Source organism: Caballeronia sp. A2-2 (assembly GCF_057612605.2).
In genome coordinates this window covers 682,732-796,459 of record NZ_CM172588.1, presented here as the reverse complement: position 1 = coordinate 796,459, position 113,728 = coordinate 682,732, and the positions used below count along the sequence as shown (strand labels likewise).

At 60.6% G+C, this 113,728-nt stretch carries 104 protein-coding genes (2 of these 104 running past the window's edge); 41 read left to right on the top strand and 63 right to left on the bottom strand.

Translation table 11 applies throughout. From position 1 onward, the window contains the following. The 7 genes from ACZCWR_RS19980 to ACZCWR_RS19950 all read left to right on the top strand — a co-directional run. Positions 1-88, top strand: the 3' end of a protein-coding gene (locus tag ACZCWR_RS19980; RefSeq protein WP_487303358.1) for an ABC transporter substrate-binding protein. It extends 1,124 nt beyond the left edge of the window; only the last 88 of its 1,212 coding nucleotides appear in the window; the start codon falls outside the window, past its left edge; it ends in the stop codon at positions 86-88. A gap of 87 nt (positions 89-175) precedes the next feature. Beyond that, complete coding sequence (locus ACZCWR_RS19975; protein ID WP_487303357.1) at positions 176-1,048, top strand: branched-chain amino acid ABC transporter permease; 873 nt, start codon at positions 176-178, stop codon at positions 1,046-1,048. A gap of 10 nt (positions 1,049-1,058) precedes the next feature. Continuing rightward, positions 1,059-3,005 (top strand): branched-chain amino acid ABC transporter ATP-binding protein/permease, encoded by a 1,947-nt coding sequence (locus ACZCWR_RS19970; RefSeq protein ID WP_487304713.1) that lies wholly within the window; start codon positions 1,059-1,061, stop codon positions 3,003-3,005. 17 nt (positions 3,006-3,022) lie between these two features. Then, positions 3,023-3,757, top strand: coding sequence for an ABC transporter ATP-binding protein (locus ACZCWR_RS19965; protein WP_487304712.1), 735 nt, complete (start codon positions 3,023-3,025; stop codon positions 3,755-3,757). A 104-nt stretch (positions 3,758-3,861) separates the two neighbouring features. Next, positions 3,862-4,698: a shikimate dehydrogenase family protein gene (locus tag ACZCWR_RS19960; RefSeq protein ID WP_487304711.1), complete on the top strand. Its 837-nt coding sequence runs from the start codon at positions 3,862-3,864 to the stop codon at positions 4,696-4,698. A gap of 102 nt (positions 4,699-4,800) precedes the next feature. After that, positions 4,801-6,732 carry a potassium transporter Kup gene (locus ACZCWR_RS19955; RefSeq protein ID WP_487304710.1) on the top strand — a complete coding sequence of 644 codons (1,932 nt, stop codon included), beginning with the start codon at positions 4,801-4,803 and terminating at the stop codon, positions 6,730-6,732. A 31-nt stretch (positions 6,733-6,763) separates the two neighbouring features. Beyond that, a complete protein-coding gene (locus tag ACZCWR_RS19950) occupies positions 6,764-8,788 on the top strand; it encodes an acyl CoA:acetate/3-ketoacid CoA transferase (protein WP_487304709.1) in 2,025 nt (674 codons plus the stop codon). Between the two features lie 6 nt (positions 8,789-8,794). On the opposite strand, the gene ACZCWR_RS19945 is transcribed toward ACZCWR_RS19950, so the two are convergent. Next, complete coding sequence (locus ACZCWR_RS19945) at positions 8,795-10,288, bottom strand: amino acid permease (protein WP_487304754.1); 1,494 nt, start codon at positions 10,286-10,288, stop codon at positions 8,795-8,797. Between the two features lie 341 nt (positions 10,289-10,629). On the opposite strand from ACZCWR_RS19945, the gene ACZCWR_RS19940 reads away from it, so the two are divergent. Next, on the top strand, positions 10,630-11,286 hold the full coding sequence (locus tag ACZCWR_RS19940) for a peroxiredoxin (RefSeq protein ID WP_487304708.1): 657 nt from the start codon (positions 10,630-10,632) through the stop codon (positions 11,284-11,286). Between the two features lie 46 nt (positions 11,287-11,332). Here ACZCWR_RS19940 and ACZCWR_RS19935 read toward each other — a convergent pair whose 3' ends face one another. After that, positions 11,333-11,806 carry a ferritin-like domain-containing protein gene (locus ACZCWR_RS19935; RefSeq protein ID WP_487304707.1) on the bottom strand — a complete coding sequence of 158 codons (474 nt, stop codon included), beginning with the start codon at positions 11,804-11,806 and terminating at the stop codon, positions 11,333-11,335. 171 nt (positions 11,807-11,977) lie between these two features. After that, on the bottom strand, positions 11,978-12,688 hold the full coding sequence (locus ACZCWR_RS19930; protein ID WP_487304706.1) for a FadR/GntR family transcriptional regulator: 711 nt from the start codon (positions 12,686-12,688) through the stop codon (positions 11,978-11,980). 521 nt (positions 12,689-13,209) lie between these two features. On the opposite strand from ACZCWR_RS19930, the gene ACZCWR_RS19925 reads away from it, so the two are divergent. The 3 genes from ACZCWR_RS19925 to ACZCWR_RS19915 all read left to right on the top strand — a co-directional run bounded on the left by ACZCWR_RS19925 (position 13,210) and on the right by ACZCWR_RS19915 (position 14,992). Further along, the gene (locus tag ACZCWR_RS19925) at positions 13,210-14,109 is read left to right on the top strand and encodes a ketopantoate reductase family protein (protein WP_487304705.1); all 900 of its coding nucleotides are present in this window, start codon (positions 13,210-13,212) and stop codon (positions 14,107-14,109) included. Between the two features lie 105 nt (positions 14,110-14,214). Continuing rightward, positions 14,215-14,523 (top strand): DUF4148 domain-containing protein, encoded by a 309-nt coding sequence (locus ACZCWR_RS19920; RefSeq protein ID WP_487304704.1) that lies wholly within the window; start codon positions 14,215-14,217, stop codon positions 14,521-14,523. 91 nt (positions 14,524-14,614) lie between these two features. Continuing rightward, positions 14,615-14,992 (top strand): DUF427 domain-containing protein, encoded by a 378-nt coding sequence (locus tag ACZCWR_RS19915; protein ID WP_487304703.1) that lies wholly within the window; start codon positions 14,615-14,617, stop codon positions 14,990-14,992. Between the two features lie 10 nt (positions 14,993-15,002). Here the strand turns inward: ACZCWR_RS19915 and ACZCWR_RS19910 are convergent, their stop codons facing one another. Next, positions 15,003-15,896 (bottom strand): LysR family transcriptional regulator ArgP, encoded by an 894-nt coding sequence (locus ACZCWR_RS19910; RefSeq protein WP_487304702.1) that lies wholly within the window; start codon positions 15,894-15,896, stop codon positions 15,003-15,005. Between the two features lie 95 nt (positions 15,897-15,991). Between ACZCWR_RS19910 and ACZCWR_RS19905 the strand changes: the two genes are divergently transcribed. Beyond that, positions 15,992-17,104, top strand: coding sequence for an aminotransferase class I/II-fold pyridoxal phosphate-dependent enzyme (locus ACZCWR_RS19905; protein ID WP_487304701.1), 1,113 nt, complete (start codon positions 15,992-15,994; stop codon positions 17,102-17,104). Here the strand turns inward: ACZCWR_RS19905 and msrA are convergent. Genes msrA through msrB form a run of 3 tightly spaced genes read right to left on the bottom strand, consistent with a single transcriptional unit; the run spans position 17,097 to position 20,219 of the window. Continuing rightward, positions 17,097-17,810: a peptide-methionine (S)-S-oxide reductase MsrA gene (msrA, locus tag ACZCWR_RS19900; RefSeq protein ID WP_487304700.1), complete on the bottom strand. Its 714-nt coding sequence runs from the start codon at positions 17,808-17,810 to the stop codon at positions 17,097-17,099. The genes ACZCWR_RS19905 and msrA overlap by 8 nt on opposite strands. A 41-nt stretch (positions 17,811-17,851) precedes the next feature. Continuing rightward, positions 17,852-19,690, bottom strand: a complete 1,839-nt coding sequence (locus tag ACZCWR_RS19895; RefSeq protein WP_487304699.1) for a cytochrome c biogenesis protein DipZ — start codon at positions 19,688-19,690, stop codon at positions 17,852-17,854. Between the two features lie 37 nt (positions 19,691-19,727). Continuing rightward, on the bottom strand, positions 19,728-20,219 hold the full coding sequence (msrB, locus tag ACZCWR_RS19890; protein WP_487304698.1) for a peptide-methionine (R)-S-oxide reductase MsrB: 492 nt from the start codon (positions 20,217-20,219) through the stop codon (positions 19,728-19,730). Between the two features lie 201 nt (positions 20,220-20,420). Between msrB and ACZCWR_RS19885 the strand changes: the two genes are divergently transcribed. The 3 genes from ACZCWR_RS19885 (at position 20,421) to ACZCWR_RS19875 (ending at position 23,670) form a co-directional block, all read left to right on the top strand. Continuing rightward, positions 20,421-21,140, top strand: coding sequence for a winged helix-turn-helix domain-containing protein (locus ACZCWR_RS19885; RefSeq protein ID WP_487304697.1), 720 nt, complete (start codon positions 20,421-20,423; stop codon positions 21,138-21,140). Then, positions 21,137-22,603, top strand: a complete 1,467-nt coding sequence (locus ACZCWR_RS19880; RefSeq protein WP_487304696.1) for a sensor histidine kinase — start codon at positions 21,137-21,139, stop codon at positions 22,601-22,603. The genes ACZCWR_RS19885 and ACZCWR_RS19880 overlap by 4 nt, the downstream gene beginning before the upstream one ends. Before the next feature lie 665 nt (positions 22,604-23,268). Then, positions 23,269-23,670 carry a hypothetical protein gene (locus tag ACZCWR_RS19875; protein WP_487304695.1) on the top strand — a complete coding sequence of 134 codons (402 nt, stop codon included), beginning with the start codon at positions 23,269-23,271 and terminating at the stop codon, positions 23,668-23,670. An 18-nt stretch (positions 23,671-23,688) separates the two neighbouring features. On the opposite strand, the gene ACZCWR_RS19870 is transcribed toward ACZCWR_RS19875, so the two are convergent. Further along, positions 23,689-24,594 (bottom strand): LysR substrate-binding domain-containing protein, encoded by a 906-nt coding sequence (locus ACZCWR_RS19870; RefSeq protein WP_487304694.1) that lies wholly within the window; start codon positions 24,592-24,594, stop codon positions 23,689-23,691. A gap of 225 nt (positions 24,595-24,819) precedes the next feature. On the opposite strand from ACZCWR_RS19870, the gene ACZCWR_RS19865 reads away from it, so the two are divergent. Beyond that, entirely contained in the window at positions 24,820-26,136 is a 1,317-nt protein-coding gene (locus ACZCWR_RS19865) for an MFS transporter (RefSeq protein ID WP_487304693.1), read from the top strand. 62 nt (positions 26,137-26,198) lie between these two features. On the opposite strand, the gene ACZCWR_RS19860 is transcribed toward ACZCWR_RS19865, so the two are convergent. Beyond that, on the bottom strand, positions 26,199-26,885 hold the full coding sequence (locus ACZCWR_RS19860) for a GntR family transcriptional regulator (RefSeq protein WP_487304692.1): 687 nt from the start codon (positions 26,883-26,885) through the stop codon (positions 26,199-26,201). 230 nt (positions 26,886-27,115) lie between these two features. On the opposite strand from ACZCWR_RS19860, the gene ACZCWR_RS19855 reads away from it, so the two are divergent. From ACZCWR_RS19855 to ACZCWR_RS19820, 8 genes are all read left to right on the top strand, one after another. Continuing rightward, complete coding sequence (locus ACZCWR_RS19855) at positions 27,116-28,666, top strand: Rieske 2Fe-2S domain-containing protein (RefSeq protein ID WP_487304691.1); 1,551 nt, start codon at positions 27,116-27,118, stop codon at positions 28,664-28,666. Between the two features lie 25 nt (positions 28,667-28,691). Next, the gene (locus ACZCWR_RS19850) at positions 28,692-29,681 is read left to right on the top strand and encodes a PDR/VanB family oxidoreductase (RefSeq protein WP_487304690.1); all 990 of its coding nucleotides are present in this window, start codon (positions 28,692-28,694) and stop codon (positions 29,679-29,681) included. 233 nt (positions 29,682-29,914) lie between these two features. After that, entirely contained in the window at positions 29,915-30,748 is an 834-nt protein-coding gene (locus ACZCWR_RS19845; RefSeq protein WP_487304689.1) for an ABC transporter substrate-binding protein, read from the top strand. Between the two features lie 24 nt (positions 30,749-30,772). Further along, on the top strand, positions 30,773-31,492 hold the full coding sequence (locus ACZCWR_RS19840) for an amino acid ABC transporter permease (RefSeq protein ID WP_487304688.1): 720 nt from the start codon (positions 30,773-30,775) through the stop codon (positions 31,490-31,492). Between the two features lie 11 nt (positions 31,493-31,503). Beyond that, positions 31,504-32,154 carry an amino acid ABC transporter permease gene (locus ACZCWR_RS19835; RefSeq protein WP_487304687.1) on the top strand — a complete coding sequence of 217 codons (651 nt, stop codon included), beginning with the start codon at positions 31,504-31,506 and terminating at the stop codon, positions 32,152-32,154. Next, a complete protein-coding gene (locus ACZCWR_RS19830; RefSeq protein WP_487304686.1) occupies positions 32,151-32,915 on the top strand; it encodes an amino acid ABC transporter ATP-binding protein in 765 nt (254 codons plus the stop codon). The genes ACZCWR_RS19835 and ACZCWR_RS19830 overlap by 4 nt, the downstream gene beginning before the upstream one ends. Positions 32,916-32,942: 27 nt before the next feature. After that, entirely contained in the window at positions 32,943-33,704 is a 762-nt protein-coding gene (locus ACZCWR_RS19825) for an IclR family transcriptional regulator (protein WP_487304685.1), read from the top strand. Positions 33,705-34,047: 343 nt separating this feature from the next. Further along, positions 34,048-35,862, top strand: coding sequence for a serine aminopeptidase domain-containing protein (locus ACZCWR_RS19820; RefSeq protein ID WP_487304684.1), 1,815 nt, complete (start codon positions 34,048-34,050; stop codon positions 35,860-35,862). On the opposite strand, the gene ACZCWR_RS19815 is transcribed toward ACZCWR_RS19820, so the two are convergent. Then, the gene (locus ACZCWR_RS19815; protein WP_487304683.1) at positions 35,859-36,425 is read right to left on the bottom strand and encodes a nucleoside deaminase; all 567 of its coding nucleotides are present in this window, start codon (positions 36,423-36,425) and stop codon (positions 35,859-35,861) included. The two genes, ACZCWR_RS19820 and ACZCWR_RS19815, sit on opposite strands and share 4 nt — an antisense overlap. A gap of 127 nt (positions 36,426-36,552) precedes the next feature. On the opposite strand from ACZCWR_RS19815, the gene ACZCWR_RS19810 reads away from it, so the two are divergent. Then, on the top strand, positions 36,553-38,346 hold the full coding sequence (locus ACZCWR_RS19810) for a thiamine pyrophosphate-requiring protein (protein WP_487304682.1): 1,794 nt from the start codon (positions 36,553-36,555) through the stop codon (positions 38,344-38,346). A gap of 66 nt (positions 38,347-38,412) precedes the next feature. On the opposite strand, the gene ACZCWR_RS19805 is transcribed toward ACZCWR_RS19810, so the two are convergent. From ACZCWR_RS19805 to ACZCWR_RS19785, 5 genes are all read right to left on the bottom strand, one after another. Further along, positions 38,413-38,580, bottom strand: coding sequence for a hypothetical protein (locus ACZCWR_RS19805; RefSeq protein WP_487304681.1), 168 nt, complete (start codon positions 38,578-38,580; stop codon positions 38,413-38,415). A gap of 40 nt (positions 38,581-38,620) precedes the next feature. Continuing rightward, on the bottom strand, positions 38,621-38,905 hold the full coding sequence (locus ACZCWR_RS19800) for a hypothetical protein (RefSeq protein ID WP_487304680.1): 285 nt from the start codon (positions 38,903-38,905) through the stop codon (positions 38,621-38,623). 100 nt (positions 38,906-39,005) lie between these two features. Beyond that, the gene (locus ACZCWR_RS19795; RefSeq protein ID WP_487304679.1) at positions 39,006-39,305 is read right to left on the bottom strand and encodes a hypothetical protein; all 300 of its coding nucleotides are present in this window, start codon (positions 39,303-39,305) and stop codon (positions 39,006-39,008) included. Between the two features lie 86 nt (positions 39,306-39,391). Next, positions 39,392-41,230, bottom strand: coding sequence for a glycoside hydrolase family 15 protein (locus ACZCWR_RS19790; protein WP_487304678.1), 1,839 nt, complete (start codon positions 41,228-41,230; stop codon positions 39,392-39,394). 102 nt (positions 41,231-41,332) lie between these two features. Further along, positions 41,333-41,557, bottom strand: coding sequence for a hypothetical protein (locus tag ACZCWR_RS19785; protein WP_487304677.1), 225 nt, complete (start codon positions 41,555-41,557; stop codon positions 41,333-41,335). 121 nt (positions 41,558-41,678) lie between these two features. Here ACZCWR_RS19785 and ACZCWR_RS19780 point away from each other — a divergent pair, with 121 nt between their 5' ends. Further along, complete coding sequence (locus tag ACZCWR_RS19780) at positions 41,679-43,292, top strand: Na+/H+ antiporter (protein ID WP_487304676.1); 1,614 nt, start codon at positions 41,679-41,681, stop codon at positions 43,290-43,292. 1 nt (position 43,293) lies between these two features. Here the strand turns inward: ACZCWR_RS19780 and ACZCWR_RS19775 are convergent, their stop codons facing one another. After that, positions 43,294-44,058 carry a TerC family protein gene (locus ACZCWR_RS19775; protein ID WP_487304675.1) on the bottom strand — a complete coding sequence of 255 codons (765 nt, stop codon included), beginning with the start codon at positions 44,056-44,058 and terminating at the stop codon, positions 43,294-43,296. Positions 44,059-44,186: 128 nt separating this feature from the next. On the opposite strand from ACZCWR_RS19775, the gene ACZCWR_RS19770 reads away from it, so the two are divergent. Together ACZCWR_RS19770 and ACZCWR_RS19765 are read left to right on the top strand one after the other, a co-directional pair. Then, a complete protein-coding gene (locus tag ACZCWR_RS19770; protein WP_487304674.1) occupies positions 44,187-45,062 on the top strand; it encodes a LysR family transcriptional regulator in 876 nt (291 codons plus the stop codon). 93 nt (positions 45,063-45,155) lie between these two features. Beyond that, complete coding sequence (locus ACZCWR_RS19765; RefSeq protein ID WP_487304673.1) at positions 45,156-45,509, top strand: HPF/RaiA family ribosome-associated protein; 354 nt, start codon at positions 45,156-45,158, stop codon at positions 45,507-45,509. Positions 45,510-45,524: 15 nt separating this feature from the next. Here the strand turns inward: ACZCWR_RS19765 and ACZCWR_RS19760 are convergent, their stop codons facing one another. The 12 genes from ACZCWR_RS19760 to ACZCWR_RS19705 form a co-directional block, all read right to left on the bottom strand. After that, positions 45,525-46,253 carry a GntR family transcriptional regulator gene (locus tag ACZCWR_RS19760; RefSeq protein ID WP_487304672.1) on the bottom strand — a complete coding sequence of 243 codons (729 nt, stop codon included), beginning with the start codon at positions 46,251-46,253 and terminating at the stop codon, positions 45,525-45,527. A 54-nt stretch (positions 46,254-46,307) separates the two neighbouring features. Then, positions 46,308-46,709, bottom strand: a complete 402-nt coding sequence (gene hpxZ / locus ACZCWR_RS19755; RefSeq protein WP_487304671.1) for an oxalurate catabolism protein HpxZ — start codon at positions 46,707-46,709, stop codon at positions 46,308-46,310. 3 nt (positions 46,710-46,712) lie between these two features. Beyond that, on the bottom strand, positions 46,713-47,372 hold the full coding sequence (locus ACZCWR_RS19750; RefSeq protein WP_487304670.1) for a cysteine hydrolase family protein: 660 nt from the start codon (positions 47,370-47,372) through the stop codon (positions 46,713-46,715). A gap of 4 nt (positions 47,373-47,376) precedes the next feature. Beyond that, entirely contained in the window at positions 47,377-48,375 is a 999-nt protein-coding gene (locus ACZCWR_RS19745; RefSeq protein ID WP_487304669.1) for a formamidase, read from the bottom strand. 15 nt (positions 48,376-48,390) lie between these two features. Then, on the bottom strand, positions 48,391-49,989 hold the full coding sequence (locus tag ACZCWR_RS19740) for an ABC transporter ATP-binding protein (RefSeq protein WP_487304668.1): 1,599 nt from the start codon (positions 49,987-49,989) through the stop codon (positions 48,391-48,393). Positions 49,990-49,991: 2 nt separating this feature from the next. Beyond that, positions 49,992-50,684, bottom strand: coding sequence for a biuret amidohydrolase (biuH, locus tag ACZCWR_RS19735; protein WP_487304667.1), 693 nt, complete (start codon positions 50,682-50,684; stop codon positions 49,992-49,994). A gap of 24 nt (positions 50,685-50,708) precedes the next feature. Further along, positions 50,709-51,635: an ABC transporter permease gene (locus ACZCWR_RS19730; RefSeq protein ID WP_487304666.1), complete on the bottom strand. Its 927-nt coding sequence runs from the start codon at positions 51,633-51,635 to the stop codon at positions 50,709-50,711. Further along, positions 51,628-52,734, bottom strand: coding sequence for an ABC transporter permease (locus ACZCWR_RS19725; protein WP_487304665.1), 1,107 nt, complete (start codon positions 52,732-52,734; stop codon positions 51,628-51,630). Before ACZCWR_RS19725 ends, ACZCWR_RS19730 begins: the two co-directional genes overlap by 8 nt. A 21-nt stretch (positions 52,735-52,755) precedes the next feature. Further along, positions 52,756-53,853, bottom strand: a complete 1,098-nt coding sequence (locus ACZCWR_RS19720; RefSeq protein ID WP_487304664.1) for a BMP family ABC transporter substrate-binding protein — start codon at positions 53,851-53,853, stop codon at positions 52,756-52,758. After that, on the bottom strand, positions 53,850-55,700 hold the full coding sequence (atzF, locus tag ACZCWR_RS19715; protein WP_487304663.1) for an allophanate hydrolase: 1,851 nt from the start codon (positions 55,698-55,700) through the stop codon (positions 53,850-53,852). Before atzF ends, ACZCWR_RS19720 begins: the two co-directional genes overlap by 4 nt. Before the next feature lie 216 nt (positions 55,701-55,916). Continuing rightward, positions 55,917-57,257, bottom strand: coding sequence for a hypothetical protein (locus ACZCWR_RS19710; RefSeq protein ID WP_487304662.1), 1,341 nt, complete (start codon positions 57,255-57,257; stop codon positions 55,917-55,919). A 271-nt stretch (positions 57,258-57,528) separates the two neighbouring features. Next, positions 57,529-57,774, bottom strand: a complete 246-nt coding sequence (locus tag ACZCWR_RS19705; protein WP_487304661.1) for a hypothetical protein — start codon at positions 57,772-57,774, stop codon at positions 57,529-57,531. Between ACZCWR_RS19705 and ACZCWR_RS19700 the strand changes: the two genes are divergently transcribed. Next, the gene (locus tag ACZCWR_RS19700) at positions 57,764-58,156 is read left to right on the top strand and encodes a hypothetical protein (RefSeq protein ID WP_487304660.1); all 393 of its coding nucleotides are present in this window, start codon (positions 57,764-57,766) and stop codon (positions 58,154-58,156) included. The two genes, ACZCWR_RS19705 and ACZCWR_RS19700, sit on opposite strands and share 11 nt — an antisense overlap. A gap of 901 nt (positions 58,157-59,057) precedes the next feature. Next, a complete protein-coding gene (locus ACZCWR_RS19695) occupies positions 59,058-59,681 on the top strand; it encodes a PIG-L deacetylase family protein (RefSeq protein ID WP_487304659.1) in 624 nt (207 codons plus the stop codon). Here ACZCWR_RS19695 and ACZCWR_RS19690 read toward each other — a convergent pair. The 13 genes from ACZCWR_RS19690 to ACZCWR_RS19630 form a co-directional block, all read right to left on the bottom strand. Next, a complete protein-coding gene (locus ACZCWR_RS19690) occupies positions 59,663-62,035 on the bottom strand; it encodes a DNA polymerase II (RefSeq protein ID WP_487304658.1) in 2,373 nt (790 codons plus the stop codon). The genes ACZCWR_RS19695 and ACZCWR_RS19690 overlap by 19 nt on opposite strands. Before the next feature lie 194 nt (positions 62,036-62,229). Next, on the bottom strand, positions 62,230-62,907 hold the full coding sequence (gene flhC, locus ACZCWR_RS19685; RefSeq protein WP_487304657.1) for a flagellar transcriptional regulator FlhC: 678 nt from the start codon (positions 62,905-62,907) through the stop codon (positions 62,230-62,232). A gap of 26 nt (positions 62,908-62,933) precedes the next feature. Next, a complete protein-coding gene (gene flhD, locus ACZCWR_RS19680; RefSeq protein WP_487304656.1) occupies positions 62,934-63,251 on the bottom strand; it encodes a flagellar transcriptional regulator FlhD in 318 nt (105 codons plus the stop codon). A gap of 513 nt (positions 63,252-63,764) precedes the next feature. After that, complete coding sequence (locus ACZCWR_RS19675) at positions 63,765-64,838, bottom strand: purine-nucleoside phosphorylase (RefSeq protein ID WP_487304753.1); 1,074 nt, start codon at positions 64,836-64,838, stop codon at positions 63,765-63,767. Positions 64,839-65,132: 294 nt separating this feature from the next. Next, a complete protein-coding gene (locus tag ACZCWR_RS19670; protein WP_487304655.1) occupies positions 65,133-65,384 on the bottom strand; it encodes a PAAR domain-containing protein in 252 nt (83 codons plus the stop codon). 229 nt (positions 65,385-65,613) lie between these two features. Next, positions 65,614-66,195: a hypothetical protein gene (locus ACZCWR_RS19665; protein ID WP_487304654.1), complete on the bottom strand. Its 582-nt coding sequence runs from the start codon at positions 66,193-66,195 to the stop codon at positions 65,614-65,616. Then, the gene (locus tag ACZCWR_RS19660; protein WP_487304653.1) at positions 66,167-67,165 is read right to left on the bottom strand and encodes a hypothetical protein; all 999 of its coding nucleotides are present in this window, start codon (positions 67,163-67,165) and stop codon (positions 66,167-66,169) included. The genes ACZCWR_RS19665 and ACZCWR_RS19660 overlap by 29 nt, the downstream gene beginning before the upstream one ends. Then, entirely contained in the window at positions 67,149-69,986 is a 2,838-nt protein-coding gene (locus ACZCWR_RS19655) for a type VI secretion system Vgr family protein (RefSeq protein ID WP_487304652.1), read from the bottom strand. Before ACZCWR_RS19655 ends, ACZCWR_RS19660 begins: the two co-directional genes overlap by 17 nt. Continuing rightward, positions 69,922-71,844, bottom strand: coding sequence for a type VI secretion system baseplate subunit TssF (tssF, locus tag ACZCWR_RS19650; RefSeq protein WP_487304651.1), 1,923 nt, complete (start codon positions 71,842-71,844; stop codon positions 69,922-69,924). Before tssF ends, ACZCWR_RS19655 begins: the two co-directional genes overlap by 65 nt. A 310-nt stretch (positions 71,845-72,154) precedes the next feature. Continuing rightward, positions 72,155-74,812, bottom strand: coding sequence for a mechanosensitive ion channel domain-containing protein (locus ACZCWR_RS19645; RefSeq protein ID WP_487304650.1), 2,658 nt, complete (start codon positions 74,810-74,812; stop codon positions 72,155-72,157). Beyond that, entirely contained in the window at positions 74,809-75,738 is a 930-nt protein-coding gene (locus ACZCWR_RS19640; protein ID WP_487304649.1) for a cation diffusion facilitator family transporter, read from the bottom strand. Before ACZCWR_RS19640 ends, ACZCWR_RS19645 begins: the two co-directional genes overlap by 4 nt. Before the next feature lie 19 nt (positions 75,739-75,757). Next, on the bottom strand, positions 75,758-76,816 hold the full coding sequence (gene selD, locus ACZCWR_RS19635) for a selenide, water dikinase SelD (RefSeq protein ID WP_487304648.1): 1,059 nt from the start codon (positions 76,814-76,816) through the stop codon (positions 75,758-75,760). 49 nt (positions 76,817-76,865) lie between these two features. Then, the gene (locus ACZCWR_RS19630) at positions 76,866-77,435 is read right to left on the bottom strand and encodes a putative glycolipid-binding domain-containing protein (protein ID WP_487304647.1); all 570 of its coding nucleotides are present in this window, start codon (positions 77,433-77,435) and stop codon (positions 76,866-76,868) included. Positions 77,436-77,580: 145 nt separating this feature from the next. Here ACZCWR_RS19630 and ACZCWR_RS19625 point away from each other — a divergent pair, with 145 nt between their 5' ends. Together ACZCWR_RS19625 and ACZCWR_RS19620 are read left to right on the top strand one after the other, a co-directional pair. Then, positions 77,581-78,003 (top strand): BspC domain-containing protein, encoded by a 423-nt coding sequence (locus ACZCWR_RS19625; protein ID WP_487304646.1) that lies wholly within the window; start codon positions 77,581-77,583, stop codon positions 78,001-78,003. 305 nt (positions 78,004-78,308) lie between these two features. After that, the gene (locus ACZCWR_RS19620; protein ID WP_487304645.1) at positions 78,309-78,533 is read left to right on the top strand and encodes a hypothetical protein; all 225 of its coding nucleotides are present in this window, start codon (positions 78,309-78,311) and stop codon (positions 78,531-78,533) included. 881 nt (positions 78,534-79,414) lie between these two features. On the opposite strand, the gene ACZCWR_RS19615 is transcribed toward ACZCWR_RS19620, so the two are convergent. From ACZCWR_RS19615 to ACZCWR_RS19600, 4 genes are all read right to left on the bottom strand, one after another. Further along, positions 79,415-80,182: an anti-sigma factor family protein gene (locus ACZCWR_RS19615; protein WP_487304644.1), complete on the bottom strand. Its 768-nt coding sequence runs from the start codon at positions 80,180-80,182 to the stop codon at positions 79,415-79,417. Continuing rightward, the gene (locus ACZCWR_RS19610) at positions 80,179-80,700 is read right to left on the bottom strand and encodes a sigma-70 family RNA polymerase sigma factor (protein WP_487304643.1); all 522 of its coding nucleotides are present in this window, start codon (positions 80,698-80,700) and stop codon (positions 80,179-80,181) included. The genes ACZCWR_RS19615 and ACZCWR_RS19610 overlap by 4 nt, the downstream gene beginning before the upstream one ends. A gap of 99 nt (positions 80,701-80,799) precedes the next feature. Continuing rightward, complete coding sequence (locus ACZCWR_RS19605) at positions 80,800-81,168, bottom strand: COG4315 family predicted lipoprotein (RefSeq protein WP_487304642.1); 369 nt, start codon at positions 81,166-81,168, stop codon at positions 80,800-80,802. 184 nt (positions 81,169-81,352) lie between these two features. Then, on the bottom strand, positions 81,353-82,348 hold the full coding sequence (locus ACZCWR_RS19600) for an AraC family transcriptional regulator (protein WP_487304641.1): 996 nt from the start codon (positions 82,346-82,348) through the stop codon (positions 81,353-81,355). A gap of 209 nt (positions 82,349-82,557) precedes the next feature. On the opposite strand from ACZCWR_RS19600, the gene ACZCWR_RS19595 reads away from it, so the two are divergent. After that, positions 82,558-83,610 (top strand): aldo/keto reductase, encoded by a 1,053-nt coding sequence (locus ACZCWR_RS19595; protein ID WP_487304640.1) that lies wholly within the window; start codon positions 82,558-82,560, stop codon positions 83,608-83,610. A 161-nt stretch (positions 83,611-83,771) separates the two neighbouring features. Then, positions 83,772-84,953, top strand: coding sequence for a 4-hydroxybenzoate 3-monooxygenase (locus ACZCWR_RS19590; protein ID WP_487304639.1), 1,182 nt, complete (start codon positions 83,772-83,774; stop codon positions 84,951-84,953). A gap of 47 nt (positions 84,954-85,000) precedes the next feature. On the opposite strand, the gene ACZCWR_RS19585 is transcribed toward ACZCWR_RS19590, so the two are convergent. After that, positions 85,001-87,256, bottom strand: a complete 2,256-nt coding sequence (locus tag ACZCWR_RS19585) for an amylo-alpha-1,6-glucosidase (protein WP_487304638.1) — start codon at positions 87,254-87,256, stop codon at positions 85,001-85,003. Between the two features lie 157 nt (positions 87,257-87,413). Here ACZCWR_RS19585 and ACZCWR_RS19580 point away from each other — a divergent pair, with 157 nt between their 5' ends. Next, positions 87,414-88,199: a sulfite exporter TauE/SafE family protein gene (locus ACZCWR_RS19580; protein WP_487304637.1), complete on the top strand. Its 786-nt coding sequence runs from the start codon at positions 87,414-87,416 to the stop codon at positions 88,197-88,199. Between the two features lie 227 nt (positions 88,200-88,426). Further along, positions 88,427-90,124: an acid phosphatase gene (locus ACZCWR_RS19575; protein WP_487304636.1), complete on the top strand. Its 1,698-nt coding sequence runs from the start codon at positions 88,427-88,429 to the stop codon at positions 90,122-90,124. 13 nt (positions 90,125-90,137) lie between these two features. Here ACZCWR_RS19575 and ACZCWR_RS19570 read toward each other — a convergent pair whose 3' ends face one another. After that, positions 90,138-90,530, bottom strand: coding sequence for a RidA family protein (locus tag ACZCWR_RS19570; RefSeq protein ID WP_487304635.1), 393 nt, complete (start codon positions 90,528-90,530; stop codon positions 90,138-90,140). Between the two features lie 25 nt (positions 90,531-90,555). Further along, positions 90,556-91,443, bottom strand: coding sequence for a LysR substrate-binding domain-containing protein (locus ACZCWR_RS19565; protein ID WP_487304634.1), 888 nt, complete (start codon positions 91,441-91,443; stop codon positions 90,556-90,558). Positions 91,444-91,551: 108 nt separating this feature from the next. Here ACZCWR_RS19565 and ACZCWR_RS19560 point away from each other — a divergent pair, with 108 nt between their 5' ends. Next, a complete protein-coding gene (locus ACZCWR_RS19560; RefSeq protein ID WP_487304633.1) occupies positions 91,552-92,439 on the top strand; it encodes an NAD-dependent epimerase/dehydratase family protein in 888 nt (295 codons plus the stop codon). A 37-nt stretch (positions 92,440-92,476) separates the two neighbouring features. On the opposite strand, the gene ACZCWR_RS19555 is transcribed toward ACZCWR_RS19560, so the two are convergent. The 3 genes from ACZCWR_RS19555 to ACZCWR_RS19545 all read right to left on the bottom strand — a co-directional run bounded on the left by ACZCWR_RS19555 (position 92,477) and on the right by ACZCWR_RS19545 (position 97,807). Continuing rightward, positions 92,477-93,577 carry a malate/lactate/ureidoglycolate dehydrogenase gene (locus ACZCWR_RS19555; protein WP_487304632.1) on the bottom strand — a complete coding sequence of 367 codons (1,101 nt, stop codon included), beginning with the start codon at positions 93,575-93,577 and terminating at the stop codon, positions 92,477-92,479. Between the two features lie 174 nt (positions 93,578-93,751). Further along, positions 93,752-95,221, bottom strand: coding sequence for a M20/M25/M40 family metallo-hydrolase (locus ACZCWR_RS19550; RefSeq protein WP_487304631.1), 1,470 nt, complete (start codon positions 95,219-95,221; stop codon positions 93,752-93,754). A 141-nt stretch (positions 95,222-95,362) separates the two neighbouring features. Next, positions 95,363-97,807 (bottom strand): penicillin acylase family protein, encoded by a 2,445-nt coding sequence (locus ACZCWR_RS19545; protein ID WP_487304630.1) that lies wholly within the window; start codon positions 97,805-97,807, stop codon positions 95,363-95,365. Positions 97,808-98,002: 195 nt separating this feature from the next. On the opposite strand from ACZCWR_RS19545, the gene ACZCWR_RS19540 reads away from it, so the two are divergent. Further along, positions 98,003-98,512, top strand: coding sequence for a DUF1993 domain-containing protein (locus ACZCWR_RS19540; RefSeq protein ID WP_487304629.1), 510 nt, complete (start codon positions 98,003-98,005; stop codon positions 98,510-98,512). On the opposite strand, the gene ACZCWR_RS19535 is transcribed toward ACZCWR_RS19540, so the two are convergent. Continuing rightward, positions 98,505-98,888, bottom strand: coding sequence for a VOC family protein (locus ACZCWR_RS19535; RefSeq protein ID WP_487304628.1), 384 nt, complete (start codon positions 98,886-98,888; stop codon positions 98,505-98,507). The genes ACZCWR_RS19540 and ACZCWR_RS19535 overlap by 8 nt on opposite strands. A 152-nt stretch (positions 98,889-99,040) precedes the next feature. On the opposite strand from ACZCWR_RS19535, the gene ACZCWR_RS19530 reads away from it, so the two are divergent. Then, positions 99,041-99,355: a helix-turn-helix domain-containing protein gene (locus ACZCWR_RS19530; RefSeq protein WP_487304627.1), complete on the top strand. Its 315-nt coding sequence runs from the start codon at positions 99,041-99,043 to the stop codon at positions 99,353-99,355. Positions 99,356-99,362: 7 nt separating this feature from the next. On the opposite strand, the gene ACZCWR_RS19525 is transcribed toward ACZCWR_RS19530, so the two are convergent. Next, positions 99,363-100,688, bottom strand: coding sequence for a virulence factor family protein (locus ACZCWR_RS19525; RefSeq protein ID WP_487304626.1), 1,326 nt, complete (start codon positions 100,686-100,688; stop codon positions 99,363-99,365). Continuing rightward, positions 100,685-103,279 carry a bifunctional lysylphosphatidylglycerol flippase/synthetase MprF gene (mprF, locus tag ACZCWR_RS19520; RefSeq protein ID WP_487304625.1) on the bottom strand — a complete coding sequence of 865 codons (2,595 nt, stop codon included), beginning with the start codon at positions 103,277-103,279 and terminating at the stop codon, positions 100,685-100,687. The genes ACZCWR_RS19525 and mprF overlap by 4 nt, the downstream gene beginning before the upstream one ends. Positions 103,280-103,675: 396 nt before the next feature. Between mprF and ACZCWR_RS19515 the strand changes: the two genes are divergently transcribed. Next, the gene (locus ACZCWR_RS19515; protein WP_487304624.1) at positions 103,676-104,041 is read left to right on the top strand and encodes a hypothetical protein; all 366 of its coding nucleotides are present in this window, start codon (positions 103,676-103,678) and stop codon (positions 104,039-104,041) included. 11 nt (positions 104,042-104,052) lie between these two features. Here the strand turns inward: ACZCWR_RS19515 and ACZCWR_RS19510 are convergent, their stop codons facing one another. Next, entirely contained in the window at positions 104,053-104,571 is a 519-nt protein-coding gene (locus ACZCWR_RS19510; protein ID WP_487304623.1) for a hypothetical protein, read from the bottom strand. A 138-nt stretch (positions 104,572-104,709) separates the two neighbouring features. After that, a complete protein-coding gene (locus tag ACZCWR_RS19505) occupies positions 104,710-105,342 on the bottom strand; it encodes a response regulator (protein ID WP_487304622.1) in 633 nt (210 codons plus the stop codon). 260 nt (positions 105,343-105,602) lie between these two features. Here ACZCWR_RS19505 and ACZCWR_RS19500 point away from each other — a divergent pair, with 260 nt between their 5' ends. Continuing rightward, positions 105,603-106,067, top strand: coding sequence for an ANTAR domain-containing protein (locus tag ACZCWR_RS19500; protein WP_487304621.1), 465 nt, complete (start codon positions 105,603-105,605; stop codon positions 106,065-106,067). 97 nt (positions 106,068-106,164) lie between these two features. On the opposite strand, the gene ACZCWR_RS19495 is transcribed toward ACZCWR_RS19500, so the two are convergent. The 7 genes from ACZCWR_RS19495 to ACZCWR_RS19465 all read right to left on the bottom strand — a co-directional run. Next, complete coding sequence (locus ACZCWR_RS19495; protein WP_487304620.1) at positions 106,165-107,100, bottom strand: aldose epimerase family protein; 936 nt, start codon at positions 107,098-107,100, stop codon at positions 106,165-106,167. Positions 107,101-107,114: 14 nt separating this feature from the next. Then, positions 107,115-108,023 (bottom strand): ABC transporter permease, encoded by a 909-nt coding sequence (locus tag ACZCWR_RS19490; RefSeq protein WP_487304619.1) that lies wholly within the window; start codon positions 108,021-108,023, stop codon positions 107,115-107,117. Then, positions 108,023-108,889: an ABC transporter permease gene (locus ACZCWR_RS19485; RefSeq protein WP_487304618.1), complete on the bottom strand. Its 867-nt coding sequence runs from the start codon at positions 108,887-108,889 to the stop codon at positions 108,023-108,025. Before ACZCWR_RS19485 ends, ACZCWR_RS19490 begins: the two co-directional genes overlap by 1 nt. After that, on the bottom strand, positions 108,886-109,962 hold the full coding sequence (locus tag ACZCWR_RS19480) for an ABC transporter ATP-binding protein (protein WP_487304617.1): 1,077 nt from the start codon (positions 109,960-109,962) through the stop codon (positions 108,886-108,888). The genes ACZCWR_RS19485 and ACZCWR_RS19480 overlap by 4 nt, the downstream gene beginning before the upstream one ends. A gap of 85 nt (positions 109,963-110,047) precedes the next feature. Next, on the bottom strand, positions 110,048-111,208 hold the full coding sequence (locus tag ACZCWR_RS19475; protein ID WP_487304616.1) for an ABC transporter substrate-binding protein: 1,161 nt from the start codon (positions 111,206-111,208) through the stop codon (positions 110,048-110,050). 417 nt (positions 111,209-111,625) lie between these two features. Beyond that, a complete protein-coding gene (locus ACZCWR_RS19470) occupies positions 111,626-112,318 on the bottom strand; it encodes a FadR/GntR family transcriptional regulator (RefSeq protein WP_487304615.1) in 693 nt (230 codons plus the stop codon). A 152-nt stretch (positions 112,319-112,470) separates the two neighbouring features. Further along, a protein-coding gene (locus ACZCWR_RS19465) for a YadA family autotransporter adhesin (protein ID WP_487304752.1) crosses the window boundary here: on the bottom strand, positions 112,471-113,728 show its 3' portion. It continues 143 nt past the right edge of the window; 1,258 of the gene's 1,401 nt are visible here — the last part of the coding sequence; the start codon falls outside the window, past its right edge — the gene reads right to left on this strand; its stop codon occupies positions 112,471-112,473.

Below are 113,728 nucleotides of genomic sequence, written 5' to 3'. Positions count from 1 at the left end.
GGTCAAGGCAGGCCGCGTGATCTATGCGTATGACGCCGACAAAAAGGGCGGCGGCACATTGCGCACCAAGCAAACGGCATCGAATTAATTTATATGCGAGTCCCAGGGCCGCTCCCGCTGTCACGGCGGGAGCGGCTTTGTCGTACACGCGTGGCTCTCATAGAGGCGCCAAGGGATGATCCTTCTACAACTCATTTATAGCGGCATCGCGCTCGGCATGATTTACGCTGTGATCGCATTCGGCTATCAACTGACATTCGCCACTTCCGGCACGCTGAATTTCGGTCAGGGCGATGCGCTCATGCTCGGCGCGCTCGTTGGTCTGACTTTGGTGTCGGCGGGCGTCAATTATTGGCTCATGATTCCGCTCGTGTGCCTCTTCGGACTCGTGCAAGGTTCGTTCGTCGAACGAATTGGCGTAAGGCCAGCTATCAAGATCAAGTCGGAGTTTGGCTGGATCATGTCGACCATCGCGCTGGGCATTATCTTCAAGAACGTCGCGGAAAACGTGTGGGGCCGCGACGATCTGCGCTTTCCTTCGCCATTGCCCGAAGCGCCACTCAAAATATTCGGCGCGAATGTCTTGCCGATGGAATTGCTCGTGGTCGGCGGCGCACTCGTCATGATGCTCGCCGTCGAATTCTTCAATCGCAAAACGATCTTCGGAAAGGCAGTGGTCGCGACCGCCAACGATCGCGATGCAGCCGCGCTCATGGGTATCAACACGGGGCTGGTCATCACATTCTCTTATGCGTTGTCCTCGCTGACTGCGGCATTCGCGGGCGTGCTGATCGCGCCGCTCACGCTGACCGGCGCGACCATGGGCGCGGTGCTCGGACTCAAGGCGTTCGCCGTGGCGATCATCGGTGGATTGTCGAGTGGCATGGGCATCATTGTCGGCGGCATGATTCTGGGGATCGCGGAGACGACGACGGGCTTTTATATTTCCACCGGCTACAAGGATGTGCCGGGTCTCGTGCTGTTGCTGATCGTGCTGGCGGTGAAACCGGCTGGCCTGTTCGGCAAGTCGGCGATCAAGAAAGTCTGAGGCGGCCATTATGAAAGCAAAGAACTGGATCGCTTCGTTGATTGGCCTTGCGGCGCTACTGATTTTTCCGATTGCGTCGGGCAATCCGTATTACATCCATCTCGTCGAAACCATCATGATTTACGCGATCCTGCTTTTCGGGCTGGATATCGTGGTGGGCTATACCGGACAGGTATCACTGGGACATGCCGGGCTTTTCGGCGTGGGCGCCTATACGGCAGGCGTGCTGTTCATGAAGCTAGGCATGCCGTTCTATGTGACGGCGCCGCTTGCCATTGTCGTGACGGCTGCGTTCGGCGCAATTCTCGCGCTTCCCGCATTGCGCGTGTCCGGTCCTTATCTGGCGATGGTGACGCTTGCGTTCGGCACCATCATTCAGATTCTTATCAATGAGATGGATTTCATGACCAACGGGCCGATGGGACTCAAGATTCCCAAGCCGATGTTCGCCGGTCACAGGCTCGACGAAACGCAGTATTACTGGCTCGTCGCGGCGCTGCTGGTGGTGTCGCTGATCGTCGTGCATCGCGTGCTCAAATCACACCTCGGGCGTGCGTTCGAAGCGTTGCGTGACAGTCCTATTGCATCGGATTGCATGGGGGTGTCGGTGTATCGGTATAAAGTCTATGCGTTCGTCATAAGCGCGGGTTTTGCGGGACTCGCGGGATGTCTCTATTCCTATTCCGAGCAATACATCTCGCCCAATACCTATAACTTCGAACTGACTATTCTTTTCTTGCTCGCGATCATCATGGGCGGTCGCAAGACACGCACAGGTGCGATCATCGGCTCGACGGTAATCGTGCTTTTGCCCAAGCTACTCGACGACATATCGAATTTCAGAGTCGTGGCGACGGTGCTTGCCGTGCTTGTAGTCGTGGGTGCAGTGCTTGCGCTCGCACGAAAGACCACGACGGTGCAACGTGTAGCGGTGCCGATCATCGGAACGGTGGGATTGGCGGCATTTTCTTATTGGATCGAAGCGCTCACCGACTGGCGCCTCACCATTTTCGGCTTGATGATTCTGCTGGTCGTTTATTATTTGCAGGACGGTATTGTCGGCTTCGTTCGTAAAACCCTCAATCTCGGCCGCGTGCGCGTGACGAAGGTCGATACGCAGGAACTCGCGAGTCATACGCCTCAAGACGACGCCATTGCCGCGGTCGCCAACGAAGGCGCGGACATCATCTTGGATGCGCGCGCTGTGCTGATGCAATTCAGCGGGCTTAAAGCGCTCAACGAAGTGAATCTCACGGTCAGGCGCGGTTCTATTCATGGCCTGATCGGTCCGAACGGCTCGGGCAAGAGCACGATGATGAATGTATTGACGGGTATTTACGTGCCCACGGCAGGCACGATCGAATACCAAGGGCAATCGCTTGCGGGCCGTACATCGTCGAAGATCGCGCTTTCGGGCATAGCGCGAACCTTCCAGAACGTGCAGCTCTTCGGCGAAATGACGGCGCTTGAAAATGTGCTCGTCGGTTTGCATCACACGTTTCAATCCAATTTCGCGGATGTCGGTGTCATGAGCGCGCGCTATCGCAGGGAAGAACTCGCTGCAAGAGAACGCGCGTTCAACATGCTTCGCTTTGTCGGACTGGAACAGGTCGCAGGTGAAGAAGCGCGCAATCTTCCCTATGGCAAGCAGCGTTTGCTGGAAATAGCACGTGCGCTGGCGCTCGATCCGCAATTGCTTTTACTCGATGAACCCGCCGCCGGTCTGACCGCGCCTGATATTCGCGAACTCGTGGCGATCATTCGCAAGGTGCGGCATCACGGCATCACGGTCGTATTGATCGAGCATCACATGGACGTGGTAATGAGTGTGTGCGACACGGTATCCGTGCTCGATTTCGGGCAGAAGATCGCGGAAGGCAAGCCAGCCGAAATTCAGGCCAACGAGAAAGTCATTGAAGCCTATCTGGGCGGACAAGCGGCGCAAGCGACCGCCTAAGAAAAAAGGAATCGGCAATGCTAACGATCGACAATCTGCATGCGGGCTATGGAAAGGTCAAGGTGCTGCACGGCATTTCGCTTCATGTTCCCAAGGCGCGCGTGGTCACGTTGATCGGCTCGAACGGTGCGGGCAAGACCACGACCATGCGCGCCATCTCGGGCATGATAAAGCCAACGGGTGGCGAAATAAGAATGGGTGTAGGGAATGAGGCAAAGCGAATCGATTCAATGGATTCGCACAAGATCGCACGAATGGGTTTGGCGCATTCGCCAGAAGGAAGGCGCGTGTTCGCCACGATGTCGGTCACGGACAATCTATTGCTCGGGGCATTTCCGCGCCTGACATGGTCACGTCCCAAGGGCGATGTCGCAGCGGACCTTGAACGCGCCATAGAGCTGTTTCCGCGCTTGAAAGAGCGTCGCAATCAACTCGCAGGTACGTTATCCGGCGGCGAACAACAAATGCTGGCGATGGCGCGCGCCATCATGCTGAACCCCGATCTCGTGCTGCTCGACGAACCTTCCATGGGCCTCGCACCCATTCTTGTCGATGAAGTGTTCCGCATCATCGAGCGCCTCAAGCAGGATGGCGTCACCATGCTGCTGGTCGAACAATTCGCGGCGGCCGCGCTCAACGTGGCCGACTATGGCTATGTGCTCGAAAACGGGCGCGTCGCCACGCACGGGCCGGCGGAACAATTGCGCAACGATCCTTCGGTCAAGGCGGCCTATCTCGGCGCGAGTCACTAAGAGCCACTAAGCGCCACTAAGATCGCTTAAAGCCGCGCGCTTCGGCACGCATCGCACTATCATGGTGACTCCGGGCTTCGCGCCATGCTTACAAGGAGTTTGCCATGATCTCCGGCAAGACCACGCTGATTGCCCATCTCGGCTATCCGACCGAGGCGTTCAAAGCGCCGATGATCTATAACCCGTGGTTCGACAAGCAAGGCATCGACGCCGTGGTCATGCCAATGGGTATAAAACCCGACGACTACGTTTCCTTTCTGCCGCAACTCTTCAAGCTCACGAATATTCGCGGTGCGCTCGTCACGATGCCGCACAAGATCGTGACGGTCGGCCTGATGGACGAAATCAGTCCGACAGCGAAGATAGCGGGCGCGTGTAATGCCATTCTCAAACGCCCGGACGGCACGCTGCTGGGCGATCAGTTCGATGGCGCGGGCTTCGTGCGTGGCGTCGAACGCAAGGGCCGCTTGCTGAAGGGCACGCGCGTGCTGGTGCTCGGCAGCGGTGGCGTCGGCTCGCCGATTGCGGCCTCGCTGGCGGCAGCGGGCGTGGCGGAGATCGCCGTATTCGATATGAACACGGCTTCCGTCGAAGGGCTGGCGCAACGTTTGCGCGATCACTATCCGCTCCTGAACGTGAGGACCGATACCAAAGACCCGGAAGGCTTCGATGTGATCGTCAACGCGACACCGCTCGGCATGAAGGAAAGCGACCCGTTGCCATTCGATATCGACCGTATCGCGCCGAGTACGTTCGTCGGCGAAGTCGTGATGAAATCGGAATACACGCCGCTATTGCGCGCTGCAAAAGAAAAGGGTTGCGCGGTGCAAGTCGGCACCGACATGCTGTTCGAAATGATTCCGGCGTATCTGGAATTCTTTGGGTATGGCACCGCCACTGCAGATGAGTTGCGCGCCGTGGCGCAAATAAAATACGCTTGAGCTTAGAAGTGTTTGCGATGCTTACATCGGCATAACCTCGCAAGCGTTCAGGCAGCCGATCATCCTCTGACAAATAAGCCGCATCGACAGGCGGGAGGGATCATGGGAACGAGTGCATCCGACGCGCAGGCGTGCAATCAACCCGGCGGCGTGGAGCCCGAGCCGCATCGGCATGGAACGCTTGGACTCGCACTTGCCGCGTTGGGCGTGGTCTATGGCGATATCGGCACGAGTCCGCTCTATACGCTCAAGACCGTATTCGACCCGAGCGGCGGATTGAGTTTGCAGCCGGGCAATATCATCGGCATCGTCTCGCTTATCTTCTGGTCGCTGACCGTCATCGTTTCGCTCAAATACGTTACGTTGATTCTGCGCGCCAACAATCATGGCGAAGGCGGCATCATGGCGTTGCTTGCGTTGGCCGCATCGTCCGTCAAGGACAAGCGCAGATTGCGGCATGCGTTGCTTGTAGTCGGCGTGATGGGTGCAGCGCTCTTCTACGGCGATGGCGTGATCACACCGGCCATTTCCGTGCTGAGTGCAGTGGAAGGACTGGAAGTGGCCGCACCGGTATTGCAACCGTATGTCGTGCCGGTCACGCTCGTCGCGCTGATCGCGCTGTTTATCATGCAAAAGCACGGCACCGCTGGAATAGGTGCGGTCTTCGGGCCTGTGATGGTCCTATGGTTTGTCGTGCTTGCCGCGTCGGGCATCATGAATATCGCCGATTCACCGCGTATTCTCGCCGCGCTCAATCCGTTCGAAGGCCTGGCGTTCTGCTTTCGTCATCGTTGGCTTGCGTTCGTGGCGCTGGGCGCGGTCGTGTTGTCATTGACGGGTGCGGAGGCGCTTTACGCGGACATGGGCCATTTCGGCGCGCGGCCTATTCGCCTGACATGGTTCGCCGTGGTGTTTCCCGCGCTCGCACTCAATTATCTTGGTCAAGGTGCGTTGCTGCTATCCGATCCATCGGCCTTGCAGAACCCGTTTTATCGGCTATTTCCGGCGTGGATGCTCTATCCGATGGTCGTGCTCTCGACAATCGCCACGGTCATTGCATCGCAAGCGGTGATCTCCGGAACCTATTCGATGACCAAGCAAGCCATGCAACTCGGCTTCCTGCCGCGCATGAACGTGGTCTATACATCCACGCGCGAAATCGGGCAAATCTATGTACCAGGGATCAACTGGACACTCTTGCTCGCCGTCGTGGCGGCGGTGCTCGGTTTCGGTTCATCGACCGCTTTAGGTTCGGCCTATGGCATTGCGGTGACGGGCACCATGCTTATCACGACCATGCTGACTTTTTTCGTGATCCGCTATGCATGGCGCCTTAACTGGCTGCTGTGCGTATTCGCGACCGGCTTCTTTTTTCTGATCGATGCAACGTTCTTCTCCGCTAATCTACTCAAGATTCGCGAAGGCGGATGGTTCCCGCTTGCCATGGGTCTGGCAATGTTCATCATCATGGCGACGTGGGGACGCGGCTCCGAAATGATGATGCGCGAGGCTCACGTTCGCGCGGGCACCACGCCGCTCAAGCCATTTCTCGCTTCTTTGGTGGCGAAAAAACCAGTACGCGTCGAAGGCACGGCGATCTTCATGTCACCGGACCCTAACGGCGTGCCGCATTCTTTGTTGAACAACCTGATGCATAACCGCGTGCTGCATGAACACGTCGTATTCCTGACGGTCGCGAGCGAGCCGGTTCCATTCGTCGATGAATCTCATCGTATCAGGCTTGAAGTGTTGGGCGAAGGATGCTTTCAGCTTACCGTGAGCTATGGCTTCAAGGATCAGGTCGACTTGCCCGCGGCGCTTGAAAAATGTCGTGGCTCAGGGCTTAAATTCGAACGTTCGACAATCTCTTACTTTCTTTCACGCGCGACCGTGGTGCCCACGCCCGGCGCAGGCATGGCGCTCTGGCGCGAGAGACTTTTCGCGGTCATGTTGCACAACGTGGGCAATGTCGCGGCTTATTTGCGCTTGCCGGCGGATCGCGTCATTGAATTGGGAGCGCGCATAGAAATATGAGCCATGAAATTAATTGCGCACAGGAGACGCCATGACCGCGAAGCATTCTCTCAACCGCCATCCGTTTCCTTCGGCCACGCGACCCGTCGAGCGTGGCAAGATCGTGACCGCGCGCGAGGCCGTGCGTCTGATCCGTTCGGGCGATACGCTGGCGACGAGCGGTTTCGTCGGCATCGGCTTTGCGGAGGAAATTGCAATAGCACTTGAAGAACGCTTTCTGGAAGGCCAATCGAAGGAACAGAGCGAAGCCCAGCAGCCCATTGCGGATCTGACGCTGGTCTATGCAGCGGGTCAAGGGGATGGCCGCGTGAAAGGGCTTAACCATCTCGCGCACGAAGGCTTGATTAAACGTGTCATCGGCGGCCATTGGGGCTTGGTTCCACGGCTGCAACGCCTGGCCATCGACAACAAGATCGAAGCGTATAACCTGCCGCAAGGCGTTATTTCACAACTCTTTCGTGACATCGCGGCGCATCGTCCGGGACAATTGTCGACGGTCGGCTTAGGCACGTTCGTCGACCCTCGCAATGGCGGCGGCAAACTCAATGCGCGGACCACGGAAGACATCGTGCTGCTCATGCCGGTCGATGGCACGGATTATCTTTTCTACAAGGCCTTTCCGATCGATGTCGCCATCGTGCGCGGCACGACCGCCGATCTCAACGGCAACATCACGATGGAGAAAGAAGCGCTCACGCTCGAAGCGTTATCCATTGCGATGGCCGCGCGCAATTCAGGCGGCATCGTGATCGCGCAGGTCGAGCGGCTGGCGGAATCGAACACGCTCAATTCGCGTCAGGTCAAGATTCCGGGCGTGATGGTGGATTGCGTGGTCGTCGCGCGCAGTGAAAATCATTGGCAGACTTTCGGCGAAGCCTATAGCGCGGCATTCTCCAGCGAACTGCGCGTGGCCGCGAGTTCCGTCGCACCGATGGCGTTGACCGAGCGCAAGATCATTGCGCGCCGCGCTGCATTCGAATTAATGGCAAATAGCGTGGTGAATCTCGGCATCGGCATGCCGGAGGGTATAGCGAGCGTCGCCAACGAAGAGCAGGTTATCGACCTCTTCACGATGACCACGGAGCCGGGCGTGATCGGCGGCATTCCCGCAGGCGGACTCAATTTCGGTGCGGCCACCAATACGCAGGCGATCATCGATCAACCTTATCAATTCGACTTCTATGATGGCGGTGGTCTGGATATCGCGTTTCTCGGACTGGCGCAGGCAGACAAGCAGGGCGATCTGAATGTCAGTAAGTTCGGGCCGAAGCTCGCGGGCGCGGGTGGCTTTATCAATATCAGTCAGGCCGCCAAGAAAGTGGTATTCGTGGGAACGTTCAATGCCGGCAAGCCTGACATTGCCATTCACAACGGCAATTTAGTCATTCGTCGCGACGGCGATTGCCGCAAGTTCGTGGACGCGGTCGAGCATCGCACCTTTAGCGGGCGCTATGCGGTCGAACGCGGGCAGACGGTGCTCTATATCACCGAGCGCTGCGTCTTCGAATTGACCGAGGCGGGACTGAAACTGACAGAGGTCGCGCCGGGTATCGATATCGAGCGGGATATCGTCGAGCAAATGGGTTTTCGGCCCGTCATGGATACGCCGCCGCGCGTGATGGACGAACGCATTTTCCGCGATACGCCCATGGGTTTGCGCGATCTTCTGCTCAGACTCGATCTTTCGGAACGCTTCAGCTATGACGTTGAGAAGAATCTTTTCTTCATCAATTTCGAAGGCCATGAAGTCAATACGCTTGGCGATGTCGAATCGATCAGGCGCGAAGTGGAAAAGCAACTTGCCGAGGCCGAGACACGTCCTCATGCCATCGTGAATTACGATAACTTTTCCATTCGCCCCAGCATGCTCGATGCGTATTCGGAGATGGTGACGAAGCTCGTCAGCGACTTCTATGATGGCGTCACGCGCTATACGACGAGCAGTTTCCTGCGCATGAAACTGGGCGACGCGCTCAAGCGGCGAGGCGTCGCGCCTTATATCTATGAAAGCCCCGAGGAGGCGAGAGAGCACGAAATCAAGCGCGGTGCCGCTTAGTTTTATTCATGTGCGACCTCGCTCTGCTTTGAGCTTGCTGTGGCGCCTGCCGTAGCCGAAGTAAATGACCATGCCGATAGCCATCCACACGACGAGCCGTATCCATGTATCGGCGGGTAATCCGGCCATGAGGAATACGGAGGAAATCGCACCGAGCGGCGCGACGACCCATACGGCGGGCGTCTTGAAACTGCGCTTGAGTTCCGGCTGCGTGATGCGCAACACCAGCACGCCGATCGATACGACTGCGAACGCGAACAGCGTGCCGATGCTCACCAGTTCGCCGACGAGACCAATCGGCAACAGTCCCGCCAGAATCATCACGACGATGCCGGTAAAGATGGTCGTGATATAGGGCGTGTGAAAGCGATGATGAATCTTCGACGCGAACGGCGGCAGCAGACCGTCTCTCGCCATCGAATAGAAAATGCGCGGCTGGCTAAGCAATAAAACGAGGATCACGGACGTAAGCCCGAAGATCGCGCCCAGCTTCACAATGGGAGAAAGCCAGCGCATGCCGATGGCATCCACGCCGACGGCGATCGGGTCCGACACATTGAGTTTGTCGTAAGGCACGATGCCGGTGAGCACGTAGGACACGAGCACATAAAGAATCGTGCAGATGATGAGCGAGCCAAGCAATCCAATAGGCATGTCGCGCTTGGGATTGCGCGTTTCCTGCGCGACGCACGACACCGAATCGAAACCGATATACGCAAAGAACACGACTGCCGCGCCGCGCAAGATACCGCTCCAGCCGAATACGCCCGACTCTCCGGTATTCGGCGGAATATAAGCACCGGTCGGATTTTTGGCGGTCATCCAATGGCTCGTATCGACATAGGCAATGCCCGCGACGATAAACGCGAGCACGATGAACACCTTGATAAGCACAATGAAGCTATTCACGCGCGCCGACTCACGTATGCCCACCACGAGCAGCATGGTGATGAGGCCGACAATGAGCATGGCCGGAACATTCAGGATAGCGCCCGCGTGACTCCATCCCTTGCCGGGATCGTAGGCGAAGGGCGCTTGTGATAACGCGGCGGGAATGTCGATATGAATCGAATGCAGGAAGCTCACGACATACCCTGACCAGCCGATGGCGACCGTGGTCGCACCGACTGCATATTCGAGGATCAAATCCCAGCCGATGAGCCACGCGATCAATTCGCCCATGGTCGCGTAGGCATAGGTATAGGCGCTGCCTGACACGGGCACCGTCGAAGCCATTTCAGCGTAGCAGAGACCCGCGAGCGCACAGACAACTGCGCCGAGTACAAAGGAAATGGTGATAGCAGGTCCGGCATTGGTGGCGGCGGCATGCCCTGTCAAAACGAATATGCCCGCGCCGATGATGCAACCAATGCCCAGCATGACGACATCGAGCGCGTTCAGCGAACGGGTGAGGGTATGTCCGCCGTCGTTTTCCTGCATGTTGTCTTCATCGCTTTGCTCGGCTTCTTTTTGCAATGCAGCGATGGTCTTCCTTTGCATGACGCTCACAATCGTCTCCTTGTGTCAGGGCAACGGGGCCGCGCATGGCACGCGGCGAGGGTTACCCTTTGTTTTAAATATAACGATATGTCGTTTTGTAATAGCAGATTTTCGGTGAGAGTTCGAGAATGGTGGTTCGCGCTCGGGAATGAATTTCGCGGCAGCTCAATTAAACTGGCGTTGCGCCTCGTCAGCAGAAAGCGTGCCGCATGAAGTGCGTCATACAGTGAATGGTCAGGTGAGCCTTATAATCGAACGGTCAGTCCGCGTTCATCCGGCTCGGATGAGATCATGAACGAGCCATCGCACGCGCTGATATTTTCTTAACGTGGAGATTAGATATGTCGATTCGCATTGGTGACGAAGCCCCGGATTTCACGGCGGAGACGACCGAAGGCACGATCCGCTTTCATGAGTGGATCGGCGACAAGTGGGCCATTCTGTTTTCTCATCCGAAGGACTTCACGCCGGTCTGCACTACGGAGCTTGGCTACATGGCCCGGCTCAAGCCCGAGTTCGAGAAGCGCAATACGAAGGTCATCGGCTTGTCCATCGATCCGGTCACGAATCATTCGCAGTGGGCCAAGGATATCGAGGAAACGCAAGGCACGGCCGTCAATTACCCGATGATCGGCGATGCAGACCTCAACGTCGCGAAACTCTATGACATGATTCATCCGAATGCGAGTGGCGGCAATCCGCGCACGGCGAATGACAATGCCACGATTCGCGCGGTGTTCCTGATTGGCCCGGACAAGAAGGTGAAGGCCACGTTCACGTATCCGATGAGCGCGGGCCGCAACTTCGACGAAGTGCTGCGCCTGCTCGACGCAATTCAGCTCAACGCGAAGCACACGGTTGCCACGCCCGTGAACTGGCGACCGGGGGATGACGTCATCATCCCGACATCGGTATCGGATGAAGATGCGAAGAAGAAATATCCGGAAGGCTTCAAGACTTTGAAGCCCTATCTGCGCACGGTGGCGCAGCCCAAGTAACGCGGATATAAAAAGAATAGCGCCGGCCTTCAAAGGCCGGCGCTTTTTAATTGTGGCCCGTGCGTCGCTCAGGCGAGGTATCGACTTCACCGGGGCGGCGCAACATCTTATCCACTTCGCCCGCATGCATTTCTTCGGTGTGAATCATCTGCCGCGCATATTCTTCGAGTGCAATGGAGCGGCTTTCCACCACGCCAAGCAACTCACGATATAAACCCAATGCAACCGTTTCGGCCTGCAAAGACTCGCGCAAAATGGTTGCGATATCGAAGGTGTGATTGTCGAGCAGCGGCCCGATTTCAAGCGACGGATACGCGCCCAGCGTAGTAATCCATTCGCCCGCCTGATGCGCATGCAGCAAAGACTCATCCGCCTGCGCTCTAAGCCATGAAACGATAGGAATGCGGCCGAAGCCAAAGACCAGAAACGAATAATGCGTGTAACGCACGACGCCCGCCAACTCGGATTCGAGAATCCTGTTGAGCACGCTAACAACCTTTTCCTTATCGAGCTCTGCCATGATTGCCTCCGTATGTCCAATGCCAAACGTTCCGGAGAACGGATGGACTGAGACTCATCGCATGATGCCGCATGGCGCGATTCGACTATTCTAGTCGCGCAAACGATTCATGCGAGACGAATCTGCGCGCGTTGGCGCGCAAGATACGGACCCAGAAGCTATCTTCCGGGCTCAGGCGGCTTCTTCTACCCAGGTCGATGCAGCACGCGCGAGTACTTGCGTCATGGCCGCGCGCGCGCCTTCTCCGTCGGCCACATCGATGGCACGCACGACACGGCCATAGTCGCCGATCTCGGCATCGGCGGAGCGCGTGCTATTCGGCGTCTGCGCACGCAGCGCGTCTTTCATGGTGCGGATGCCCACGCGCACGACGCTGCCCATCTGACGCAGCAACTCGTCGCCGCTCGCATCGACGATGGCCGTTTGCAATGCTTCTTCTGCAAGCGTCTGCGCGGATTCGGACGGGCCTGCATGCACCATCCGTTGAAAGGCCGCATTAATGCCAATGCGTTGATGACGGTTCGCACGCGTGGCCGCAAGGGCGGCAGCGGGCGGATCGACCAACACGCGGAATTCGAGCAAACGCGCGATGTATTCCGTATCGGGCTGTGCGCGCAAACGCCACTCGGCCACTTCAGGGTCCATGATGAGCCATTCACGCGCGGGCTTGATGCGCGTGCCCGTCTTGGGTCGCACATCCAGCATGCGGCGCGAGATAAGAATGCTGAGCGCCTCGCGCATGATGGTGCGGCTCACGCCGTGCTTCTGCGACAGAAGCACTTGTGGCGGCAAGACGTTATCCTTATATTCCCCGCTTACGATGCTCGCGACAAGATGATTGACCACACGCTTGACGAGCGATGCTTCATATCCATGGTTCATTTTTGTTCTCGGTAACTCACCCACGCATCGGCTATGCGCCGTTCCCCGATGAAACGGTTCGCCGCTTTCTTTGATCACGATTCCGGCGTCCGGCGCTTTGAATTGCAATGCGCCGTGCATCTTGCTTCGCGCGCGCCGGGCACGCTGAGTTGGTCTCTCGTCATTCCTCGACAACGCGGTTTGACGGTACTGTGTTCGTGCTGCACCCCACAGCGGTCGGCCGCTTTGATCGCATCGTCGATCCGCTGAAGGCAAGCGTATTTGCAACGGCCTGATTTAACAATACGGTTCACCGGGAAATCATCCGACTATGGTGCGTCCGCCCACAAAGTCCAGACAACATGGCTGCGAGCGTGATGGCGCAAGCGTTTGCGAACGGTTTGCCCATGACGACACTTTTGTAAATGCGCCACAGGGTCGGTCCGTTATGCGAACCATCGCGTGTGTTATTTTTCCGGTCCTGAGGCGCGCAGCGTGATGGCTTCGCGCATGAACGAACATTGCATAGTGGAGAAACAAAGATGAAAGTCGCCGTCATGGGTGCGGGTGCCGTGGGCTGCTATTACGGCGGCATGCTCGCGCGCGCGGGTCACGATGTCGTGCTGATTGCGCGGCCTGCGCATGTCGAGGCAATCGAGCGTGAAGGTTTGAGGCTCGATACGCAGCGCTTCGATGAACGCGTGCGCGTCAGCGCAAGCACGGAGCCGGGCGCGGTGCAAGGCGCGGGGCTCGTGTTGTTCTGCGTGAAGTCCACGGATACCGAGAATGCCGCGCGGTCCATCGCGCCTTATCTCGAACAGAATGCACTCGTGCTGTCATTGCAGAATGGTGTCGAAAACACCGAGCGTCTGCGTGAATTGCTTCCGCAAGAGGCCGCTGCGGCGGTGGTGTATGTCGCGGCGGAAATGGCCGGTGCGGGGCATGTGAAACATCACGGTCGCGGTGAGTTGGTCATCGAGCCGTCGAGCACGAGCGAGGAAGTCGCGCACGTTCTGGCGCAGGCAGGCATTCCAACCGAAATCTCGGACAACGTTCGCGGTGCGCTGTGGGCCAAGCTCGTTTTGAATTGCGCGTATAACGCTTTATCGGCCATTTCGCGCATGCCTTATGGAAAGCTCGTGCAAGGCGAGGGCGTCACGCGTGTCATGCGCGATATCGTCGATGAATGTTTGGCGGTAGCCAAGGCCGATGGCGTGACTATTCCCGGAGATGTGGATATGGCAGTGCGAAAGATTGCCGAGAGCATGCCGAATCAGTTTTCTTCCACGGCGCAGGATGTTTTTCGCGGCAAGCGCAGTGAGATCGACCATTTGAATGGCCTGATCGTGCGGCGGGGCGAAGCGCGCGGTGTTCCGACGCCCGCTAATCGAATGCTGCATGTACTCGTCAAGCTAATCGAAAGCAAAGCGGCTGAGTCTTGATTGTTAATTGTTGATTGTTAATCTTCAGGCCACGGGCACGAGTGATGCTCATACTTAAGCAGACGCCGAAATTGACGCGTCCCTTAACGAAACCGGAGGTTCATCATGAGATCGTTTGTCAAAGCCGTGGCCGCTGCTGCCGTATTGGCGGCGCCGGCTCTAGTGTTCGCTCAATCGGATTCGGGCGTGACGCGCGCGCAGGTACAGCAGGATTTGCGGCAAGTCGAGGCAGCGGGTTACGCGCCCGATTCCGATCATACGAATTACCCGAATGGGATTCAGGGCGCGGAGAAGCGTGTGGCGCGTCAAAACGGCTCGTACGGTGGCGTTTCCAACGGTACATCTGCGGCAGGAACACGGATGATGTTCCCGCTGGACAACGACAGCGCCAAGCCCACCTATTTCGGACACTGAATGTTTGTCCTTGCTCGTCGATTCCTGCACGGGTGAACAAAGGCCGCTAAGATACTTTTGCTCCTTTGCTCACCTTTGTAGGAATCGAATCATGGAACGCACTGTCAAGATACCCGGTCCCGACCATCCTATTTCCATCGAAAAAGATTCGTCTCACGTCGTTGTCAAGGCGGCGGGACATGTCGTTGCCGATACCAGGCACGCGCTTTCCCTGAAAGAAGCGTCTTATCCGGCAGTGCTTTATGTACCGCGCGAAGATGTGGACATGGCGTTGCTCGAACGCACGTCGCATTCGACCTATTGTCCTTATAAGGGCGAGTGCAGCTATTACAGCATTCCTTCTGCCGGCGAGAAAGCGGCCAACGCGGTGTGGACATACGAAAGTCCTTACGATGCGGTCGCGCAAATTAAAGAGTATTTGGCTTTTTATCCTGACCGTGTCGATTCGATTGAAATAGCGCCTGCCTGATCGCTTCGAATCAATCCAGCAATCGTTTTGCCTGCGCGCGCAGCGTGGCGGTGAATTCATCGAGCCAATTAACGGCCAGCCGCCAGCTTTGCCAGAAAAGCTCCACGTCCATGCGCGCACCCGGCGATACATCGACCAGCGCGCCGCTTTCCAGAAGCGGCGCGATCAGCCTTTCAGGACACATTCCCCACGCAAGCCCGGACACGCACGCATGCACGAAGCCCGCACCGTGCGGCACGAGATGCGCGGGCGGGTCGATGTCGATTCGCGTCAGACGCCGCAGAAAGCGCTTTTGCAAGTCATCCTTGTCATTGAAATTGACGCAGGGGGCGTGTCTCGATGCATCGCGCGTCACGCCTTTGGAGAAGTGCTCGTCGCGATAGGCAGGCGCGCACACCGCGCGATAGCGCATGCGTCCGAGCCTGACCGCGCGCCAGCCCGCCAAAGGCAGCGCTTGCGTGGTGACGGCGCCTTGCACATCGCCGTCTCGAATCCTTTGCGCGGTGTGATCCTGATCGTCCACGACCAGATCCAGCAAAAGGCCGCGTTCGACGCAGAAGGGCGCTGCCGCCTCGAAGAACCAACTGCTCACGCTGTCGTCGTTCACCGCGATACGCAATCTCGGGCGCGCTTCGATGGGCGCGCCGGGCAGCGTGGGCATTCGGCCGCCTAATTCCGCTTCCATTAATTGCACGCGTTCGGTATGGCGGCACAACAGCGCACCGGAGGAAGTCGCCTCACACGGCTGTGCGCGTTTGACGAGCAGGCTGCCGACGCGTTCTTCCAATAACTTCACTCGTTGCGACACGGCAGAAGGCGTGACGTTCAGCACGCGCGCCGCGCGCTCGAACGATCCGGTACGCACGACCGCCAGCAGGGCGTCGAGCAGCGCGTAGTCGAGCATTAGCGTTCCTTAATTCAAATAAGGAAGTTTAGCTTTTTAGTGGCCGGGCAGCGCGGCAGAATCAGGCTTTCTCAGTCACGGTAAGCCTTCTTCTCATGCAACCCAGTCCTTTCAAACTCGAACGCTATTTCGCGCAACATGAGTTCACCGCGCGCCATCTTCTGTGCAGTTCCGATCCGGAGTCGATGTCGACCGGCGATCTGCTCGCGCTCGAGCCGGGTTCCGCGCAAGGCCTGCACGATACCTGGCTCGGCTATACCGAGTATCCGGGCGATCCCACCTTGCGCCATGCGTTGGCAGCGCTGTATGAAAACATCCAGCCGGAGCAGATCATCGTGCATACAGGCGCGCAGGAAGCCATTTTTTCCTTCATGAATTCCATGCTCAAGCCGGGCGATCATGCGATCGTTCATATGCCTGGCTATCAGTCGCATTATTCGGTGGCCGAAGCGATGGGCGTTACCGTTTCACCGTGGCGGGCGAGGGAATCCTGCGGATGGGCGCTGGATGTAAGCGAACTCGATAAGCTGCTCACGCCGCAAACACGCGCCATCGTCATCTGTGCGCCGCATAATCCGACCGGCTTTCTGCCGTCGCTTGAAGCGTTCGAAGCGATCATCGCGTTCGCGCGCAAGCATGGGTTATGGCTTTTTAGCGACGAGGTGTATCGCGGCCTCGAATACGATGCCGCGGATCGTCTTCCTGCCGCTTGCGATCAGTACGAGCGCGCGGTATCGCTCGGCGCGCTATCGAAAACGCACGGGCTGGCGGGATTACGGCTTGGCTGGATCGCGACGCGCAGCACGGAAGTGCTTCAACGCATGAGCACGTTCAAGGACTATCTGACCATCAGCAATAGCGCGCCGAGCGAATATCTGGCGACCATCGCGGCGCGGCATACCGAATGGCTGATTGCGCGTAATGTCGGCATCGTCCAGTCGAATCTGCAGGTGCTTGACGAATTCATGACGCGGCGTGCGGACCGTTTCGAATGGCATCGTCCGAAGGCGGGGACCATCGGCTTTGTCCGCCTGAAGGAAGAGTCAGCGACGGCATTTTGCGAAGACCTGCTTCAACAAACCGGCGTGCTGCTCTTGCCTTCGACACTGATCGATCACGGCGACTCACATTTCCGAATTGGCTTCGGCAGGCGCACCATGCCGGGTGCACTTGCCATTCTCGATACGTATCTCGACCGCGTTACTTAGACGCGACCGTGACCAACACCGCGTCATTGCGATACACATTCGGGAACATCTGTTTGAGTTCGCCGATCTTGGGCAGATCGTTGATGGCGATATACGGGCTTTCGGGATGCTCGGTCAGATAATTCTGGTGATAGCCCTCTGCTGGATAAAAGCCCTTATAGTCCTCGATCTTAGTGACGATCTTGTCCTTGAACACATGCGCCGAATCGAGTTGCGTGATATAGGCCCGGGCGACATCGCGCTGCGCGCCGTTCGTCGGAAATACCGCCGAACGGTATTGTGTGCCGTGGTCCGGGCCCTGGTAGTTCAACTCGGTCGGGTTGTGCGCGACGGAGAAAAATACCTGCAACAAATGGCCGTACGTGACCTGAGTGGGATCGTAAGTGATCCGTACAGATTCCGCATGCCCGGTATCGCCTTCGCTAACACGTTCGTATTGCGCCGTATTGGCGGCACCGCCCGCATAACCCGCCATCACTTCCTTCACGCCGCGCACATGCTGAAAAACGCCTTGCACGCCCCAGAAGCAGCCACCCGCGAACACGGCGGTTTCGGTGTGCGTCGCACCGACGGCCTCGTCGTGCGCGGGCGGAGGAACGGCGGTCGCGCCCTCGGTCGAATGTGCGGCGCGCACCAGCATCAACGCGCCTGCGGATAACGCGGCCACACTCACTGCCTTGAATACTTTGCTGACTTGCTTTGCCATGACGACTCCTCAAGCGATATCCAACGTTGCCGATGTTCTCATCAGCCAAAAGTAAATGCGTAAGCCTCGACGCCGGAGTCGAGAAACTCGATGCTGAACGTTCTGTCCTTCACGGGCCCGGCTTGCCGGACGAGTTGATAAAGACGCTGCCCTGTCACCGTGCCGGTTCCATCTGCCTGCACATCGGTGCCGTGCGAGGCACCCGGCGCTTCGCCATCGATACTCACTCGAAACCGCACCGGCTTGCCATCCTTCGAAGGCCCGAGCACGAGATGCAGATCGCGCGCGTGAAAGCGATAAACGATCCGTCCCGAAGGACGTGCCAGCGTGGCATGTTCCGCACTGACGTTCCACGTTCCGGCGAGCGCCCAGTCGTTCACCTCCAGCGCCTTGGGCGACTTGTATTCGTGCGCGCGGTTCTCCGCCTCGCCGCCCGGTGACATGAATTGTTCCGCGCGCTCATAACCGATATAAGTTTCCGGTGAACGGACATCCGCGTTGTCGGCCTGCATCATCGCGCCCTGCGCCGTTGCTTCTTCGCTTGCGGTCGAATTCTTCGCCATCGGTGCAACATTGCCGTGTCCCGCTTCAGCGAGCAATTGCTGAATCACTTGCTCGGAGTGTTCATAATCGCCTTCACCGAAATGATGGTAACGAATCTGCCCCTGAGCATCGACGAAATAATGCGCCGGCCAATATTGATTGTTGAGCGCGCGCCAGATCGCGAAGTTATTGTCGATAGCGACCGGGTAATCGACACCCAGATCGTGCGTCGCCTTCTTCACATTGTCGATGTTGCGTTCGAACGCAAATTCGGGGGCATGCACGCCAATCACGACCAAACCCTGATCCTTATACTTCTGCGCCCATGTTTTGACATACGGCAAGGTGCGCAGACAATTGATGCATGAATAAGTCCATACATCCACGAGCACGACTTTGCCCTTGAGCGCTTCCTTTGTGAGCGGCGGCGAATTGAGCCATTGCACCGCGCCGTCGAGCGGCGGCAATGTGCCTTCCACCGGCAAGGGCGCGGCATTCGCCGCAGAAGCCGTATTGACGCTTGCGCGCATCATGGCAGGGGCATTCACATTGGCATTGGCAGGCTTCATTGTGTTTTGCGCGGGCATCATTGCATTGTCACGATGACCGAGTTTATCGATGAGCCTTTGCTCGAAGCCCGAAGTCGCCACCGTCGAAACGCGCGCGAGCACGCCCGTATCGAGTCCCAGCGCAATAGCGGCGACACCGCCCAACATCGCCACGCCGATGCCGCGCCTGATCCATTCGCCGGCACCGAGCGAGCGCTTCATGGCGGCAAACACGCGCCCACCGATCAGCAAGGCCACGGCAAGCGAAGTCGCAGCACCCGCCGCGTAGGCCATCAGAAGAAATGTCGTGCTTGCGCTTGCGCCATTGAGCGCCGCGCCGGTCAAAACAAGCCCGAGAATGGGACCCGCGCAAGGCGCCCACAGCAAGCCCGTTGCAATGCCCAATACGAAGGAACCGCCCATGCTCGGAGATGCGCCATCCTTGCCGTTGTTGCGTTGCGCAAAGGCGGTTAGCCGATTCCCCGCGCTGACGAGCGGATGCATGATGCGGTCGGCAAGTCTTGGCAAAAGCAGCGTGAGTCCGAAGACGGCAAGCAATGCAATGGCGGCCCATCGGCCAAACTCATTGGCTTGCGTGGCCCAGCCTCCGCCAATGGCGGCAAGCGATGCAACCGCCGCGAAAGTCAGTCCCATGCCAGCCAGCAAGGGCAAGCCGCTTTTGACGAAAGGCTGATCCGCACGTGAGAAAACGAACGGAAGCACCGGGAGAATGCACGGACTCAAGATGGTCAGCGCGCCGCCCAGATAGGCAAGAACGATGATTAGCATGATCGGCTCGACATATAGGTTGATTGAGAGCGCGCGTTCACGCAGCGCCCGGCGCGAAGTTCATGGCAATGCCGTTCATGCAATAGCGCAGCCCCGTGGGTTTCGGGCCATCGTCGAAGACGTGACCGAGATGACCACCGCAGCGGCGGCAATGCACTTCCGTGCGCGTCATGCCGAATGAGCCATCCACGCGCGTGGCGATCGCATGATCCATGGGCGCCCAAAAGCTCGGCCAGCCCGTGTGACTATCGAACTTGGTACTCGAGGAAAACACCGCAAGCCGGCAGCCGGCACAGGTAAAAGTGCCCGCACGATGCTCATCATTCAAAAGGCTCGTGTAAGGACGCTCCGTGCCTTCCTGCCTTAAAACCTCGAATTGCATCGGACTTAGCAGCTTGCGCCATTCGTCGTCGCTATGGGCGACTTCGAAAGCCTCTTGCGGTGCGGCATTCGCACGAAAGCGCCCGGTCAGCGCAAGCACGGCGGCGGCCGCGGTGCCGGTGAGCAGAAAGCGGCGACGGGTTTGCATGGTGTTTTCCTCTTCAGCGAACAGGTTGAGCGAATCTTAGGCTCGCGCGTATCGCCAAGTCCTCACCGAAAGTTAAATTAAATGTGATACTTGGCCCGCGAAAAATTCTGCACAATGACGGGGCTTGAATCTTTAACGTATACGATGCGCGTTTTCTTTCAGACGCGTATTTCCTCAAGCGTCTTAGCGATTTAATCGTTCATGGATCAACCGAAACGCATTCTGATCGTCGAGGACGACATGCACATCGCCGATGTGCTGGGACTGCATCTGCGTGATGAGCGCTATGAAGTCGTGCATTCCGCCGATGGCGCGGAGGGTTTGCGTCTGCTCGAACAGGGCGGCTGGGATGCGCTGATTCTCGATCTGATGCTGCCGGGCGTGGACGGACTCGAAATCTGCCGGCGCGCGCGGGCCATGACGCGCTATACGCCCATCATCATCACGAGCGCACGGTCCAGTGAGGTGCATCGCATTCTCGGGCTTGAACTGGGCGCGGACGATTACCTCGCCAAGCCGTTTTCCGTGCTGGAACTCGTCGCGCGCGTCAAGGCGCTGTTGCGTCGCGTCGATGCGGTGGCAAAGGATTCGAGGCTGGAAACGGGGCGTATCGAAGTCAATGGCATTGCAATCGATCCTTTGTCACGCGAAGCCTTTGTCGATGGCGCGCGCATTGAATTGACACCGCGCGAATTCGACCTGCTCGTTCACTTCGCCCGCCATCCGGGCAAGGTATTTTCTCGCATGGATCTGCTCAATGCCGTGTGGGGTTACAGCCATGAAGGCTATGAGCATACGGTCAATACGCACATCAACCGGCTGCGCGCGAAAGTGGAAAAAGACGCGGCCGATCCCAAACGCATTCTGACCGTTTGGGGTCACGGTTATAAACTCGCGGCGCTGGAGGGTGCATCGTCGTGAAACTCACGCTTTCGCAAAGGCTCTTTGCTATTTTTTGCGTGCTGCTGCTTGCATGCTGCGGTGCATCGGCATGGCTGCAAATTCGTGCAAGCGACTTGCGGGAGAAAGAGGTTATTCAAAGCCTTTCGCGCAGCCTTGCAGCACATATCGCGCATGACAGCGCGCTGGCCGACGCTCATGACATCGACGCACCCGCCGTGCGTCGTCTCTTTAGTCAATTGATGGTCGTGAATCCGAGCGTGGAAGTCTATCTGCTGGACGATGCGGGACACATCCGCGCAGACGATGCGCCGCCTGGTCATCTCAGGCGCAATCAGGTCGATCTCGCGCCGGTGCATCGTCTCCTGAGCGGTGCGCCATTGCCGATTCTCGGCGACGATCCGCGCAGCGCCGACAAGCGCAAGGTATTCAGCGCCGCGCCGCTCGGTGCGCCGGGCAAGCCGCCATTCGGGTATGTGTATGTCGTGTTGCTTGGTGAGGAGCACGACGAACTGGCCGCAAAGGCATCGGCAAGTGCTGTATTACGCACCACGCTGGCTTCCATGGGCCTTGTGACGTTGCTTGGGCTGATTGCCGGTCTGGTGGCGTTCGGCCTCGTCACGCGTCGTTTAAGACGACTGACGGATATCATGCGCCGCTTCGATGCGAGCGGCGCACCGGTCGAGCCTCCTGTCGCGCAAGCGCCATCGCGAGAGAACGAGCGTGACGAGATCGTCGTGCTGGAGAGCACCTTCGCCAGCATGGCCGCGCGGATCGGTGAACAATGGCGCGCGCTGGGACAGCAGGACCGCGAACGGCGCGAACTGGTCGCCAATATCTCGCACGATCTGCGCACACCGCTTTCGTCGTTGCATGGCTATCTGGAAACGCTTTCGCTCAAGGCCGATACGTTGGCGGAGGGCGACCGCCGGCGCTATCTGTCGATCGCGCTCGCACAGAGCGCCAAGGTCGGGCGTCTCGCGCAATCGCTGTTCGAGCTGGCGCGGCTCGAACATGGCATGGTTCGCCCGGACACCGAACCGTTTTCTCTCGCGGACCTTCTCCAGGATGTGTTCGAGAAATTCGAATTGTCCGCGCAGGCGCGCCGTGTGAACCTCGTCGCCGACATTGCGCCTCGCCTGCCTGCCGTATGCGCCGATCTCGGCATGGTCGAACGCGTATTGACCAACTTGCTCGACAATGCGATCCGGCACACGCCCGAGGACGGCAGCGTGCAAGTATTGCTCGAGGCAAGCGCCGATCGCGTCGAAGTCACGGTAAGCGATACGGGAACCGGCATCCCACCGGATAAGCGCGATGCGCTGTTTCAGCGGCCATTCACGTCGGGCGGCATGCATCGCGGCGGACTGGGTTTATTGATCGTGCAACGCATGCTGCAATTGCACGGCAGTCAGATCAGGCTGGTCGATACAGGGCAGAACGGAACGACATTTCGTTTCGAACTGCCATCCAATCATGCGTGACGTATTGATGCGATTTTTTCGCGCCTTCATTTCTCGATTTGCTGATTAACGTCGCACGCCTCATTGTCGATAATGACACGAGTCATGCCGGGTGCAGATGACACGCCTGTGTCCAATTGGGGCATGGACAGAAGTCTGAAACTTTCCTTGGATTCCCGCATTATGTTTGCTAGCATGTAATCGGGTCGCAGGTTACTGAGCTTTCGAGGGCGAAGACGTGACGCTGTGGCGTGGTGAATAAAATGGCTTGCAGGCCGTCAATACATGGATCGCGAGTCGTGAACGCGTCAAGCGCACGACTGCCCGTTTGCATCAATTGCGCATCATGACGTCATGAGTTTTAACGTCAGCGCCCTGGTGTGTGTCGGCGAGTATTCGACTTAAAAAATCGCACCCATTTTCGCGTGCGAACCAAGACGTACAAATGAATCAGACATGAACTTATTAATGCGGCAATGAATAAGCATTAAATTTCGATTCATGAAGTACGGTTGCAGCGCGATCGAGTGCGGCGCTGGCGTGGTGCGCGCTGACTCGTCTTTTCATCGCTGTACTTATCTCCCGGTGTCGGCAAGCGTCGTTCAGGCTAATGCGTTCCGTCTTCGTTCGTCGAACGGCGGACGGTGAGTTGCGCTCTCTATTCGCGTACCTTTGCAGGAGGGAACGTGGAAACAGAATTGAGTCTTCGAATTGCTAAAGCGTTGCGTCGCTGTGCATCGCATGAACAGGTGCTGACTTATCAGCGCTTTCATGCATTGTGCGAAAAAGGCGTTCCGCTCGTGACACGTTACGCGGCGCTCGAATCCGCCATCGAAACACTCGCGGATGTGCGCACGATCGATTACGGCGCGTTGATGGCGCTCGATAGCGGCTTGCCCGGCGCGGAGTTCTTTCAGCGCTATTTGCGGCACCGTCACGGCGAATATGTCACGCGCATGGGCGATCCCAAATACCACCGGCAAACGGTTGCACGCAAGCGCGCGCTGGTGGCCTCGGAGCGCGAGCGCGTCTATGCGCATGCACGTCTAGGACAGGACGCGCATGCGCGACAGGATGTCTTTGCGTGAAGGTGTTCCGGTATGCGCTCAGGCCTCGGCGGTTTCGTTGAGGCCTGCCTTCGCCACGACCCATTCGCAGAAGCACTTGACCTTCTCGATATTGCGTTCATTGACGCGATAAGAAAGGAAGTGCGTTTCTCGCGAGAGCGGCGCGAACACGCCCGCCCCGAGTTCGATGAGATCGCCGCGCGACAACTCACGTTCGGCCAGGCGCGTGGTTTCGAGCGCGACGCCCATGCCATCCACGGCGGCGGAAATCGCAAGCGCGGCGCGGTCGAACGATGGGCGCGGCCCGCGCGGCATTTCCAGCCCGTTCAATGCGAACCAGCCGGGCCAGGTCACACGGCTCAACTGTGAATCGATGAGCGTCATTCCGGCGATCTGCTCGGCGGGCGACACGCCTTCGCGAAGCACGCAAGGCGAGCACAAAGGCACGATTCGTTCGATGCCCAGCGCACGCGTCACCACGCCCGGTCTTTCGTGCGCGAAGCCGTAGGAGATCGCGACATCGACTTCGCGCACGCGTGCGAGATCGGCGGGCTCGGCGTCTGACGAAAGGCGAATGGTTACCGTCGGATGCGTCTGCATGAATTCGGGCAAGCGTGGTCCGAGCCATTTGGCCGCGAAGCTGGGTGCGCAATGCACGGCCAACACCTGCGCCTGCGGTTCGAGTGCCACTTCGCCACAGGCCGCTTCGATCACATCGAATACACGCCCCAGACTTTCATGCAGCCGCCGTCCCTCCGAAGTCGTCTCCACGCGCCGGTTGCGACGATGAAACAGCGGTCGGCCAAAGTATTGCTCTAGTTCCTTTACCTGATGACTGATCGCCGACTGCGTCAGATGCAGTTCGCTCGCGGCGAGCGTGAAGCTCTCAAGCCTTGCCGCCGCCTCGAATGCGCGCAAGAGAACGAAGTTTGGGATGCGCCTCATGGCAATTCCTTATGCATGAATGCATGTCATGGTTCTATGAACAGGCATCGTTTGTCTTTCGTCCGGCGCACAACGAACATGAGAGCCGTCGATAGACATCTGTAAAGCCGAAGCATCGAGCGCACGAACTCGATCTGTCAGGAAAGCGGCCTTGAAAAAAGCGGCGAATGCGCGCGAGACGCATTGACCTGCCACGCCGTGCTTGATCCAATCAGGAGACAAAACATGAGTTCCCATAGTCCTGTTGCCTATCTCTCGGGCGACGAGTCGTCCACTTACGCAAAAGTAACCTGGCGTCTCTTGCCGTTCCTTTTCCTGTGCTATCTCTGCGCTTATCTGGACCGCATCAACGTAAGTTTCGCTAAATTGCAGATGCTGAGCGATCTCAAGTTCAGCGAGGCCGTTTATGGCGCGGGTGCGGGCGTGTTCTTCATCGGCTATCTTCTGTTCGAAGTGCCAAGCAATCTGATTTTGTTGCGCGTGGGCGCACGGCGCTGGATCGCGCGCATCATGGTGACATGGGGTCTTATTTCGGCCGCCATGATGTTCGTGAGCTCGCCGACGAGCTTCTACGTCATGCGCTTTTTGCTCGGCGTGGCCGAAGCGGGCTTCATTCCGGCTATCCTGCTTTATCTGACTTACTGGTTTCCGGCCTCGCGCCGCAGCAAGGTGACCGCGCTTTTCATGACCGGGATTCCCATGTCCGGCGTGATCGGCGGCCCGCTCTCGGGCTGGATCATGACGCACATGGGCGGGGCACACGGTATCGCGGGCTGGCAATGGCTGTTCTTGCTCGAAGGCGTGCCGACCGCGATTCTCGGCATCGTGGCGTTCTTCTACCTCGACGACAAGGTGGCGGATGCGAAGTGGCTCACCGACTCGCAAAAGGCCATGCTCGAAACGAATTTGCGCGAGGAAAAGCCCGCCCACGCGCTTCATTCCGTGAAAGACGGCCTGATGCATCCGAAGGTGCTGCTGCTCAGCATCACTTACTTTTTCTTCACAATGGGCCTGTACGGCGTGAGCTTCTGGCTGCCAACGCTCGTGAAGGCAAGCGGCGTGTCGGACCCGCTCAATATCGGCCTGCTTTCCGCGATTCCCTATGCAGCGGGCGCTATCGCCATGCTTCTCGTCGGACACAGTTCCGACAAGCGCGGCGAGCGCCGCTGGCATCTTGCAGGCGCGGGACTGGTCGGCGCGCTCGGTCTTTATCTGAGCGTGGTGTATGCGCATTCGACATTGTTCGGCATGATCGCGCTGACCATCGCGACGATGGGCGTCGTGACCACCATTTCGCAGTTCTGGGTATTGCCGCCAGCCATTCTTAGCGGTGCAGCCGCGGCCGCCGGTCTTGCGCTGGCCAATTCGGTGGGCAGTATTTCCGGCGTGGTGAGCCCGTGGCTGATCGGCATCATTCAGACGCAAACAGGGTCGACCGGCAATGGCGTGCTCGGCCTCGCGGTGAGTCTCGTGATCGGCGCGGCGCTCGTGTTCACCGTGCCGGCGGCTTTGGTCAATAGCCGTCGAAACGCCGATCGATGATGTCGTGCAAGAAAGAATGGCCCTGCAAAAGCGGGGCCGCTCGCGCTTATAGCCTTCGTGCTTCACGTCGCTTCCGCTTTGCGTTGCTCGCTCAGGACAAGGCCCAGTCGTTCGACGAGATTCCTGCGCGCGTTCGCGGTATGCAGGTCCGTCAATTCCGAGGCACGTTGTGCGTCGCCATCGGAAATGGCGGTGGCGATCGCCGCGTGCTCGTCCCATATCGACTTGCGCTGTCCCGATGCCTGCAACACGGCGCCCATCACGCGACGCAGATGCACCCAGTGCGTATGCGCCGTTTGCGCGATGAGCGGATTGCCGGATGCCTCATAAATCGCGCTATGAAAGGCCATGTCGGCATCGATCATGGCTTTGACGTCATCGCCTCGGGAAGCGCGCCGTCCATGCGATATCAGCGACTTGTCGAGCTTCGCGTGGCGCTCCGCCGCGAGCCGCGCGGCAAGCGAATCGAGCGCGCCGCGAATTTCATAGAGATGGCTGATCCAGTCGGGATCGAGCGGCGTGACGAGCAGACCGCGACCGGGTGCATCGACGACGAGGCCGTCTTTCTTGAGCAGCCGCAATGCCTGCAGGACCGGCGAACGCGACACGGCAAGCTGCTCGGCGATCTCTTCCTGCGTGATGCGCGTGCCGGGGGCGAGCGAACCGGAACTGATGGCGTCGAGCAGGACTTTATAGACTTCGTCCACATAGTCGGTACGGGCCTGGAGCTTCAAAAGTTTGGCGGGCATGTCGATTACCGTGATGTCTGGATACAGAATACGGCAAGGTTACCGCCGCCTCATGCGGTGCGTCAACGCGATTGCTTCGGCATGCCAGCTTTTCTTCGTGTTTACCCATAGAGACAGCACTGGGCTGCGCCGCTAATCTTTGTATACAGAGTACGGAGTTCGGAAACCCGAATTCCGGAAACGAAAGAACTGACTAAACCGACCCACGAACGATGCGGAGACACATCCCCATGACCATCAAATCAGACAAGCTGGAAGGACAGAAAAGCAGCGGCGGCGCCACCACGAACGCAACGGTCAAGAAACTGGTCCCGTATGGCGGCTATTACGTGAACAAGGTGCCGGGTCATGATCCGGAACTGACCGAAACGGGTCCGGGCACGCCGATGGGCGAATACATGCGCGCGTTCTGGCATCCGGTCTGCATGTCGATGGAACTGACCGACACGCCGCGCTTTCTGAAGATCCTGAACGAAGAACTGGTGGCGTTCCGCGATGGCAGCGGCCGCGTGGGCTTGTTGCATGCACATTGCGCGCATCGCGGTGCATCGCTCGAATACGGTGCGATTCAGGAACGCGGCATCATGTGCTGCTATCACGGCATGGTGTTCGATGTGGACGGCGCGTGCCTTCATGTGCCCTTTCCGAAAGGCGAGGAGAAGGAAGCGGAGAAGTACGCGTGCTCGATTCGTCAGGGCGCCTATAAGGCCGTCGAGCGTCATGGCCTCGTGTTCGCCTACATGGGGCCGCCGGAAAACGAGCCGCCGTTCCCCGAATGGGAAGGCGACTACACCGTGATGCCCGGCGACGAACTCGTACCGTACAGCAACTTCCAGCATTGCAACTGGCTTCAGGTTCAGGACAACGCGGCGGACAACTTCCATCCGACCGCCTTGCATGCTGCCAAGAATGTCGTGAAGGGAAAGTTTCAGGGCACCACGTTCGACGAAGTGGGCGCGGCATCGATGGAAGTCGCACCGGACATGCATTTTCAGCCGGTGCAGCAAGGCCGCAGTCTTGCCTGCGCGGGTGCGCGCCGTGTGAACAAGGATCGCCTGTTCGTGCGTGTGCAACATCAGGTCCTGCCGAATTTAAGTTTGCATGCCTACACATCCGAGGACGGGTCAAAGAAGAAGCACTTCAGCCGCTTCCACATCATTCGCTGGACGGTTCCGGTCGATGACGAGAACAGCAAGATGATCGGCTGGCGCGTGATGGGTCCGGGAATCGATACGCGCGGCGTCGGCAAGAAAGAACTCGTGGGTTATGAATCGATCGACTTTCTCGATGGTCAGGTTGCATTGCGCCGGCCCGAGCGCTTCGGCAAATACAGCATCGACGAGATCGTGCCGATTCCGCCGAATCATCGCGAACGTCCGAACTATAAGGACGCGCAATACGCACCCGGCGATTACGAAGCCATCATCAGCCAACGTCCGATCGCGGTTCATTCCCTGGAGAATCCGACCAAGTTCGACGCCGGTGTGTTCCTGTTCCGCAAGATGCTGCGCGATGCCTTGCGCGGTTCGAACCCGGCTGCGTCGGCGGTGAATTTCGCCGAGTGGTTTCGCGAACACGCGGGTGCGCCCAATAGTTTCTGCTCGGGCAATGTCTTCGAGATCGAGCAGGGCGCGACGGTGGAGGAGGAAGTCGCGCGGCGTCGCAAGGTGCTCAAGCAGATCGTCAGCATTCTTGCGCAAAGCGAGACCATGAAAGGCGACGAGCGCAAGACCTTCGTGCAAGAGCGCTTCGAAGAACTCGAACAATCGATGAAAGCGTGACTGCATCGATCGAGGAAACATCATCATGTCAACGCAACTCAGTGCGCAGGCGGGCACGCTCGATCTGCTCGTGCGGCAAGTGCGCTATGAAGGCCGCGGAATCAACTCTTACGAGCTGGTGGACCCGGAAGGCGCGGCATTGCCGCCCTTCACGGCGGGCGCGCATATCGACATTCATCTTGCAGGCGGCGTGATCCGGCAGTATTCGATCAGCAATGCGCCGCGTGAGCGGCATCGCTATGTCATCGCGGTGTTGCGCGACGAGCGTGGACGTGGCGGTTCTCGCGCATTGCACGAGCAGTTGCGGGTAGCGGATATCGTTCGCGTGAGCCGTCCGCGCAATAACTTCGGTTTGATCGATGGCGCGCGCCGGGTGCTGCTCATTGCCGGCGGTATCGGCGTGACGCCGCTCAAGGCAATGGCGCATGAGCTCGAAGATGCGGGCATCGACTATGAAATGCACTACTGCACGAAAGATGCGGCCTGCGCGGCATTTTCGGAGGAATTCGAAGCAATGCGCGCGAGCGGCCGTCTGCATTTTCATTTCGATGGCGGCGATCCCGCCACCGGACTGGATATTCGCGGACTCCTGAATGATCCGGGCGAAGGGCAACACGTGTATTACTGCGGTCCGGGCGGCTTCATGAAAGCATGCGCGGAAGCGGCGGGACACTGGCCATCGGGCACGGTGCATTTCGAACACTTCAAGGCGCCCGAACGCAATCCGGATGAGCAAGCCGCCAACGACACGCTGGATGGTTTCACGGTTCGCATCGCCAGCACGGGACAGGAAATCGAGGTGTCGAAAGAGGAAAGCATTGCGGATGCGCTCGCGCAAGCGGGCGTGAGCATGGAGACTTCGTGTTGCGCGGGCTTATGTGGAACCTGCAAGGTGCGTTATCTGGAAGGCGAAGTCGAACATAACGATTGCATTTTGAGCGACGACGAGAAAACAGAATTTCTAACGGCGTGTGTATCGCGTGCGACCAGCAAGGTGCTCGTGCTGGATCTATAGCGAAATCGCACGAAGATTCTAAAGGCTCGGTTAGGGCGGACAAGGCAACTTGTCCGCCCTTTTTGCTTTAGCGCGAAGTCAATTTGCCTAAAGAAAAGACTCCATGTAAACCCGCTTGCCACATTTATTTTTTAGTGAAAGACTTGGCTCCCATCTGCTGCTTCGGATCGTCGTCCGATATACCGGACGATTGAAAACGGCAAAACGCCCGGTTATTTCATCGAGACCTGAACATGAGACTTGTGAGAGATTGCGCGAAGTACGTCCGTTGGTTTGCTCTTGCCGGTTTCGTCGCGCTGGCTGCCTGTTCAAAGGTAGAAACACCGGCGCAGGACGGCGCGGCCAGTTCCATTCTCAAGCAGGTTTTGCAACGCGGCACGCTCCGTGTAGGCGATTGTCTGAGCTTCGCGCCATTCGGTTTCTACAACAAGGATGGCCAGGCTGACGGATACGACGTCGATCTCGCCAAGGAACTTGCGAAGCAAATGGGCGTGAAGCTCGAAGTCGTCAATACGACAAGCGCGAACCGCATTCCTAATCTGCAAACCAGCAAAGTCGATGTGGTGTTCTGCAATTTCACACGCAATCTCGAACGCGCAAGAGAGATTGCCTTCACGAATCCCTATGTAGTGGCAAGCGAAGCCTTGCTCGTGAAAAAGTCCAGCGGCATCAAGTCGATCAAGGATATGAGCGGCCGTACCATCGCGACAGTGAAGGGATCGACCAATGGCGACGAAGTGCGCTCGCTGAACATGCAAGTCAAGATTCAGGAGTTCGACAGTTCGCAGGCGGCCATTCTTGCGGTCAAGCAAGGACAAGCGGACGCCATGATCGAGGACAATAACTTTCTCGCATATCAAGCCTCGCTCGATCAGGACTTGATGGTCACCGACGAAGCACTCGTGCCGCTCGAATACAACGCATTCGGCGTCAAGGCGGGCGATCAGGTCTGGCTCAATTATCTGAACCTGTTCCTGTTCCAGATCAATGCATCGAAGCAGAACGCGCAGCTTTACAAGAAATGGTTTGGTCAGGAGCCGCGTTTCCCGCTTAATCCGCAATATTGAGTCGAACTTTCCGAGGGAGGAAGCATGAGTTACGAATGGCTGACCCTGGCGAGTTATACGAATGACTTCGTGCATGCGGCGTGGCTGACGTTGCAGGTGACGCTGCTCGCCTTTGCGCTGGCAATGGTGCTCGGACTTCTGACCGCATTGGCAAGCGCATCGAAAAGCGGCGTGTTGCGCGCGATTGCCAGCGTTTATATCGAAGCGATCCGCAACACGCCCGTGCTGCTGCAGATCTTTATCGTCTTCTTCGGGCTGCCTTCGCTCGGCCTCACGCTGGACGCCTATACCGCCGGCGTGATCGCGCTGGGCGTGAATGTCGGCGCATATCTGGCCGAAGTATTTCGTGCGGGCATTCAGTCGGTGTCGAAGGGCCAACTCGAAGCGGCATCCATTCTCGGTCTCGAGCGTTCGCAGATCTTTATCGAAGTCGTGCTTCCTCAAGCGGCGCGCGCGGTCTATCCGGCGATCGTCAATAACTTAATCCAATTGTTGCTTGGCACGTCGTTGCTTTCCGCGATTGCTTTACCCGAATTGAGCGGCACGGCCACGGTCATCAACGCGCGCACGTTGCTTTATGTGCAGACATTCACGATCGTGCTGATTGCTTACCTTGTATTGAGTAACGTGCTGTCGTGGGTGGCGGCGCAAATTGGTTTGCGCGTGTTTCATCCGCCGCTCGTCATCAAGAAGAAGCCGAAACGCAAGTCTTTGATGCTGCGCCGTCCCGCCGCACGCACCTGAAAGGAGAGGACATGTCGAGCGAATTGTTGACGACCAGCCTGTCGATCCTTTTCCAAGGGCTTCTGATGACGCTCGCGCTGTCCGCCGCGTCCATCGTGGGCGGCACGCTGATCGGTCTCCTGGCCGCTGTATTGCGTTCTTTCGGCCCGTGGGGCACGGACCGCATCGCGCGGCTCTATACAGAGTTATTTCGCGGCACCCCGGTGCTCATCACGCTCATGTTCATTTATTTCGGCGTGTCGTATTTCGGTTATGCAATCGATGTCTTTGCCGCGGGCGTAGTGGGTCTTAGCGTTTATCAGGGCGCTTATATCGCGGAGGTATTTCGCTCGGGTATCGAGTCGGTGCCCAAAGGCCAGTGGGAAGTTTCGCAAATTCTGGGGCTATCCAAAACGCAAGCATTCTTCTCGGTCGTGCTGCCTCAGACCGGCAAGATCGTATTGCCGCCGCTCGTCGGACAATATCTTTCGCTTATCAAGGATACGTCCATCGTGAGCATGATCGGTATGTCGGAACTGATGCACGGCGGTCAGGCGATCGTCGATCGCGTCGGCCAGCCGGTGCAGATTTACGGGCTCGTCGCCGTGCTTTATTTCATCGTGTGCTTTCCGCTGTCGCAGTGGGTGCGCCGTCACGATCGTAGAAGGAGTGTCTTGTCATGAGTGAAGCGATTCAGGCGGTTCAGGCAGTCAAGCCGATCATCAATCTCGCGCAGGTCAGCAAGTCGTTCGGCGCCACGCAGGTCTTGCGCGAAATCACGCTCGATGTAAAGCCGGGCGAAGTGCTCGTCTTGATTGGTGCGTCGGGCTCGGGAAAAAGCACGGTGCTACGCATCATGAGTGGTCTTGAGACTGCGGACACCGGCGAAGTTTGGGTGAACGAAGTACCTTTGCACGACGCTAAGCGTGCGCGGGAAATTCGTGGCCATGTCGGCATGGTGTTTCAGCAATTCAATCTCTTTCCGCATAAGACCGCGCTCGGCAATGTCACGTTGGCGCTTATCAAGGCGCGCAAGATGACGCCCGCCGATGCCAGAAAACGCGCCATGGATGCCCTGGATCGCGTGGGTCTGGCCGATCGCGCGGATCATTATCCGAGCCAGCTTTCGGGCGGCCAGCAGCAGCGCGTGGCCATTGCGCGCGCGCTTGCCGTGGAGCCGGGCATCATGTTTTTCGATGAAGCCACGTCCGCCCTCGATCCCGAACTCGTCGGCGAAGTCACCGAAGTCATGCGCGGTCTCGCGCGCGATGGCATGACCATGGTCGTGGTCACGCATGAAATGGGTTTCGCGCGCAAGACCGCGGACCGCGTGGTGTTCATGGACCGTGGCGTGATCGCGGAGCAGGGCGCACCGGAACATATTTTCGTGAATCCGCAGAATGAACGCACGCGTCAATTCCTGCATCGCGTGCTGGATCACTGAATGAATTTGATGCGCGGAGAACAAAGGATGTCCTCAGTCGAAACGTCCCGCGCGCGCGGAGTCGATCGCGTGGTCGAGATCATGAAGCAACTGCATCTTGCGCGCCGTCCGCTGACGATGCGCGAATTGATCGAAGCCACGGGTGCTCCGCGTTCGAGCGTCTATGAACTCGTCACGATTCTGAGCGAAGCAGGATGGCTGGAAACGAGCGCGAACGGGAGTGTGTTCTTCGGGCGCGAGATGCATTATTACGGCTCGGATTACGCGGTTCACAATGATCTGATCAGCCGCGCGCATCAGGCCATTCTCACGCTGGTGCGCAATTTCGACGAGACCGCGCAGTTGTGCATGCTGGAAGGAAACAAGTACACGGTCGTGTTGTCGGAGAACAGTTCGCGGCCATTCAATATCAGCTCGGACATCGGCGTGAAAGTGCCGATTCCATGGACGGCATCGGGACGCCTGTTGCTGGGACACATGAACGCGCAAGCCATACGCGCACTCATTCCTGATGAGGATTTCCTGCTCGACAATGGCAAGCAAGTTGGCTTCGACGATTTCGTCGCGGACGTGCAGCGTGCGGCCGAACAAGGCTATTGCTGCACCACAGGCCTTTCCCATATCTTCCGTTATTGCATGGCCGCGCCGGTGCGCGACCGGTCCGGCTTCGCGGTTGCGGCATTATGTTTCATGACCAGCCGCGACACGGACACCGAGAAGAGAGACCTCATGTTGCAGGCGCTCATACAATCCGCCAAGGCGCTGTCCCAGCCCTATGGGCGCAATTGACGCTATCCGTCGAAATTCCCTCCATACGAATATCCACAGACAAAACTGCCGTTTGAACATCAAACGGCACGCCTTGTTCGCCAATCCCTAGCCAGATTAAGCATATTTTCCGGAATGGGTCGGTCACCCGTAAGCGAGCTTAATATAATCATAAGCAGCAAGCCGCGACGGGATGTGAGAGAAATCGTTTGCGTCTTGACGTCCTTAGCGGCGGAATAGCATTTGCTCCTGTTGATGAATCAAGGCCTTCTGGTCGAGGAGACATAGCGGCCATCACGAAGCAGAGATGCCGTTCGATACGGCACGGACCTTCGCGCGCTGCCAGTAATGAGGAAAACAAGAAATGACACCGGTTGTATTCGGCGGACGATTTGGATGGTTGCATCCGGGTGAGGGCACCCGAGGTGTGGTTCTGTGCAATACCTACGGTCATGAATTCGTCTGGACATACAGCGGCCTGCGGCATCTCGCCGATGCCTTGTCGGCGCGCGGCCTTTGGGTATTGCGTTTCGATTATCTCGGCACGGGAGATTCCGCGGGCGCGGATCTCGAAGCAGGGCGCTTCGACACGGCGATCGACGACATCGATTCGGCCGTTCAATTCCTCAAGTCTCAGGCGCAGATCGATCATGTGACCTTATGCGGCTTTCGCGTCGGCGCTGCCCTGGCGCTGTCGTCCGCATTGAATCATCACGTGGATGCGCTTGCGTTGCTCGCGCCCGTCATGAGCGGACGTTCGTACATGCGCGAATTGAGCGTCGTGCGCAAGACCTGGCTCGATCAGTTGCCGCCGCCGCTGCGCGAGATCCAGTCCACGGAAGGGCCGCTCAATGTGTTGGGGCAGCTTTATCACGACGATTTCAAGCGCGCGCTCGAATCCATCGATCTGGTCAGAAGCGTGAAGGACAGCGATCGTGCGCCGGCTCGCCGTGTACTGATCATGAAAGCGGGGACCGGTTCGAACGATCCGTTGGGCGATGCATTGGCCGCGAAGGGCGCCGATGTCCAGACGCGCCCGTTCGAGGATCTCACCGGCTTCCTGCAGGAATCGGCCTTCACGGTGATGCCGCGCCGCGCCTTCGAACAAGCTGCCGAATGGATCGCGCAGGGCGCGCAGGTGCAGGCGCGTTCTGCGCAGCCGGGCTTGCCTGCGGCGATCGAATGGCCGGATTTACGTGTCGAATCCGCCGATGCGATCGAGCGGCCCGTGCGCATCGGTGAGGAAGGATTGTTCGGAATCCTGTGCGAACCGCGCCGCACCCGGGATCGTGCGACGCCGGTATTTCTGTTGACCAATACATCCGCGAGCCCTCGCGTCGGAGATAGCCGGCTGTCGGTGCGAATTGCGCGCGAACTGGCTTCTCGCGGCGTGGCGTCCTTGCGTTTCGATGCGCGCGGACGTGGCGATAGTCCCGCGAGTCCGAATGCGGTGCAATCGGATACGCCGTATGGGCGCATCTACAATTTGCTGGCGACTCAGGATGCAGCGGCCGCCGCGCGCTGGCTCGCGCGTCAGGGATATCCGTTCATCTTCACATTCGGCATTTGTTCGGGCGCTTACCATGCGCTCAAGGCCGCGGTGATCGAGCCGAGCATCAATGGTGTCGTGTCGGTGAACATCCCGACGTTCAAGCGTCCTGAAGATACGACGCCCGAGGCGCTGCGCAAGAAAACGCGCAACTCGATGGCAGGCTACGCGCTTTCCATGCTCGAATGGAACAAGTGGAAAGCGATCATGCGCGGTGAAAAGAACTTGCTGCGCGTGGTGAATTTCATCGGCATGTACATGGCCAAGCGAGCGGGTTCGCGTGTCGTGGACGTATTGCATCTGGACCGTTTGAGCCGCGTGCCGCCAGAACTTGCGGAAACGCCCTTGCCGATGGTGCGCGCGCTCGATGCCAAAGGCGTGCGTACCACGTTCCTGTACGGCAGCTACGATGCGGGTCTCGATCTGCTCGCATCGTACTTTGGCAAGCTCGGTGCGCGTTTGTCGCGGTTTCCGTCCGTCGAGGTGAGGACGTATCCGAACATCGATCATTCGCTGTTCAACGCGGATTGCATCGGGCAAGTGATCGTTCTGTGCGAGAAGCTCATCAAGGATACGAGCCGGGAATTATCGGAACCTGCGATGACCGAACGCGCGACAGCGGTGCTTTAGGCGGTTCCGCTTTCGTGTCGCTGATGATAGGCGAGGTGCAGTTCGCGTACGCGTTGTGCCATTGCTTCGACGGGGCCATCGACGAGCGTGCCGGGAATGACGTCCTGAATGGACAGGGCCCGCACGGGTCCCGCCGATGCACCGAATTCCGCGCTCCAGCGTGAGAACTGCTCGCTGGAACTTGCATACACGATGCGGCCGAGTCCCACCCATCCATGCGCGGCGGAACACATCGGGCAATGTTCGCCGGATGTGTAGACCGTCGCGTCTTTTCTTTCCGTTTCGCCGAGATGGTTGGCCGCCCAGCGAGCGAGCGCGAATTCCGGGTGCTGGGTTTTGTCGCCACTGCCGATGAGGTTTCGTTCTTCCAGCAGGACACGGCCGTCTTTGGCGACCAGCAATGAGCCGAAGGGTTGGTCGCCTGCATTGAGCGCGGTTTCCGCGAGTTCGATGCAGCGTTCGAGGTGCTGGATGTCGACTTGATCGATCATGATGGGCTCAATGATTAAATTGACATAACGCAAATTATCGGATTTCTCGATTGATGCGGCAACAACCATCATGCCGCGTTCCAACGAAAACCGCGCCTCCAAATGAAACTTCTTCGAATACCGGCACACGCTTTGCGATCCCGGCGTGAAGCAGCACGTCCTCTTCATCTTCCCCTTTCCCTTTCCCGGAGACTCCGTCATGTCCATCACCGTCGGCGACTTTCTGATCGACCGTCTACACGCATGGGGCGTCCGGCGCATCTTCGGATATCCCGGAGACGGCATCAACGGCGTGTTCGGCGCGCTGAACCGCGCGAAGGGCAAGATCGAGTTCGTACAGGCGCGGCATGAAGAAATGGCCGCTTTCATGGCCTCGGCGCACGCTAAATTCACGGGTGAGCTGGGCGTGTGCATCGCAACATCGGGACCGGGCGCGACACATCTACTGACCGGTCTATACGATGCGCGGCTCGATCACATGCCCGTGTTGGCCATTGCAGGTCAGCAAGCGCGCGCGGCGCTCGGCGGTCATTATCAGCAAGAACTGGATCTTCCGGCGATGTTCAAGGATGTTGCAGGCGCATTCGTGCAGCAAGCGAGCGTGCCTTCGCAAATCCGCCATCTGGTCGATCGCGCGGTGCGGATTGCGCTGTCGGAAAAGCGTGTGACAGCGCTCGTGCTGCCGAACGATCTTCAGGATCTGGATTATGAATCGCCCGGCAGAAAGCATGGCACGCTGCATTCCGGAGTCGGATACGAAGCGCCCAGGATCGTGCCTTATCCCGACGATCTGCAACGTGCGGCCGATGTGCTCAACGCAGGAAAGAAGGTGGCGATACTGGTGGGCGCCGGAGCGCTCAAGGCCACCGATGAAGTGATCGCCGTCGCGGAAAAGCTCGGCGCGGGCGTGGCGAAAGCGCTGCTCGGCAAGGCCGCCCTGCCGGACGATCTGCCCTACGTCACCGGTTCGATCGGACTGCTGGGCACGGAGCCGAGCTATAAGCTGATGACCGAGTGCGATACCCTGCTCATGATCGGTTCGGGCTTCCCGTACGCCGAATTCCTGCCGAAGGAAGGCGCGGCGCGCGGCGTGCAGATCGACATCAAGGCAGACATGCTATCGATTCGTTATCCGATGGAAGTCAATCTCGTGGGCGACAGCGCCGAAACCTTGCGCGCGTTGCTTCCGATGTTGCAGGAAAAGACAGATCGAGCGTGGCGCAAGCGCATCGAGGGCTGGACGGCCGACTGGTGGAAGACGCTGGAAAAGCGCGCCATCGAACCCGCGAAAGGCGGCGTCAATCCGCAGCGCACCGTGTGGGAACTGTCGCCGCGCGTGCCGGCAAATGCCATCGTCACGAGTGATTCGGGATCCTGTGCAAATTGGTACGCACGCGATCTGAAGGTGAAGCGCGGCATGATGTGTTCGCTATCGGGCGGTCTCGCGTCGATGGGCGCGGCAGTGCCCTATGCGATCGCGGCGAAGTTCGCGCATCCGTCGCGGCCCGTCATCGCTCTCGTCGGCGATGGCGCCATGCAGATGAACAACATGGCCGAACTCATCACCGTGGCGAAATACTGGAAGCAATGGTCCGATCCGCGCTGGATCTGCATGGTGCTCAACAATCAGGATCTGAATCAGGTCACGTGGGAACAACGCGTGATGGAGGGCGATCCGAAATTCGAGGCATCGCAGGATATCCCTTCTGTGCCCTATCATCAGTTCGCGGAAATGATCGGCTTGAAAGGCCTTTATGTCGACGACGCCGAACGCATGGCGGCAGTCTGGGACGAGGCTTTCGCATCGGACCGGCCTGTCGTGATCGAAGTGAAGGCCGACCCGAACGTGCCGCCCTTGCCGCCGCATATCACGTTGCAGCAGGCCAAGGCCTTCGCGACCACGCTCATGAAGGGCGACCCGCAACAGGGTAATGTCATCGTCGATACTGCGCGGCAGGTTTTAGGGGCGGTGCTGCCGGGACATAAGGATTAGGCCCGCCATGCGGGGCGGACTTTCATCGTGCCGGTCGGCATCGCGCGCCGACGCCCCGCTCAATCATCAACCCCCGCCGATTCCTTGCGTTATTTTTCCGGTCCCGTCGCACGTTGGGCACGTCGCGCCTTCGCGCTTGCCCGAACCATTGCAATCGGGACACATGTCTTCGCCCGTGCCGGTGGTGTCGGGCTCGGCTTCATCGCCGGGATTGAGAGGAGGTTGTTGAGCCATTGCCGACTCCATGCAAAAGAGTTACCCGATGCAATCCACATCATTGCTTCATGGTGCCCGTGGAATTGCTGCCTGCCTTGCCGGACTGATCAGAATTGGGCGACATGCCTTGTTCTCGCTGCTGCATGAGTGTCCCGCTGCCTGAAGTGCCCTGCGAGACGCCGCCCTTCGAAGCGTCACCCATTCGAGCGGTGGGCGTCACGCCCGGCTGTTCCTGTTGCATTTGCGAGGACTGTTGGTTCGTCTGAGTGCGCGGCGCGTCCTGTGCGATGGCTGCGGTGCTGGCGAACGCTACGAATACGCCCGCGATCACGATAGATTTCATTTTCGTCTCCTTGACTGATCGGCGGCATGCGCGCCGCAATCAAGATGTCAGCATCGGACGTGCCGGGATGTCTCCGTAAGCGCGATTAGGTCACGTAGGATCAATCCTTCCAATCGCGGCGCTTGGACGTGGCTTTGGAACCCGAGGCGCCCTGAACTCCCGACTGAGCGTTCTTTTTTTGAATGCGCTGATCTTCGATGCGGCTCAGCGTGGCGGGATCCGTCCCAGACTGGCCCGCCGCGCCTGCACCGCCTTCCGTGCCGGCGGACTTCCCAGAATCGTTATGCGGTGTTGTATTGCCCGGCGGCGCGCCGTCCTGCTGCGCCCATGCACATGCGGGAAGCGCCGTGCAGGCGCATGCAAGCACTGAGATTACCAAAGCGCGAAAATTGCGAATCATGCGGACCTCGGTTCTTTCAAAGAGCGTCGGTGATCTTCGAGCAATTAGCGCACCGCGCAGCGAAAACGCCTGATAACTCGAAGGCATCACGTCCACGGCACATGCACACGATCCAAATCCCGATCCACCTGATAAGCCGCGCTGATCAGCGCCAGATGCGTCAACGCCTGCGGAAAATTCCCCAGCGCCACGCCGCTCGTTGAAACCTCCTCGGAAAAGAGTCCGACATGGTTCGCATACGCCAGCATCTTCTCGAACACGAGCCGTCCTTCGTCCACGCGTCCCGCACGAGCCAGCGCTTCGGCATACCAGAACGAACACGCGGAAAAACCACCTTCCATGCCGGGCAAACCGTCGAGCGTGGACCCGCGCGTATAACGAAAAATCAACGGATCGACGCGCAATTCACGGCCGATCGCATCCAGCGTTCCGATCCAGCGCGGATCTTTTGGGCCGATGAAACGTACCAGCGGCATCATCAGCGCGGAAGCATCGAGCGTGGATGAACCGGGCGTCTGCACGAACGACTTGAGTTCGTCGTTCCAGAACTGCTCGTGTATCTCGCGATGAATCTCATCGCGCGTCTCGAACCAGCGCACCAGAGGCGCAGGCAGCGAGCGCTTTTCCGCCAGACGCAGCGCGCGATCCACCGTCACCCAGCACATCAGCCGTGAATGCAGCAAGGGCCGTGTGCCGTTGCGAAACTCCCAGATGCCGTGGTCCGGTTCACGCCAATGTTCCACCACATAATCCACGGTACGCGAAACGTGCCGCCAGCCATCGTAGGAGATCGCTGCGCCGTACTTGTTGTAGAGATAAACGGAATCGAGCAACGCGCCATAAACATCGAGCTGAGTTTGCGAGCGCGCTTCGTTACCGACGAGCACATCGTTCGGCGGGCCATCGCCGAGGCTTTCCAGACGCGTCTCTTCGAGCGCATCTTCCCCATCGACCGCGTACATCACGCGCAGCGAGCCATTCGAACTGCAATCGCGGCTGCGCTCCGCGATCCACTTGCCGAAGCGCTCCGCTTCACCCGTATAACCGAGCCGCAACAGCGCATAAACGGAAAACGCGGCATCGCGAATCCAGGTGAAACGATAATCCCAGCGGCGCGAGCCATCCGGCGCTTCGGGCAGCCCGAAAGTCGGCGCGGCGACAATCGCGCCGGACTCGTCGGAACTCAGCATCTTGAGCGTGAGCGCCGAACGCAACACCACTTCGCGATAACGTCCACGGTACGTCGAACGTGACGACCATTCCTTCCAGAAATCGATGGTCTCCTCGAGAATCGCATCGAAGTTTCCCTTGAGTTTGGGCAGCGTGGCCGATGCCCCGAACGCGAAATGCGCCGAATCGCCCTGCTTCAGTTCCAGCGTGGCGTGAGCATCGTTATCGTCGATCGAGAGCGGCACCGTGCCGAACAGCTTCACCGGCGGCGTGCCATCGGCTGGAAAGAATTCGATACCCTTTTCAAAGGGCCGCGCCTCGTGCTTCACGCGTGCATAGTCGAAACGCGGGGCACACCGCACATCGAGCGTCATTGTTCCGTACACCAGACGAATGATGCGCATGACGCAATTCGGCACCGCATCGCTGCGTTCGGGAATGCCCGGCACCGGCATCAGATCGAGCAGCTCGCACACGCCCTCGCCTGTCATGAAACGCGTGAGCAGCACGTTGGTTTCGGGCAGATACATCTGCTTGACGTTGGCGTGTTCGGCGCGCGGCGTGATGGAGAAAGCGCCGCCGCGTTCGCTGTCCAGAACCGCGGCGAACAGCGTGGGCGAATCGATGCGCGGATAGCACATGAAGTCGATCTCGCCGCGCAGCGAAACCAGCGCGGCCGTGTTCATGTTGCCGATCATGCCGCGCGCATCGACGGGCAAGGCGGCGGGGGGTACGTGCTGAGAGGCGTGACCCATTGCGAGAGGCTCCAGGACAATTCGTGCAAGAGCCTGCAAGTCGCATTCCTGTCATTCGTAATGATCGAGACAAAAATACGACGACGTTCTATTCTCTCGTTTTTAGCGCGCGGCGGTACTGGTTCCGGTAGCGGATGCGGCCGACTCCGGCGTCAGGGCAAAGGCGCTTTCGCTCGCAGGCGTGCCCTGCGCCACGGCCTCGGTCTGTGCGGGCGAAACTTCCGCGTGCCGTGACGATTTGCCGAAGCTCGCGATATACACGACCGCCGCGACCGCGACGCCCACCAACAACGCAACCACTGCCACGCCCGACGTTTTTCGTCTCATCGGTGCTCCGAAAGAAAAAAGTTGAGGATACGATGTGCGGATTTTGCGGCCCGATGTTATCAACCCACCCATCGCCGCGATGGTGGCACATCGCGCATTGCACCTACAAAAGAGGAAATTTATGCATGCTGTCGCGGCATTCAATCTGATGCTCGTCGCGTTGATCGCGATCATCGCGCTGGAAGTGCTCGCCAAGCGCCTGCGCCTGCCGCCCGCAGCCGCACTGCTCGTCGGCGGCGTGGCGATGGCCTTCATACCGGGCCTGCCGCGCTTCGAACTGGACCCGGAACTGGTGCTGGTCGTGTTCCTGCCGCCGCTTCTGATGTACGGCGCGTACTTCTTTGTGTGGGAGGACTTCAAGCGCAATCTGAGCGGCATTCTGCTGCTCGCCATCGGCGCGGTCGCGTTCACGACCTTCGTGGTGGGTTATGCGGTGCATCTGGTCGTGCCGGAGCTTCCGTGGGCCGCATGCTTCGCGCTGGGCGCGGTGGTCTCGCCGCCCGATGCCGTCGCCGCCAAGGCCGTTCTGGAGCGCGTCTCGCTGCCGCGCAGGCTGATGGTGCTGCTCGAAGGCGAATCCTTGCTCAACGATGCCGCGGGCCTCGTGCTGTTCCGCTTCGCCGTCGTGGCGGCGTTGAGCGGCGTGTTCAGCGCGCCGCGCGCAATGGGCAGCTTCGCGCTGCTCGCGCTCGGCGGCGTGGCGGTCGGCATCGTCGCGGGCTTTATCGCCGTGCGTTTGCTGCGCGCGCTGGAGGACGATTATCTCGTCATCACCACGTCGATGCTGACCGCCTGGGTCAGCTATATCGCGGGGGAAATGCTCGGCGTGTCGAGCGTGATTGCCACCGTGACGTGCGGGATGGTGGTGGGCTGGCATCAGCACGAAGTCTTCAGCGCGGCGCAGCGCATGCGTGGCACCGCGTTCTGGCAGATCGTCGTGTTCGTGCTGGAAGCGCTGGTGTTCGTGCTGATCGGATTGTCGCTGCGCGGCATCGCGGTGCGGCTTGGTGGCGTGGGGCACGCGTTCTCGCTGCTCGCGCCCGCGACGGGCACGGTCATCGGCGTGGTGATCGTGTCGCGCTTCGTGTGGATGTATGGCGTCGAGGCCATCAAGGGCGTCGTGTGGATCGCGACGGGCCGCAAGAAAGAGAGCGAAGACGGCGAGCCGTGCGGACTCGAACCGAACTGGCGCGCGGCGACCATTCTCGGCTGGGCTGGCATGCGCGGCGTGGTGACGCTCGCGGTTGCCCTCTCGCTGCCGGACGACATGCCCGGCCGCGATCTCATCATTTTCGCGGGATTCGCGGTGATTCTCGTCACCGTGCTGCTGCAAGGCACCACGATGGGCCCGCTCATTCGCTGGCTCAACGTGCGGCGCGGACGCGAACGCTCGCTGCGTCATCTGAGCGAACCGCAGGCGTGGGCGCGGCTCGAAGCGGCGCAACTGGCCGCCATCACGCCGCTCGTTCACGATGAAGGCGGCACGGTGATCCATCCGCGTCTGTTCGAGCAATACAACTACCGCGCGACGCTTTCCAAGCGCTTCGAGGATCTCGAAGAATTCCCCGACGATGCCCGCCACGCGCATTACGATGTCGTGCTCGCGGCCATCGCGGCGGGGCGTGCGGAACTGCTGCGGCTGCATCGCGGTGGCCTGATTCACGATGAACTCCTGCATTCGCTGGAACGCGAGTTCGACTTGCAGGAGATCACGGCGGAACACGCGCGCGGTTGATTTAGCTTGTCGCGACAGCGGCGCGTTGTTCTTCGTGCCGCTTCTTCTTGCGCCGCGACAGCATGTTCAACGCTTCCACGAAACCGGCGAAGCCCATTGCCGCGTAGATATAACCCTTCGGAACGTGCGTGCCGAAGCCTTCGGCGATCAGCGTCATCGCGATCACCATCAGGAACGCGAGCGCCAGCGTGACCACCGTCGGATTACGTTCGATGAAGCGCGACAGCGGTTGCGCCGCGAACAGCATGGTGGCGACCGCGAAGATGACCGCGATGAACATGACCGGCAAATGCTCCGTCATGCCGACCGCCGTGATGATGCTGTCCACCGAGAACACGAGGTCGAGCACCAGAATCTGGCCAATGGCGGCCCACGCCGTCAGCGTGCCCACGCCCGAGCCGGATTGCTCGCCATCCGTGCCCTTTCTGACATGGTGGTGCATCTCCTTGGTCGCCTTCCAGACGAGGAACAGGCCACCGCCAAGCAGAATGAGATCGCGCCACGAAAACGCGTGTCCGAAGACTTCGAAGACCGGCGTGGTCAGACGCGCGATCCACGCCACGGTGCCGAGCAACGCGAGCCGCATCACCAGCGCGAGCATGATGCCCATGCGTTGCGTGCGCGCGCGCTGTTCCGGCGGCAGCTTATTGCTGAGGATCGAAATGAATACGAGATTGTCGATGCCGAGCACCACTTCCATCACGATCAGCGTGACGAGCGCGGCCCAGACGGTGGGATCGACTGCGAGGGAGAGAAGGTAGTCCATGAGGAATGGATGAATGGAATGAGTTGAAGTTCAGGGCACGATCTTCCGTCAAACGTCACGTAGAAAAAATAAGCGATAATCGAATGGAAAGTTCGGTTTTTACGAACCTTGGGTTACCTGAGGCGCTTATGCTCAACTATCGTCATCTGCATTATTTTTGGGTCGTCGTGAAGGAAGGCGGGTTTGCGCGCGCGGCGGAACGGCTGGACATGGCCGTGCAGACCATCAGCGCGCAGGTGCGCGAACTGGAAAAGTCGCTCGGGCATCAATTGCTGAAGCCGGAGGGGCGCGGCGTCGCGATGACCGAGGCGGGACAAGTTGCGTACGCGCGTGCGGAAGAGATTTTTCAGCTCGGGCAAATGATTCATGAAGAAGTGCGCGAAGCGGCCAGCGGCACGCAGGCGCGCCTTGCTGTTGGTCTGACGGATGGCATCTCCAAGCTCGCGGCGCACGCCCTGCTCTCGCCCGTGCTTGGCAATCCTTCGCTGCGGTTGCTGTGCCATGAAGGCGAAACGGACGAGCTATTGAGCGAACTCGCGCTGCACAAGCTCGATCTCGTGCTATCAAGCCATCCCGCGCCGCACAATCACAATTTGCGGCTGACGAGCGAGCGATTGGTGGCATCGCCCGTTGATTGGTATGGGCCTGCGGCGCTGGTTCGTAAAAGCGCGGTGTCGCAGTTTCCGGCGTGTCTCGCCACCTTGCCTGTGCTGTTGCCGACCGGCCATTCCACGCTGCGCGCGCGTCTGGATCGCTGGATCGAGGCGCAAGGATTGACGCCGCGCATCGCCGGGGAATTCGAGGACAGCGCGCTCATGGCGGTGTTCGGCGCGCGCGGGCTCGGCGTGTTCCCGATGGCCGAGTTCGGTGCGACGGACGGGCCGTTGCTGCCCGGACTGCGCCTGCTGGGGCGCTCGCCGGAGGTCAAGGAAGAAGTGCATGCCATCGTGTCGCGGCGCGGGCGGCATCATCCGCTGACACAGCAGATCATGCAAAGCGTGTAGGTTCGGTTTTTCCGAACTTGAGCTTCCGTTCTCTCTGCTTTTTTGAATGCGCTGTTCGACATACGCTGGACTCTCAAACCCAAGGAGCCATTCATGAGAGTCCTGTTCAAGTCCCGCGATCCCGAAGCCATTGCGATGCATTCGCTCGCGAAGGCGCGCAGCGAGTTCGTGTTCCGCCGTCTGGCGTGGCTCATTTCGAAGGCGACGGTCAGCCTGTCCGATATCAACGGCCCGCGTGGCGGCGTGGATAAACGCTGTCAGGTGGAGATTCAGGTGACGCGCGAGAAAACCGTGGTCGTGACATCGATTGCACGCGACTGGCGAGCAGCGATCGATCTCGCGCTGGCCCGCGCGGCTCGCACGCTCGTTCGCAAGCGCCAGACCACCAAGCCGACGCGACGCGTGCGTGCGCGCACGCTGGCATGGGCCGAACCCGCCGAAGCATGATTTAAAAGCGCGCGATTACGATACGAATGGCAGCTTCCGGTCGCGCGCTTCCACCAGCATCGACACCGTGATCTTGTGGACTTCGAGCTTGCTCTGTGTGATATGCGCGCGCAGCAGCATGGCCGCTTCGCCGTGCTTGCCGCGCTCGATGAACCTGAGCATGGACGCGTGTTCGTCGTAAGTCGCACTCGTGCGATGCGCCTTCAGAAAATCCAGCCGCCGCACGATGCGGATGCGCTCCGTCACATCGTTATGCACGCGCAGGATTTCGGCATTGCCCGCCGCGCGCACGATACCGCGATGAAAGCCCTCGTCCATGCCGAACATCGCGATAGGATCGCTTTCACGCGCTTCCGGCGCCACGCACCAAATTTCTTTTAACGCTTCGATCTCCGGATGATGCGGCGACGCCGTGCTGCCGAGCTTGTCGAGCGAAGCTGTCTCCAGCACGATCCGCAAATCGTAAAGCTGATCGAGCTTGCTGAAGTTGATGTCCGACACTTTCCATCCGCGCCGAAAACCGACTTCGAGATAGCCTTCGCGCAGCAGGCGAAACAGCGCATCGCGCATGGGCGTGCGCGACACGCCGTAATGTTGCGCGATGTCGGTTTCCGAGAAGCGGTCGCCGGGAAACAGCCGGAAATTGAAGATGTCCTGCTTGAGCCTTCGATAGACCTGTTCCGCGAGCGGATTGGCGCTTTGAATCGCCTTCACCACCGCGCTGTCCGGTTCTGCTTCCATCATGCCGCCGGTTTTATTCGAGCTGATTCGGTGTCTCCTCTTTATCAACACGTCCGGTCATGCGTCGATCAGGCTCACGTGCGCCGCCACGACGATCCATCCGCCGAACGCGCCGTTCGTGTCGCCCAAACGCGCCCATGTTTGCATCTGACGGCCGAGCAAGGGCGTGGCATCGCTCGTGAATTCGGTGCTTACCGTGGCGAAGTCCGCGCCGAAAGTCGTCACCACCGTGCGATGCAAACGCCGCGACGCAGGCACCGGCGCGCATGTTTCGCGCCAACGCCGGATCATGTCGCCGCCGTGCTGCACTTCCGCGATGCCGTAGCGCATGGTCTGCGGTGCATCCCAGAACAGCGCGTTCATGGTTTCCACATCGTTTTCGACGAGCGCACATTCGTAGGCGATGAACGCGCGCTCGACTTCCGCGACGGTTTCCGGCCTGTTGAGTTCGAGGCTCATTGATCAGGACTCCAGCAAGTCAGCAAGCATGGCCGTCCACCCGACGATTCCGCCCTGCGAACGGATCATCTCGATGGTCGCGGTCTTGAACACGGGGATATAGCTGGCGGTTGCATCTTCGATCAACAGGCATTCGTAGCCACGGTCGTTCGCTTCGCGCATGGAGGTTTGCACGCAGACTTCGGTCGTCACGCCCGCAAAAACCAGATGCGTCACCGAACGTTGCGCGAGTTCCTCGCCGAGATGCGTGGCATAGAACGCGCCCTTCCCCGGCTTGTCGATGACGAGTTCGCCTTCGATGGGCGTGAGCGCATCCACGATGGCGTTGCCCGGCTCGCCGCGCACGAGGATGCGGCCCATCGGCCCGACGTCGCCGATGCGCGCATGCGGCTTGCCGCGCAGCCGTTTCGCGGGCGGGCAATCGGAGAGATCGGGCGCATGCGATTCGCGCGTATGCACCACATGCCACCCGTTCTTGCGCGCATGCGCGATCAGTCGCGCGACGGTCGGCACGATCGAGGACAACAGCGACACATCGTTGCCGAGCGTTTCACCGAAGCCGCCCGGCTCGATGAAATCGCGCTGCATGTCGATCACGACGAGCGCCGTATGCTGCGGCTCGAACGTGAACGCGGAAGGTTTGGCGTTGGCGATTGTCGGCATGGCATCAGCCCTCGTAGCGCCGTTCGGGCGCGGGAAAACCACATGATGTCCCGTCTTTCACGACCACCTCCTCTTCCCACGGCAAACGATATTCGCCGCGCACCATGTCCTGCATGAAGGTGTACGGGCAATCGCGCGCGCCGCCTTTCACCGCGACATAACCGCGATGCCCGAACTGATAGATGTTGTTCTCCACGCCCCAGTGTACGCGCGCCTCGCGCACCAGATCGGGCCGCATTTCGCAGGTGATGATTTCATCCGGACGATGGCTGCCTTCGACCATCACCGTGCCATCGAAATTGCAGAACATGCCTTCGCCCATGGAGTCGAACGTGCCGTCGCTGCCGCATAGACACACGCTTGCAGTTTGCGCGAGATTTTGAAACGCGTTCGATTGATTCGTGATGCGCCATGCGTGCCTTATCGGTGCGGTATAGCCGGCCGTGCGCAGAATGATTTCCGCGCCTTTATAAGCGGCTTCGCGCGCCATCTCCGGAAACATGCCGTCGTGACAGATGATGAGCGAGAGCTTGGCGCCCTTCGGCCCGATGCACACCGGCACGCCGATATTCCCCGGCTCCCACGGTTCGACCGGCACCCACGGATGCAGCTTGCGGTAATAGAGTTGAATCTCGCCTTTATCGTCGATGATAAGACCGCTGTTATACGGATTGCCGCGCGGATTGAGCTCCATGATGGAAAAGCATCCCCAGATGCGATGCTCGATGCATGCCGCTTTGAATGCCGCGACTTCGGGGCCATCGAGCGTGCACATGATGGCTTCGTCGGTGCGCATCGACAGGCCGTGCAGCGCGTATTCCGGAAACACGACGAGATCCATCGCAGGATTATTGCGCCGTGCTTTACCGACCATATCGACGATACGCTGCGTCTGCACCGCCAGTTCGTCAGGCGTCCCAACATCCAGATTCTGCAACTGCACCAGCCCGATCACGATACCGTGCGGGGACTTGTTCAAACCGCCGAGACCACTCGAACTCATTATTCAGGCTCTCCTTCAGGCATGCGCGGTGACGGGCACGGCTTCGGCGTGCTCGTTGGGATCGGAATGTCCTGCCATGTGACGGCCCAGCGCGACGCGATCCGCGTTGGCCGCCAGCGTTTCGTGAACCAGACGCCCTTCCGCGATCACGGCGATACGATCCGCCAGTTCGAGCAGTTCGTCGAGATCTTCACTGACGAGCAGCACGGCGGTGCCCGCATCGCGCGCGGCCAGAATACGCGCGTGAATGTCCGCCACGGAAGCGAAATCCAGCCCGAACACCGGATTCGCGACGATCAATACATCCACCGGCTGGCCGAGTTCGCGCGCGAGCACCGCGCGTTGCACGTTGCCGCCGGATAACGTGCCGATGGCGCGCGCAGGCACCGGCGGGCGCACGTTGAATTCCGCGATCAGCCGTTCGGCGCGTGCACGCATGGCGCGGCGATCGAGCCGCCAGCCTTGGCGTTTCATCGGCGCGCGGTCGAAATCGCGCAGCGCAAGATTATCGGCAATGCTAAGGTTTGCCACGCATGCATTGCGCAGCGGTTCTTCGGGCAACGCGAACACACGCAGACGCGTCATTTCCTCGCGCGTCGCATGATAAGGCTCGCCGTGCATGAACATCGCGCCGGTCTGCACGCGACGCTGGCCGACGAGCGCTTCGATCAGTTCCTTCTGTCCGTTGCCCGACACACCCGCGATGCCGAGTATCTCGCCCGAACGCACAGCAAGCGAGACCTCGCGCACGGCCATGTGGCCGCGATCGTCCATCACGCACAACTCGTCGAGCGCGATGCGCGCGGGCGAATCCATCGGCGTGGGTTTGCGCGCGGGACGCACCGCGTTGAATTCGGCGACGGTGGCGGGATTGCGCGCCTCGCTGCCCATCATCCACGCGGCGAGCTTGTCGCGGTTCGTGTTGGCCACCGCGCTCGTGCCGACGAGCTTGCCTTTGCGCAGCACGGTCACATCGTCGGCATAGGCCATGACTTCGCGGAACTTGTGGGTAATCATGAGCACCGTGACTTCGCCGCGCGATGCCAGCTCGCGCATGAGGCCGAGCACTTCGTCGGCTTCCTGCGGCGTGAGCACGGACGTGGGTTCATCGAGAATGAGAAAACGCTGGCGCAGATAAAGCTGCTTGAGTATTTCAAGCTTCTGCTTTTCACCGGCGGCGAGACTCGAAACGGGCGCATCCAGCGGCAAACGAAACGGCATGGAACGCATGAATGCATCGAGTGCGGCGCGTTCCTTCGGCCAGTCGATTTTCCACGTCAGACGGCCACGCGCGAGCAGCAAATTTTCTTCCACCGACAAACCCGCCGCCAGCGTGAAATGCTGATACACCATGCCGATGCCGAGCGCCTGTGCATCGCGCGGCGACGCGATCTTCACCTGCCGATGGTCCGCCACGATCTCGCCTTCATCGAGCACGCCATAGCCGACGAGTCCTTTCACGAGCGTGCTCTTGCCCGCGCCGTTTTCGCCGAGCAAGGCATGCACGGTGCCCGCGCGCACTTTGAGCGTCACGTCGTCGAGCGCGGTGAATGCGCCGAAGCGCTTGGTCGCGCCGAGCACTTCGACTGCGAGAGCCTTCGTGATGGTGTCCATGATCAGCGTCCGAGTGTGGCGAGCAAAGCCTTCGAATCCGATACGGTGCCGAACACGCCGCCTTGCATGAGCACCATGTTGAGCGCGGCGTCGTGATTGCTTTTGTCGGTCGCGCCGCAGCAGTCCGCGAGTATCGTGCATTCGAAGCCGCGGTCGTTGGCCTCGCGCATGGTCGTGTGAACGCAGACGTCGGTCGTGATGCCGGTCAGCACGATATTCTCGATGCCGCGCGTGCGCAGGATCAGTTCGAGATCGGTGGCGCAGAACGAGCCTTTGCCCGGTTTGTCGATGACGATCTCGCCTTCCACCGGCTTGAGCTCGTCGATGATGTCCCAGCCCGGCTCGCCGCGCACGAGGATCTTGCCGCACGGTCCGACATCGCCGATACCGATTCCGTTCGTGCCGATCTGCCTGCTGCGCCAGCGCTTGTTCGCCGGCAAATCCGACAAGTCGGGCCGATGCCCTTCGCGCGTGTGGATGATCGTGAAGCCTTGTTCGCGCATCGCCGAAAGCACGCTTTTGATCGGCTCGATGGGCGCGCGCGTGAGCGAGAGGTCGTAGCCCATCTTGTCCACGTATCCGCCGATGCCGCAGAAATCCGTTTGCATGTCGATGATGATGAGCGCGGTATTCTCCGGGCGCAGATCGCCGTTGTACGGCCACGGATACGGACGTGCCTCGATGAAGCGGGTCATGTGATTTCTCCTGTGAAGGAAGCGTCAACGCGTGAGACTCAGTTCGCCGGGCGCGCCCGCGAGCGTTCTGTCGGGCCTGCAATTGACGATCATGATGGCGAGCGTCAGCACGTAGGGCGCGGCGTTGTAGAGGTAATAGCCGCTCGTCACGCCGATAGCCTGCAACGCCGGACCGAGCGCGCCCGCCGCACCGAAGATGAGCGCGGCCCACAGACAGCGCAGCGGTTGCCAGCGCGCGAAGATCACGAGCGCGACGGCCATCAGCCCTTGCCCGCTCGATAGCCCTTCGTTCCAGCTTCCCGGATAGACGAGTGAGAGATACGCCCCGCCGATGCCCGCGAAAAAGCCGCCCACGGTGGTCGCCAGAATGCGCACGCGGGTGATCGGATAGCCCATCGCGCGGGCGCTTTCCGCGTTCTCGCCGACGAGCCGCAGCGCCATGCCCCAGCGCGTGTGGCGCAGGCCCCATTGCAGCGCGAAAGCCAGCACCACGCCGATCACGAACAGCGGATTGATATGCAGCGCGTTGTGCAGTTGCGCGTTGGCGGTCCATGTGCCGAAGTCCATCGAAGGCAGCATGGGCGCTTGCGGTTCGATGAACGGCTTGCCGAGATAGAACGCGAGGCCCGTGCCGACCAGCATCAACGCGATGCCGAACGCGATATCCGACACGCGCGGCAACGAGCACACGAGGCCATGCAGGCAGCCGAGCATGAGACCCGCCACGCCCGCCGCGAGCACGCCGAGCCACGGCGAGCCGGTGAGGTACGCGGCGGCATAGCCCGTCATCGCGCCGGACACGAGAATGCCTTCGAGGCCGAGATTCACGCGCCCGCCCTTCTCGGTCAGACATTCGCCGATGCTCACGAACAGATACGGCGTGCTCACTCGGATGGCACCCGCGAACAGCGACAGGAGCAGTACCGTGATGGGGGAATGTGCGTCAGGCATGAGTGCCCTCCAGTCGAACGGTCGAACGGGCGGCGGCGGCCGCCTGCAACTTCACGCGCCACGCGGCGAGCCGCCCGCCGAGCGCTTCCCACGCGAGCAGGTTGGCGAACAAAAGACCTTGCAGGAACAGCGTGGTGGCATCGGGCAGGCCGAGACGGCGCTGCAACAGGCTTCCGCTCGCCTCGATGCCGCCCACCAGCACCGCGCACAGAATGATCGCGAGCGGATTCTGACGCGCCGCGAATGCGACGAGGATGCCTGCATAGCCGTATCCCGCGAGCAGCGATGCATTCGCGCTGCCCTGCACCGCCGCGACTTCGAACATGCCCGCGAGCCCCGCCGCCGCGCCACCGAGCGCGCACGCTCCGAGCGCCAGCGCGTTCACCGGCAAGCCGACCAGACGCGCGGCCTGATTGTTGCCGCCTGCGACGCGCATCGCGAAGCCCTTGGTGCTGTGTCGCACGAACACCCATGCCGCAATGCACGCGAGCGCGCCCCAGAACAGGCCCCAGTGGACATCGAGACCGGGCAGCGAGCCGATGGAAAACGCATCCGGAACCGGCGGCGTGGACGGCTTGTTGAGACTCGCCGGATCGCGCAACGGGCCTTCGACCAGATGCTTGAACAACGCGATGGCGATATACGACATCAACAGGCTGCTGATGGTCTCGTTGACGCCGCGCCACTGACGCATCGCGCCGACCGCGCCGATCCATATTGCGCCCGCCAGCATGCCGCCGATGGCCATCAGCGGCGTGGCGAGGAACCACGGCATCGACTTCGGCAGGATCATGGCGACGATGGCCGACGCGAGCCCGCCGAGCGCGAGCGCGCCCTCACCGCCGATCACGATCAGCCCGACTTGCGCGGGCAGCGCCACGCACAACGCGGTGAGCATCAAGGGCGCGGCACGCAACAAAGTGCTCTGCCACGCGAACGACGAACCGAACGCGCCCTGCACGATCAGCACGAGCGCATCGCTCGCCGGTTGTCCCTGCACGAGCAGGAACAGCGAGAACAACACGAGCGTGCCGACGATGGCGCATAACGTAGGCAACGTGGGCAGCACACCCAGCGCAAGACGCGGAAAGAATCGCATGACGGCTCCTCGAAAGAGGTCTTAAATCTGCCCGACGACACCCGCCACGAGATAGTTCATGCTCTCGAGCGTGATATCGGTCTGCGCGTAGCTCGTGCCCGAGGCGATGGCGCTGCCGCCCTTGTTGTCCTTCATCGGGCCTTTGAAGATCACGTATTCGCCCGCGACCATCTTCGACTTGATGCTGTCGGCGTTGGTCTTGGCATCCGGCGTGACTTTCGCGCCGTACGGCGACATCTTCACGAAGCCTTCCTTCAGGCCGCCGCGCAACACGTTGGGTTGTGGCCTGGCGCTCTGCGCATCGCTCACGAGTTCCTTGTAGGGCGTGGCCCAGTCCCATTCCGCGCCGGTGAGATAGCCCTTCGGCGCGAGCGCGGCCTGACTCGCGTGATAGCCGCAACTCATCGCGCCGCGCTTCTCCGCCGTTTCGATGACGACCTTCGGGCCGTCCACGTGGCAGGTGAGCACGTCGCATCCCTGATCGATCAGGCTGTTGGTCGCTTCGGCTTCCTTCACAGGCATGGACCAGTCGCCGGTGAAAATCACATGCGTGGTGATCGACGGATCGACCGATTGCGCGCCGAGCGTGAACGCGTTGATATTTCGGAGTACCTGTGGAATTGGCTTGGCCGCCACAAAGCCGAGCTTCTTGCTCTTGCTCGTATGCCCCGCGACCACGCCATTCAAATACTGACACTCATCGATATAGCCGAAATAGCTCGCGATATTCGGCGGATTTCCCTGCTTCCACAATCCGCCGCAATGCGCGAAACGCACCTTCGGATACTTCGCGGCCATCTTCAGCACATGCGGGTCGAAGTAACCGAACGAGGTCGCGAAAATGAGCGTCGCGCCGTCCTGTTCGATCATCGCTTCCATGGTCTTTTGCACGGCGACGGTCTCGGGCACGTTCTCTTCCTCGACCACTTTCACGTTCGGCAATTTCTTGATGACGGCGGCCGCTTGCGCCTGCGCCTGGTTGTAGCCGTAATCGCCCTTGGAGCCGACGTAGATCACGCCGACCGTGAGGGTGTTCGCGGCGAAGGCGAGTTCGAACGGAAACGCGGAACCGAGCGCGAGCGCACCCGCGCCTTTGATGAAGTCACGGCGGTTGGTCATGATGTGGCTTCCTGTGGGGATGAATCGTTGGAGAAGGACGCGAGACTGCGCTGATACGCGCGCCAGCCGCCGTGTCGGGTGATGTCGATGGCGCCGCTGTCGTGCGCGACGGCCACCGGTTCGCAGATGAAGCCTTTGACTGCGCGGCCGTTTGCAGTCGTGAGCGTGCCAATGCCGAGCGGCGCGGGAATCGCCGCTACGAACGCGCCGAAGGTGCGCGCGGGCATCTCCCAGAGCTCGATGGCGATGGCGTTGCCCTGCGACGGCGCGCGCACGAGTCCGGGCTTCGGCGGCACGGTATCGGCGAGCGCGTAGAGACGGTATTGCGGCGCGGTCGTGGTCTCCTCGACGAAACGTGCGCCGGCCTCGCGCATCTGCCATTCGAGTGGCATGCCACGCAAATGCGCGCCGACGACGGCGAGCGTCACCGTGGCTTCCTGATGCGGCAGCGGTTGCCCCGCGATGGCCTGCGATGTGTCCGCGCAGTCATCGAATAGCGCCTGAATGCGCGCGCCGAGCACCGTTAGCCGTTGATCCGCGCCTGCCGGTGCGATCAGCGTGATGCCCGCTGGCAGACCATCCGCGCGCGGCACGCCGGGAATGGCGAGCGCGCACAGATCGAGCAGATTCACGAAGTTGGTGTAGACGCCGAGACGGCTGTTCATCACGACCGGATCGGCGTTCACTTCCGCGATGGTCGGATGTGTGGGCGCGGTCGGCACGATCAGCACATCGACGGTTTGAAAGAGCGTTTCCGCGTGACGGCGCAGTTGCATCAACGTGTATTGGGCGTTGAAGGCATCGGCGGCGCTGTAGCGGTCGGCTTGCGCGATCACTTTGGCTACCGTCGCGTCCATGTCCTCGCGATGCTGCTCGAAGAAATCGCCGAGCGCCGCGCGCCGTTCCGCGACCCACGGGCCGTCGTAGAGCAGCGCGGCGGCTTGCTGCATCGGTGCGAAGGCGAAGGTGGCGGGCTCGATGCCGAGCTTCGAGGACAGCGTGCGAAGCGTCGAAGTGAAGGCGGCGCGAGCGTGGGCATCGTCGAAAAATTCGAGCTTGTCGGGCACGGCGCAACGTGGCGTGTCGCGCAACAGACCGAGCGGCGCGATGCGGCGTGAATAGCCGTCGGCGGGATCGAAGGCGGCGAGTTGTGTGAGCACGCGCCAGGCATCGGCGACGTCGTGCGTGAATACCGAGATCGTGTCGAGCGACTTGCACGCAGGCACCACGCCGCGCTTGCTGACGAGCCCGAGCGTCGGCTTGAGACCGACGAGTCCGTTGCAGCCCGCGGGCACGCGACCGGAACCGGCCGTGTCCGTCCCCAGCGAAAACGCCACGATGCCCTGCGCCACCGTCACCGCCGAACCCGCGCTGGAACCGCCCGAGACGCGTTCGGCGTGCGTGACCTGACGCACCGCGCCGTAAGGCGAACGCGTGCCGACAAGGCCCGTGGCGAACTGATCGAGATTGGTCTTGCCGATGAGGATCGCGCCCGCATCCAGCAAACGCTGCACGGCGAACGCGGTCTCGGTGGGCGTATAAGTGAACGCGGGACACGCGGCGGTGGTCGGCAAACCGGCCACATCGATGTTGTCCTTCACCGCGAAAGGCACGCCGAACAGCGGCTTGCGCGTGAGGATGGCGGGACCGTCGCTGGTCCATTCGTCGGCGAGTGCCTTGGCATACGCGCGCAGATCGCCCGGCGCGATACGCAGCGTCCACGCTTCCGGGCGATCACTCTGCTCGATGCGTTGCAGGACGAGATCGATCGTCTCGACCGGCGTGGACGCGCCGCTGCGATACGAATGGAGCAGCGCGCACACGCTGAAAGGCAGTTGTTGGACCATGAGTTCAATCTTGAATACAAGTTGAACGAACGGCTTGCAGCATCCATGCCATGCGCGGCAGAGAGGCTTCACAGCCTTATGCAGCGGGCCTTTCAGCGTCGATCAGACGAATCAATGCGCGTCCACTGTGTGTTCCAGCTTGGTTCGAAGCGCGCTCATCGTGGTGCGTCGAACGCTCGCCATGCGCGCCGGATGTGCACGGGCGCGCTCTGCCCTTCAGCCTTCGATCGCTTCGAATCCGCCTTCGGGCACGTGGTCCATCGACATGAAAAGCTTTCGCATGTCCGTGCTCAGGCCATGGAAGTGGCACAGGAAGGTCTGCTCGTTCGCGTAATACCACGGCGTATTCAGTTCGATGAAGCTCACCAGTTCCGGCGAGTCCATCTCCGGGCACAGCCCGCGCGCGATCAACTCCTGCATGAAGATGTACTGGTCGCCCTGGCTCGAAAATATCGACGTGACATCTTCGATTTCATGCACCTTGTCCAGCACGCCTTGCAGCGCGTGAACATTCGCCTCCGTATGCCGAAAACCCATCACTCCGGAGTTCAGGCGCCATCCGCAGATGTCGGCGGTCAGCACGCGGTCGCGGCCCTCGGTGAATTGTTCGAGCTTCACATCGCCGTTCATCACGAGGATGTCGGCATCGACCCAGAACACCCATTCGTGATGCGGCAGATACTTGCTGAGCAGGAACGGCTTGGACCAGTTGCCGCACGCCTCGCGCTGAAAGTCTTCCGGCACGTCGCGATGCTGATAAAACGTGTAGTCATGCCGCGCGCAATAGTCGCGCAGGCTGGCCTCGCCGAAACGCGCATAGCTGGCAATATTCGGCGTGTAGAGCATCACCACGGCGATCGGGCGGCCCGGCTGGTAGACGCTGACTCTTTCTTCCGGCGCGCCCGGCGGCGGCGCAACATCAAAGAACGGGCGATCTTGCGCATGACATTCGTTGATGTGTCGCGCCAGCACCGCGCGCCATCGCGGGCCGTATTTGCTGTAGAGACGCGGCGTGAACACGAGCGACACCGCGATCACCGGCAGGCCGCGAATGTCGGGATGCTGGCTGGACCACAGCGTGGCGATCGGAAGCACGCCGTTGACAGATTGCCAGTCCTCTTCGACGGCGAGCACTTCGAGCAGCTTTTCCTCGGTGACGAAATCGCCGTATTCGTAATAGACGCGGCAACGCGCGGCCATGCTTCGCGCATGCGCCCGGTTCGCCTCGGTATTTCGGATGACGAACATTTCCGTGTTGATGCCGAAATGGCCCTTCGTCACGAGGCTGTCGCGCCCGTCGAGAATCTGCGCGAAGTCGTGAAAGCGCAGGAAGAGCGCGTTCTCGCTCGCGAAGATCATGACTTCGTTTTCGGGCGCTTTGGCAAGCCGGTCGCTGATCATCTGATACTTGAACAACGTGCGCAACTCCAGCGAATCCGCGCAACTCGGATGGCGCTCCTGTATGTGCGTGGTGTTCGTGCGGCGGCAAAACTCCGCGTGATTGGCAGCGGAAAAGCGCGCGTGACGTTCGGTGAAGCAACTGACCAGTGTGACCATGACGAGTAACGAATGAGCAATCGAAAGGGTATCGGAAACGCGCGTTGCCCGCGAACGAGGGCCGGCAGCGCGCAAGGATGCCAAGCATAGCCGCTACCGAATACGAACTCGTAAATTATTGCGTCATGCGAAGCACCGGGCTTGCCTGCGCAGGCATCGTGCTTTGATTGTAGGACGTGACAAGAGGCGCTTCGTCCTCTCTTTTTTTCGAGCGCGCGCAGTCAGGCTGGCCAACAGCATTGCACCGTGGCCGTGCCTTGATGACACTGCGTCACTTCGCCTCTGCGAGCGCCTCGCGCTGCACATGCTGAACATGCAGTGCATCGAGTTCGGCCTTGCCGTATTCGATGGCAAAGCGCTCGGCGGCATGGGCGCTTGCGAACGAGCGAAATGGTCCGGCGGCGCGTCGCGCACCGCCGGGTTTCTCGACCAGCAGCGTCACCGAAAACGCGCCATCGCGATGCGCGACGATCGCCGACAATTCACAGCCTCGATATACGACGGGAATGGTGTCCATCAAGCACCTCGCTTCTATGCGTTGCGCCGTTCGTGCGCCGCTGCAAGCGATCGTTGCAAGGGTTTCGCGCGGCAAAACCTCATTGAGCATGGGTTCGCTTTTTGGCACCGTGCTGTGGCGCTCACTCGTGGTGTGCAATCGTTTGCGTCGTGTTAAGCGAAGTGTTAATGAAATGGTTTCCCTGCGGCTGTTTTCGATTACGACTTCTAGTCTTCCTGGTTTCTTCATGCAATCCGCTCAGGCGCAGGAGTTTTGCGTGCTTGCCGGACCGCTCAAGAGCGCGTATTCGTGGGAAGCGAACTATCGCGAAAGAATTGGCCGATACGCGGCTTGGAGCTTTTTATGCAAGGGGCTTCTGTTGTCTGGGCTTTTTATGCAGTAGCCGCCTCCCCGGCGGGGGGGGTAACTTTCTTTGCTGCTGCAAAGAAAGTCACCAAAGAAAGCAGCTTTTTACCCCATGCACGATGGCGGGAGAGGGTTGGTCTGGATTAACCGATACAGTGGCCGCAATAGGACGTTCAACGCATAACGAGTCGCTTAGGCAACCTCGCGATTTCGCGCTCGAATCTTTTTAGTTCTGTGGATCGCATTCATTCATTCGGCCATGCGCTACGCGCGCCGAGAACGTAAGAACGGAATCCCGCAGCGTATGAGTGCCCAGTCACATCACGCCACATCGCACCTCTCCCATTGGGCCCAACCTTGGTAAGTGCTTCTGGGCAAAGCACACACGCCCACGCAAGTCACCTTTAGTCGGAGCACTAACCAAGGTAGGGCCGAATAGCAATCTCGCGGGGAAGTATGATGTGGCTGGGCGCTAATAGGCTGCGGGATTCCGTTCTAAAGCTCTCGGCGCGCGTAGCGCATGGCCGATTGAATGAGCGCGATCCACTAGGCGTTGATTCTTCGAGCGCGCAATCACGAGGTTGCCTAAGCGGCTCGTGATGCGTGGAAAGTCCTATTGCGGCCACTGTATCGTTAAACCAGACCAACCCTCTCCAGCCATCGTGCATGGGGTAAAAAGCTGCTTTCTTTGGTGACTTTCTTTGCAGCAGCAAAGAAAGTTACCCCCCCGCCGGGGAGGCGGCTACTGAATATAAAGCACAAACAACAGCAGCCCCTTGCATGATAAGTGAACATCACCCACCCAATAGCTCAAGTATCGTCCAATACCTTTCAAGCGCCGCAAGGCGCATACTCTCTCGTCCTGTCACGGAACCGAAATATAGAGCGGATACAAAAGCCTTTCGATCTTCCGATCTACGTTCACGGTTCCCGTCGACATGACCGAACTCACTCCCGGCGTTCTGATCATTTCCCCGCACCTTGGCAGCGCTGTGTTCGGCTGCGGCGCGGCGCTTTCCGGCGTGGCGGATGCGCGCGTCTGCACGTTGTTCGCCCCGCCCGATCACGCAGAGGAGGACGACCATGCGCTCCATCTGCTGAGCGCGCGGCCTGTGCGGCTGAACTTCGCCGCATCGATGAAACCCTCGCGCCCAGCGCTCACCGACGCGTTGCGCGCCGTCATCCGCGACTATCGGCCGCGCGTGCTGATGATCCCGCTCGGTCTCGACGACGCCGACCATATCCTCGCGCACCACGCCGCCTGCGATGCCTGGCGCGCGCATCCCGCGATGACATGCTTTGCCTACGAGGAGAGCTTCCATCGACGCGTGCGCGGTCTCGTGCAAGGACGCCTGATCGATCTGCACGCACGCGGCATCGATGCCACGCCGATGTGCGCCACCACCGCGCAGCCCTTCGATGCGGAGCGCCGTCAGGCCTTGAAACGCGAAGCGGTGAGCGCGTATGCAAGCCGTCTAAAAGCGCTCGGCCCCGATGGCATCGACGACGTATTTCATGCGGAACGTTTCTGGAAACTCGAGGTTCAGAACAGCGCCTGCTGACCGGACATCAGCGTGGCGAAATCGTCGCGCATGAAAGGCAAGATGCCATCCGCGATAGGCTGAAGCTGCTTGCCAATGTAATGCTCGTAGTCGATCGGCGCGTGACGCGCTTCGACAGGTTCCGGCCCGGCGAGCGTCATCACGTAGCTGATCCAGCCGCCGTTCTGATATTGCAGCGGGCGGCCATCGCGGGCATTTTGTTCATCTGCAAGACGCGCGGCGCGCACGTGCGGCGGCACGTTGCGCTGATACTCGCCGAGACTACGGCGCAGGCGTTTGCGATAGATCAGCAGGTCGTCGAGTTCGCCGCGTCGCGTGCGGGTGACGTAATCGCGCACGTAGTCGTCGTAGGCATCGCCCTTGAACACGCGCATGTATAGCTCCTGCTGAAACTGTTGCGCGAGCGGTGTCCAGTCGGTGCGCACGGTTTCCAGCCCTTTGTAGACGATCTCCTCGCTGCCATCCGCGCGCTTCGTCAGTCCTGCGTAACGTTTTTTGCTGCCTTCCTCGGCGCCGCGAATGGTCGGCATCAGAAAGCGGCTGAAGTGCGTTTCGAACTGCAATTCGAGCGCGCTTTCGAGGCCGAAGGTGTCCTGCAAATGACGTGTCCAGTATTCATTCACATGCTCGACCAGCGCCCGGCCGATGCGCGCCGCATCCGCCTCGTCGCGCGCGCGGCGCAGCCAGACGAAGGTGGAATCCGTATCGCCATAGATCACGCTGTAGCCGCGCGCTTCGATCAGTTCGCGCGTGCGGTGCATGATCTCGTGGCCGCGCATCGTGATGGACGAAGCCAGACGCGGATCGAAGAAGCGGCATCCGCTCGAACCGAGCACGCCGTAGAACGAATTCATGATGATCTTGAGCGCTTGCGAAAGCGGCTTGTTGCCTTGACGCTTCGCCGCCTCGCGCCCTTCCCACACTTGCTCGACAATCGCAGGCAAACAATGCTTCTCGCGCGAGAAACGCGCGCCGCGAAAACCGGGCACGGTGCGGGCGTTCTCGTCATCGGTCGCTTCGCTCATGCCTTGCGCGAGACCCACGGGATCGATCAGAAACGTGCGGATGATCGACGGATACAAACTCTTGTAGTCCAGCACGAGCACGGAATCGTAGAGGCCGGGGCGCGAATCCATCACGAAGCCGCCGGGGCTGGCTTCTTCGGGCACATCGCCGAGATTCGGCGCGACATAGCCCAGCCGATGCATGCGCGGCATGTACAAATGCGTGAACGCCGCGACCGACCCGCCGCTTCGGTCCGCCTGCAAACCGGTGACGGTCGCGCGTTCGAGCAAGAACGACAGCAATTCGGTCTTCTCGAAGATGCGCGTGACCAGTTCGCAGTCTACGAGGTTGTAGCGCGCGAGCGCGGGCTTGTCCTCCTGAAAGCGCCGCTCGATCTCGTCCATGCGCGCATACGGACTGTCGATGGCCTTGCCTTCGCCCAACACGGATTGCGCGACATACTCCAGACTGAACGATGGAAAATTCCACGTCGCCGAGCGCAGCGCCTCGATGCCATCGATCACGATCCGCCCTGAAATCGCGACAAAAAAATGATTGCGCTTCATGCCGTGCTCGCGCCATTCCGCCACGCTGCCGTCACGGCCGATGGCGAGCGGCACGTTGTAATCATCCGCGTGCCGTTGCAGGATGCGCAGGTCGAACTGAATCACGTTCCAGCCGATGATCGCATCGGGATCGTGCGCGGCCATCCATGCATTGAAGCGGCGCAGCATGTCGGCGCGCGTCGCGCAGTATTCGAGGTCGAAGTCGCGTGCTTGCGATGCATCGCCGTTCGGCGAGCCGAGCATGTACACCTGACGCGCGCCGCAGCCTTCCAGCGCGATCGAATACAGTTCGCCGCGCGCGCTCGTTTCGATATCGAGCGAGACGATTTTCAACGCGGGACGATACCCCGCCGCGGGTTTGAGTTCGCTGAGAATGTAACCGTCGCGGCGCGCGGCGGGCGATGCATCGAACGAAACCGGCGCGGTGATGAACCGCTCCATCAGATAACGTTCATGCGGTCGAATATCCGCTTCGAAAACGTTGATGCCCGCGTTTCTCAGGCTCTTTTCCAAAGCGAGCAGCCCACGGTATTGCGCGCAGTAAAGGCCGAGCACCGGTTGCTGGCGAAAGTCCTTCAGCGGCAACGCGCGCAACTCCGCGCCACTTAACAAGGCTTCGGCTTTCGCGCGGTCGGCGGCATGGATGAACGCGACCGGCGTCTGCCGCGCGATGCGGATCTTCACCGGCCCGGCGTCGGTGGCGAGCCAGAAATCGACCTCCACGCCGTCCGCGGTGTCGCGCCAGTGACGCGTCAGCAAAAACCCTAGATGTCGATCAGACAAGCCGAACCCTTCGATGTCACATTCAATCGAAGCATTTTACTGTCGGCCCAAAAAAGAAACGGGGCGCCTGTCGGGGCGCCCCGCATGGAATTCGAGTACTTGAAAGGAAACGCGGTAGCGGCATTCCGGTGTTCCACCGCCCGTCCGGTCCGACCGGCGAGCGGTCCCCGGCGGTACTCCGGCGCCGCTACCGCCTAAGCAGCCTGTGCGACCAGGCTTGGCCGTTGCGACTGTAAAGCCGCTACGTTGGCGAGCGTCGCTTCTTGCAGGAGATCTTCGTCCGGCAGATGGGGCGCTTCGTTCTTGATGGATACCACCTCCAGAACGGCTTCTTGACTCGCCTGTCTGGCGGCCGCCGCTTTCTTGGTCTTCCCCGCGCGTGACGGCGGCTGGCAGGCCCCGCACACCACGTTGTTCTGCAAATCATGCTTGTGCGCGACGAACTTTCCGGTGCAGCGGCAGCAGGACGTCATCTGCAGCATGCCGGCATCGAAGAAACGCACGAGGGTCCAGGCGCGAGTCAGGTCGAGTACCGCTTCCGCGCCGCTGCTGTTGCAGTGCTCGACGTACAGGCGGTAACCCTTGGTCAGCGCATCGAGGTGCGAGCAGCCCGCTTCCTTGCGCAGAAACGTATAGGTGTTATAGAAGAGCGATGCGTGGATGTTCGCCAGCCACGTCATGTACCAGTCCGCCGAGAACGGCAGCATGCCTTTGGGCGGCGACATGCCCTTCACTTCGCGATAGAGACGGATCATGCGATCGCGCGAGAGCGTGAGTTCGCTCTCAAGCACTTGCATGCGCGCCCCGAGTTCGATCAGCGCGATGGCGCGGAACACTTCCTGGGCGTCTTCGGTGAGGCTCTTTTTCAGCATGGCTCGCTCCGTCTCTCTGAGGGGATTTACGCGAACTGTTCAGCCGGCTGGCCAGCCAGCAGGATGGCTGCGTGCGTCGGCGCGATTTCCGCATTCTTCGCGGGTTGCGTCAGGGCCGACAGCATCGAGTGATCATTGAAGCGAAAAGCGCACAGCAGGTTGTCCGCCGAAGCCAGCTTCACGACCTGCGCGAGCGTGAGCCCGGAGAGCAGATCCGCCAGTTCCGCCGAAAGACCGAGCCGGAACATGCCGATGGCGCGGTCCTCGCGCAAGAGACGCTGCGCGAGCATGAGATACGACAAGTTGATTTCCCGGATCGATTCCAACGTTTCGCGACCATTCATGGTTGCAACTTCCAGTAAATCCCCGAATTGCTTGCCGGCTTGTGCCGATATTTTTTGTGCCTCACCAGACGCTGTTCTGCCCGGCTACGTCCTGCTGTGCTTTTTGTTTCAGGGCGTTACATCTTGTAACACCACTGTGAAACGGATTCTAAGAAAGCTCTGAAGCGAAAGCAAGAGTGTCTTAATAATATTTTGTTGCAAACAACACTTGGCATCGGTAATTTGTGCGACCTACGAAAAGCTGCAAAAACGACCGTGTGGTTTGAGGCGTTTCCATGTTGTCGGCACTTAATGAGACGGGCTTTAATTTTGTAATAGAAATCGCCCGATGCCCGAGATAACGGGGCATCCCGCTGTCAGGTTGACAGCGAAACGCCGTTTATTGAGATGACGGATGGGAGGTAAAAAGCGGAGGAGAAGCCGCGTCGGCTATTTTTACCGATTCGCGGCATATGGAGTAAAAAATGCGTGTCCGTCGTAACAAGTATGCAGAATCGACTGTTGCGGCTGGCGTCAATGCTGCGGCACACCTTTGCGCCATGCGCCCCAGTGCGACACGATTTCCTGCACGAAAGGATTCCCGGTCAGATACAAATTCTGGATGGCGGGAGCAAAACCTCCCTGCGTCGAATAGTTCAGCAGATTGTCTGAAGCGGTCTGTCCTTCGTACGGCCGGTCGAAATCCGAACCGGCGCGCAGCACGGCGAGCCGCGACAAATCCACCTTTCCGATGCTCGCCGCGCGCTTGAGCGCCTCGTAAGTGGCGTTGTCCTCCTGCTGGGTCGTGCAGTACACGCCCTGCCCGTCAGTGAGCAGCTTGGTCCAGTAACGCGCCCGCTCGCCGATGTACTTCCCCGACCACCACGTATCGCCCGCGAGCGTGTCGCACTGGATCACCGAAGGCGGCTGATTGGCCGGCGCATAACCGAATTTCGCGCGGGCTTTCTTGGCATCGTCGCTGTCGGACAGCGTGACCTTGCGCGAAAGCGCATACGCCGCGTTGGCCAGCGACGCATTGAGCGCGAACACCTCCGTGCGATAGTCGAGCGGCGGCTTCTGCGTCGGTCCGGTCGTGTTGATGCCGGTAAAGCCGCTCGGCCAGTCGGACGGCTTCTCGCGCGCGTCCAGTTCCCATTGGATACCGAAGTCCACCAGATACTTCGCCCACGCGGCGGAACCGAGCGTGCCACGCGCCGGGTCGATGCCCGCGATGCCCGCGATCAGGAAATACGTCCTGCGCAGATCGAACTGGTCGGAGAACGTGAGCGCCATGATCGATGCAGCCGCGTTCGTATGGCCCATGCCCGTGGTGATGACGCACACATCGTCGCGATTGCAGTGGACTTCCGGGTAATCCGGCGACAGGCCCGGCACCTTGATCGCCTTCCACGGCCCGAGATTGTTGAGCCAGACCTGGCCTTCGGGGCCGAACATCGAGATGATCATGACCTTGACGTCGCGGCCACCGCCGCCGTCGCCTCCGCCGCCGTGCCAGCCGCGGGCGGAGTCGTCGTCCTGTGCGAAGGCGCAGCCGGTGAACGCCGGCAGCGCGGTGAGGCCCGCTGCGAGCACGCTCGCGCAGACCATCTTTTTCATGAAGCGTGGGGACCCGTTCGATCGTGACGCGGCAGCTTTTTTCATGGCGGGCGTGATCCTCGTAAGGTTCGAACTTCGAAGAAAAGCCGCGTTCGTTCTCGTTTCGATGAACGTAAGAACAGACGCGGCCAGCCCGGTGGATTATAGAAGCGTCAATAACAATCGAAAGGATGTGTAACCCTTAAGCCTTAACACGCGTGACGCCCCACCAAGCTCACGTGGATACCAGCTTTAGCGTTCAGCAAGCAAGTGTCGTCGCTTCGATCCTTATTTTGTGCGCTACCGCTATATGAGACTAGAGATCAGGCGGCAGCCGCATGTCGCGTGATGGTTGTGACGTGCCACTGGCACCCCGTGGTCTGTGATCGTCGCGTCGCCCTCGATGATGAGATTGGGCTTGACTTCGGGATGCAGCGGACAAGTCACTTCGTCGCCCTTGCGAGCCACCCGGCGACCGTCGAATTCCATTGTCGGTGAAGCGGTGATGACGATGCCGCCGTGATCGGTAGCATCGGCAAGGCGGATCAAATCGATCATTGCTTTGGCATTGAGTGAGTCGGTGGAAACGGGTCTACGAGGTCAGCGGTGTGGACCCAACCCGTTGTAATTTGATTCGCGGGATCGGCGTTATCGTACGGATTGTAGAAGCGCACGAAAGAGAACTGTTGACGGGTCTTCAGCACGAGCACTCCATTTCCTTTCGTTAAATAACCCTTTCTCACAACAAACGCCGAAACCTTTTGAACATCGAATTTGTAAGTCACTCTCAATTCGTTCGTACATAGCGACCATCAAGTCGTCGATAGATATGAATGCTGCTTTTTCCGTTTGAATCTCTTGCCCATGAAACAACGATATCTGTCGAGCCGTTTGCCCACTTTATAGATTTAAAGGCTGACCCTTGTCCGTCGTCCGTTAGTTCAATATTCTCAAGGCAACTGCTTACTTTTTCCGAAAACGAAATCTTCGCTCTTCCCCCCTCCAATTCCAGTGCGTACAGAAGATCTTCTGTCCCCGCGCCGCAATATCCCGTTGGAGATGTTGACGAAGGGGACAATACTACAATCAGGATGAGATTATTGTCGCCTGATCGACGTGCCGACGCTTCAGGGAAAATGACCCCCGACGACGAGCGCAACGCTCGCTTTAATTGAATTGGTATTTGAATAAGAGTCTTTTTTCCAGCAACCTGAGAATAAAACTTTCCGCCATCAAAGATAATTTTCTTTCCGCCTAACGTCGATACGCCGTCTGGTAAGGATTGATCGGCAGAGGAGTCATTGGTTAGCGCGAGGAGCGCAAACAAGAAAAAGAACAACTTACTCACGGCCTTCGACGTGATCGGCATAACAAACTCCACTGTACTTCCAAGGGTGGCTCTCAGTTTGACCTTTTTGCATTTTCGGATATTCGTCCTTGTCACGGGTGTGCAATTGGTCAACCGTTTTGCCTTGATTTTCGGCAACTGAAGTGTTCCAGCCCATATTACCGGTCTGAGGGTCACACAGCATGTCCGGCGTCCTTACCCACGTCTGACTGTGTTCGTCCCACGTATGATAACTACCGCCGTTCCATCGACTGATGGTTTCGTGCGCCAGTTGATCGTCGGTATAATGCCGACCGTTCTGCCCAAGATATGCTTTAGCGCTTGCTTGTTTTTGTTGATACAAAGCAGCCCCACCGCGAACATTCGCCTTCCAATTCCAAGCTTGCTCATAGGTTGGCGATGGATGGGTCAACTGAGTCATCCCGTACCCTGCGTCGCCGGCCACCACAGGTTCACTGTCGGCGTTGATGAAGTTTTTGAAGCAGCTTTCCTGCGCGAGTAATTTATCGAAACCGGTAACGTTCTGAATTCCAGCAAGAAAGCTCTTCACTTGGTCTTCATTTGGATTCTTGCCAAGAACTACGACAGTTCGTTTGTAAGTCTCGTCGCCGGCCTTTACAGTGACAACAAGTTTTCCACCGAGAATCTTCGAATTGAGATTTGCTTTCCACACCTTGTCGCTTGATGAGAGACTTCCGGTTTCAGTGAATGTTTTCAATTTTCTACCGCTGCGAACGCGTTCTTTCAAACCACTAACGTGCGCATTCCATTCGATTTTCCAATCCCATTGATATGGCGCCGCCACATCGGATTTGAATTCAAAAGATATGTCTGGAAAAGTAGCATCTTCGTCGACATAAAATTTATCTCCTGCATTCGGTCTTACCCATTCTCCCGAATCGGTCGTGACAACTACTTTAACCAACGAGTCGGCGTTACCGTTGGTTTTTCCTGGTTTGGCGCGATGGTGAGATTTATGATGCCCCGACATTTTTTTCCTTTGGTTCAATCACAATTGTTAATTCTTCTGGCACATCGGTATAAACACGCTCAGTCAAACCATGGTTGTCCGAATAGCCGGACCATATTTTTCCCGACTCGCTGTGAATTTCGTAATATCGACGCGCCAAAGGCGTTTCGCCGTCTTCGTCGAGCAAATGAAATTGCTCGTGATAGACATTGTCGTTTGGGAGGGTCGGCGTCTGTAAGCGCCTGGAGTCGGCGTCGATCTTCCCCCACGTCGCCCCTTTCTCCAAGATCGCTCCCGGCGAACCATTGATAATTCCGCTGCCGTTGATTTGGATGTAAGAGCCGCCCGCCCCGATCCAGATTTCCTTGGACGCCGTCAACACAATCCTCCCGTCCGCACTGCTGATCGTGATGTCTTTCAACGCCGCAAGCGCCATCTGATCGCTTTGCGCCTGAATCTCGACGCGTCCCTTCGCCGCGATGAGTTTCAGTCCCAATTGATACGCGAACAGCGAGATTGCCCCCCGCACCGATGCCAACAGCGATCGTCCGAGTGACACGCTCATGTCGCGTCCAGCCGTCACGGCAAAGTCCTGACCGCTCACCTGATGCGTGCTTTCGGCGGCGGTAGTGGCGATGCCCGCACTGCTTGTCAATACGAGGTCGGGCCGCGTCATCTCCGGCGACGGGTCATCGGGCGTTTTCGGGCCGCCTTTGATTGCTTCGTTCTGCGCTTTGATTGTCCGTACGACGTCAGACTGGCTTGCTTCGGTCGTCTGTGCCTCATGCCGCTGCGCAAGGCTCGTCAGTTCCTCGTGCTGCCCGCGCGCCTGCGTGAGCCGCGCGACCGTCTCGCCCATATCTTTCACGGGCGCGCTCGCACCGCTGCGTGCTTCGGTCGAAATCAGCATGCCCTTATTCGCCCGAAGTACACCCCACGCGTCGGTCGCTAGCTCCCATCCCAACCCGCGTGCCTGTTGACGCCCGTTGCCATACACGATGCGCGTGTTGTACCCGAGTACGAGACGCGAATTAGCCTGATCGCTGGCCACCTGCACTTGTTGCTTGCGGGGCGTATCGTCCGTTACCAGATAGTTGTGGCCTTGCCCTTCCAATGCGTGACTCACCAACCCTGTGAGCGCCATGTTCTTCGGCAGATCGAACGGCGGTGGGTTGAACTGATTTACCTTGCTCGACAGGACGAACGGCTTGTCCGGATCGCCTTCGTGATAGCCGATGGTGATTTCATCGCCGACACGGGGCACCGCGACGAAGCTATGCGGTCCGCCGTGCCACGGCAGCGACACCCGAATCCAGCAACTCGAGTTTTGGTCCTTCTTGCCGAGCCTGTCCCATTTGAATTGGCATCGAATGCGCCCGTACGCGTCAAGCCACAAAGGCTCGTTCGGCGGACCCGTCACCACCGCTGTCTCCGGATGCGCACGCGGTTTCCGCTTCGGCATGATCTTGAAGAATGCATTGCCTGGTTGCACTACGAACTCGATCTTGCAGTGGTAAAGCGCGTCGCCGCCCGTCGACACCGTCAATTCGTCGGGATTCCGCACATCGATCGAGGTCGACACCACCAGATACTTTTGGTTGATCTCTTTCTGAGGATGACCTTCCATCCGGAACGTCCGCCCTGTCTTCATTCCGCGCAAGTTTCCGGCGCCGTGGGCTCGCAAGCCTTCACAACGTAGCGCCTCAACGCGCACCCAGGCAAGGTAGTCGCCCTCGTTGTGCAGATCGTTCGGCCGACCCGACAAACCCATCGCTCCGGCCAGCGGCTGCGTATAGTCGCCCCAGTGATACTGCTCGATGTTATCGCGCGCGGATTTGCTGTGACGGTACTGGTTCACAAGGAACGTGCCGTTCGACTGTGTGTAGTCGTAGTCGTTGAGCGTGACGTCGCCCGCCGTGATCTGACGCGACACGCGCAGGCTGTGAATATGCTCTTCGTCAATGCGTCCGTTCCCGGACGGATGATAAAGAATAGTGTCGTAAGCGTTGCCGTGCTTTTTGTGCGAACCGGGCGAATCGCACAGGACCAACGTCATGCCATCGAAATGGTAGTAGATTCCCCACTCGCTCCAAATCTGGCTTAAAAATTCGTAATCGCTCTGCCAGAATTGCCGGATAAAGTCGCGTTTCGGAAAGACGTTATTGTTGAGCGCTACCGCGGCCAGCCGCAACTCCAAGGGGAACTTGTAGTTTCCGCCATTGAGCACGTTTTCCGTGATCTCCAAAACGCTCATGTCTTGAAAAACTCGGTTATCACGGTTCTGCGTCGCAAGCCAAAGCCAGGGCCTGACGGTGAACCGGTAATGCGCACGCCGCTCGTCGTTGCCTGTTTGCTGGACTTCCATGATGATGCCTTCAATCGTGCGTATGCCCGCGCCGACGTTGCCCGCACCTAGATTGCCGGGCAAGCCGGGGACGAAGGTGCCCTTGCCCTCGAATTCGATAGAGATTTCGATGCATTTGCCGATCAGTTCATCCGGTTTGATCAGTTCGCGCGTTTTGTAAACGTGGAACGTGGGGCTGACGAGTGAAGCCAGTTCCAGCTTGTATTCGAATAGCTCGCCGAGCGCTTCTGTGCCGGTGACGCTTTGGGCGACCAGCACGTCTTGACCGCCCCAGGTAGGCAGCGCCTTGCACGTTACCTTTAGCGTGCGGCTCTGTAATAGGCTGAACATCGATTGTGATCCCTGTCTATTGTTCATTAAGTTCGTGGCGGCCGCCGAGCACGGAAATGCTGAAGTCAGTTGCTTGCCCTGTTCAAGCAACGCCACGCGTGCCACGACGCGGCGCCCATTCCGCAATGCAGCCACGTTGCTTGACATGCAGTTTGGTCCGGGTGAACGCGTGGGCCGACGCGTGTCGCGCGAAGTAGTGTTCGAGAACGAGACCCAGCGCATATGGACTGACACCGTCGAGGCCGTCTTCGTCCACGGTGACCGCACATTCAAGTGCGCGCACCATCGGCGGAACGTTCTGTCGTACGACGCAATAGACCGGAGTGAGCGTGGCGCTAATGATGCTTTCAACCTGCCTTGAGAGCGCAGCAGGCATGTCTTCGGACAGATAGAGTCGTAGCAGGCTGCGCAGACCCTCACCGGGATTGGGTTCGTCGTAACTGTCGTCGAAGTCTGCTAGTTGAATATTGAGTTGCGCGAACAACTGCCATGCTTTGATGCCCGAGGCGAGCGGCGGTCTTGCACGGCTTGGCGTGCGTACCAGACCGACGCTGGCGAGCGGTGCCGAGCCGGGCATCGTGAGATCTTGCACGCCGTCACAGCTCAAGACGCTCGGAAGATCGCGGTTGGTCAGCCACGCATCGACGGACAGATAGTTGATTCGAATGCCTTCAACCGGGTTCGCTTGCATGTAAGGCAGCCCGTCGCGTCCGACGAGCGAAAGGAGCGCATCGGTTTTCACATACGGCGCGCGCGTTCCATAGAACCGGCCTTTCGCATTTGACACGGACTGCTCATGGCGCACCGTGAAATAGCGCCCGTGATTCTCTTCGTCGTGCAGCATGGCTCGATGGAGCGGGTGAAAAAGCAGTTCTTCAGAGTCCTCTTCGACGTCGACCTGACCGATGGTCATGTCCACGGAATGTACTTCGTAGTCGAGCGGCTGCTTCTCGAACGGCACCAGACGCATGGGCGTCCCGCCCTCTTCCACCTGCATCGGTGTGGTCCGCGTTTTGAAGAGATTTACCACCGGTACGCAGAAAAGAGCGAATTGACTTGCATCTACGTATTCGGCCAGTTTGCTGGTGGGCTGGTCCAACAGAACGACGATCTCGGCTTCGCACCCGTGAATACGCGCGAAACCTGCCTTTAATCCAGTCAACGTGAAGAAATAGAAACGGCTTGGGCACGCGAAATACTCGTGCATAAGGTTGTGGCCGAGAAACTTGGCCGCAACAAGCGGCAAGACCGCGTCGTCGGGTCCGAGCCCGTCCTGTACGACGGCATTGGACGTCACCACTTGCGGCGAGTAGTCCGCCTCGCCCAAACGCCCCGGCTCTCCGACGATAGAAACCACTGCGCCCGTATGAATGAGTTCGTGCAGGTGGGAGGCAATGCGTTCGTCTCCCGAAAGATAGATCTGCAAACGGTCCAGTCCCTGCAGCGAAGAGAAGGGAGTGTCATCAATCGTTCGCAAACGTAGGCGCAACGCGCCTTGCAAACGACGCTCCGGGGGAACGTACCGGCTTTGTCGCTGAATATCAGGCGGAACTTGAGTCAGCCGCGCGTCGATCAGAGTGATTGGATACAACGCCACGTCCTGCGTCGTGCGGAAGGTGCAAGGCGTTTGCTCGCCATCGGGCAGGTTCGTGGATGCCAGTTTCGCGCCGCGTTTGACGGTATAGCCCGTCTTCAAGGCGTGGGCTTTCCCATCGGGAAAAAAACGCGCGATGGAAATCGAAGGCGTTGGAGACAAATAGTTCGGATAGACCGACGACAAAAGCGGCTCGGTCATTTGCCGGAACGCGTCGTCGAAACGCATTTGCGTGCGCGCGTTCACGAACGAGGCTGATTCGAGCAGGCGATTGACGTAGGGATCGCCAACGCTGCCCGAGATCATGCCAAGCCTCGCTGCGATCTTGGGATGATCGCGGGCAAACTCCTCGGCCGAAGCCTGCATGAAGCGCAGTTCGCTTAGGTAAATGTCGAGCAGACGCGGATCCATTTGATTCACGTCAGGCGAGGCAGGAGTAATCGCGCATGCCTACGGCCGCTTGGACCGTAGGTTTCTGTGTGGAATACACAAGCGCTAGATGGTTGATCTGCATGCCTGAATTGCTGAGAATTTCGTGGAGGAAATTATCAGTCAGACCCTCAATAAGCTCGCATAGGAGCGCTCTTAAAGGCAGGTATGCAAAGCAACATACCGATCAGATACTTGACCTAAGTTGATATTGAGCGTGGTTTTATTGCCTTTGAGCAATCAATCTGTACAGACCGATCGCGCTAAGACCTTCAATGTTATTTCGAATTGCTTACGACCCCTGCGACGCCCTCGGCGGCGGCGTATTCGCCGCCACGTTCGGCCCTTGCCCCGCCTCGCCGGTCGGATGCTGCGCCGCCTTCGACGGCTCCCCGCGCTGATCCGCGCCCGTCACCTCGCTCTGCGCCTTCAACGCTTGCGCAGATTCAGCCACACGCTCATTCCCACCATCTACGATCACGAAGTTGCGCTGCGGATTCGCAATCTCGATACCCTTCTCCGTGAACTCATTGAGGATGCGCCGGTTGAACTCGCGCTGCACCGGCCAGCGCGTGCTGTCGCGGCATTGAATCTGTCCGGCGAGCGTGACGGTCGAGCCGTCCACCGCGTCGACGCCCCAGAAGCTGAAGTCGGAGAGTATGCCGTCGCGGAAGGCATCGTCCTGACGCAGGGCCGCGCCGATGCTCTTGAGCGTCGAGATGGCGAGATCCACGTCCTGACCGAGCGCGATCGACACGCGCACCGCCGCATTGCCGATACCGCGATTCGTGTTGTTCACCGTCGTCACCGAACTGAACGGCACCGTGTAGAGCGAGCCGTCGCCGCCGCGCAGCCGCACCGTGCGAATCGACAGATATTCCACCGTGCCCGACACGCCCGACACCGTCACCCAGTCGCCCACCTGCATGGCGTTTTCCATCAGCAGGAAAATGCCGGTGATGAAATCCTGCACCAGCTTTTGCGAGCCGAACCCGAGCGCCACGCCGAAGATGCTCGCGCTCGCCAGCAAGGGCGCGGTATTCACCCCGATCTCCGACAAGCCCGTGAGCAACACCACAATGCCGATGACGACCATCAGCGAGGTACGCATCATCGGCAAGAGCGTGCGCAGGCGGGCGGCGCGCACGCGGTCGCCGCTCGCGGTCCACTCTTCCAGCCGGCTCTCGACCATGATGTTCGCGGTCTCCCACACGAGCACGGCGAACACCGCCGCCACCGCGATCGTCACGAGCGCCGACGCAATGCGGTTGCCCACCCCGCCCGACGTGAAGAAATGCACGATGTGGACGCCCCAGACTTCGAGCAGCGCGATCATCGTCAGCACGGCGATCACGATTTGCACGACGCGCCGCAGAAGCGGGTAATACCGGTAAGCATGCCGATGCGCCACGGAGCGCCCGGCCACCGTTTCATCGTCGTCGTTCTCGTTGAAGATGCGGCCCAGCGCGCCGAACGTGACGATCGCGGCGATCCTCGCGCCCACCAGCACGAGCAGCGACACGCCGCCGAGATGAAACAGCGTGCGATAGCCGTTCTGCACATCGAGCGCCCAGACGAACCACAGCGCCATCACGAAGAAGATCGCGACGCCCGCCCAGACATCCGCGATCCAGCTTCCGACATAGGCCGTCGAACGGTGCGCGTGCAGCCGCGCGCGAATGCGTTCGGCCACGGGCGTGCGGCATTCGAAGATGGTGTAGGCGAGCATCACGTGAATATCCAGCGTGACGATTTTAAGAATGGCGATGCGCGCGGCATCGGACAGACCGAGCGGCTCGCAACCGTTCGCGATCGCAATGCCGAAGCCCGCGACGATCACCATGCTGCGCAGGCGCCGATACATGTACATCGCGGTTTCGTCGCGCATCTGAATGAGGCGCAGCCCTCTTGCGTGCGGCGCGAGAAACAGCCCGCTCACGATCATGATGACGCGGCAAATCAAGTACACGTCGATGATCGCGCCCGCCACGCGCGCCTCGGTCGTGTTGTCGTCCATCACGACGGAAGTCAGCAACGTCACCACGCCGATGAACACGCCGAGCGGCACGATCTTGAGCACGAGATACAAGAGCGCGTGCGGCAGACGTTGCAGCAAGGTCCAGTGCCGCGCCGCGTGACGCTGCCCCTTGGCCGTTTCCACCTTGCGCTCCGCGACGTGCACGGCGGCTTCGTCGCCGGTACGTTCGGCCGCTTGTTCGGCGCGCACGGCGGCGTGTTCCTGGCGCTTGAGGTCCGGTTCCGTCACATCGGTATCTTCGACCCCGCGCGCCGCGATCTTCATACGCGGCTTGCGCATCAGGCGCGAAAACACATATTCGAGGATGAACGCGGGCACGAGCGAAAGCAGCACGGTCCAAAGCACGTGTTCGAGCACTTCCCGCGCGGCGGGCGTCGCCGTGCGGTCGTGCCACCACGTTGCGACCGAGCGGCCGTTGAGCAGCGCTGCAATCGATGCCCGCACATCGCGCCCGAAGTTCGCGAGCCAGTTGCCCGCCTGCCTCGATACTTGCGATGCCAGCCCGTTCGCCGTCAGCGATTTGGCCAGCACGCTCGATGCACCCGACGCCGTGGCCGCGCCAGACGAAGCCGCCGCCGAAGCGCTCGCAGCCGTCGCAGGCTCAGCGAGCACGCCCGCCGCCGCGACGGCGCGCAACGTATCCGACACTTGCGCGCGCTTTTGCGGATCGTTGAGCACGTTGAGCGCATCGCGCGCCTGTTGCGGCGTGAGCGCGATGGCATTTTGCGAGGCGGGCTTCGATGCCGCCGTCGCGGCGAACGCAGCGCCGGGAAGCATCGAGAGCATGCCCGACAGGACAGCGAACGAAAAAACGAGGAAGTATTTGCGCATGACTCGGATGAAGATCACGGAATGACGGATGTTCGACGAGCGCACGCGGCGCTCATCGAAACGATCGAAGGTGAAAATCACGCAGCTTCGGCGGGCTTGCTCGCGCCGCGCGCGACATCGGGTTCGAAGAAGACCCAGCGCACTTGCGGAAATGCTTGCTGCAAGTCTTCTTCGATGACGTTGATCGCGTCGATCATCGCGCGGCCGCTGGCGTAATCGATCATCTCGGCCTGCACCGCGACGACCACATGTTTTCCCCACTGCAGCGTGATGAGACTCATGATGCGCGTGATCTCGCCACGCGCGCGCAAATGCGCTTCGATCGCGCGTCGCACTTCGGGACTGGCCGATTCCCCGACGATCATCGACTTCACTTCGCGCGCGACCAGAAACGCGATCACCATCAACAATACGCCCACGCCGATGGAACCCGCCGCATCGTAAGCGGGATTGCCCGTGAGCATGGTCGCGAGCACCGCCGCGAACGCGATGGCCAAGCCCAGCAACGCCGCGACATCCTCACCGGCGACGACGAGCAATTCGGATTCGCGCGTCTCGCGGAACCATCGCCACAAGCTTTTATTCGGCGCGCCCTTGCGGATTTCGCGTATTGCACCAGCAAGCGAAAACGCTTCCAGCACGACCGAAATGCCGAGTATCACCAGCGCGACGACCGGATTGGACAACGGTTCCTGATGCATCAACCGATGCGAGCCTTCGTACACCGAAAACGCTCCGCCGACGAAGAACAGCAGCAACGCGACGATCAGCGCATAGAAATAAATCTCGCGCCCCGAACCGAGCGGATGCAGCGCGTCCGCCGGTGCCTGCGCGCGCTTCAGCCCGAACAGCAGCAACAACTGATTGCCGCAATCGGCCGTCGAATGGATGGCCTCGGCGAACATCGAGCCGGAACCGGTGAAAGCGGCCGCGCCGAATTTACACACGGCGATGCCCGCGTTCGCGGCGAGCGCGTAGAAAATGGCTTTCGGTGATTCTTCGTTCATGCGTTCCTTGCAGATTGAATCAGGACACGTCGACGCGGCTCGCGCCATCGCTCATTTCGCCGATCACGGCGGCGTCGTGGAAACCGTCCGCGCGGAAGATCGCGAGCACGTCATCGACCGCTTCCGGTGCGCAAGACACGAGCAGTCCGCCCGAGGTTTGCGGATCGGTGAGCAAGGCGCGCGCCTCGTCGATGGGGGCATCGATCGAATTGTTCAATACGATGTCCGCGCCGTACGCCGCCCAGTTCCGCCCGGACGCGCCCGTATAGATGCCCGCGCGCACGAATTCGCGCACGTGCGGCAACCACGGCAAATCCGCGTAACGGATGCGCGCCGTGAGTCCCGCGCCGCGCGCGAGTTCCAGCGTGTGGCCGAGCAGGCCGAAGCCGGTCACATCCGTCAGCGCATGCACGGTGTCGAGCTGCGCCAAATCCGCGCCGGGACGATTGAGTTTCGTGGTGGCGTCGATCATCGCGCGGTAACCGTGTGCATCGAGCTTGTCTTTCTTGAGCGCCGCCGACAGCACGCCCACGCCGAGCGGCTTGCCGAGCACGAGGACATCGCCGGCGCGCGCGGCGGCATTGCGCTTCACTCGCGACGGATGCACGATGCCGAGCGCCGCCAGCCCGTAAATCGGCTCCACGGAATCGATCGAATGCCCGCCCGCGACCGGAATGCCCGCTTCCGCGCACACGGATTCACCGCCCTTGAGCACTTGCGCGATGACTTCGTGCGGCAACACGTTGATCGGCATGCCGACCAGCGCGAGCGCGAGGATGGGTTTGCCGCCCATCGCGTAGACATCGGAAAGCGCATTGGTCGCGGCGATGCGTCCGAAGTCGAAGGGATCATCGACGATCGGCATGAAGAAGTCCGTCGTCGCGACGATGGCCTGTTCGTCGTTGAGTTTGTAGACGGCGGCATCGTCGGCGGTATCGTTGCCTACCAGCAAGTTTGGGAAAGCAGGCAGCGGCGTGGCGCGCCTGAGCAGATCGGCGAGCACGCCGGGCGCGATCTTGCAGCCGCAGCCGCCGCCGTGTGAGAGGCTCGTCAGGCGTGGGGAAGTGGATTCGTTCATCTAGGTTTCATTCGGTTATGCGGTGATGAAGGGCATTATCACCGCTGGATCATGACACGCGCCGAAACAGCCCCGGATAGGCGGTCACGAGCCCGTCCGCATCGACCTCGATCTGCGCGGTGAAGCCCGAATCCAGCCCTTCGTAACGATAGCGCCGATGCGGCTCGATGCACGTATAAGCCTGTTCCGCCGCGCTCACGCTCAGGTCCGGCACGCTCACATACACCACGCGGATGACATGCCGCTCGTCCTGCTCCAGCCGTAATCGGCGAATGGGCAGCGTGTTGGTGAACGGCGTGGCAGTCAGATCGATATCGATGCAGCCATCGAGTTCGGGACGCGGCGTGCCATCGGCATCGGTCCAGACGCAGAGATCGTGATGCGGGCCGTCGCATGGCGCATCACGACGCAGATCGAGCGCACCGCCGCCCGCCAGTTTCAGCGCGAGGCGCGTGGCGCGCCATTGGGCATCGCATTCGATGCGGTAGAGCAGGCCGAAGGTCTGGCCATCGCTTTCACCCGTCACCGCGCTTTCGATCACGGCGCCGTGTGCATCGAGCGTCATGACGAGATGTTCCAGTCCGGTGCCGTCTTCCTGCGACCATCGCACGGTCTTCATCGCGCATCCTCTTTCTTCGATGCAAAGAGCAAGGATACCCCGCGTTGCGAAGGACGTTTTCGGGGCGTTTCGCTCGACGGTGCGAAACATCGCACGATATACTTTTGCGTCATCTCGAAAATGCCCTCCGCCCCCATCCCACCGAATGAAAAAAATCCTTGCCCCTGCCTTGCTCGCGTTGCTGATGTCGACGTCGATGCATCAGATCGTTCTGGCTCAGGAGACGCCGGACGTGCCGGAAGACTATTCGTATCTCACTCGGCTGCATGTTTCCGACACCGTGGTTCAATGCGTCGCCGCGTTCGATCGCTGGGTGGAAGACGCGCCGAAATACGATGCGTTGATCGTGCCGGACCGGCGTGTGTTGTCCGCCACCATCGATAGCGAAACGCCGGTGTTGAGCGTCGGCAATCCTGTTCCGGTCGATCAGGTGATCGTGATGCGCGCGTTCGCCAAGGCGCGCGGCAAGGCCAAATGGACGCGCGTGGACAGCCGTTGCGGCGTGCGCGATGGTCATGTGGTGGGCGTGTCCCTCACGCCGAACAACAAGCCGCAGATCGTCCGCTGATTTCGATTTAATCAGCCATCCGAACGATTTGGCTTTTTGCGCCGACGCTTCCCCTTCGTAAATATTTCACACCTCACGTTTGCTTACAAACGATCACGGCTTGTCATTTTGCCAGCCGCTACATTGGCTCTCATGGATTCACAGGGAGAAAACCCATGAAGAAGCTGGCGATACTTGCGGTACTCGGCGCGTTGCTCAGCAGTGCGCTGTCGGGCTGCATCATCGTGCCGCCGGGTGATGGCGGATACCACCATCACGATTACTACCGTTAAAGCGTTCGTTGATACGAAGAGGGAGCACACATCATGAACAAGACGAAGAAGAGCCTGCTGATCGCATCGCTTGCAGCGAGTCTGGGAATGGGGCTGATGAACGTGGCATCGGCTTATGAGGCGCCTGCGCCGCATCATGCGGTGGTGGTTGTTGGGTGGCATGGGGATCGTTATTGGGATGGGCACCGGTACTGGGCGCGGGAGGAGTGGGAGCGGCGGCATCCGCATCGGGAGGGGGGGGCTGCGCATCGGTATTGATTTGATTTGGGCGATGCTGCTGTTTTTTTTCGTGCAAGGGGCTGCTGTTGGTTGTGCTTTTATTGCAGTAGCCGCCTCCCCGGCGGGGGGGTAACTTTCTTTGCTGCTGCAAAGAAAGTCACCAAAGAAAGCAGCTTTTTACCCCATGCACGATGGCTGGAGAGGGTTGGTCTGGATTAACCGATACAGTGGCCGCAATAGGACTTGCCACGCGTAACGAGTCGCTTAGGCAACCTAGCGATTACGCGCTCCAACTCTCTAGTCTAAGTGGACCGCATTCATTCATTCGGCCATGCGCTACGCGCGCCGAGAACGTAAGAACGGAATCCCGCAGCGTATCAGCGCCCAGCCACAGCACACCTCCCCGCTATGTCGTTATTCGGCCCTACCTTGGTAAGCGCTTCTGGGCAAAGAACGCACACCAACGCAAGACCTTTTAGTCGGAGCACTAACCAAGGTAGGACCGAATAGCAATCTTGCGGGGAAGCGTGATGTAGCTGGGCGCTTATAGGCTGCGGGATTCCGTTCTTACGTTCTCGGCGCGCGAAGCGCATGGCCGATTGAATGACTGCGGGCCACTTAGACTTGAATATTCGAGCGTGAAATCGCGAGGTTGCCTAAGCGGCTCGTTATGCGTTGAACGTCCTATTGCGGCCACTGCATCGCTTAATCCAGACCAACACTTTCCAGCCATCGTGCCTGGGGTAAAAAGCTGCTTTCTTTGGTGACTTTCTTTGCAGCAGCAAAGAAAGTTACCCCCCCGCCGGGGAGGCGGCTACTGCAATAAAAGCCCAAACAACAGAAGCCCTTTGCACGACAAGAACAACAAAATCAAGCGACAGTAAAAACAAACACTGTCGGGTCACGTGCTAAAAATCCATCTACCAGTTCTTCGGATCGCCCCCAAGTTCCTTACACGTGTCATAAGCGATAGCCTGAAGCTTCGCATCCCCAATCTGGCCTGAAAGCGCATAACCCACCCGATCCAGCGCCCAGTAATACGTCGTCCGCGGCCCTTCGCGCAGCGAGCGGATCTTGTAGTCATCATGGCGGATCGTGGCCGTCGTCATGTAGAGCGTGAGCCGTTCGCCCGCCGCGTTCTGATACATGAACTGCGCTGCCGGACCTTCCTCGCCCGGCAAGAGCCTGCCGCCGACAAGTTGAAAGCCATACTCCGTCAACGATGGAATCGTCACACTGCGCTTGAGTCGGTTGGACAACCAAGTCACCAAATGATCCTGCTGCGACGCGCTCACCTCAACAGCATGCCGTTGCTCAGGCGCAAACACCGCATAAGCCATATCCGCACGTTCCGCGAAACGCGGCTGAGGATTACCTAAAGCGGGCAACAGCATGTGCATCAAAAACCCACACGCCACACCCACAACCAGAAAACACGCAGCCAGCAAGTAACGGTCTCTCGCGCGCGCCCGCATGACTATCACCTGCGGCTCCCCCTGATCGGCGAACAGCGCACGCAACGCGTTATCCTGCGCACGATACGCGGACACCGCCGCCTCGCTCGCCGGATCGCCCGTGATGCGCGATGCCACCGCCTCGCGCTCATCTCCGTGCAATTCGTCATCGACGTAAGCGGACAGCGCCTGCAACGCGCGTTCGTGCTCGGTTGGACGGTCGGGATTCGTCATGTGCGGCTCACTACTTTCAGCGTCGACGTCGGCTTCTTCGTCGAATCCTCGCCGAGCAGAACGCGCATGTGCTCACGCGCCCGCGACAGGCGCGACATGACGGTTCCGGTCGGCACGTTCAGCACCACGGATGCCTCCTGATAACTCATTTCCTCGACGCACACCAGCAACATCACCTCACGCTGCTCGACGGGCAAGCAGTAAAGCGCGCGTTCCACGTCACGCAACACGAGACCGTCCACTTCGCCGCGTGGCGCGGCCATCTGCCGCCAGGGCGCGGTTTCATCGTCCACGGCGATGTCGCGGCGTCCGCGCAACTGATCGATATACAAATTGCGCATGATCGTGAACAGCCACGCGCGCAGATTCGTTCCGGTCTGAAACGACTTCGCGCGATTGAGCGCGCGTTCGGTCGCGTCCTGCACGAGATCGTCGGCCCAGGCGCGATCGCCCGTCAGCGCGCGCGCGTAACGACGCAATTGCGGCAGATGCGCGAGCAAGTCGGCTTCGAAGCTCACGACTTCCGCGCTCGCATCATGATGTTTGTCCGTTGATCCATAGACTCTTCGGCTCGCGGATTTATTCCGCGAGCCCTTCTGGCTTTGCCGTTGCGACGCTCAGGGCTTGACGACGTGCCACACGTTGCGGAAGTTATCCCCGTTCATGTCGCCGGCCTTCATGTCTTTCTTGAAGGTGTAGACGCGCTTGCCGTCGTAAGCCCATTGTTTGCCGCCGCTCGCGCTGGACACCGTGGTCCATTTGCCGCTCGGCTGGTCGGAGTCGCCGGCCATCGCGGCGGGCCATGCGTCCGCACAGCCGCCGGTACACGCGCTCGGGGAGCCGGCCGTGTCCTTGTCGAAGGTGTAGAGCGTCATGCCCTGCCCGTCCACGTACATGCCGTTCGACTCTTTGGGCGCGGCGGCGTACACGGAAGATGCAAGACACATGGCAGCCAGGGTCACGCCCGTCAGGATTCGCTTCTTCATTTCGTCTGTCCTTTTTGTAGAAGTATCCGTAGAACGTTCCGGGGCGCTGCGCTATTCCGCGGACGATGAAATATATCGATGCGGCAGCGCCATCGCATCGGCCACATCTGCATGGTGATGATGCGCCGATTTCGCGGCGTGCGCGTGACGTCTCTCGCCGTCTCACGCACGCCTGAACGCGAGCTTATGCGCCCGCGGCCGCCGCATCGCGCCAGCGGCGAGTGTCGCGCAAGGGCGGCGCGCCGAACAACCGGCTGTACTCGCGGCTGAACTGCGACGCGCTTTCATAGCCCACGCGATGCGCGGCCGTCGCGGCATCGGCGATATCGAGCAGCATCAGGCGACGCGCTTCCTGCAAGCGCAATTGCTTCTGATATTGCAGCGGGCTCATCGCCGTCACCGCCTTGAAATGATGATGCAGCGACGACACGCTCATATGCACATCGCGCGCGATATCTTCCACGCGCAAGGGCTGATCGAAGTGCTGTCTCAACATCTGAATAGCCTTCGCGATGCGATGCGTCTGGCTGTCCTGCAACGCAATCTGGCGCAGGCGCGCGCCGGAGCCGTTCATCAGCAGGCGGTAGAGAATCTCGCGCTTCACCAGCGGCGCGAGAATCGGCACATCCTCGGGCGTGTCCATGAGATGCAGCAGACGCAACACGGCATCGAGCATGGAATTGCCGAGCCGGTTCACATACAGGCCGCGCGAGGCGTCCGCGTGCGTGGTCGGCGGGAGATTCTGGTCCTGAATCAGCGAGGTGATTTCCTCCACGTCGAGATCGAGCCGCACGCCGAGATAGGGTTCGGACTCGCTGGCAACCGACACTTGCCCGCACACCGGCAGATCCACCGACGACACGAGATAGTGCATCGGGTCGTAGATGTACGTTTCGTCGCCGACCATCAGCCGCTTGGAACCCTGCGCGATCAGCGCGAGCGCAGGCGTCTGAATGCCGTGCTTCGGCCCGCCCGGATTCATGATCCGATGCAGGAACAGCCCCGGCACCGGCGTTTCCACCGTGCCTTCGCAGCCCGCCGTGAAACGATCCAGCAGCGAAACCAGATCGAGGCGGGCTTGCTCCAGCGCGGCATCGAGCACGCCGCCGCCGTGGCGCGCCTCTCTGGGTTGATCGTGAGCGTCTTTCTCGGTAAAGCCGGGAGTGTCGTTTAGCGCCATGATTTCCGGAGGATTTTGCGTGGTTTGGACCTACGTGGAACGTTGACTAGCTTACTCGCGCGCGCGTGAGATTGCTTATAAGCGCCGGGGGTGTTTGCAGGAACAGGCAAGGATCCGACAGGATCAGGCTATGCCCCGCGCGAATGCCGGGACGATACTGCATTCCCGGCTCGTGCATCCGCGAGCCATCCAGCCACTCGGGAGCAATCATGCGCTACAGAAAATTCGGCAACACCGGTCTTTTCGTATCGGAACTGTGTCTGGGCACGATGACCTTCGGCGGCGGCACCGGCGGCATCTGGGACAACATCGGGCAGTTGCAGCAGGCCGAAGCGGACGCGCTCGTCGGCCGGTCGCTGGACGCGGGCATCAACTTCATCGATACCGCCGATGTCTATTCCGACGGCGCATCCGAAATCATCACCGGACAGGCGCTGAAGAACCTCAAGGTGCCGCGCGAGAACGTGGTCGTCGCGACGAAGATTCTCGGCGAGACCGGCACGAAGCAGCAGAATTCGCGCGGGGCGTCGCGCTATCACATCATCGATGGCGTGAAGGCCAGTCTCAAGCGCCTGCAACTCGATCATGTCGATCTCTATCAGATTCACGGCTTCGATCCGGCCACGCCGATCGAGGAAACGCTGCGCGCGCTGGACAATCTCGTGCAGCACGGCCACGTGCGCTATATCGGCGTGTCGAACTGGGCGGCGTGGCAGATCATGAAGGCGCTCGGCATTTCGGAGCGGCTCGGGCTGGCGCGCTTCGAGTCTTTGCAGGCGTACTACACGATCGCCGGGCGCGATCTCGAACGCGAACTCGTGCCGCTGCTGAACAGCGAAAACGTCGGCCTGATGGTGTGGAGTCCGCTCGCGGGCGGTCTGCTTTCGGGCAAGTTCACGCGTGAAGGCGGCAAGGAAGAAGGCAGCCGCCGCACCAAGTTCGATTTTCCGCCGGTGAATACGGACCGTGCGTACGACTGCATCGACGCGATGCGCAACATGGCCGAATCGAAGGGCGTGTCGGTGGCGCAGATTGCGCTGGCGTGGCTGCTGCATCAGAAGGTGGTGACGAGCGTGATTATCGGGGCGAAGCGCGTGGATCAGCTCGATGACAACATCGCCGCGACCAAGGTCAAGCTCAATGAGGACGAACTGGCCGCGCTGGACGAAGTTAGCCAGTTGCCAGCCGAATATCCGGGTTGGATGTTCGCGCGACAGGGCGAATATCGCCGCAAGCAACTGAAGGAAACGTCCGCCGAGTGAGCGCGTGACTCGGGATTTACCCGTAGAAAACGCCATTTTTGATGCTTTTAAGCCCCTTTATCCAAATTTTAGATAGCTCCTATCCTCGCCATCGCGTTGCGGTATAACGCGACGATGCCGACACTGTGTGCACAACATCACCACGCATCACGGAGACACACATGCGTACACAGGTCGGCATCGTCGGCGCGGGTCCCGCCGGACTTCTTCTCTCTCATCTGCTTCATTTGCGCGGCATCGAATCCGTCGTGCTCGAAGCGCGCAGTCAGCACGATATCGAATCGACCATCCGCGCGGGCGTGCTCGAACAAGGCACGATGGACCTGCTCGATCAGGCCGGACTCGGCGCACGCATGAAGGCCGAGGGCGCGTTGCATCATGGTTTCGAACTGGCGTTCGAGGGGCAGCGCAGACGGATCGCGCTGACCGAACTGACCGGGCATTCGATCACGGTCTATGCGCAACACGAAGTCATCAAGGATCTCGTCGCCGCGCGCGAGGCCGCGAACGGCGAACTCAAGTTCAACGTGTCGAACGTGACGCTGCACGACTATCAGGAAGGCAGCGACCGCAAGCCGCGCATCAAGTACCAGCACGAAGGCCGCGACGAAGAACTGGAGTGCGATTTCATCGTCGGATGCGACGGCTCGCAGGGCGTGTCGCGCGCGTGCATTCCCGAAGCGGTGCGGCAGGATTATCAGCGCATCTATCCGTTCGGCTGGTTCGGCATTCTGGTCGAAGCGCCGCCCTCATCCGACGAACTGATCTACGCGCGCCACGACCGCGGTTTCGCGCTTATCAGCACACGTTCGCCGGGCGTGCAGCGCATGTACTTTCAATGCGACCCGAAAGATTCCGTCGATGCCTGGTCCGACGACCGCATCTGGGCCGAACTCCACGCCCGCGTGGATACGTCCGACGGCTGGCAGATCACCGAGGGCAAGATTTTTCAGAAGAACATCGTCGGGATGCGCAGTTTCGTTTCCACGCCGATGCAATCCGGCAAGCTCTTTCTTGCAGGCGATGCCGCGCACATCGTGCCGCCGACCGGCGCGAAAGGACTGAATCTCGCGGTGTCGGACGTGCGCGTACTGAATGCGGCCCTCATCGATTTCTACAAGGAAAGCAGCAACGAAAAGCTCACGCGCTACACCGAAACCGCGCTCAAGCGCGTATGGCGCGCCGAGCACTTCTCATGGTGGATGACGCGCATGCTGCACAAACTCGACGACACCTCGCCGTTCGAGCAACGTCTGCAAGTCGCGGAACTGGAGCACGTGACGACGTCACGCGCCGCAGCCACCGCGCTTGCGGAAAACTACGTGGGCAGCGTCGCGGTTTGATGCGCGTTGCCGGGCCGCCATGTCATGTGAAGGCGGCCCGCCGCGCGTTACAGCACTGTGACCACGCGCGCATCGCCTTCCACGGACGGAATCACCTGTCCGCCCACGCGCCGGAAAGTAATCGTCACGTTACGCTCGCCTAACCGAAGATCGCCGATTTCCAGCCAGTCGATGCCGTCCGGCAACTGCGGCCGGTCGATGCGGATTTCATCGTTGACCGCATCCACTGTCACGCCGAGACACGCTTCCAGAATCATGAACGGCGCACCCGCCGCCCACGCCTGCGGCAGACACGCGACCGGATAGGCAATCGGCTTCTCGCCGCGCTGCCGAGTGAAGCCGCAGAACAGTTCGGGCAGACGCATGTCGAACGTCACCGCCGCTTCGAACAAGGCTTGCAGGATGCCGACCGCCGCGCCGCGATCGCCGTAACGCGCAAGACCGCGCGCGCACAACGCCGTGTCGTGCGGCCACACCGAGCCGTTGTGATACGACATCGGATTGAAGCGCGGCTGACCCGCAGCCAGCGTGCGCACGCCCCAGCCCGTGTGAAAGAGCGCCGATTCGAGTTGCCGCGCGACCAGTTCGCCGCGCTTGCGCTCCACCAGATCGAACGCCAGCAAATGCCCCGCGTTCGAAGACAGCACGCGGCACAACTGACGTTTTCCATCGACCGCGATGCCGTAGAAATCCGCTTCGGGCATCCAGTACATCGCTTCGACTTTTTCGCGGATATGGCGCGCGCGGCGATCGTAGTCGTCGGCGCGATCGTGTTCGTTGCGCTCGCGGGCGAGGCGCGCCATCGTCGAAAACGCCGTCGATGCATACGCCTGCACTTCCACCAGCGCAATCGGGCCGATGGGGAACTTGCCGTCCGCGTGGAACACGGAATCGTGGCTGTCCTTCCAGCCTTGATTGGCGAGGCCGTGTTCGGTCGCGCGTTGATAGTCGAGCAGGCCGTCCGGGTTCTTGTCGCAATGACGCGCGACCCAGTCCGCCGCGAGTTGCAGCGACGGCCAGATTTCATCGATCAGCGAGGAATCGCCGGTGCGTTCGGCGTAAGCGCCCGCCAGCACGATGAACAACGGCGTGCTGTCGACGCCGCCGTAATACAGCGCGAACGGCACTTCGCCCGTGGCGGCCATTTCGCTCTTGCGCGTCTCGTGCATGATCTTGCCGATTTCGGCATCGCGGAACGCCGAATCTTCGCGCGCCTGATGCGCCGACAAAAAGCGCAACACGCCGCTTGCCAGCGTGGGATGCAGCCACAGCATTTGCAGCGACGTGATGATGGCGTCGCGCCCGAACGCGGTCGAGAACCATGGAATGCCGGCGTAGGGATACGGGCCGGTGTCGAGATCGGTCGTCAGGAGTCCGAGATCCGCAAACGAACGGTCGATCCACTCGCTGAAAAGCGGATTGCTCGAACGCACGCGCGCGCTGGCCCGACGCCGGTCGCGCATGCGGCGGTGCGCATCGACCAGCGCTTCGCGGATTGCCGGCCGTCCCGATTCCGGCTCGCACTCCGCGGCTTCGGCGGCGTTGCGCTTGCTTTCCTCGCTGGCATCGCTCAAGGCATGCGTCACCGCCGTGACGGACAGATAGACGGAAATCGCCGTCTCCGACTGGATATGCAACGCGTAGTCGGCGCGCGTGGGCGAAAGCACATCGGGCGTGGGCGTGAACTGAATGCGCGCGGTACGTTCCACTTCATCCAGACCGACATAACGCAACACCACTTCGCCATTTTCGACGACCGGTGGCCGCAAGGTGCCACGCTTGCCGCGCTTGGCGCCGCGCACCTCGAACATATCTAGAAAGTCCGCCTTGAACGAGATGGACAGCGGCACGGTGGAAGGCTCCGTGCCGTAGTTCGTCAGCACGATGCTCTCGTGCAGCACGTGCCCGGAAAGCACACGTTTGCGTTCGACGTGGATCACGCCTTCCGGCGTGCCCGCGCCACCGATGGGCGGCAGCGGCTTGTTGGTCAGATGCGCCGTGAACACCGCGTTGTCGCTCGATACACTGCCCGAAAGCAGCGATGGCGCACGTCCGCCGAAGGTCAGTGTCAGTTCGGACAGCACACGGGTGTCATTGACGAACAGGCCGTCGTCGACACCGCGAATGTCGCCGTTCGCGTTGTAGACGGCGAACGTATTGCCCGATTTCAGCACGAACTGCCGCTCGGCCGGGACGTTGTTGTTTTCGGTCGGGATGAAGGGCTCGTCCGCGCGGGACTGAGACTGTTGCTGCTGCTGTATCGGCTGTTGCACCGGGTCCTGCTCGTGTTCCTTCGTATCCATCGCACCTTCCTGAAAGTTACGTGAAAGGACTACATTCGATGCGTGCCCGCCCCGCGCGATGCCACCGGTCATGGCTTTACATGCGGCAGGCGGGCGGCTTACCCGCTATCATCGACGGTTTTTCGACTCAGCCACGATCCTCGGGTTCTCCGCGCGCATGCATATCGACTTACTTTATTCCGCTTCCGGGCTCGCGGTAGGCTTTCTGGTCGGCCTGACGGGCGTGGGCGGCGGTTCGCTCATGACGCCGCTGCTCGTCCTGCTGTTCGGCATTCATCCTGCAACGGCTGTCGGCACCGACCTGCTCTATGCCGCCGCGACCAAGGCCGCCGGCACGCTGGTGCATGGCATCAAGGGTTCGGTCGACTGGCGCATCACCGGGCGGCTCGCGGCCGGCAGCGTGCCTGCCGCGGCCATCACGCTGTACTTCCTGCATGAGCACGGCATTGCATCGCCGGGCACGGCGCGGCTCATCCAGTTCATTCTCGGCACGGCACTGCTGATTACCGCGATCTCGCTCGTCTTCCGGCCTCAACTTGCCCGTTTCGCTTACCGCAAGGGCCGCGAGCGGCCTGACAATCCTACCCGCACACTCATCTGGACCGTGCTGACCGGTGCCGTGCTGGGCGTGCTAGTGTCGATCACCTCCGTGGGCGCGGGGGCAATCGGCGTGACGGTGCTGTTGCTGCTGTATCCGCGACTGGCGACAGTACGAATTGTCGGTTCCGATGTGGCGCATGCCGTGCCGCTCACACTGATCGCGGGCGCGGGCCACTGGATGCTCGGTTCGGTGGACTGGGCGCTGCTCGTTTCGCTCCTCGTGGGTTCGATTCCGGGTATCGCCGTGGGCAGCATGCTGTCCTCGAAAGCGCCCGAGGCACTGCTGCGGCACGTGCTCGCGGCGACGCTGGTTCTCGTCGGAACAAAGCTCGTGTTGAGTTGATGTTAGTTCATTCGACGGCACACTGACCAGTCGGCCAAAAGTCATAGGCCGAATCGCATTGCGTTCGTGGTGTTTGCGCGGTGTCCACGCAGCGTCCATTTCGCCTATGCCGTTTGGCCGAGTTTCCTCCTGCGCGCCGATGCGGCATGATGCGCTGTCAGCCGGATTCGCGTGTTCCGGATGTCGATCATGCGCCGCCATGGCGCGCCGTCCCGAGGAGTCGAGCGATGAAAGAGAACGAACATCCGCAGCACATGTTTCCTTCGAACGCCGAAACATCCGCAAGCGATGCGCCCGCCGATCCCGCGCGGCGTCGGCTGATCGCGGCGGGCGTGGGTCTCGCGGGGCTGTCGCTCGGCGGATGCAATCTGTTCGATCAAAAGCCGACCACACCCAAGACTGCCGCCGATGCCGCGCTCGACCGCACGCTCAACGCGAAGGTGCAGCGGATCGTCGTGATCTATGCCGAGAACCGCAGTTTCACCAATCTGTACGGCGACTATCCCGGCATTCAGTATCCGCTTTCGGCGGTGCCCGCTTCGCGTTACACGCAGTTTGATCGCGATGGCGTGACGCCCATGCCCGCGTTGCCGAAAATCTGGGGTGGCCTTGTTCCGCAGGCGCAGGAAGTCGATGGCAAGCGCTACGCCATCACCGAGCAGCAAATCGCCGATCTGCGCAACGCGCCCTTCCAGATCCTGGACGCACACGGCGCGCCATTGCCGAATTCGGTCATCACACGCGATCTCGTGCATCGGTTCTATCAAAACCAGATGCAGATCAACGCCGGACGCAACAACCAGTTCGCCGCGTGGGGCGATTCGGGCGGGCTCGTCATGGGCCATTACCGCAATTCGCCCGAGACTTTGCGATTGTGGGGACTCGCGCAGCAATACACCTTGTGCGACAGCTTCTTCATGTCCGCGTTCGGCGGCTCGTGGCTCAACCATATCTTTTTGATTTCCGCGCAGGCGCCCTTCTATCCCGATGCGAAGAACACGCCCGCATCGAAACTTCTGGCCGTCGTGGATGGCGACGACCCGACCGGCTCCCGCCTGAAACTCGCGCCGGATTCGCCGAAGTCCGCGCTCGAAGGCCCGCCCAAGTTCGTGCGCGATGGCGCGCTCACCGCCGATGGCTACGCGGTCAATACCATGTTCCCGCCGTATCAGCCGAGCAATGTGCGCCCCGCGCCCGGCGGCGATCCGCGTCTGGCCGATCCGTCGAACGTACTGGTGTTGCCGCCGCAGACGTATGCCACCATCGGCGACCGGCTGTCGGACAAGGGCATCGACTGGGCGTGGTACAGCGGCGCGTGGCAGTATGCGCTCGACAATCGCGACACCGGTTCGACGCCGGATTTTCAGTACCACCATCAGCCGTTCAATTACTTTCGGAACTTCGCGCCCGGCACGCAGGCACGCGCGCAGCATTTGCGCGACGCGGGTCTGGGCAACGATGCATCCACCAACAAACTGATCGCGGATATCGACGCGGGCCGTCTGCCTGCCGTGACCTTTTACAAGCCGCAGGGCAATCTCAACATGCACGCGGGTTACGCGGACGTGGCCTCGGGCGACGAACACATCTCGACCGTCATCGAGCATATCCGGCGCGGGCCGCAGTGGGACAACACGGTCGTGATCGTCACCGTCGATGAAAACGGCGGCTGGTGGGACCACGTCTCGCCACCGAAAGGCGACCGTTGGGGACCGGGTTCGCGCATTCCGGCGCTGGTCATTTCGCCGATGGCCAAGAAGGGCTACGTGGATCACACCGTCTACGACACGAACTCGATCCTGCGCTTCATCTCGCGCGTGCACGATCTTCCGCCGCTGGATGGCGTGGCCGCGCGCGACCGCGCATTCGCAGCGAACGGCGAAGCGCCGCTCGGCGATCTGACGAAGGCGCTCGATTTGGCTTGAGCGGCGTCGCGCGTCAGTTGCGTTCGACCCACGCCCGCGCCGAGATTTCGACGAGATAGCCGTAATGCAGCGCGCTGACCGGCACCACGGCGCGCGCGGGTTTCCATGCGCCGAAGTGTCGCGCGTAAATCTCGTTGAACGTCTTCCAGTGTTCGACGCCGACGAGATACGCCGTCACTTCGATGCAATCCGCCAGACTCGCGCCCGCCGCTTCCAGCACCATGCCGAGGTTGCGCAGCGTCTGTTCGGCCTGCTGTTCGAAGGGCAAATCGGCCGTATGCGTGCCGTCGACGCGCACCGGCAACTGGCCGGATACGCAAACGAGATTGCCCGCGCGCGTCGCGTGGCTGTAGTGACCGGCCGGGACGGGCAAACCGGGTGCATTGATGAGTTCGATGGATGGCATCTTTCGTCCGTAGCGTTGGTTAAGGTCAGAGCGCAAGCCGGCCCGCAAGAAAATCGAGAAACGCACGCGAACGTGCGGCCATCGATTCGCTTTGGTAGTACACCGCGCTGATTGGCTGGCGAACATCGGCCAGCACATCGTCGAGCACGGTACGCAGGCGTCCTGCGCGCACATCGGCGGCGGTCATGAAATCGGCCAGACATGCGATGCCGCCGCCATCGAGCGCGAGTTGCCGGATCGTCTCGCCGCTCGATGCGCTCACCGCCGGTTCGATTCGCACGAACTCTGCGCCCGAGCCTCGCAGCGGCCAGTCGTTCAGGCTTTCGGGCGCGGTGAAGCCGATCAGCCGCGCGCGCAGCAGTTCATCGATATCGCGCGGTTCGCCTTGCTCAGCGAGATACGCGGGACTCGCGAGCACGCGCAGACGGCTGCTGCCGAGCGTGCGCGCGTGCAGCGTGGAATCCTGCAGCGCGCCGATGCGAATGGCGATATCCACGCGCTGTTCCAGCAAGTCGACGATCCGCTCGTTGCTCGTCAGTTCCAGCGTGATCTCTGGATAAAGCGATGCAAACGCCTTCACCTCCGGCACGATGCAATGAAGCATGAACGGCGATGCCGCATCCACTCGCAAACGGCCGGACGGACGCTCGCGGCGGCGCGAGATGGCTTCTTCGGCGTCGTCCATCGCGGCCAAGATTGCGCGGGCGCGAGCGAGGAACAGTTCGCCCTCTTCGGTCAATTGCAGACGGCGCGTGGTGCGACGTACCAGCGTGACGCCGAGCTTGTGTTCGAGGCGCGTCAACGTGCGGCTCACGCCGGAAACCGTCTGAGTAAGCGCTTCGGCGGCGGCGGTCATCGAACCGCTATCGATCACGGTGACGAACACGCGCAGTTCGTCGGTGTTGGTCTTCATCGCCTCATTGTTGATTCGGAGTCAAATTTCATTTGAGACTATCACGCTTTTTGCGAAAGTCGAAGCGGTCCATACTGCGTGCATCGTTGAACATTTTTGAGGGAAAGCATGAAGATCTTCATTACGGGCGCGGGTGGGTTTATCGGCGGGTCGATCGCGGCGGGGCTCGTGCGCGACGGGCACGCGGTGCGCGGGCTGATTCGTCGCGAAGAACAAAGCGATGATTTGAAGCAGCTTGGTATCGAGCCGGTCATCGGCAGTCTGGACGATGCCGAACTCCTCGTTCGCGAAGCGCGCGCGGCGGATGCGGTCATCAACGCCGCCAGCAGCGATCATCGCGGCGCGGTCGAAGCGTTGATCGGCGCGCTCGAAGGTTCGAACAAGCCGTTCCTGCATACGAGCGGTTCGAGCATCGTCGGGGACGCGTCGGGCGGCGAAGCGACGGACAAGATCTACACCGAGGACACGCTGCCGGAACCCACGCCCGACAAGGCGGCGCGTGTGGCCATCGACAATCTCGTGCTGGGTGCGGCGGCGCGCGGCGTGCGTTCGGCCGTGCTGTGCAACACGCTGATCTACGGGCACGGCGCGGTGCCAAGCACGGCGAGCGTGCAGTTGCCGCGTCTGGAGCGGCAGGCGAAGCAAAGCGGCATCGTCCGGCATGTCGGGCGCGGGCTGAACATCTGGTCGAACGTGCATATCGACGACGTGGTGGACGTCTATCGACGCGCGCTCGACAAGACGCCTGCGGGCACGTTCTACTTCATCGAAAGCGGCGAGGCGCAATTCCGCGACATGACCACGGCGATGGCCAAAGCGCTCAAGCTGCGCGGCCCGGAAGACTGGCCGCTCAAGGACGCTGAAAAGGAATGGGGCTACGAAATGGCTAACTACGGTCTGGGTTCGAACAGCCGCGTGCGCGGTGCGCGGGCGCGGGCGCTGCTCGGCTGGAAGCCTGAGCACACATCGGTCATCGACTGGATCGCAAGCGAGTAAAAAAAGTGGAACTGGCTTGACCAGTTCCACGTTTCGCTTATTTCAACGCGCCAGCAAAGGCTTCGATGTCCGCCTGCTTCATGCCTGCCTTGACCGCTGCTTCGCGAATCTGACGCCACGTCGTGGCATCGACCGGAACGCCATTCGCGCCCCGTTCCGCGCGACGCGCTTCTTCCGGCTCGCCCGGCGCGTGGATCGCATCGACGCCTTCCGCGCGCGGCGATGCCTTCATCCATTCGAGGAACGCTTCGGCTTCGGCCTGCGCGGCGGGCGCATCGAAGGCGTTCGGATCGAGGATCACCGAAGTCATGCAGTTGATGATCGCGTTCGACGTTTCCAGCGTTTTTTCGTGCGTCGTATAGCCGCCCGACAGCGCTCCGCCGAAAATCTCGCACAGCGCGGCAAGCCCCGAACCCTTGTGCAGACCGAACGCGGTCAGCGTGCCGAACGGCTCCTCGTGCATGACCTTCGGCTCGACAGTCGGCCGGCCTTCGTGATCGAGCAGCATGCCCGGCGCGACCTGCACGCCCTTGTTGTACGCCACGCGCGTCTTTCCATAAGCGATGCCCGCCGTCGCGAAATCCAGCACCAGCGGCTTCTTCCCGTCACGCGGATACGCCGCGCAAAACGGATTCGTGCCGAAACGACGGTCGATGCCGCCATAGGGCGCCACCAGCGGATCGCCCGCGACATTCACGAAGTGGAACGACACGAGCCCCGCCTTCGCGCACTGTTCCGCCCAATGCCCGATGCGTCCGATGTGATGCGCATCGCGCAGGCCGACCGCGCACACGCCGAGCTTTTTCGCGCGCTCGATGCCGTGCTCCATCGCTTCATACGCGACCACCTGACCGAAGCCCTTGCGGCCATCGATGCTCAGCACCGCGCCCGCATCGCGGACGATTTCGGCGTGCGTGTTCAGCTTGAGCTGGCCATCGCCGAGCGACGCCATGTAGCGCGGAATCATGCCGACGCCGTGTGAATCGTGACCCGACAGGTTCGACATCACGAGATGGTCCGCCACGAGTTCGGCCTCGCGCGGCGCGCTGCCCGCGTGTTCCCAGATGGCGCGAACGTAGGCGTGCAGCGTGTCGGCCGCGATGCGCGGTTCGTCGGCGGACTTTCGGATTTCGTTCATGCGGCTTTCATCTCCTGGTTATAGACGTGCGCGCGTGGCCACCACGCGCCGGGCCTGACACTTTACCGCCGATCAACTGGCCTGACCAGTTGCTTTTTAGAAGGCGCTGAATACGTTCGACAAAAAGCCCGCGCGCGGCGGGCTTCCTGAAAACGCCTCACGTGAAGCTAAGAATCAAGGCGCAGAAGCCACCACTTCGGCTACAGCCGCGGTCAGTTTCTTCGCATAAGGCACGTCGAGAAACTCGTTCGGACCATGCGCGTTCGACTTCGGCCCGAGCACGCCGCACACCATGAATTGCGAGCGCGGGAAGCCTTCCTTCAGCGTGTTCATCAAGGGAATCGTGCCGCCTTGTCCCATGAACGCGACGTCCGCGCCAAAGTGCCGTTTCGATGCATCGTTCATCGACGATGCCAGCCACGGCGCGAGGTCCGGCGCGCTCCAACCGGTCGCCGCGCCCGCTTCCGGCTTGAAGGTGACGCGTGCGTTGTAGGGCGGATCGAATTCCAGCAGCGATTTCAGACGCGCGACCGCTTCCGTCGCTTCGACGAGCGGCGGCAGACGCAGCGACAGCTTGAACGCGGTGCGCGGCGCGAGCACGTTGCCCGCATCGGCGAGTGCGGGCAGGCCGGATGCGCCCGTTACGGTAAGCGACGGCCGCCACGTCGAGTTGATCAACGCTTCCTGTGGATCGGTTGTTGTCGGAAGCACACTGCCGCCGTCCTGACCGCACGCCCACGGCAGCTTTTTCCAGACGTCGTCGCCGAGAATGCCGGCCGTGGCTTCGGCTTCGCGCAGACGTTGCAAGGGAATCGGGCAGTGAAAATCCTTCGGCAGCAGATTGCCGGTAGCCGCGTCTTCGAGCCGTTCGAACAGTTGCCGCATGATGCGGAAAGTCGATGGCGCGATGCCGCCATAACCACCCGAATGCAGCCCTTCGTCAAGCACCTGGATTTCGAGATCGCCCGAAACGAGTCCGCGCAGCGATGTCGTCAACCAAAGCTGATCGTAATTGCCCGCGCCCGAATCCAGACAGATGACGAGGCCGACATCGCCGAGACGGTCGCGCAAGGCGTCGATATACGGCAGCAAATCGTAACTGCCCGATTCCTCGCACGTCTCGATGACGCCGACGCAGCGCGGCCGCTCCACGCCCTGCGCATCGAGCGCCGCCAGCGCGGTAATGCTCGAATACGTCGCGTAACCGTCGTCGGCGCCGCCGCGTCCGTAGAGCTTTCCCGCTTCCATTTTCGGCGTCCACGGACCGAGGTCGTTGCGCCAGCCTTCGAATTCCGGCTGCTTGTCCAGATGGCCGTAGAGCACGACTGTTTCCGTACTGCCCGAACGCGTCGCGGGCGTTTCGAAGAAAATCACGGGCGTGCGGTTCGGCAAGCGCACGATCTCTACCTTCAGGCCGCGCACCCGTTGCGTTTTGATCCAGTCGACCGCATCCGTCACCACGCGTTCGATGAAACCATTGCGCGCCCAATCGGCATCGAACATGGGGCTTTTGGCGGGAACCGCGATGTAATCCGTCAGCGCGGGCACGATCTCGTCGTTCCATTTGCGATCGACGAATTCGCGCAAGGCGGCGGAATCGAGCTTGACCGCTTCCTGATTGTGGGAGCTTTCGGCGGGTGTCATGGCGAGGTCCGTGCGTAGAGACAAACCTCCATCATAGACGGGTTTCGTGGCTGTCTCGACTGGCCTCGGACCGTGCTGGCCAGATTTTTCCGATGCGAAACGCGCCGTCCGCAGGGAAACTATTTCTTCAGACGTTAAGCGTCATTTTGTGTTCGATATCGTCACGCGGGACACAGCCGGGTCCGCATCGATGGCCTGATCCGTGAACGGGAAACGCTGCCAGTGCTTCGCGGCGAACGCGCGGGTGGCATCGCCCGAATGCGGCGATGCGGGATCGTCGGATTCGGAGTGCGAAAGCAGCGTGTCCGCCTCGATCGCGCCCGTGCCCGCGCCGAAACTCACGACTTGCACGTAGCTGTCGCCCTGCCCGGCCGGTTCCATCGGATAACCCTTCGCGTCCAGCGGACGGCGCGCGCATGCCACCGTGAAATAACCCTGCTCGTCGCAGCCGCCGAACAGCGGCACGCGCGCACCGTTGCGCGTGGTGTAGAGAATGTCGCCGCGTCGCGAATCCAGCGCGAAGCCGTTCAGCGAAAGCGCAAGCGCCGCCCCGCCGAGCGCCTGCCGCAAATCCTGCACGACACCCGGATTGTCGATGTTGAAGCCCGAAGGCGTCGCGAGCGGCTTGTCGGCGTCGAAACTCGACGTGTAGAGGCGTTCGGGCGCGATCTTGGTCACGCGGTTCCAGAACTCGTCCCACAGATTTGCGCCGCGCGAATCGATGTCCGAATTGCCGTCCCAGTTGCGCAGGACCGCGCAGGCATCGCGCAGTGTGTTTTGAGCGTCGTTGACGGCGCATACGGCGTCGAGCAAGGGCTTGCGGAACAGGCGCTCCGACATCGAGCCGGTTTCGAGCACCGCGCCCTCCACCGCGTCACGCGTGATGCCGCCCTGCATGCGTTGCAACCGCGCGGCCAGCAGATGCCCGTAGCGCGTGCGCAGCGATTGCTCGACCCGCGTCGCGCCCGCGATGCGCGGATAGCCCGTCATCGGCGCATTGGCGTTGGTGAGCCAGTAGCTGTCGTTGAAGTTGCCGACGTAATCACCGCGCACGGCGGAGGGCATCTGATCGGCGGGAAGCGCGCCGGGTTGGGCGCTGGCGGGATCGACGCGCCATGCGCACGCGCTCTTGGATCCATCGAGAAACGGCACGCCGGGCGCGCGGCTCGCGAAGGCGCGGCCGGCGGGCGTCGTGCAAGTGTCGGCGAGTGCGTCGGGCACGTCGGGCATCGCGCCGATATCGGCGAAGTACACGCGCGCGTCGTCGCGGCCGATGGCGAAGGTGTTGACCCACGGCATCGCGACGTAGCGCTTCTGGATCGCCATGAAATCCGCCAGCGAGCGCGCCTGATTCCACGCGAAGAAGTTCTGGAACGAGCGCACGTTGTCCGCGTTGACGTCGCGCAGCGCGTAGGCGCGGGCGGGCGTCCAGGCGAGCGCGGGCGACATCGCCGAAAGATCGAGCAGCGGGCCGTAGCGCGTGCGATAGAGCGTGCGCGTGACGGGTTCCACGCTGCCATCCGCGCGGCGGGCGCGCACGGTGAGCGGCACGGGCGTCATCGCCTCGCTTTGGCCATCGACGAGATAGCGCGTGGGGTTCGCTGGATCGAGCGTCAACTGGAAGATGCCGAAGCGCCGCGCGCTCGACACCGTATGCGTCCACGCGACGTTCTCGTTGAAGCCGAGCACGATGAGCGGCACGCCGAGAAACGACACGCCCGCCACGTTCAGTTGACCCGGAATCGTCAGTTGTGCCTGATAGAAACGGTCCGGCCCGCGCCAGAACCAATGCGGATTGCCGAACAGGATGCTGCGTTGATCGCGCGTGACCGGCGCGCCGAACGCGAGCGCATTGCTGCCGATGCCCGCGCTATCGCCAATCGAAAACTTTAACGCGCTGACTTCCGCCGATGCCGGTGCGTTCTCGCTACGCGGTGTCGCGCCCGGCTGTGGCGGTTGCGCCGTGGCGATCGGCTGCACGAAGCGCGCCGAACCGCCCGCCAGATTCGCGGCGATCAGGCGGCGATAAATATCGTCCGCGTTGATGGGCGTGACCCACGGCTTGCCGCGACAAGCCGCATGCGCGTTCGGGAAATCGCCCGCGCCGAGGTCTGTGAGATAGCGGTCGTAACCGGCTGCGAAACCATCGATCAGCGCGCGCAGTTCCGGTGTCTGTGCCGCGCGGTATCGCTCGACGGCGGCCTGGTCGTCGACGAAGCGGAAGAAGAAATCGGCATCGAGATTGCGCGGTGCGCCGAAGGTGGCGGGCGCGGTTGGCCGGGCATCCGCGCCGAAATACAGCGCGCGTTCGCCGCGATACGTGACGAAGCCATCCGCGAGCGTGCAGAGATTGTCCTGCGCCTGCGCGTAGCCGTAGCCATAGCCCAGACCGCCCCAGTTGGCCGCGCGAATGTGCGGAATGCCGTCTTGAGTGCGGCGGATGTCGGCGCTGTACGCGGCGCTCGCGCCCGCGCCGTTTTGCGCTGTCGCGCCGGACTGATCCGGCGACGCGGCGCATCCGGCCAATAACGCGCATAACGCGCCTGCGAGCGCTCCCAGCACGGCAAGCCTGACGGTCTGCTTCATCGAGAGAATCCCCGGGTCCGGTCGATGTAATTCGAATGATGCACTGCTCGTGGAGTATCGCATCGGTCGGGGCCGGAGCGCCGCCAAAATCTAGACAGTCGTGCGGAGACTGGGTTTTGTCGGGTCATTCCGGCAGGACGGCGAGCCGGGCGCTATGCTGGTGTCCCCTTTCACAACATCAAAGGAGCTCAAACAATGTCACTCACGATGTATCGCGCGTCGGTTCCGGTCTTCGTCCGCGGACTCGAAGTGTGTTCCGATTTGCTGGACAAAGCCGCCACGTACGCCGAGGAGAAAGGCATCCCCGAAGCCGAGGTGATCGGCACGCGCCTCGCGCCCGACATGCTGCCGCTCGCCGCGCAGATTCAGCGCGCGAGCGACACCTCCAAGCTTTCCGCGCAACGTCTGTGCGGCATCGAGGCCCCGCGTTTCGAGGACAACGAGAACAGCTTTCGCACGTTGCAGGAGCGCATCGCGAAGACGGTGGCGTATTTGCGCGGACTGCCGGAAAGCAGCTTCGCCGACAGCGACGTGCAGACCGTGACGATGAAGTTCCCGGGCTTCGAGCCGTCGTTCTCGGGCGTGGATTATCTGTTGGGCTTCGGTCTGCCGAACTTCTATTTCCACGTCGTGACGACGCACGACATCCTGCGTCATATCGGCGTGCCGATCGGCAAGCGCGACTATCTCGGTCCGCTCAAATAAGCTCGGAAATCTCGATGAGGTTGTAGTCGGGATCGCGCACGTAGACCGAACGAAGTTTGTGCGTCGCGCCCGTGCGTTCGACCGGTCCTTCGATGATCGGTACGTTCATCTTTGCCAGCCGCTCGATGACTTCATCGAGCGGCACGGCGGCGATGAAACACAGATCGAGCGCGCCCGGCGCAGGAATATGCGCCTTCGGCTCGTATTCCTTGCCGCGAATGTGGACGTTAATTTTCTGATTGCCGAAGCGGAACGCCATGCGGCCATCGCCGAAGGTTTCCAGCTTCATTTGCAGGACATCGACGTAGAAGCGTTGCGTGGCTTCGACGTCGACGCAGGTAAGGACGAGGTGGTCGAGGTGGTCGATCAGGGGCATGCCGGGCTCCGTTGGGGCGGGGTCTTTATAGCGTACAGGAGCGGCGAGGAAAGGTGCGCCGGAGTGCTTGAAAAGCATACGCAATTTGCGTATGGTCCCATGCAAGCGCTGGCAAGACTACTCGATCACGAACTACGAAAAAGGAGCGCGAAATGAAAAAACGAAATCTCTTCAACGAACTCGTCGAAGGTTTCGAAGCGCTTTCGGATGAACGCGCCGGAAAGGTGACGCTTCGGCGAATCACACCTGAACCGCTCGCACCCGTGGAGATCACCGCCGAAGAGATTCGCGGCGTCCGGGAATTCGCGCATGTCTCTCAGGCCGTGATGGCGCTTCGGCTGCGCGTGAATCTGCGCACGTGGCAGAACTGGGAACAGGGAAAGGCCAAGCCGAACGCGCAGGCTGCAATGCTCATTCGGCTCGTGGAAAAGCATCCCGAAACGCTCGCGATGCTCGAGTCGCTCTAAAGGCGCGTCAGGTCTTCCGCGCCTCGATCTGCTTCCGCCACCCCGCGAGAATCCGCCGCGCGAGGGCATCGTAATCGCCGCCGAAATGGTGATCGCCCGGCAGCTTCACCACTTCGATGCCCGTCTTGGTGAGCGTCGGGCACAGCGTGTCCTCTTCCTTCTCACCGTAGATGCACTGAACCATCGCGGGCGGCAGGCGAGTCAATTCCGGCCGCACCTTGAGCGCTTTGTCGCTTGCCGGCATGCCGAGCCAGCCTGTCACGCGAATCTGAAAATCCGCCGAGGGCGAGAAACCCATCAGCGAGATATACGACACTTGCTCGCGCACATCGTCGGGCAGACGGTTATAGGCAAATGGCATGACATCCGCGCCAAACGAGTAGCCGAGCAGCGCGACGTGGCTCGTATGCCAGTGTGCGTTGTACGCGCGGATCACGCGCGCGAGGTCGCTTGCGGTCTGCTGCGGCGACTTCTCGCTCCAAAAGTAACGCAGCGAATCGATGCCCACCACGGACACGCCATCGTGCTGAAGCGCGAGCGCCATCGTCTTGTCGAGATCGCGCCAGCCGCCATCGCCGGAAATAACGATGGCGAGCAGATCGGTCGGCTGCGCGGCGCGCAATTCGATCAGCGGCAGGTCGGAGACATCGGTATCGCCCGCGCCTTGCGTTTTCTTCGGATGCTGTGCCGTCGCCACGGGTTCGACCGCTTTCTTCAGATGCGGCGCGGTCAGCGAGACGAGCGCGTTCACCTTCGAATCATCGGGCGGAAGAATGGCTTCGCGCTCCATGAACCCCGCGAAACCCTTCGCGTGGATGATGGTCGCGTCCGGCGGACAGGGATTGAAACGTGCGTCGAGCATCGGGTCTGCGGCGAGCGTCACCGCGCCCGCGACCGTGTTGTCCGGCGCTTGCTTGAGCGCGGATTCGGCAAGGATCGCGCCCTGCCCGCTGCCGGCGAGAATCGGCGAATAGTAGTGGTTCGCCTGCACGGTGCGTTCGAGCTGATGGCTCATGTTCTCCGCATCGCCGACGAGGTTGTGACACGCCTTCTCCGACTTGTCCTTGACGAGACGCTTGGCGTAAGTCGGCGTGTCCACGCCGATGACCATCGCGCCCTTCGCGGCGAGTGCATCGGCGGCTTGCTGATCGACCGCGTTCCAGCCGCGCTGCTCCGAATACAGCACGACGAAGCCGGTCATGTCGCCGACCGGCCGCGTGAGTTGCACTTGTCCGTAACGTCCGCCGGGAATCGTTTCCGCTGCCTGCGCGGTGGAAAACGCGGCGAACGCGGCCAGCGCCGTCGCCAAAAAGGTCTTGCTCGAGAATTTCATGAACGCCAGCCGCCCGCCAACAGCGAGAGATCCGCCAAAGTGAAAAATACGCCAACCGAACCGGATGCCGCGAGATAACGCGGTTCCCAGCGCGGCTGGAACTTGCTTTTGAAACCGCGCAATCCGCGGAAGTTGTAGAAGCGTCCGCCGAAGCGCCACACCAGCCCGGCCAATCGATGCCAATGCGAGGCAAGCGGCGTCGGTTCCATGCCCGACAGCGGCGCAATGCCCAGCGACAGCGACTTGAACCCCGCTTCCTTCAGATGCAGCGCGAGCTTGGTAAAGAGATATTCCATCGCATACGGCGATGCATTGGCGATATGGCGCATCACGCCGACCGTCGCCTCGGTGTTCATATCGGTCGTCATGAACGTGACGAACGCGACCGGCGCGCCCTGCTGACGCACCAGCAACACGGATTGCGCCGCGAGATATTCCTCGTTGAAAGCCGCCACCGAAAAGCTCTTTTCGCGCGCGGAACGGCTGTCGAGCCAGTCATCGGAGATCGCGCGCAGCATCGGCAGACTTTCCGCGATGCGTTCTTGCCCGATCACTTCGGTGTCGAAGCCATCGCGCTCGCCGCGCTTGAGTGCATAACGCAGATGCGCGCGATGCGAGCCCTTCAGATCGAATTCGGACAGTGCCACGTGCGCTTCCTCGCCGAGCTTCATCAGCGTGAGACCGGCGTCGAGATAGAGCGGCAATGCGTCGGCGCGGACTTGATAGAACGCGGCGCGGCCACTGTGCTTGTGCGCCATTTCGACGAACTGACGGATCAGCCCCGCCCATTCCTCGCGCGGGCCGACCGGATCATGCAGCGCAGCCCACGTGCGGCCATGCTTGGCATACATCAGAAACGCGCCGCGCGATTCCGAGAACAGGAAACTCTTGTCGCCCATCATCGCGAGGCCGGCGTCGCTGCGTTCTTGTGCGCGGAAGATGCGCGCGGCATCGGCGAGATCTTGCGGCGCGGGTTTCACGAAGCGGCCCGCCGCAGGACGCAGCAATTGCCAGAGCGCGAAGGCGGAGGCGAACACGCCCGCCGCGAGCGTCGCGCGCAGCGCACGCGGGGCGCGCTCGTCGAAGGCGAATTGCCACCACAGGTCGCTGTTGTAGGCGACATCGCGGAAAGCGTAGAACATGATCCACGTCGCGACGGCCATCACCATGCCGATGGAGAACAGCCACGTCGCGGTGAAGCGCTCGGCGAACAGCGACGAGCGGCGGTTGAAGCGTTCGCGTGTCGCGATCAGCAGGCCGACGAGAAACGCCAGTACGCCCACTTCGACGAACGCGAGACCTTTTGCCAGCGACAACACGAGATTCAGCAGCGCCAGCGCGAGCGCGAACCACCACGCGGCGTCGAGGCGGCGCATCAGGCCGCGCGCGACGAACAGCAGCAACACGCCGAACACGGAGCCGAGCAATTGCGAGCTTTCCAGCACCCACAGCGGCACGATGGTCTGCAACAGCGCGATACGCATCTTGAACGCGGGCGTGGCGCCTGAGATCACGAGCATGGAGCCTGCCGCGAACGCGACGATCGACAGAAACACGGGGGCGAGCTGCGACACGTGATGCTTCTTCGGAAACGCGATCCGCCCTTTCAGCGCGCGGCCTTCGAACACGGCCATCACGCCCGCGGAGAGGATCAGCGGCAAGCCGAAGTAGATCGCGCGATACGCGAGCAGCGCGGCCAGCACGTCGGGCGTGTGCGCACTGCGGCCGAGCGCGAAGACCATGGCGGCATCGAAGACGCCGACGCCGCCGGGCGTGTGGCCGATCATGCCGAGCAGCATCGCCGCCGAAAACACCGTCATGAATTCGCCGAAGCCGACGTGCGCGGCGGGCAGCAGCGCCCACAGCGCGAGGCCCGCGCCGAATACATCGATGACGGCGAGCGCAGTTTGCGCGACGAAATCGCGGCGCGCGGGAATGGTGAACGCAAGCCACGTCCAGCGCGATTGCAGCGTGCGCGCCTCGCGTCCGCAGACGATCAGCATCGCCGCGAACACGGCCAGCAGCGAAGCACCGATGATCTGCAACGCAAGCGGCGGCAGGCGCATCATGCCTGCAAGCGTATCGGCCGAGAACGTCATGCCGACCGCCGTCATGAAGGCGAGCGACAGCGCGAGCGTCACGCCCGTGAAAATCGAGAGCCGTCCGACCTGCGCGGGCGTGACGTCCGCCGCACCGTACACGCGGCAGCGCACTGCCCCGCCCGTCAGCGCGCCGAAGCCGGTCACGTTGCCGAGCGCCGAGCCGACCGTCGCGCCGACCCACAACAGCGCGCGCGGCACTTTCGCGCCGATGTGGCGAAGACCGACCGCATCGCGCCCGACCAGCGCGGCGAAACTCAGCGCGGTCGCCCCGAGCGCGGCGGCCCAGGCGGCGGGCGTCATTTCGCGCAGCGCGTGCACCACGGATTTGTAATCGACCGCGCGCGACAGATGTTCGAACACGAGAAGCAAGAGCGCGCCGACGAGCACCGTCAGCGCGGGCGCGGCGAGACGCCGGAAATCGAAATCGCCCGGAACGCGTCCGAGCTTGAGGACGGTGCGAAGCGAAGCGGACAACTGTTTGCGAGACATGCGTTCTCTGAAACTTCCACGCGCTGCGACCGGAAACGAAACTTGCGGTGACAGCGCTAATCGTTGTGAGGGGGACAAATTTGCCCCGCCATGGGAGCGCTTTTTTCAACTCCTGCCGCTTGGCGCCTGCCATACAAATGGCTTTAGCGCATGAAACGCCTGTATAACGGCAGCGGTTGACGTGGCTTGACTAATATTGGGACGAGCGTGCATCGAAAGGATGACATTCGGCCCGATGCGGCTTCGAATCGTGTCTGTAAGGCTCGACGCGGCTTTACGGGTCATCTGTCAGACGGGTAGGATCGACCGGTTTTCCTCCATGTCCGCGTTTCGAAAGCAGCGGTTTCGATCCGGGCGCAAGATTAAGCGAATACTGCAAATAAGAGCATCGGAAATATGAGAAAAAATGTTGCAATGGGGCTGACGACCGGTTTCGCGGTCTGCGCGATGACTTTGACGGGGTGTATTTCGACCGATGACTCACTGCTCAAGACGGTGCCGGTCGGTTCGGGCACGTCCGTGCTGAAACCGTACGATTTCGTCGAGTGCGTGAAAAAGGCATGGACGCCGATGGACGCCCACGTCCGGCTGTATTCGCTGAGTTCGGATACCCAGGCCGTGTCGATTCCGAGCAAGGGCGTGGCCAGCGCCTCGGTCGTGCTGGCGGTCGCGCAGCAGTCGGCCAACGGCACCGGCTACACGATTTACGGGGATGTCGCGGTGGCGAGCCGCTACGTCGCGGCCACGCACACCTGCGATTGAAGTCAGGCGCGTTACGCGCTACCGGCGCGCAAATCCTCGCTCGCCATGTGCGTCCCGACGATGCGTCCGATCAGATAGCCATCGGACGCGCACGCGTTGGTGCGCTCCTTGCCGTTCCACTGGATCTTGTATTCGTCGTCCTGTGAGCGAAGCGCGGATGCATCGAATTTACGCTTCGACGGCTTGCCGGTGCTGACGGCGGTTTCGCCGATCAGCCGGTTCCAGGTCAGCGCGTAGCCGTAGCGCACGCCATCGGCGAAAGCGGTGTCATCGCACACTTGCGCGGGCGCGATTGCCTTGATCGTGCGATGAAACCCGTTCGCCGCGCCGATCGTAAGCGTCTGCTGGCCCGGCACGGCGGGCGGTGGCGCGGGCTTGACGACCGCGACTGGCGGTGCGGAAGCCGCCGCCGCATTCGCCGCCGCCGAATCCGATTGAGGGAGCGGCGCGCACGCGCCGAGGAGCAGCGCCGCCGAGGCGCTCGCTGCGCACGCGAGGCGCGAGCGTAGAGAAATCGACCTGCGATTCACCGAAACTGTTCTCGTCTTAAAAATAGTCCGGTCTCTACCTTACCATTTCGAAATTACATCTTAGGAAATTTCCGAGCGCGCTCTGAATGAAAAACGGGCGCTCTTTTCAGAGCGCCCGCATGGGTTTGCAATGATCGATCAGGACGCAGACGGCGCGTGACTCGCGGGCATTTCGATCCCGCGCCGCGCCATCTCCACGATCAGAAACGTCCGCCGCGTCACATGAAAGCGTGCGAGCAGATCGCTCGAATACTCTTTCGCCGTGTTTTCGCTGATGTTCATCTTCCGCGCGATCGCCTTGTTCGACAGTCCTTGCAACAGATAGCGCAAGGTTTCGGTCAAACGCGGCGGCAGATCGAGCGATTCGACGGTCGGCCCCGCATGCGTCGAAACCGGCTTGGGACTGTGACCGCCCTTGCCCAACACCGTGTTGGGCAGATACACCCGCCCGCTCAAAATGGTCTTGAGCGCCTCGCGAAACACGCCCGCGCCCTGCTCGCTGCCCTTCGAAATAAACCCGCACGCACCATTCTTGATGCATTCGAGCACGGTGTCCCGGTCGTCCTGCGCCGAGAGCATGATGGTCTGTACCTCGCGCTCTTCCCCGCGAATCCAGTCGAGCAGATCCATGCCGGTCGTCTGACCGCGCAAGTGATAGTCGAGAAACATCAAATCGTAGGAATTGGCCGAAAGCTTTGCCTTGGCCTGCTCGAATCCATCCGCTTCATCGATTTCGAGCAAGGGCTCATTGGCCAGGATGAGGCTTTTCATCGCGCTCCTGGTCAGCCCTTCGTCCTCTACGAGCAGTACTGTTTTGAAATAGCCGTTTTCCATTGCACATCCCCGAGAACGGTTCCGATATTACGCCCGCGCTGATTGACTTCCACCCTCCTTTCGAAGGGATACATCCGGCAGTCTCCCAAAATGCTCCGAACTCCCCGCCCGTGCCGGGTTCTGCACAAAGCAAGGACGATCAAAAATACCTGCATCGAATCAACCAATAACAATCAATCGACAAGCCGGAGGATGAGATGTCAAGCCGTCAAGCCGACAGCGAAACCAATTTCGCGTTGTGGCGTATCAAGCGGGCACAGCCGGGCGCACAGGGAGAAATCCGGTCGCGCCGCGTACTGATCGCCCACAAGGACAAGTCGATCGGCGATTCGCTCGCCGTGCAACTTCGGCTCAAAGGCTTGCAGGTCATCCATTCGCAGGATCTCAAATCCGTGCGTGCGTTGCTCGCCAGTTGGCAACCACAAGCGCTGCTGCTCGATACGAGTTTCGAGAACGAAGCCGGTTACGTTTTTCTGCGCACGCTGCGTCACGATTCGGACATGACGCACCGTTTGTTTGTCGCGATGAGCAACGTCTGGCCCGCCGACCCCGTGCACACGCTCAAGGAAGCCGGTTTCGATGCGCATTGCCGCCGACCATGTTCGACGTGGCGCATCGTCGAACTTGTCGAGGCTTTTTTCACGGCGCCGATCACGCGCTGACTCTTCGATCAAGGTGCTGTCATGAACAAGGAAACGTGTCTCGTCATCAACACTCCGCTTGCCGCGCGCACGTCGCGCGTGCCGGTCGAGGCGCAGCTCAGGCGGCGGCGCCGGCGAGTGCGTCCGGCGTCGAGCCGGTTGCCATCGCGAGCGACACCGTTACTTCACTATCTGGCGGCATGAACGCGACGCCGGTTCCCGGCAAGCCCTTGGCATCGAGATTGAAGCCGTCGCTGACATGCGAAACCGGCTCGACGCAGAGATAACCCGCGCCCGCCGGACAATGCACGACGACATGGCCGAGCATGCCATCGGCCTTGAGAGCAAGGCTGCGGCCATCGGCATAACGCAGTGTCGCGCGGCCATTCCAGCCGCTCAGGTAACGCGTAAAACCCGCTTCTTCCCGCCGATGCTCGCGCGCAGGCGGCACATCGTCCGGCTCGATTGCGATTTCGGCGTCGTGACGCCATTGCGTGGTGGCATCGAGTTCGGCTTGCATCGCGCTGAAGTACGGATGAAAACCCAGGCCGATCGGCATGCGGCGCTTCGAACGATTGACGACGCGCATCATGAGTAATGCGCCTTCATCGGTCGCGGCGATGGTTTGTACAGCATCGAACGCCCACGGCCAGCCGTGCTCGCCTTCTTCGTGCGCATAGTGCAGTTCGATGACATCCGCTTCCTGCCGCCCGACGCGCCACTTCGCGAACTGCCCGAAGCCATGCAGTGCATGCGGCATCGACGGAAACGCGGCAAGGCGCACGTGTTCCCCGTCCGGACCTGGAAATTGCGAATCCCGCACGCGATTCGAGAACGGCACGAGCGGATAGCTGCCCGCTTTCGGCCACGTATCGGCGGGCCATTTCGTCGATGCAACCGGCACCAGCCAGTCATGCACGCCGCGCGCGTCTTCGGTCGCGAAGCGCGTGACGCGCCCGCCTGCTGATGGCGCGAGTTCAATCAGATGCCTGCCATGCCGCACGGTAAGACGCGGCACGGCATCGAGTTCGAATACTTCGCGGATTGCTGTCATAGGTAATGCAAGGATCATTGGCGCTGTTCCTTCACGCGCGAGACGAGTTGCGTCGGGCTGACGAATTGCAGTGCGATCAAAACCCAGACGAGCGTGATCGCCATGTAGATCATCGCCATGGCGTCGATGGATTGCGGCGCGCGCACGCCGGTGGAAAAGACCGCGTAGTACAGCGCGACGACGAGCGTCTGCGTGGTCGGTCCAGCCGTGAAAAACGTCAGTTCGAACATGCCGATAGTGCGCACCAGCACGAGCAAGCCCGCCGCCAGCATGCCCGGCACGAGCAGCGGCAACAGCACATAGCGAAAGTACTTCAACGTATTCGCCCCGAAAATGCGTGCCGCCGATTCCAGATTCGGATCGATCTGCTCGATGAACGGCGTCATCACGAGAATGACGAACGGCAGCGCAGGCACCAGATTCGCGAGGATCACGCCGGTTAGCGTGCCTGCAAGATGGAACTTGTACATGACGGTTGCCATCGGAATGCCATAGGTGACGGGTGGCACCATCAACGGCAACAGAAACACGAGCATGGCGAAGCGCTTTCCCGGAAACTGCACGCGCGCGAGCGCATACGCCGCCGGCACACCGAGCGCGATGGAGAGCAGCACCACCGCGCCGACCACTTCCATCGTGACGAGCAGCACGCTCGACAACTGAAAATCGCTCCACGCCTGCGCGTACCAGTGCAGCGTGAAGCCCTGCGGCAACAGCGTGCCGAACCAGCGCGTGGCGACCGAATTCACCGCGACGGTCGCGATCAGCAGCAACACGTTGAGGAGGAAGAAGCCCATCGTCGCCCAGACGAAAAACTTCCACAGCCGGTCGCGCAGGCTCGCTTGCTGCCGCATGGTCTTGCCCGCGTTCTTGTCCGGCGATGCGCCCGTCCATGCTGGCGCTGCGTGATTGTCGGGCGCCATCAGCCTTTTCCTCCCGTCACCGGACCGGTATAGAAGAAGCGGCGCGCGCCGAGCATGCCGCCCACCACGAGCAGTTGCACAAAACCCATGACGATGGCGATGGTCGAAGCCAGCGAGTAATCGTAGCTTTCGAACGCCGCTTCGGATGCAGCAATCGAAATCACGCGCGTTGGTCCGGCGGGCGCGCCGAGCAGCACGGCCGACGGAAACACGGAGAACGCCTGCACGAAGGAAAGGCACGCGGTCATCGTCAAACCGGGAAGCAGCAGCGGCAGATAAATCTGGCGAAACTGTTGCCACGGACTCGCGCCGAGCGTGGCCGCGGCGCGCGCGAGCGTCGGATCGATGCCGGTCACATAAGAGAGCGTGAGCAGGAACGCGAACGGAAAGCCCGACACGATCAGCGAAATCAGCACGCCCCAGTAATTGTGCGTGAGCCGCACTTCATCGCCGTAGAGATGCAGCGCCTGAATGGCCTGCGGAAACCAGCCGTGCGGGCTGAAGTACGTGAGCATGCCATCGGCGATCAGCACCGTGCCAAGCGTGACGGGAATGACGAGCAATGTGGTCGCGAACTTCTGATACGGCGACGACCGCCTGAGCGCGAACGCCACCGGCACCGACACACCCACGTTGATGAGCGTGGCCGGCACCGCCAGCTTGAGCGTGACGACGATGGTCGGCCACATCGACGTGTCAGTGAAGAACGTGATGTAGTTGGCCCATGCGCCGCCGCCGTTCATCGGATTGAACGAGAGCATGAGCCCGTAGGCGAACGGATAGATGAACAGCGCGATGATAAAAATCAGCGCGGGCGCGACGAGCCAGCCTTTCGGGTCGCGCTGCGCGGCGGGCATCGCGATCATTTGTCTTCTCCGTACACGAGCGCTTTCGACGGCGCGACCCGCAAGCTGATGCGCTCGCCCTCGCCCACTTCGCCCGCGATGCGCGCCCACAACTTGCCGAACGCGCTGTTCACGATGATGAGCGAATCGCGTCCGCCGTATTCGACCACATCCACTTGCGCATCGAAGGCGTTCTGATCGCCGGGCGATGCGCGCTCCATGTCTTCCGGCCGCAACGCGAGCGACACGTTCTTGCTGTCGAATGCTTCCATCGGCAGGCCGAGCAGCCGCACGCCGTTCGCGTTCACGGCGACGGCATCGCCCTGTGTGCCTTCGAGCATGCACGGCACCACGTTCCGAAAACCCATGAACCGCGCGACATGCAGATTTTTGGGCCGCGAATACACTTCCTTCGGCGGCGCGACCTGTTGCACGACGCCTTCCTTCATCACGACGATGCGGTCAGCCATCGACAGCGCTTCGTCCTGATCGTGCGTGACGTAGAGCGTCGCACGCTCCAGCTTGCCGTGGATGCGCCGAATCTCCGCCCGCATCTCGATGCGCAGCCGCGTGTCGAGATTGGACAGCGGTTCGTCCATCAGCACGAGCGGCGGTTCGATGACGATCGCGCGCGCAATCGCCACGCGCTGTTGCTGACCGCCGGAAAGCTGGCCTGGCAATTTGGCATCGTGGCCGATCAACTGCACGAGTTGCAACGCGGCCTTGGCGCGCTGCATGGTTTCCGCCTTCGGCACGCCGCGCATCTTGAGGCCAAAGCCGACGTTATCCAGCACGGACATATGCGGAAACAGCGCGTAGTTCTGAAACACCATGCCGAAGCCGCGCTTCTCGGGCGGCAAGGTGTCGATGCGTTTTTCATCGAGCCAGATGCCGCCGCCCGACAACGGCTGCAATCCGGCGATGCAGTTCAGCGCGGTGGACTTGCCGCATCCCGAAGGTCCGAGCAGCGCGATGAATTCGCCGCGCCGGATGTTCAGATCGAGTCCTTTCAACGCGGCGAGCTGGCTGCCCTGTGTGCTCGTAAAGCTGCGCGAGACCGAATCCAGACGCAACTGCTCGAATGTGTGCTTCATGAGGTTCCCTGCGCTTTGCCATCTTTTCACATGCAAGCGGCGACGTTCCATGAGGACCGTCGCCGTCTTTTTCGCGATGATTCGCTTACTTCGTCTTCTGCGCGCCGATTTCGCGATCCCACTTCTGGAATGCCGCGACCATCGCCTGCGCGTTGAGCGGCACCACATGCGGACGGTCGGCCAGCAGCTTCGCATATTCAGGACGGCCGAACTTCTGAATGGTTTCCTGACTTTTCGCGGGCGCCATGCTCAGCGGCACGTCCTTGACCGCCGGGCCGGGATAGAAGTAACCATCGTCATAGGTTAATGCCTGTTGCGCGGGCTCCAGCATGAAGTTCATCAGCTTGTAGAGCACGTCGAGCTTTTCCTTCGCCACGCCCTTGGGGATGACCATGTAATGCGCGTCGTTCACCCACGTCATGTTGTCGAAGGCCTGCACCTTGAATTCCGCCGGCACGATGCCGAGCGCGCGCGGGTTGATGTCCCAGCCCGTCACCGTGACGGTCATGTCGCGCGTGCCCTCGCCCAGTTCCTTCATTACCGCCGACGTGCCGCCCGGATAGTAAGGAATGCAATCGTTCAGTTGCTTGAGGAACGCCCACGTCTTGTCCCAGCCGTTGATCGGATCGGTCGGGTCTTTATCGCCGAGGACATACGGCAGGCCCATCAGGAAGGTGCGGCCCGGACCGGAGTTGGCCGGACGCGCGTAGATCAGCTTGTTCGGATGCGCCTTGCACCAGGCGAGCAGTTGATCGGGCGTCTTGGGGACATCCGTGACCTTGGCCGGGTTGTATTCGATAAGCGGCCCGGCGGGCATGTACGTGACTTCCAGCCCGTAACCCTGCGCGATGTCCTGCATCTTGCGCGGACCCGGTGCGTACTTGTCGAGCACGCCGGGGAACGCCTTCGCCTGATCGGGCAGCAACTTTTCCCACAACCCTTGCTGGATGCCGGCGGCGAGCGCATCCGTGCCGGTCACGACGAGATCGATATCGGAGCGGCCCGCGCCCTGCATCGCCTTGATCTTGCCGGGCAACTGCGGCGCGGGCGCGTTGGTGAACGTGATGCTCGACACCAGATCAGGATACTTGGCCTTGAAGGCTTCGAAGCCCTTTTGCGTCAGTTGAAGATTGCCCGCGACATCGACGATGTTGATCGCCACGGGATCGGCCGCGTGAGCCGCGCTTGCGGCGAATGTCGCGCCGATCGCTACGCAAACCGCCGACAGCCTAGCCTTGAAATTCATTTCGTCTCCTCACTTCTCTTTTTTGATCTTTGTTTCAACCGGAAGTTGAAAAATAGCGAACGCAATCATCGTATGTCAAGCAAATGAGCTAGACGCCCGTGTTACCGAAACAGCTTTCAACGTGATTTCTGCAATGCTGGCATGGCTTTGCGATGGCGCTTGGGAGATACCCCGAGTGTGCGTTTTCCAAGTTGTTTAACTGGCTTTCTCGCGCGCTTTTGAAGTGTTCAGGGATGCTTGGCAATGCCGTGTGAATTTGAGCGTTTTCGCGGCCTGTAACGACGTTTCAACGGGACGAGTTATGGAAAACTCTCAAGCCGATTCAATTTGTCAAACAACTTCCTGTTTGTGTTCAGTTAATCAAGGGTTTCCCACTAGACTCTTTGCAGGTGGTACGACTTCTTTAGCGCTGACGCGTTAATGCCCGAACATCCGCTCCAAAGCATTTTCCAGATGGGATTTCATCGCCTGACTGGCGCGAACGGGATCGCGCGCGCGAATGGCGTCGAGTACATCGAGATGTTCACGCTGAACGAGTTGCTGGCGTTCGAGTGTCTTGACGAGCGACAGATTGCGCGACAGGTTCATGCTGAACACGACCTGCTCTTCCATGAACGATAGCACCGTGATGAAGAACTGATTCTTCGATGCGCGCGCCACCGCCAAATGGAATGCGTAATCGTGGTCGGAACCGATACCGTCCTGCGCTTCAACGATCCGGTCCAGCCGCTCGCACGCTTCTTCGATCGCGCGGATGTCGTCTTCGTCTGCTTTCAGCGCCGCGAGTTCGGCCGCGCCCGCTTCGGTGACCACGCGGAATTCATAGCACCGGCGAATATCCGAGAGTGTTTCAAGGGGCGCGAAGCGACGTACATCGGGATCGGGCCGTCTTCCGACCACGGTGCCCGAACCACGACGCGTCACCACGATGCCATCCGCCCGCAGCCGCGCAAGCGCTTCACGCACGGTAGGACGCGAGGTGGCGAAACGTTCCGCGAGCGCGTGCTCCGTCAGCAGACGGTCGCCCTCCCTGAACTCGCCTTCGATGATGCTGTTGAGAATATCGCTGTAGATCCGGTCGGCGAGACCGGACAACTTACGTTCGTTCATGGTCGCGCGAGAGCGGGCTTGTCGGGACGGGACGATTGTAAGGCAGATTCTTCGTGAAGCTAAACGTATCTGCGTTTGCTTGGGATGTGAGAAAGCGGCCGGCGCTTTCGTGCCGGCCGCTTCCGAACTGCTACCGCTGAGCGACTAAGCGCTTACCACTGGTGACCCGCGCCGATGGTAAAGCCCACGTTGCCCGAACCGCTCGTGTTGCCCGACATCTTGACCACCCAATGATTGTCGTTCGTGACATACGACACGCCGATCGCCGCACCCGATGCGCCTGCATATCGTGCTCCGGCGACGGCAACCATCGTCTTGCCCGCCGACGTGGGCTGAGGCAATCCTGCTGCCGCCATCGCCGCCGCGATACCGCCGTACGCCGTGCTCGCGACATTGTTGATTTGCCCTTGGACGCCAGCGATGCGTGCGTCGGTATAGCTTTGGGACTGAGCCGCCGCGATATTCAACTGACGGACGTTGACGGCATCGGTGTCCTGCGTGCCCGCCGCGACATTGGTGATCTGCCGTTCGTTTCCAGCCGAGCCGACCGATACCGTGTTGACTCGATCCGCCACGGAGTTCGCACCCAGCGCCACCGAATTGTCGGCGATGGCATTGGCGTTCGCACCCATTGCCGTTGCATGCACGCCTGTCGCGGTGGCGACCTCGGATGTGCGGTCGCCTTGCGCCGCGAATAACGGATTGCCTCCGCTCTCCGCGATGTTCGTCACGCGGCCGATCGCGTCGTTCATCTGCTCCACGTTGACGGCATCCGTGCCCGCGACGCCTGCCGCCACGTTATGGATGGTGACGCTGCCGGACGATCCGTCGCCGAGCGTGACGTTCGTGTAGTCGGTCTGCCCGTTCACCGTATCGTAGGTGAGCGCGGTTTTCGACGTGCCATCCCCGTTGATGAGGCCGGCCGCCTGCAACTGCGACACGTTGACGGCGTCGGTTGCAGCCGTGCCTGCGGCTACGTTCGTGATCTGACGTTCATTGCCCGCCGAACCAACAGAAACCGTGTTCGCCCGGTCGGCCAGCGAATTGGAGCCGATGGCCACCGAGTTTTGCCCGGACGCGACCGAGCCTCCGCCGATCGCCACGGAATCCGCGCCGCTTGCCACGGAGTCCGCAAGGGTGGAGTTGGCGTGGAAATACTTGACGCCACCTCCGCCGTTGATGGTGCTCAACGTGGTGTTGATGGTGTTGATGTCGATCGTGTTTTGGGTGACGCGGCCGTCGAGGTTGGTCAGCGCGTCGCCGACATTGTTGTACACCGTGCCGTCTTCGAACTTGTAGCTCGGCCCGATCAGGTCGCCGTTTGCATCGACGGAGGAACCACCGCCCAGCGCTGTGGCCGTGCTCGATGCCACGTCGTAGAGCTGCGACCCGTTCACTGCTTCGAGACTG

Excerpts from the sequence above, each read along its gene's own strand:
- ACZCWR_RS19620 (WP_487304645.1), top strand. The coding sequence starts at position 78,309 with ATGAACAAGACGAAGAAGAGCCTGCTGATCGCATCGCTTGCAGCGAGT.
- ACZCWR_RS19670 (WP_487304655.1), bottom strand. The coding sequence starts at position 65,384 with ATGATCGATTTGATCCGCCTTGCCGATGCTACCGATCACGGCGGCATC.
- ACZCWR_RS19870 (WP_487304694.1), bottom strand. The coding sequence starts at position 24,594 with ATGAGGCGCATCCCAAACTTCGTTCTCTTGCGCGCATTCGAGGCGGCG.
- biuH (WP_487304667.1), bottom strand. The coding sequence starts at position 50,684 with ATGACCCGCTTCATCGAGGCACGTCCGTATCCGTGGCCGTACAACGGC.
- ACZCWR_RS19930 (WP_487304706.1), bottom strand. The coding sequence starts at position 12,688 with ATGAACCATGGATATGAAGCATCGCTCGTCAAGCGTGTGGTCAATCAT.
- ACZCWR_RS19525 (WP_487304626.1), bottom strand. The coding sequence starts at position 100,688 with ATGAAATTCTCGAGCAAGACCTTTTTGGCGACGGCGCTGGCCGCGTTC.
- flhC (WP_487304657.1), bottom strand. The coding sequence starts at position 62,907 with ATGCTGAAAAAGAGCCTCACCGAAGACGCCCAGGAAGTGTTCCGCGCC.
- ACZCWR_RS19625 (WP_487304646.1), top strand. The coding sequence starts at position 77,581 with ATGAAAAAAATCCTTGCCCCTGCCTTGCTCGCGTTGCTGATGTCGACG.
- ACZCWR_RS19885 (WP_487304697.1), top strand. The coding sequence starts at position 20,421 with ATGGATCAACCGAAACGCATTCTGATCGTCGAGGACGACATGCACATC.
- ACZCWR_RS19945 (WP_487304754.1), bottom strand. The coding sequence starts at position 10,288 with ATGCAAAGGAAGACCATCGCTGCATTGCAAAAAGAAGCCGAGCAAAGC.
- ACZCWR_RS19845 (WP_487304689.1), top strand. The coding sequence starts at position 29,915 with ATGAGACTTGTGAGAGATTGCGCGAAGTACGTCCGTTGGTTTGCTCTT.
- ACZCWR_RS19960 (WP_487304711.1), top strand. The coding sequence starts at position 3,862 with ATGATCTCCGGCAAGACCACGCTGATTGCCCATCTCGGCTATCCGACC.
- ACZCWR_RS19820 (WP_487304684.1), top strand. The coding sequence starts at position 34,048 with ATGACACCGGTTGTATTCGGCGGACGATTTGGATGGTTGCATCCGGGT.
- ACZCWR_RS19750 (WP_487304670.1), bottom strand. The coding sequence starts at position 47,372 with ATGCCGACAATCGCCAACGCCAAACCTTCCGCGTTCACGTTCGAGCCG.
- ACZCWR_RS19935 (WP_487304707.1), bottom strand. The coding sequence starts at position 11,806 with ATGGCAGAGCTCGATAAGGAAAAGGTTGTTAGCGTGCTCAACAGGATT.
- ACZCWR_RS19675 (WP_487304753.1), bottom strand. The coding sequence starts at position 64,838 with ATGGTCTGCGCGAGCGTGCTCGCAGCGGGCCTCACCGCGCTGCCGGCG.
- ACZCWR_RS19835 (WP_487304687.1), top strand. The coding sequence starts at position 31,504 with ATGTCGAGCGAATTGTTGACGACCAGCCTGTCGATCCTTTTCCAAGGG.
- ACZCWR_RS19780 (WP_487304676.1), top strand. The coding sequence starts at position 41,679 with ATGCATGCTGTCGCGGCATTCAATCTGATGCTCGTCGCGTTGATCGCG.
- ACZCWR_RS19785 (WP_487304677.1), bottom strand. The coding sequence starts at position 41,557 with ATGAGACGAAAAACGTCGGGCGTGGCAGTGGTTGCGTTGTTGGTGGGC.
- ACZCWR_RS19700 (WP_487304660.1), top strand. The coding sequence starts at position 57,764 with ATGGTGTCCATCAAGCACCTCGCTTCTATGCGTTGCGCCGTTCGTGCG.
- ACZCWR_RS19550 (WP_487304631.1), bottom strand. The coding sequence starts at position 95,221 with ATGACACCCGCCGAAAGCTCCCACAATCAGGAAGCGGTCAAGCTCGAT.
- ACZCWR_RS19560 (WP_487304633.1), top strand. The coding sequence starts at position 91,552 with ATGAAGATCTTCATTACGGGCGCGGGTGGGTTTATCGGCGGGTCGATC.
- ACZCWR_RS19590 (WP_487304639.1), top strand. The coding sequence starts at position 83,772 with ATGCGTACACAGGTCGGCATCGTCGGCGCGGGTCCCGCCGGACTTCTT.
- ACZCWR_RS19485 (WP_487304618.1), bottom strand. The coding sequence starts at position 108,889 with ATGATCGCGATGCCCGCCGCGCAGCGCGACCCGAAAGGCTGGCTCGTC.
- selD (WP_487304648.1), bottom strand. The coding sequence starts at position 76,816 with ATGAACGAATCCACTTCCCCACGCCTGACGAGCCTCTCACACGGCGGC.
- ACZCWR_RS19495 (WP_487304620.1), bottom strand. The coding sequence starts at position 107,100 with ATGACAGCAATCCGCGAAGTATTCGAACTCGATGCCGTGCCGCGTCTT.
- ACZCWR_RS19580 (WP_487304637.1), top strand. The coding sequence starts at position 87,414 with ATGCATATCGACTTACTTTATTCCGCTTCCGGGCTCGCGGTAGGCTTT.
- ACZCWR_RS19975 (WP_487303357.1), top strand. The coding sequence starts at position 176 with ATGATCCTTCTACAACTCATTTATAGCGGCATCGCGCTCGGCATGATT.
- ACZCWR_RS19705 (WP_487304661.1), bottom strand. The coding sequence starts at position 57,774 with ATGGACACCATTCCCGTCGTATATCGAGGCTGTGAATTGTCGGCGATC.
- ACZCWR_RS19595 (WP_487304640.1), top strand. The coding sequence starts at position 82,558 with ATGCGCTACAGAAAATTCGGCAACACCGGTCTTTTCGTATCGGAACTG.
- ACZCWR_RS19695 (WP_487304659.1), top strand. The coding sequence starts at position 59,058 with ATGACCGAACTCACTCCCGGCGTTCTGATCATTTCCCCGCACCTTGGC.
- ACZCWR_RS19655 (WP_487304652.1), bottom strand. The coding sequence starts at position 69,986 with ATGTCAAGCAACGTGGCTGCATTGCGGAATGGGCGCCGCGTCGTGGCA.
- ACZCWR_RS19555 (WP_487304632.1), bottom strand. The coding sequence starts at position 93,577 with ATGAACGAAATCCGAAAGTCCGCCGACGAACCGCGCATCGCGGCCGAC.
- ACZCWR_RS19515 (WP_487304624.1), top strand. The coding sequence starts at position 103,676 with ATGAGAAAAAATGTTGCAATGGGGCTGACGACCGGTTTCGCGGTCTGC.
- mprF (WP_487304625.1), bottom strand. The coding sequence starts at position 103,279 with ATGTCTCGCAAACAGTTGTCCGCTTCGCTTCGCACCGTCCTCAAGCTC.
- ACZCWR_RS19505 (WP_487304622.1), bottom strand. The coding sequence starts at position 105,342 with ATGAAAAGCCTCATCCTGGCCAATGAGCCCTTGCTCGAAATCGATGAA.
- ACZCWR_RS19910 (WP_487304702.1), bottom strand. The coding sequence starts at position 15,896 with ATGCTCGACTACGCGCTGCTCGACGCCCTGCTGGCGGTCGTGCGTACC.
- ACZCWR_RS19790 (WP_487304678.1), bottom strand. The coding sequence starts at position 41,230 with ATGGGTCACGCCTCTCAGCACGTACCCCCCGCCGCCTTGCCCGTCGAT.
- ACZCWR_RS19535 (WP_487304628.1), bottom strand. The coding sequence starts at position 98,888 with ATGCCCCTGATCGACCACCTCGACCACCTCGTCCTTACCTGCGTCGAC.
- ACZCWR_RS19800 (WP_487304680.1), bottom strand. The coding sequence starts at position 38,905 with ATGAAATCTATCGTGATCGCGGGCGTATTCGTAGCGTTCGCCAGCACC.
- ACZCWR_RS19570 (WP_487304635.1), bottom strand. The coding sequence starts at position 90,530 with ATGCCATCCATCGAACTCATCAATGCACCCGGTTTGCCCGTCCCGGCC.
- ACZCWR_RS19630 (WP_487304647.1), bottom strand. The coding sequence starts at position 77,435 with ATGAAGACCGTGCGATGGTCGCAGGAAGACGGCACCGGACTGGAACAT.
- ACZCWR_RS19915 (WP_487304703.1), top strand. The coding sequence starts at position 14,615 with ATGGAACGCACTGTCAAGATACCCGGTCCCGACCATCCTATTTCCATC.
- ACZCWR_RS19730 (WP_487304666.1), bottom strand. The coding sequence starts at position 51,635 with ATGCCTGACGCACATTCCCCCATCACGGTACTGCTCCTGTCGCTGTTC.
- ACZCWR_RS19840 (WP_487304688.1), top strand. The coding sequence starts at position 30,773 with ATGAGTTACGAATGGCTGACCCTGGCGAGTTATACGAATGACTTCGTG.
- msrA (WP_487304700.1), bottom strand. The coding sequence starts at position 17,810 with ATGGCAAAGCAAGTCAGCAAAGTATTCAAGGCAGTGAGTGTGGCCGCG.
- ACZCWR_RS19665 (WP_487304654.1), bottom strand. The coding sequence starts at position 66,195 with ATGCCGATCACGTCGAAGGCCGTGAGTAAGTTGTTCTTTTTCTTGTTT.
- ACZCWR_RS19830 (WP_487304686.1), top strand. The coding sequence starts at position 32,151 with ATGAGTGAAGCGATTCAGGCGGTTCAGGCAGTCAAGCCGATCATCAAT.
- ACZCWR_RS19745 (WP_487304669.1), bottom strand. The coding sequence starts at position 48,375 with ATGAGTTCGAGTGGTCTCGGCGGTTTGAACAAGTCCCCGCACGGTATC.
- ACZCWR_RS19500 (WP_487304621.1), top strand. The coding sequence starts at position 105,603 with ATGTCAAGCCGTCAAGCCGACAGCGAAACCAATTTCGCGTTGTGGCGT.
- ACZCWR_RS19565 (WP_487304634.1), bottom strand. The coding sequence starts at position 91,443 with ATGAAGACCAACACCGACGAACTGCGCGTGTTCGTCACCGTGATCGAT.
- atzF (WP_487304663.1), bottom strand. The coding sequence starts at position 55,700 with ATGGTCCAACAACTGCCTTTCAGCGTGTGCGCGCTGCTCCATTCGTAT.
- ACZCWR_RS19895 (WP_487304699.1), bottom strand. The coding sequence starts at position 19,690 with ATGCTAATCATCGTTCTTGCCTATCTGGGCGGCGCGCTGACCATCTTG.
- ACZCWR_RS19775 (WP_487304675.1), bottom strand. The coding sequence starts at position 44,058 with ATGGACTACCTTCTCTCCCTCGCAGTCGATCCCACCGTCTGGGCCGCG.
- ACZCWR_RS19575 (WP_487304636.1), top strand. The coding sequence starts at position 88,427 with ATGAAAGAGAACGAACATCCGCAGCACATGTTTCCTTCGAACGCCGAA.
- ACZCWR_RS19475 (WP_487304616.1), bottom strand. The coding sequence starts at position 111,208 with ATGAATTTCAAGGCTAGGCTGTCGGCGGTTTGCGTAGCGATCGGCGCG.
- ACZCWR_RS19925 (WP_487304705.1), top strand. The coding sequence starts at position 13,210 with ATGAAAGTCGCCGTCATGGGTGCGGGTGCCGTGGGCTGCTATTACGGC.
- hpxZ (WP_487304671.1), bottom strand. The coding sequence starts at position 46,709 with ATGAGCCTCGAACTCAACAGGCCGGAAACCGTCGCGGAAGTCGAGCGC.
- flhD (WP_487304656.1), bottom strand. The coding sequence starts at position 63,251 with ATGAATGGTCGCGAAACGTTGGAATCGATCCGGGAAATCAACTTGTCG.
- ACZCWR_RS19640 (WP_487304649.1), bottom strand. The coding sequence starts at position 75,738 with ATGAACGAAGAATCACCGAAAGCCATTTTCTACGCGCTCGCCGCGAAC.
- ACZCWR_RS19585 (WP_487304638.1), bottom strand. The coding sequence starts at position 87,256 with ATGGATACGAAGGAACACGAGCAGGACCCGGTGCAACAGCCGATACAG.
- ACZCWR_RS19470 (WP_487304615.1), bottom strand. The coding sequence starts at position 112,318 with ATGAACGAACGTAAGTTGTCCGGTCTCGCCGACCGGATCTACAGCGAT.
- ACZCWR_RS19765 (WP_487304673.1), top strand. The coding sequence starts at position 45,156 with ATGAGAGTCCTGTTCAAGTCCCGCGATCCCGAAGCCATTGCGATGCAT.
- ACZCWR_RS19865 (WP_487304693.1), top strand. The coding sequence starts at position 24,820 with ATGAGTTCCCATAGTCCTGTTGCCTATCTCTCGGGCGACGAGTCGTCC.
- ACZCWR_RS19720 (WP_487304664.1), bottom strand. The coding sequence starts at position 53,853 with ATGACCAACCGCCGTGACTTCATCAAAGGCGCGGGTGCGCTCGCGCTC.
- ACZCWR_RS19545 (WP_487304630.1), bottom strand. The coding sequence starts at position 97,807 with ATGAAGCAGACCGTCAGGCTTGCCGTGCTGGGAGCGCTCGCAGGCGCG.
- ACZCWR_RS19815 (WP_487304683.1), bottom strand. The coding sequence starts at position 36,425 with ATGATGGTTGTTGCCGCATCAATCGAGAAATCCGATAATTTGCGTTAT.
- ACZCWR_RS19615 (WP_487304644.1), bottom strand. The coding sequence starts at position 80,182 with ATGACGAATCCCGACCGTCCAACCGAGCACGAACGCGCGTTGCAGGCG.
- ACZCWR_RS19810 (WP_487304682.1), top strand. The coding sequence starts at position 36,553 with ATGTCCATCACCGTCGGCGACTTTCTGATCGACCGTCTACACGCATGG.
- ACZCWR_RS19530 (WP_487304627.1), top strand. The coding sequence starts at position 99,041 with ATGAAAAAACGAAATCTCTTCAACGAACTCGTCGAAGGTTTCGAAGCG.
- ACZCWR_RS19955 (WP_487304710.1), top strand. The coding sequence starts at position 4,801 with ATGGGAACGAGTGCATCCGACGCGCAGGCGTGCAATCAACCCGGCGGC.
- ACZCWR_RS19660 (WP_487304653.1), bottom strand. The coding sequence starts at position 67,165 with ATGTCGGGGCATCATAAATCTCACCATCGCGCCAAACCAGGAAAAACC.
- tssF (WP_487304651.1), bottom strand. The coding sequence starts at position 71,844 with ATGGATCCGCGTCTGCTCGACATTTACCTAAGCGAACTGCGCTTCATG.
- ACZCWR_RS19825 (WP_487304685.1), top strand. The coding sequence starts at position 32,943 with ATGTCCTCAGTCGAAACGTCCCGCGCGCGCGGAGTCGATCGCGTGGTC.
- ACZCWR_RS19725 (WP_487304665.1), bottom strand. The coding sequence starts at position 52,734 with ATGCGATTCTTTCCGCGTCTTGCGCTGGGTGTGCTGCCCACGTTGCCT.
- ACZCWR_RS19710 (WP_487304662.1), bottom strand. The coding sequence starts at position 57,257 with ATGGTCACACTGGTCAGTTGCTTCACCGAACGTCACGCGCGCTTTTCC.
- ACZCWR_RS19850 (WP_487304690.1), top strand. The coding sequence starts at position 28,692 with ATGTCAACGCAACTCAGTGCGCAGGCGGGCACGCTCGATCTGCTCGTG.
- ACZCWR_RS19950 (WP_487304709.1), top strand. The coding sequence starts at position 6,764 with ATGACCGCGAAGCATTCTCTCAACCGCCATCCGTTTCCTTCGGCCACG.
- ACZCWR_RS19480 (WP_487304617.1), bottom strand. The coding sequence starts at position 109,962 with ATGAAGCACACATTCGAGCAGTTGCGTCTGGATTCGGTCTCGCGCAGC.
- ACZCWR_RS19490 (WP_487304619.1), bottom strand. The coding sequence starts at position 108,023 with ATGGCGCCCGACAATCACGCAGCGCCAGCATGGACGGGCGCATCGCCG.
- ACZCWR_RS19920 (WP_487304704.1), top strand. The coding sequence starts at position 14,215 with ATGAGATCGTTTGTCAAAGCCGTGGCCGCTGCTGCCGTATTGGCGGCG.
- ACZCWR_RS19795 (WP_487304679.1), bottom strand. The coding sequence starts at position 39,305 with ATGATTCGCAATTTTCGCGCTTTGGTAATCTCAGTGCTTGCATGCGCC.
- ACZCWR_RS19905 (WP_487304701.1), top strand. The coding sequence starts at position 15,992 with ATGCAACCCAGTCCTTTCAAACTCGAACGCTATTTCGCGCAACATGAG.
- ACZCWR_RS19965 (WP_487304712.1), top strand. The coding sequence starts at position 3,023 with ATGCTAACGATCGACAATCTGCATGCGGGCTATGGAAAGGTCAAGGTG.
- ACZCWR_RS19855 (WP_487304691.1), top strand. The coding sequence starts at position 27,116 with ATGACCATCAAATCAGACAAGCTGGAAGGACAGAAAAGCAGCGGCGGC.
- ACZCWR_RS19860 (WP_487304692.1), bottom strand. The coding sequence starts at position 26,885 with ATGCCCGCCAAACTTTTGAAGCTCCAGGCCCGTACCGACTATGTGGAC.
- ACZCWR_RS19600 (WP_487304641.1), bottom strand. The coding sequence starts at position 82,348 with ATGGCGCTAAACGACACTCCCGGCTTTACCGAGAAAGACGCTCACGAT.
- ACZCWR_RS19540 (WP_487304629.1), top strand. The coding sequence starts at position 98,003 with ATGTCACTCACGATGTATCGCGCGTCGGTTCCGGTCTTCGTCCGCGGA.
- ACZCWR_RS19970 (WP_487304713.1), top strand. The coding sequence starts at position 1,059 with ATGAAAGCAAAGAACTGGATCGCTTCGTTGATTGGCCTTGCGGCGCTA.
- msrB (WP_487304698.1), bottom strand. The coding sequence starts at position 20,219 with ATGCAAACCCGTCGCCGCTTTCTGCTCACCGGCACCGCGGCCGCCGCC.
- ACZCWR_RS19805 (WP_487304681.1), bottom strand. The coding sequence starts at position 38,580 with ATGGCTCAACAACCTCCTCTCAATCCCGGCGATGAAGCCGAGCCCGAC.
- ACZCWR_RS19605 (WP_487304642.1), bottom strand. The coding sequence starts at position 81,168 with ATGAAGAAGCGAATCCTGACGGGCGTGACCCTGGCTGCCATGTGTCTT.
- ACZCWR_RS19740 (WP_487304668.1), bottom strand. The coding sequence starts at position 49,989 with ATGGACACCATCACGAAGGCTCTCGCAGTCGAAGTGCTCGGCGCGACC.
- ACZCWR_RS19760 (WP_487304672.1), bottom strand. The coding sequence starts at position 46,253 with ATGATGGAAGCAGAACCGGACAGCGCGGTGGTGAAGGCGATTCAAAGC.
- ACZCWR_RS19940 (WP_487304708.1), top strand. The coding sequence starts at position 10,630 with ATGTCGATTCGCATTGGTGACGAAGCCCCGGATTTCACGGCGGAGACG.
- ACZCWR_RS19770 (WP_487304674.1), top strand. The coding sequence starts at position 44,187 with ATGCTCAACTATCGTCATCTGCATTATTTTTGGGTCGTCGTGAAGGAA.